97 protein-coding genes and 1 pseudogene (2 of these 98 running past the window's edge) are annotated in these 114,473 nt (G+C 70.9%); 44 read left to right on the top strand and 54 right to left on the bottom strand.

Annotated elements, in window-relative coordinates; translation table 11 throughout:
• The 3 genes in view from zwf to tkt are tightly spaced (at most 19 nt apart) and all read right to left on the bottom strand, a layout consistent with a single transcriptional unit that may run on beyond the window.
• Positions 1-191, bottom strand: partial view of a glucose-6-phosphate dehydrogenase gene (gene zwf / locus ACZ7L5_RS12910; protein WP_471516634.1) — the 5' end (the start) only. The gene continues 1,351 nt to the left of window position 1, outside the view; the window shows 191 of its 1,542 coding nt (coding positions 1-191); it begins with the start codon at positions 189-191; its stop codon lies beyond the left edge, outside the window.
• Positions 188-1,360, bottom strand: coding sequence for a transaldolase (tal, locus tag ACZ7L5_RS12905; RefSeq protein WP_471516633.1), 1,173 nt, complete (start codon positions 1,358-1,360; stop codon positions 188-190). The genes zwf and tal overlap by 4 nt, the downstream gene beginning before the upstream one ends.
• 19 nt (positions 1,361-1,379) lie before the next feature.
• The gene (gene tkt, locus ACZ7L5_RS12900; RefSeq protein ID WP_471516632.1) at positions 1,380-3,455 is read right to left on the bottom strand and encodes a transketolase; all 2,076 of its coding nucleotides are present in this window, start codon (positions 3,453-3,455) and stop codon (positions 1,380-1,382) included.
• Positions 3,456-3,641: 186 nt separating this feature from the next.
• On the opposite strand from tkt, the gene ACZ7L5_RS12895 reads away from it, so the two are divergent.
• The gene (locus tag ACZ7L5_RS12895) at positions 3,642-4,529 is read left to right on the top strand and encodes a helix-turn-helix transcriptional regulator (RefSeq protein ID WP_471516758.1); all 888 of its coding nucleotides are present in this window, start codon (positions 3,642-3,644) and stop codon (positions 4,527-4,529) included.
• Positions 4,530-4,633: 104 nt separating this feature from the next.
• Positions 4,634-4,921, top strand: a complete 288-nt coding sequence (locus tag ACZ7L5_RS12890) for a DUF1905 domain-containing protein (RefSeq protein ID WP_471516631.1) — start codon at positions 4,634-4,636, stop codon at positions 4,919-4,921.
• A gap of 177 nt (positions 4,922-5,098) precedes the next feature.
• On the opposite strand, the gene ACZ7L5_RS12885 is transcribed toward ACZ7L5_RS12890, so the two are convergent.
• The gene (locus ACZ7L5_RS12885; RefSeq protein ID WP_471516630.1) at positions 5,099-5,887 is read right to left on the bottom strand and encodes an IclR family transcriptional regulator; all 789 of its coding nucleotides are present in this window, start codon (positions 5,885-5,887) and stop codon (positions 5,099-5,101) included.
• Positions 5,888-5,897: 10 nt separating this feature from the next.
• On the bottom strand, positions 5,898-6,437 hold the full coding sequence (locus ACZ7L5_RS12880; protein ID WP_471516629.1) for a MarR family winged helix-turn-helix transcriptional regulator: 540 nt from the start codon (positions 6,435-6,437) through the stop codon (positions 5,898-5,900).
• Positions 6,438-6,571: 134 nt separating this feature from the next.
• On the opposite strand from ACZ7L5_RS12880, the gene ACZ7L5_RS12875 reads away from it, so the two are divergent.
• The 8 genes from ACZ7L5_RS12875 to fxsT all read left to right on the top strand — a co-directional run bounded on the left by ACZ7L5_RS12875 (position 6,572) and on the right by fxsT (position 19,114).
• The gene (locus tag ACZ7L5_RS12875) at positions 6,572-7,489 is read left to right on the top strand and encodes an SDR family NAD(P)-dependent oxidoreductase (protein ID WP_471516628.1); all 918 of its coding nucleotides are present in this window, start codon (positions 6,572-6,574) and stop codon (positions 7,487-7,489) included.
• A gap of 11 nt (positions 7,490-7,500) precedes the next feature.
• A complete protein-coding gene (locus ACZ7L5_RS12870; RefSeq protein WP_471516757.1) occupies positions 7,501-8,376 on the top strand; it encodes an amidohydrolase family protein in 876 nt (291 codons plus the stop codon).
• A 10-nt stretch (positions 8,377-8,386) separates the two neighbouring features.
• Complete coding sequence (locus ACZ7L5_RS12865) at positions 8,387-9,901, top strand: acyl-CoA synthetase (protein WP_471516627.1); 1,515 nt, start codon at positions 8,387-8,389, stop codon at positions 9,899-9,901.
• The gene (locus ACZ7L5_RS12860) at positions 9,898-10,353 is read left to right on the top strand and encodes a MaoC family dehydratase (RefSeq protein ID WP_471516626.1); all 456 of its coding nucleotides are present in this window, start codon (positions 9,898-9,900) and stop codon (positions 10,351-10,353) included. The genes ACZ7L5_RS12865 and ACZ7L5_RS12860 overlap by 4 nt, the downstream gene beginning before the upstream one ends.
• Positions 10,354-10,702: 349 nt before the next feature.
• Positions 10,703-12,835: an FxsB family cyclophane-forming radical SAM/SPASM peptide maturase gene (locus ACZ7L5_RS12855; protein WP_471516625.1), complete on the top strand. Its 2,133-nt coding sequence runs from the start codon at positions 10,703-10,705 to the stop codon at positions 12,833-12,835.
• Complete coding sequence (locus ACZ7L5_RS12850) at positions 12,826-13,704, top strand: AAC(3) family N-acetyltransferase (RefSeq protein WP_471516624.1); 879 nt, start codon at positions 12,826-12,828, stop codon at positions 13,702-13,704. The genes ACZ7L5_RS12855 and ACZ7L5_RS12850 overlap by 10 nt, the downstream gene beginning before the upstream one ends.
• A gap of 51 nt (positions 13,705-13,755) precedes the next feature.
• Positions 13,756-15,057 (top strand): TIR-like protein FxsC, encoded by a 1,302-nt coding sequence (locus tag ACZ7L5_RS12845; RefSeq protein ID WP_471516623.1) that lies wholly within the window; start codon positions 13,756-13,758, stop codon positions 15,055-15,057.
• Positions 15,044-19,114: an FxSxx-COOH system tetratricopeptide repeat protein gene (fxsT, locus tag ACZ7L5_RS12840; RefSeq protein ID WP_471516622.1), complete on the top strand. Its 4,071-nt coding sequence runs from the start codon at positions 15,044-15,046 to the stop codon at positions 19,112-19,114. Before ACZ7L5_RS12845 ends, fxsT begins: the two co-directional genes overlap by 14 nt.
• A gap of 12 nt (positions 19,115-19,126) precedes the next feature.
• Here fxsT and ACZ7L5_RS12835 read toward each other — a convergent pair whose 3' ends face one another.
• The 9 genes from ACZ7L5_RS12835 to ACZ7L5_RS12795 all read right to left on the bottom strand — a co-directional run bounded on the left by ACZ7L5_RS12835 (position 19,127) and on the right by ACZ7L5_RS12795 (position 31,763).
• Positions 19,127-20,020, bottom strand: a complete 894-nt coding sequence (locus tag ACZ7L5_RS12835; protein ID WP_328878024.1) for an alpha/beta fold hydrolase — start codon at positions 20,018-20,020, stop codon at positions 19,127-19,129.
• A gap of 149 nt (positions 20,021-20,169) precedes the next feature.
• Entirely contained in the window at positions 20,170-21,015 is an 846-nt protein-coding gene (locus tag ACZ7L5_RS12830) for a hypothetical protein (RefSeq protein WP_471516621.1), read from the bottom strand.
• A gap of 7 nt (positions 21,016-21,022) precedes the next feature.
• Positions 21,023-22,690 (bottom strand): PHP domain-containing protein, encoded by a 1,668-nt coding sequence (locus ACZ7L5_RS12825; protein WP_471516620.1) that lies wholly within the window; start codon positions 22,688-22,690, stop codon positions 21,023-21,025.
• A 19-nt stretch (positions 22,691-22,709) separates the two neighbouring features.
• Positions 22,710-24,539 carry a LamG-like jellyroll fold domain-containing protein gene (locus tag ACZ7L5_RS12820; protein WP_471516619.1) on the bottom strand — a complete coding sequence of 610 codons (1,830 nt, stop codon included), beginning with the start codon at positions 24,537-24,539 and terminating at the stop codon, positions 22,710-22,712.
• 73 nt (positions 24,540-24,612) lie between these two features.
• Entirely contained in the window at positions 24,613-27,561 is a 2,949-nt protein-coding gene (locus ACZ7L5_RS12815) for a glycoside hydrolase family 2 TIM barrel-domain containing protein (RefSeq protein ID WP_471516618.1), read from the bottom strand.
• Positions 27,558-28,397, bottom strand: a complete 840-nt coding sequence (locus ACZ7L5_RS12810; protein ID WP_471516617.1) for a carbohydrate ABC transporter permease — start codon at positions 28,395-28,397, stop codon at positions 27,558-27,560. The genes ACZ7L5_RS12815 and ACZ7L5_RS12810 overlap by 4 nt, the downstream gene beginning before the upstream one ends.
• 12 nt (positions 28,398-28,409) lie before the next feature.
• On the bottom strand, positions 28,410-29,369 hold the full coding sequence (locus ACZ7L5_RS12805) for a carbohydrate ABC transporter permease (protein WP_471516616.1): 960 nt from the start codon (positions 29,367-29,369) through the stop codon (positions 28,410-28,412).
• A complete protein-coding gene (locus tag ACZ7L5_RS12800; protein ID WP_471516615.1) occupies positions 29,369-30,655 on the bottom strand; it encodes an extracellular solute-binding protein in 1,287 nt (428 codons plus the stop codon). Before ACZ7L5_RS12800 ends, ACZ7L5_RS12805 begins: the two co-directional genes overlap by 1 nt.
• Before the next feature lie 88 nt (positions 30,656-30,743).
• The gene (locus ACZ7L5_RS12795; protein ID WP_471516614.1) at positions 30,744-31,763 is read right to left on the bottom strand and encodes a carbohydrate kinase family protein; all 1,020 of its coding nucleotides are present in this window, start codon (positions 31,761-31,763) and stop codon (positions 30,744-30,746) included.
• 167 nt (positions 31,764-31,930) lie between these two features.
• On the opposite strand from ACZ7L5_RS12795, the gene ACZ7L5_RS12790 reads away from it, so the two are divergent.
• The 4 genes from ACZ7L5_RS12790 (at position 31,931) to ACZ7L5_RS12775 (ending at position 38,420) form a co-directional block, all read left to right on the top strand.
• Entirely contained in the window at positions 31,931-32,695 is a 765-nt protein-coding gene (locus ACZ7L5_RS12790) for a DeoR/GlpR family DNA-binding transcription regulator (protein ID WP_471516756.1), read from the top strand.
• Positions 32,692-34,032: a 6-phospho-beta-glucosidase gene (locus tag ACZ7L5_RS12785; RefSeq protein WP_471516613.1), complete on the top strand. Its 1,341-nt coding sequence runs from the start codon at positions 32,692-32,694 to the stop codon at positions 34,030-34,032. Before ACZ7L5_RS12790 ends, ACZ7L5_RS12785 begins: the two co-directional genes overlap by 4 nt.
• A gap of 78 nt (positions 34,033-34,110) precedes the next feature.
• A complete protein-coding gene (locus ACZ7L5_RS12780) occupies positions 34,111-37,164 on the top strand; it encodes an alpha-mannosidase (protein WP_471516612.1) in 3,054 nt (1,017 codons plus the stop codon).
• Between the two features lie 5 nt (positions 37,165-37,169).
• Positions 37,170-38,420 carry an alpha-L-fucosidase gene (locus ACZ7L5_RS12775; protein ID WP_471516611.1) on the top strand — a complete coding sequence of 417 codons (1,251 nt, stop codon included), beginning with the start codon at positions 37,170-37,172 and terminating at the stop codon, positions 38,418-38,420.
• 222 nt (positions 38,421-38,642) lie between these two features.
• Here ACZ7L5_RS12775 and ACZ7L5_RS12770 read toward each other — a convergent pair whose 3' ends face one another.
• Positions 38,643-39,776: an ATP-grasp domain-containing protein gene (locus ACZ7L5_RS12770; protein ID WP_471516610.1), complete on the bottom strand. Its 1,134-nt coding sequence runs from the start codon at positions 39,774-39,776 to the stop codon at positions 38,643-38,645.
• Positions 39,777-40,089: 313 nt separating this feature from the next.
• On the opposite strand from ACZ7L5_RS12770, the gene ACZ7L5_RS12765 reads away from it, so the two are divergent.
• Complete coding sequence (locus tag ACZ7L5_RS12765) at positions 40,090-40,950, top strand: metallophosphoesterase family protein (RefSeq protein ID WP_328878007.1); 861 nt, start codon at positions 40,090-40,092, stop codon at positions 40,948-40,950.
• On the top strand, positions 40,947-41,627 hold the full coding sequence (locus ACZ7L5_RS12760; protein WP_471516609.1) for a 4'-phosphopantetheinyl transferase family protein: 681 nt from the start codon (positions 40,947-40,949) through the stop codon (positions 41,625-41,627). The genes ACZ7L5_RS12765 and ACZ7L5_RS12760 overlap by 4 nt, the downstream gene beginning before the upstream one ends.
• A gap of 27 nt (positions 41,628-41,654) precedes the next feature.
• On the opposite strand, the gene ACZ7L5_RS12755 is transcribed toward ACZ7L5_RS12760, so the two are convergent.
• From ACZ7L5_RS12755 to ACZ7L5_RS12745, 3 genes are all read right to left on the bottom strand, one after another.
• Positions 41,655-41,885 carry a hypothetical protein gene (locus tag ACZ7L5_RS12755; RefSeq protein WP_328421058.1) on the bottom strand — a complete coding sequence of 77 codons (231 nt, stop codon included), beginning with the start codon at positions 41,883-41,885 and terminating at the stop codon, positions 41,655-41,657.
• Between the two features lie 126 nt (positions 41,886-42,011).
• A complete protein-coding gene (locus tag ACZ7L5_RS12750; RefSeq protein WP_471516755.1) occupies positions 42,012-42,536 on the bottom strand; it encodes a toxin-antitoxin system, toxin component in 525 nt (174 codons plus the stop codon).
• A gap of 54 nt (positions 42,537-42,590) precedes the next feature.
• On the bottom strand, positions 42,591-43,241 hold the full coding sequence (locus ACZ7L5_RS12745) for a helix-turn-helix domain-containing protein (RefSeq protein WP_471516608.1): 651 nt from the start codon (positions 43,239-43,241) through the stop codon (positions 42,591-42,593).
• A 223-nt stretch (positions 43,242-43,464) separates the two neighbouring features.
• Here ACZ7L5_RS12745 and ACZ7L5_RS12740 point away from each other — a divergent pair, with 223 nt between their 5' ends.
• From ACZ7L5_RS12740 to ACZ7L5_RS12680, 13 genes are all read left to right on the top strand, one after another.
• Positions 43,465-44,127 carry an MmyB family transcriptional regulator gene (locus tag ACZ7L5_RS12740; protein WP_471516607.1) on the top strand — a complete coding sequence of 221 codons (663 nt, stop codon included), beginning with the start codon at positions 43,465-43,467 and terminating at the stop codon, positions 44,125-44,127.
• 112 nt (positions 44,128-44,239) lie between these two features.
• Positions 44,240-45,391, top strand: coding sequence for an NAD(P)/FAD-dependent oxidoreductase (locus ACZ7L5_RS12735; RefSeq protein ID WP_471516606.1), 1,152 nt, complete (start codon positions 44,240-44,242; stop codon positions 45,389-45,391).
• Positions 45,388-45,690: a (2Fe-2S)-binding protein gene (locus ACZ7L5_RS12730; RefSeq protein ID WP_471516605.1), complete on the top strand. Its 303-nt coding sequence runs from the start codon at positions 45,388-45,390 to the stop codon at positions 45,688-45,690. The genes ACZ7L5_RS12735 and ACZ7L5_RS12730 overlap by 4 nt, the downstream gene beginning before the upstream one ends.
• Positions 45,683-47,062, top strand: coding sequence for an FAD-dependent oxidoreductase (locus ACZ7L5_RS12725; RefSeq protein ID WP_471516604.1), 1,380 nt, complete (start codon positions 45,683-45,685; stop codon positions 47,060-47,062). Before ACZ7L5_RS12730 ends, ACZ7L5_RS12725 begins: the two co-directional genes overlap by 8 nt.
• The gene (locus ACZ7L5_RS12720) at positions 47,059-47,949 is read left to right on the top strand and encodes a dihydrodipicolinate synthase family protein (protein ID WP_471516603.1); all 891 of its coding nucleotides are present in this window, start codon (positions 47,059-47,061) and stop codon (positions 47,947-47,949) included. The genes ACZ7L5_RS12725 and ACZ7L5_RS12720 overlap by 4 nt, the downstream gene beginning before the upstream one ends.
• 19 nt (positions 47,950-47,968) lie before the next feature.
• The gene (locus ACZ7L5_RS12715) at positions 47,969-48,970 is read left to right on the top strand and encodes a proline racemase family protein (RefSeq protein WP_471516602.1); all 1,002 of its coding nucleotides are present in this window, start codon (positions 47,969-47,971) and stop codon (positions 48,968-48,970) included.
• Positions 48,971-49,023: 53 nt separating this feature from the next.
• Positions 49,024-49,722, top strand: a complete 699-nt coding sequence (locus tag ACZ7L5_RS12710; RefSeq protein WP_471516601.1) for a GntR family transcriptional regulator — start codon at positions 49,024-49,026, stop codon at positions 49,720-49,722.
• Positions 49,723-49,782: 60 nt separating this feature from the next.
• Positions 49,783-50,781: a LacI family DNA-binding transcriptional regulator gene (locus ACZ7L5_RS12705; RefSeq protein ID WP_471516600.1), complete on the top strand. Its 999-nt coding sequence runs from the start codon at positions 49,783-49,785 to the stop codon at positions 50,779-50,781.
• Between the two features lie 142 nt (positions 50,782-50,923).
• Positions 50,924-52,270 carry an ABC transporter substrate-binding protein gene (locus ACZ7L5_RS12700; protein ID WP_471516599.1) on the top strand — a complete coding sequence of 449 codons (1,347 nt, stop codon included), beginning with the start codon at positions 50,924-50,926 and terminating at the stop codon, positions 52,268-52,270.
• A gap of 6 nt (positions 52,271-52,276) precedes the next feature.
• Entirely contained in the window at positions 52,277-53,233 is a 957-nt protein-coding gene (locus tag ACZ7L5_RS12695; RefSeq protein WP_471516598.1) for a carbohydrate ABC transporter permease, read from the top strand.
• A complete protein-coding gene (locus ACZ7L5_RS12690; protein ID WP_471516597.1) occupies positions 53,230-54,090 on the top strand; it encodes a carbohydrate ABC transporter permease in 861 nt (286 codons plus the stop codon). The genes ACZ7L5_RS12695 and ACZ7L5_RS12690 overlap by 4 nt, the downstream gene beginning before the upstream one ends.
• Positions 54,091-54,134: 44 nt before the next feature.
• A complete protein-coding gene (locus ACZ7L5_RS12685; RefSeq protein WP_471516596.1) occupies positions 54,135-55,715 on the top strand; it encodes a glycoside hydrolase family 13 protein in 1,581 nt (526 codons plus the stop codon).
• Between the two features lie 81 nt (positions 55,716-55,796).
• Positions 55,797-57,947, top strand: coding sequence for a discoidin domain-containing protein (locus ACZ7L5_RS12680; RefSeq protein WP_471516595.1), 2,151 nt, complete (start codon positions 55,797-55,799; stop codon positions 57,945-57,947).
• Here the strand turns inward: ACZ7L5_RS12680 and ACZ7L5_RS12675 are convergent.
• The 4 genes from ACZ7L5_RS12675 to ACZ7L5_RS12660 are packed head-to-tail and all read right to left on the bottom strand — an operon-like array spanning position 57,919 to position 61,284.
• Positions 57,919-58,749 (bottom strand): ABC transporter ATP-binding protein, encoded by an 831-nt coding sequence (locus tag ACZ7L5_RS12675; protein WP_471516594.1) that lies wholly within the window; start codon positions 58,747-58,749, stop codon positions 57,919-57,921. The two genes, ACZ7L5_RS12680 and ACZ7L5_RS12675, sit on opposite strands and share 29 nt — an antisense overlap.
• A 20-nt stretch (positions 58,750-58,769) precedes the next feature.
• The gene (locus ACZ7L5_RS12670) at positions 58,770-59,549 is read right to left on the bottom strand and encodes an ABC transporter permease (protein ID WP_471516593.1); all 780 of its coding nucleotides are present in this window, start codon (positions 59,547-59,549) and stop codon (positions 58,770-58,772) included.
• Positions 59,546-60,319 carry an ABC transporter permease gene (locus tag ACZ7L5_RS12665; RefSeq protein WP_471516592.1) on the bottom strand — a complete coding sequence of 258 codons (774 nt, stop codon included), beginning with the start codon at positions 60,317-60,319 and terminating at the stop codon, positions 59,546-59,548. The genes ACZ7L5_RS12670 and ACZ7L5_RS12665 overlap by 4 nt, the downstream gene beginning before the upstream one ends.
• The gene (locus ACZ7L5_RS12660; RefSeq protein WP_471516591.1) at positions 60,316-61,284 is read right to left on the bottom strand and encodes an ABC transporter substrate-binding protein; all 969 of its coding nucleotides are present in this window, start codon (positions 61,282-61,284) and stop codon (positions 60,316-60,318) included. The genes ACZ7L5_RS12665 and ACZ7L5_RS12660 overlap by 4 nt, the downstream gene beginning before the upstream one ends.
• Before the next feature lie 206 nt (positions 61,285-61,490).
• On the opposite strand from ACZ7L5_RS12660, the gene ACZ7L5_RS12655 reads away from it, so the two are divergent.
• Positions 61,491-62,342: an IclR family transcriptional regulator domain-containing protein gene (locus ACZ7L5_RS12655; protein WP_471516754.1), complete on the top strand. Its 852-nt coding sequence runs from the start codon at positions 61,491-61,493 to the stop codon at positions 62,340-62,342.
• On the opposite strand, the gene ACZ7L5_RS12650 is transcribed toward ACZ7L5_RS12655, so the two are convergent.
• The 7 genes from ACZ7L5_RS12650 to ACZ7L5_RS12620 all read right to left on the bottom strand — a co-directional run bounded on the left by ACZ7L5_RS12650 (position 62,257) and on the right by ACZ7L5_RS12620 (position 69,074).
• Positions 62,257-63,195, bottom strand: a complete 939-nt coding sequence (locus ACZ7L5_RS12650) for a PDR/VanB family oxidoreductase (RefSeq protein ID WP_471516590.1) — start codon at positions 63,193-63,195, stop codon at positions 62,257-62,259. The two genes, ACZ7L5_RS12655 and ACZ7L5_RS12650, sit on opposite strands and share 86 nt — an antisense overlap.
• Positions 63,192-63,395 carry a hypothetical protein gene (locus tag ACZ7L5_RS12645; protein ID WP_471516589.1) on the bottom strand — a complete coding sequence of 68 codons (204 nt, stop codon included), beginning with the start codon at positions 63,393-63,395 and terminating at the stop codon, positions 63,192-63,194. Before ACZ7L5_RS12645 ends, ACZ7L5_RS12650 begins: the two co-directional genes overlap by 4 nt.
• Positions 63,392-64,468, bottom strand: coding sequence for an aromatic ring-hydroxylating dioxygenase subunit alpha (locus tag ACZ7L5_RS12640; protein WP_471516588.1), 1,077 nt, complete (start codon positions 64,466-64,468; stop codon positions 63,392-63,394). The genes ACZ7L5_RS12645 and ACZ7L5_RS12640 overlap by 4 nt, the downstream gene beginning before the upstream one ends.
• A gap of 116 nt (positions 64,469-64,584) precedes the next feature.
• Complete coding sequence (gene poxB / locus ACZ7L5_RS12635) at positions 64,585-66,324, bottom strand: ubiquinone-dependent pyruvate dehydrogenase (protein WP_471516753.1); 1,740 nt, start codon at positions 66,322-66,324, stop codon at positions 64,585-64,587.
• Positions 66,302-66,829, bottom strand: coding sequence for a hypothetical protein (locus tag ACZ7L5_RS12630; protein ID WP_471516587.1), 528 nt, complete (start codon positions 66,827-66,829; stop codon positions 66,302-66,304). The genes poxB and ACZ7L5_RS12630 overlap by 23 nt, the downstream gene beginning before the upstream one ends.
• A 154-nt stretch (positions 66,830-66,983) precedes the next feature.
• The gene (locus ACZ7L5_RS12625) at positions 66,984-67,706 is read right to left on the bottom strand and encodes a hypothetical protein (RefSeq protein WP_471516586.1); all 723 of its coding nucleotides are present in this window, start codon (positions 67,704-67,706) and stop codon (positions 66,984-66,986) included.
• Positions 67,707-67,775: 69 nt separating this feature from the next.
• On the bottom strand, positions 67,776-69,074 hold the full coding sequence (locus tag ACZ7L5_RS12620) for an MFS transporter (RefSeq protein ID WP_471516585.1): 1,299 nt from the start codon (positions 69,072-69,074) through the stop codon (positions 67,776-67,778).
• Between the two features lie 162 nt (positions 69,075-69,236).
• On the opposite strand from ACZ7L5_RS12620, the gene ACZ7L5_RS12615 reads away from it, so the two are divergent.
• Complete coding sequence (locus ACZ7L5_RS12615) at positions 69,237-71,288, top strand: phosphocholine-specific phospholipase C (protein ID WP_471516584.1); 2,052 nt, start codon at positions 69,237-69,239, stop codon at positions 71,286-71,288.
• An 18-nt stretch (positions 71,289-71,306) separates the two neighbouring features.
• On the opposite strand, the gene ACZ7L5_RS12610 is transcribed toward ACZ7L5_RS12615, so the two are convergent.
• A complete protein-coding gene (locus tag ACZ7L5_RS12610; protein WP_471516583.1) occupies positions 71,307-72,308 on the bottom strand; it encodes a DMT family transporter in 1,002 nt (333 codons plus the stop codon).
• Positions 72,305-73,126 (bottom strand): phosphatase PAP2 family protein, encoded by an 822-nt coding sequence (locus ACZ7L5_RS12605; protein ID WP_471516582.1) that lies wholly within the window; start codon positions 73,124-73,126, stop codon positions 72,305-72,307. The genes ACZ7L5_RS12610 and ACZ7L5_RS12605 overlap by 4 nt, the downstream gene beginning before the upstream one ends.
• A 292-nt stretch (positions 73,127-73,418) precedes the next feature.
• Here ACZ7L5_RS12605 and ACZ7L5_RS12600 point away from each other — a divergent pair, with 292 nt between their 5' ends.
• On the top strand, positions 73,419-74,033 hold the full coding sequence (locus tag ACZ7L5_RS12600; RefSeq protein WP_362381875.1) for a TetR/AcrR family transcriptional regulator: 615 nt from the start codon (positions 73,419-73,421) through the stop codon (positions 74,031-74,033).
• A 158-nt stretch (positions 74,034-74,191) separates the two neighbouring features.
• Here the strand turns inward: ACZ7L5_RS12600 and ACZ7L5_RS12595 are convergent, their stop codons facing one another.
• From ACZ7L5_RS12595 to ACZ7L5_RS12585, 3 genes are all read right to left on the bottom strand, one after another.
• Entirely contained in the window at positions 74,192-75,208 is a 1,017-nt protein-coding gene (locus ACZ7L5_RS12595) for a DUF2510 domain-containing protein (protein ID WP_471516581.1), read from the bottom strand.
• A 75-nt stretch (positions 75,209-75,283) separates the two neighbouring features.
• A complete protein-coding gene (locus ACZ7L5_RS12590; protein WP_471516580.1) occupies positions 75,284-76,438 on the bottom strand; it encodes an anhydro-N-acetylmuramic acid kinase in 1,155 nt (384 codons plus the stop codon).
• A gap of 178 nt (positions 76,439-76,616) precedes the next feature.
• Positions 76,617-77,930, bottom strand: a complete 1,314-nt coding sequence (locus tag ACZ7L5_RS12585) for an MFS transporter (protein WP_471516579.1) — start codon at positions 77,928-77,930, stop codon at positions 76,617-76,619.
• Positions 77,931-78,136: 206 nt separating this feature from the next.
• On the opposite strand from ACZ7L5_RS12585, the gene ACZ7L5_RS12580 reads away from it, so the two are divergent.
• Complete coding sequence (locus ACZ7L5_RS12580) at positions 78,137-80,812, top strand: ATP-binding protein (RefSeq protein ID WP_471516578.1); 2,676 nt, start codon at positions 78,137-78,139, stop codon at positions 80,810-80,812.
• 4 nt (positions 80,813-80,816) lie between these two features.
• Here ACZ7L5_RS12580 and ACZ7L5_RS12575 read toward each other — a convergent pair whose 3' ends face one another.
• From ACZ7L5_RS12575 to ACZ7L5_RS12540, 8 genes are all read right to left on the bottom strand, one after another.
• The gene (locus ACZ7L5_RS12575) at positions 80,817-81,608 is read right to left on the bottom strand and encodes an SDR family NAD(P)-dependent oxidoreductase (protein ID WP_471516577.1); all 792 of its coding nucleotides are present in this window, start codon (positions 81,606-81,608) and stop codon (positions 80,817-80,819) included.
• Positions 81,609-81,683: 75 nt separating this feature from the next.
• A complete protein-coding gene (pcaDC, locus tag ACZ7L5_RS12570) occupies positions 81,684-82,823 on the bottom strand; it encodes a bifunctional 3-oxoadipate enol-lactonase/4-carboxymuconolactone decarboxylase PcaDC (RefSeq protein WP_471516576.1) in 1,140 nt (379 codons plus the stop codon).
• Positions 82,820-84,115 (bottom strand): 3-carboxy-cis,cis-muconate cycloisomerase, encoded by a 1,296-nt coding sequence (gene pcaB, locus ACZ7L5_RS12565; protein WP_471516575.1) that lies wholly within the window; start codon positions 84,113-84,115, stop codon positions 82,820-82,822. The genes pcaDC and pcaB overlap by 4 nt, the downstream gene beginning before the upstream one ends.
• On the bottom strand, positions 84,112-84,717 hold the full coding sequence (gene pcaG / locus ACZ7L5_RS12560) for a protocatechuate 3,4-dioxygenase subunit alpha (protein ID WP_471516574.1): 606 nt from the start codon (positions 84,715-84,717) through the stop codon (positions 84,112-84,114). The genes pcaB and pcaG overlap by 4 nt, the downstream gene beginning before the upstream one ends.
• A gap of 6 nt (positions 84,718-84,723) precedes the next feature.
• Positions 84,724-85,497 (bottom strand): protocatechuate 3,4-dioxygenase subunit beta, encoded by a 774-nt coding sequence (pcaH, locus tag ACZ7L5_RS12555; RefSeq protein WP_471516573.1) that lies wholly within the window; start codon positions 85,495-85,497, stop codon positions 84,724-84,726.
• A 17-nt stretch (positions 85,498-85,514) separates the two neighbouring features.
• Entirely contained in the window at positions 85,515-86,717 is a 1,203-nt protein-coding gene (locus ACZ7L5_RS12550) for a thiolase family protein (RefSeq protein WP_471516572.1), read from the bottom strand.
• A complete protein-coding gene (locus ACZ7L5_RS12545; RefSeq protein ID WP_471516571.1) occupies positions 86,714-87,358 on the bottom strand; it encodes a CoA transferase subunit B in 645 nt (214 codons plus the stop codon). Before ACZ7L5_RS12545 ends, ACZ7L5_RS12550 begins: the two co-directional genes overlap by 4 nt.
• 2 nt (positions 87,359-87,360) lie before the next feature.
• Positions 87,361-88,140, bottom strand: coding sequence for a CoA transferase subunit A (locus ACZ7L5_RS12540; RefSeq protein ID WP_471516570.1), 780 nt, complete (start codon positions 88,138-88,140; stop codon positions 87,361-87,363).
• Positions 88,141-88,350: 210 nt separating this feature from the next.
• Here ACZ7L5_RS12540 and ACZ7L5_RS12535 point away from each other — a divergent pair, with 210 nt between their 5' ends.
• Positions 88,351-88,815, top strand: a complete 465-nt coding sequence (locus ACZ7L5_RS12535) for a MarR family winged helix-turn-helix transcriptional regulator (RefSeq protein ID WP_365053461.1) — start codon at positions 88,351-88,353, stop codon at positions 88,813-88,815.
• Between the two features lie 25 nt (positions 88,816-88,840).
• On the opposite strand, the gene ACZ7L5_RS12530 is transcribed toward ACZ7L5_RS12535, so the two are convergent.
• Positions 88,841-89,869: a DUF3048 domain-containing protein gene (locus tag ACZ7L5_RS12530; RefSeq protein ID WP_471516569.1), complete on the bottom strand. Its 1,029-nt coding sequence runs from the start codon at positions 89,867-89,869 to the stop codon at positions 88,841-88,843.
• Between the two features lie 225 nt (positions 89,870-90,094).
• On the opposite strand from ACZ7L5_RS12530, the gene ACZ7L5_RS12525 reads away from it, so the two are divergent.
• Positions 90,095-91,285 (top strand): zinc-dependent alcohol dehydrogenase, encoded by a 1,191-nt coding sequence (locus ACZ7L5_RS12525; protein WP_363033003.1) that lies wholly within the window; start codon positions 90,095-90,097, stop codon positions 91,283-91,285.
• A 19-nt stretch (positions 91,286-91,304) separates the two neighbouring features.
• Here the strand turns inward: ACZ7L5_RS12525 and ACZ7L5_RS12520 are convergent, their stop codons facing one another.
• Positions 91,305-92,375, bottom strand: a complete 1,071-nt coding sequence (locus tag ACZ7L5_RS12520; RefSeq protein WP_471516568.1) for an ATP-dependent DNA ligase — start codon at positions 92,373-92,375, stop codon at positions 91,305-91,307.
• Between the two features lie 75 nt (positions 92,376-92,450).
• Here ACZ7L5_RS12520 and ligD point away from each other — a divergent pair, with 75 nt between their 5' ends.
• Entirely contained in the window at positions 92,451-93,503 is a 1,053-nt protein-coding gene (ligD, locus tag ACZ7L5_RS12515) for a non-homologous end-joining DNA ligase (protein ID WP_471516567.1), read from the top strand.
• Between the two features lie 31 nt (positions 93,504-93,534).
• Here the strand turns inward: ligD and ACZ7L5_RS12510 are convergent, their stop codons facing one another.
• Both ACZ7L5_RS12510 and ACZ7L5_RS12505 read right to left on the bottom strand, forming a co-directional pair.
• Positions 93,535-95,757 (bottom strand): OmpL47-type beta-barrel domain-containing protein, encoded by a 2,223-nt coding sequence (locus ACZ7L5_RS12510; RefSeq protein ID WP_471516566.1) that lies wholly within the window; start codon positions 95,755-95,757, stop codon positions 93,535-93,537.
• Positions 95,757-98,234, bottom strand: a complete 2,478-nt coding sequence (locus ACZ7L5_RS12505; RefSeq protein ID WP_471516565.1) for a ThuA domain-containing protein — start codon at positions 98,232-98,234, stop codon at positions 95,757-95,759. The genes ACZ7L5_RS12510 and ACZ7L5_RS12505 overlap by 1 nt, the downstream gene beginning before the upstream one ends.
• 178 nt (positions 98,235-98,412) lie before the next feature.
• Between ACZ7L5_RS12505 and ACZ7L5_RS12500 the strand changes: the two genes are divergently transcribed.
• The 3 genes from ACZ7L5_RS12500 to ACZ7L5_RS12490 all read left to right on the top strand — a co-directional run bounded on the left by ACZ7L5_RS12500 (position 98,413) and on the right by ACZ7L5_RS12490 (position 101,598).
• On the top strand, positions 98,413-99,483 hold the full coding sequence (locus ACZ7L5_RS12500; protein ID WP_471516564.1) for a multicopper oxidase domain-containing protein: 1,071 nt from the start codon (positions 98,413-98,415) through the stop codon (positions 99,481-99,483).
• Between the two features lie 14 nt (positions 99,484-99,497).
• Entirely contained in the window at positions 99,498-100,451 is a 954-nt protein-coding gene (locus tag ACZ7L5_RS12495; RefSeq protein WP_471516563.1) for an ornithine cyclodeaminase family protein, read from the top strand.
• Between the two features lie 112 nt (positions 100,452-100,563).
• Positions 100,564-101,598 (top strand): LacI family DNA-binding transcriptional regulator, encoded by a 1,035-nt coding sequence (locus ACZ7L5_RS12490; RefSeq protein WP_471516562.1) that lies wholly within the window; start codon positions 100,564-100,566, stop codon positions 101,596-101,598.
• 14 nt (positions 101,599-101,612) lie between these two features.
• Here the strand turns inward: ACZ7L5_RS12490 and ACZ7L5_RS12485 are convergent, their stop codons facing one another.
• Positions 101,613-102,401, bottom strand: a complete 789-nt coding sequence (locus ACZ7L5_RS12485; protein ID WP_365054413.1) for a VOC family protein — start codon at positions 102,399-102,401, stop codon at positions 101,613-101,615.
• Between the two features lie 272 nt (positions 102,402-102,673).
• On the opposite strand from ACZ7L5_RS12485, the gene ACZ7L5_RS12480 reads away from it, so the two are divergent.
• Positions 102,674-102,928: a WhiB family transcriptional regulator gene (locus ACZ7L5_RS12480; RefSeq protein ID WP_328877953.1), complete on the top strand. Its 255-nt coding sequence runs from the start codon at positions 102,674-102,676 to the stop codon at positions 102,926-102,928.
• A 336-nt stretch (positions 102,929-103,264) separates the two neighbouring features.
• Here ACZ7L5_RS12480 and ACZ7L5_RS12475 read toward each other — a convergent pair whose 3' ends face one another.
• The 5 genes from ACZ7L5_RS12475 to ssgD all read right to left on the bottom strand — a co-directional run bounded on the left by ACZ7L5_RS12475 (position 103,265) and on the right by ssgD (position 109,970).
• Positions 103,265-104,239 (bottom strand): acyl-ACP desaturase, encoded by a 975-nt coding sequence (locus ACZ7L5_RS12475; RefSeq protein ID WP_471516561.1) that lies wholly within the window; start codon positions 104,237-104,239, stop codon positions 103,265-103,267.
• 217 nt (positions 104,240-104,456) lie between these two features.
• Positions 104,457-105,233, bottom strand: a complete 777-nt coding sequence (gene ddaH / locus ACZ7L5_RS12470; RefSeq protein ID WP_471516560.1) for a dimethylargininase — start codon at positions 105,231-105,233, stop codon at positions 104,457-104,459.
• Between the two features lie 101 nt (positions 105,234-105,334).
• The gene (locus ACZ7L5_RS12465; RefSeq protein ID WP_471516752.1) at positions 105,335-107,590 is read right to left on the bottom strand and encodes an ATP-binding cassette domain-containing protein; all 2,256 of its coding nucleotides are present in this window, start codon (positions 107,588-107,590) and stop codon (positions 105,335-105,337) included.
• Between the two features lie 22 nt (positions 107,591-107,612).
• On the bottom strand, positions 107,613-109,238 hold the full coding sequence (locus tag ACZ7L5_RS12460; protein WP_471516559.1) for an ABC-F family ATP-binding cassette domain-containing protein: 1,626 nt from the start codon (positions 109,236-109,238) through the stop codon (positions 107,613-107,615).
• A 315-nt stretch (positions 109,239-109,553) separates the two neighbouring features.
• Positions 109,554-109,970 carry a spore wall synthesis regulator SsgD gene (gene ssgD / locus ACZ7L5_RS12455; protein ID WP_328877949.1) on the bottom strand — a complete coding sequence of 139 codons (417 nt, stop codon included), beginning with the start codon at positions 109,968-109,970 and terminating at the stop codon, positions 109,554-109,556.
• A 261-nt stretch (positions 109,971-110,231) separates the two neighbouring features.
• Here ssgD and ACZ7L5_RS12450 point away from each other — a divergent pair, with 261 nt between their 5' ends.
• Positions 110,232-111,335, top strand: a complete 1,104-nt coding sequence (locus tag ACZ7L5_RS12450; RefSeq protein WP_471516558.1) for a WD40/YVTN/BNR-like repeat-containing protein — start codon at positions 110,232-110,234, stop codon at positions 111,333-111,335.
• A gap of 47 nt (positions 111,336-111,382) precedes the next feature.
• On the top strand, positions 111,383-111,709 hold the full coding sequence (locus ACZ7L5_RS12445; protein ID WP_328877947.1) for a plasmid stabilization protein: 327 nt from the start codon (positions 111,383-111,385) through the stop codon (positions 111,707-111,709).
• Positions 111,710-111,712: 3 nt separating this feature from the next.
• Here ACZ7L5_RS12445 and ACZ7L5_RS12440 read toward each other — a convergent pair whose 3' ends face one another.
• The gene (locus ACZ7L5_RS12440) at positions 111,713-112,009 is read right to left on the bottom strand and encodes a YciI family protein (protein ID WP_471516557.1); all 297 of its coding nucleotides are present in this window, start codon (positions 112,007-112,009) and stop codon (positions 111,713-111,715) included.
• Between the two features lie 62 nt (positions 112,010-112,071).
• On the opposite strand from ACZ7L5_RS12440, the pseudogene ACZ7L5_RS12435 reads away from it, so the two are divergent.
• Both ACZ7L5_RS12435 and mmpA read left to right on the top strand, forming a co-directional pair.
• A pseudogene (locus ACZ7L5_RS12435) lies at positions 112,072-112,755 on the top strand (endonuclease V); the annotation flags it as partial.
• Positions 112,756-113,295: 540 nt separating this feature from the next.
• A complete protein-coding gene (mmpA, locus tag ACZ7L5_RS12430) occupies positions 113,296-113,442 on the top strand; it encodes a morphogenic membrane protein MmpA (protein ID WP_328877944.1) in 147 nt (48 codons plus the stop codon).
• A gap of 25 nt (positions 113,443-113,467) precedes the next feature.
• Here mmpA and ACZ7L5_RS12425 read toward each other — a convergent pair whose 3' ends face one another.
• Positions 113,468-114,473, bottom strand: the 3' portion of a protein-coding gene (locus ACZ7L5_RS12425; RefSeq protein ID WP_471516556.1) for a saccharopine dehydrogenase family protein. It continues 176 nt past the right edge of the window; 1,006 of the gene's 1,182 nt are visible here — the last part of the coding sequence; its start codon lies off the right edge, out of view; its stop codon occupies positions 113,468-113,470.

Genomic DNA, 114,473 nt, shown 5'->3' with positions numbered 1-114,473 from the left:
ACGAGTGAGAAGCCCGGCGGCAGCATGCCGCGGTTGGCGAGGTCGTACACGGCCGGCATCAGCTTCTTGCGGGACAGATCGCCGGTCACGCCGAAGATGACGAGCCCGGACGGGCCCGCGATCCGGGGCAGACGGCGGTCGCGCGGGTCGCGCAGGGGGTTGTCCCAGTCCCAGTCCCGGTCGGTGGTCATTCTGCGTCAGCTCCCTTGCTGCCGAGCGACTTCTGCACGGCGTCCAACAGGTCCTGCCACGCCACCTCGAACTTGGCGACGCCCTCGTCCTCCAAGCGGGTGACCACCTCGTCGTAGGAGATGCCGAGCGCCTCCACCGCGGCCAGGTCGGCACGGGCCTGTGCGTAGCCGCCGCTCACCGTGTCTCCGGCGATGACGCCGTGGTCGGCGGTGGCGTTCAGGGTGGCCTCGGGCATGGTGTTGACGGTGCCCGGCGCGACCAGATCGTCCACGTACAGGGTGTCCTTGTACGCCGGGTCCTTCACGCCGGTCGAGGCCCACAGCGGACGCTGCTTGTTGGCCCGGGCACCGCCGAGGGCGGTCCAGCGGTCACCGGAGCGTGTCGAATTGTCGGCAGAGCCGAACCAATGCTCGTAGGCCTCGTAGGCGAGCCGCGCCTTGGCGAGCGCCGCCCGGCCCTTGAGCGCGAGGGCCGCGTCCGTGCCGATCGCCGCGAGCCGCTTGTCGATCTCGGAGTCGACGCGGGAGACGAAGAAGGACGCCACGGAGTGGATGGCGGAAAGGTCGAGGCCCTTCGCGGCGGCCTTCTCCAGACCGGCGAGGTAGGCGTCCATGACCTCGCGATAGCGCTCCAGGGAGAAGATCAGCGTGACGTTGACGCTGATGCCCTGGGCGATGACCTCGGTGATGGCGGGCAGCCCGGCCTTGGTCGCCGGGATCTTGATCATCACGTTGGGGCGGCCCACCAGCCAGGCGAGCTGCCGTGCCTCGGCGATCGTGGCCGTCGTGTCGTGGGCGAGACGCGGGTCGACCTCGATGGATACCCGGCCGTCCCGGCCCTCCGTCGCGTCGTACACGGGCCGCAGGATGTCGGCGGCAGCGCGGACGTCGGCGGTCGTCATCATGCGCACGGCCTCGTCGACCGTGACGCCGCGCACCGCGAGGTCGGCGAGCTGTTCCTCGTAGCCCTCACCGGAGCCGATGGCGGCCTGGAAGATGGACGGGTTGGTGGTGACGCCCACGACGTTCTTGTTCGCGATCAGCTCGGCGAGGTTGCCCGACTCGATCCGCTTGCGCGACAGGTCGTCCAGCCAGATCGAGACGCCTTCGTCGGCAAGGCGCTTGAGGGCTCCCGCGGTCGCGGTGGCTTCGGTGCTCACAGTGTTCATCTTCTTTCTGGCGGTCGGATCAACCACGCGCGGCGGCCAGCGATTCCCTGGCTGCGGCAGCGACGTTCTCGGGGGTGAAGCCGTACTCGGCGAACAGGGTCTTCGCGTCGGCGGAGGCACCGAAGTGCTCCAAGGAGACGATGCGTCCCGCGTCGCCGACGAACCGGTACCAGGTGAGCCCGATCCCGGCCTCGACGGCGACCCGCGCCTTCACGGCCGGCGGCAGGACCCTCTCGCGGTACTCACGGGGCTGCTCCTCGAACCACTCGACGGACGGCATCGAGACGACACGGGTACCGATCCCGTCGGCCTCCAACCGCTCCCGCGCGGCGACGGCGACCTGGACCTCGGAACCGGTGGCGACGAGGATCACCTCGGGCGCCTCGGTGGAGGACTCCTCAAGCACGTAACCACCCTTCGCCGCATCGGAGTTGGGTGCGTACGTCGGCACCCCCTGGCGGGTGAGGGCGAGCCCGTGCGGGGCCGGGCTGGTGGAGTGCCGCCTGAGGATCTCGGCCCAGGCGATGGCGGTCTCGTTGGCGTCGGCGGGGCGGACGATGTTCAGGCCCGGGATGGCGCGCAGCGACGCCAAGTGCTCGACCGGCTGGTGGGTGGGGCCGTCCTCGCCGAGGCCGATCGAGTCGTGCGTCCAGACGTACGTCACCGGCAGCTGCATCAGGGCCGACATGCGGACGGCGTTGCGCATGTAGTCGGAGAACACCAGGAAGGTGCCGCCGTAGATACGGGTGTTGCCGTGCAGCGCGATGCCGTTCATCTCCGCGGCCATCGAGAACTCGCGGATGCCGAAGTGGACCGTACGGCCGTAGGGGTCGGCCTCGGGCAGCGGGTTGCCCTTCGGCAGGAAGGAACTCGTTTTGTCGATGGTCGTGTTGTTCGAGCCGGCCAGGTCGGCCGAGCCGCCCCACAGCTCGGGGACGACGGCGCCGACGGCCTGGAGCACCTTGCCGGACGCGGCGCGGGTGGCGACCGACTTGCCCTCCTCGAAGACCGGGATCGAGGACTCCCAGCCCTCGGGCAGCTGACCGGCGACGATCCGGTCGAACAGCTGGGCGCGCTCGGGGTTGGCGGCGCGCCACGTGCCGAGCTGCTTGTCCCAGGCCGCGTGCGCCTCGGCGCCCCGGTCGAGGGCGCGCCGGGCGTGGGCGAGGACTTCGTCCGCGACCTCGAAGGACTGCTCGGGGTCGAAGCCGAGGATGCGCTTGGTGGCGGCGATCTCCTCCGCGCCCAGCGCCGAGCCGTGGGAGGCCTCGGTGTTCTGCGCGTTCGGGGCGGGCCAGGCGATGACCGTGCGCATCGCGATGATCGAGGGACGCTCGGTCTCGGCCTGCGCCGCCCTGAGCGCCGCGTACAGCGCGTGGACGTCGATGTCGCCGCCCAGCTCCGGCTCGATCCGCTGCACGTGCCAGCCGTACGCCTCGTACCGCTTCAGCACGTCCTCGGAGAAGGCGGTCGCCGTGTCGCCCTCGATGGAGATGTGGTTGTCGTCGTAGAGGAAGACCAGGTTGCCGAGCCTCTGGTGGCCGGCGAGGGAGGAGGCCTCGGCGGAGACGCCCTCCTCCAGGTCACCGTCGGAGACGATCGCCCAGATCGTGTGGTCGAACGGGGACTCGCCCTCGGGCGCCTCCGGGTCGAACAGACCGCGCTCGTAGCGGGCGGCCATCGCCATGCCGACCGCGTTGGCGACACCCTGACCCAGCGGGCCGGTCGTCGTCTCGACGCCGGCCGTGTGCCCGTACTCGGGGTGACCCGGCGTCTTCGAACCCTGGGTCCGGAAGGACTTGAGGTCGTCGAGCTCCAGCTCGTACCCGGCGAGGAAGAGCTGGGTGTAGAGGGTCAGCGAGGTGTGGCCGGGGGAGAGCACGAAACGGTCCCGGCCGGTCCACTCGGGGTCGGCGGGGTCGTGACGCATCACCTTCTGAAAGATCGTGTACGCGGCCGGGGCGAGGCTCATGGCGGTGCCGGGGTGGCCGTTACCGACTCGCTGCACGGCATCCGCCGCCAAAAGACGGGCGGTGTCGACGGCACGCCGGTCGAGTTCGGTCCATTCGAAGCTGTCCGGTGTCTGCGTGCTCATCTTCAAAAAGTCCTCGATCGGAGCGAAGTGGCTGGTCCAACGCCTTCAAAACTAAAAGTCTGACTTTTATGAGGGAAGGTCGAGGTGTGTCAGGCTGTGGTGAAAGTGGGACACCGCGACGGGCGCGGCGCACGGCTGAGCGAGGGGCCCGCACGGCTGAGACGGCACGAGACGGACATGGCGGGCATGGTGGACACAGGGGTTCAAGGCGGCGACGCGATACGGACGTTTCCGTTCCCCGTCGATCTGAGCGTCCTCGGCGTCGGCATGCAGGTCGGCCCCATGGGTGCCGGCCGCACCTGGCACGCCGCCGACGCACCGCTGGAGCGAGTGCACCGCATCGACTTCCACGTCGTGATGCTGTTCGACGAGGGCCCCGTACACCACATGATCGACTTCGCCGAGTACGAGGCGCAGGCCGGCGATCTGCTGTGGATCCGCCCCGGCCAGGTCCACCGCTTCTCGACGGCGGGCGCCTACCGGGGAACCGTCCTGACCATGCAGCCGGGTTTCCTGCCCCGCGCCACGGTCGAGGCCACCGGCCTGTACCGCTACGACCTCCCGCCCCTGCTCCACCCCGGTGAGGCCCAGCTCACCGGCCTCCGTTCGGCCCTCGCCCAACTCCAGCGCGAGTACGAGGACACGACGACCCTTCCCCTGAGCCTGCACACGTCGGTCCTGCGGCACTCCCTCACGGCGTTCCTCCTGCGCCTGGCACACCTCGCCGCCAGTTCGGCGGAGGCCGCGCGCCGACAGGCCGACACGACGTTCACGCTCTTCCGGGACGCGGTGGAGCGGGGCTTCGCCACCAACCACAGCGTCAGCGCCTACGCCGACCAGCTCGGGTACTCCCGCCGCACCCTCGTCCGCGCGGTCCGCGCCGCCACCGGGGAGACGCCCAAGGGCTTCATCGACAAGCGCGTGGTCCTGGAGGCGAAGCGGCTTCTGGCCCACACGGACATGCCGATCGGGCGGATCGGGGCGGCCGTCGGTTTTCCGGACGCCGCGAACTTCTCCAAGTTCTTCCATCAGCACACGGAGCTGACGCCGGCGGCGTTTCGAGCAGACCTGTGACGCTCCGCTGGTTCTGCCAGAAAACCCTTCCGTCACAGTCGAGTTCACCCTTTGAATACGGGAATGGCCGTCCTCGGCCGCTCAACAGGAGAGGGACTGACTCCGTGGAACTCGTCTTCACCGGCCGGGTCATCGAATGGCGCGGCCCGGCGCCGTACTACTTCCTGAGGGTGCCGGACGAGGAATCCGCCGACATCCGCGAGGTGGCCGCGATGGCCACGTACGGCTGGGGCGTCATCCCGGTCGAGGCCCGGATCGGCGAGGTCGTCTTCGAGACATCCCTCTTCCCCAAGGACGGCGGCTATCTGCTGCCGCTCAAGAACGCGGTACGCAAGCCGCAGCAGATCGGGGCCGGTGACGAGGTGAGCGTGGAGATGACCGTCCGCTTGTAGGGCCGGGGCTGCCGTGACGCAGGCGGTCGTCGGCATGGACGGCTCGGGTGCCGGGGGTGCTCCCTCGCCTCACGCATCCGGGCCAGGATGAACAACTCGTGGTCCATGGCGGGTCGAGCGACCTCCCGCCTCGTCCTCACCGGCGAGAGGGATATCCGCCGCCCCGCACCGCGACCCCTACGCCCCCGTCTCGGGCTGCCAGCCCAATGCCCGTGAGATCCCCCGCGCCGCCAGGCGTACCGCCGGCGCCAGTACCGGAACCTGTGCGTCGGCCTGGGGTACGACCACGGACACGGCTGCGGCGATCGTGCCGCCCGGGCCGCGGATCGGTGCGGCGACCGACAGGGCGTCGTCGGTGACCTGGCGGCTGCTCACGGCCACCCCGGTGCGGCGGACGTCGGCCAGCATGCGGCGCAGACGGGCGGGGTCGGTGACGGTGTACGGCGTGAAGGAGGTGAGCGGCCCGGCGAGGTACTCGTCCTGGAACTCCGGGTCGCTGTGCGCGAGCAGCGCGAGGCCGACCCCGGTGGCGTGCAGCGGCCAGCGGGCCCCGACGCGAATGTGGACGCCGACCGCGGAGCGTCCCGACAGCCACTCGATGTAGACGACCTCGGGCCCGTCCTGGACGGCCAACTGCACGTTCTCGTGCGTGGCTTCGTACAGGTCCTCCAGGTACGGCAGTGCGATCTGCCGCAGCGCCGGGCCGCGCGGCGCGAGTGCCGCGAGCTCCCACAGCCGCAGACCGACGTGGTAAAGACCGGACTCGTCCCGCTCCAGGGCGCCCCACTCGCTGAGCGCGGTCACGAGCCGGTGCGCGGTGGTCAGGCTCAGCCCGGCCCGTCGGCTGATGTCCGTCAGACACAGCGCCGGATGCTCGAGGTCGAAGGCCCCGAGCACGGACAGCAGGCGGTCGGGCGCGGAACGCGCCCCTTTGACCGACAAGGACGGTACGGCGTCGGCGGTCATCGGCGATTCGTCACCCCAGTCCTGACTCGCTGACCCTCTGCAGCAACGCGTGCAGCTGCTCACGCTCGGCGGGGTCGAGAGGCTGGACCAGCTCGTTGGTGACGCGCTGCCCGGCCTCGTCGGTGTCGCGCAGGAACGCCCGGCCGTCTTCGGTCAGCACGATGATCCGGCTGCGGCGGTCGTCGGGGGAAGGGCGCCGCTCGGCGAAGCCCAGCTTCTCCAGGTCGTCGACCAGGCCGACGATCGCGCTCGGGTCGTAGCCGAGCGACGCGCTCAGCTCGCGCTGGAGCGCCCCCGGTGTGGTGGCGAGGAACCGCAGGACCGCGTAGTGGCGCAGGCGCAGGCCCGACTCCTGGAGGAAGGAGTTGAAGAGCTGGCCGGAGCGCAGGCCGAGGCGGTACAGCAGATAGCCCGTGTCGGCGTGCAGTCCGCGCATCCAGGGCTCGTCGGCGTCGATCGGTGCGGGGTTCGTGGTCGGCCGGCTGGCGATGGCGGGCTCCCTGGTCGAGGCCCCGGGTGAGGGGGCGGGCGTACGTACTGCCCCCAGCATGACGCAAGGATGAGTCGCCAACAACTATTGACGTCGACAACTATTGTTCTTACCTTCGATCTCGCACCGCCTTCGACATGCCTTCGACCTCGAAGTCGCACCCCACTCTCACCCCCATCCGAAGGGACCCGCCCGTGCCCAGCATCGATCTCACCGGCAAGGCCGCCGTCGTCACCGGCAGCGGTCGGGGCCTCGGCCTCGCCTACGCCCATGCCCTGGCCGCCCACGGCGCCTCCGTGGTCGTCAACGACGTCGACGAGGCCGTGGCCGAGGCCGCCGTGAAGTCCATCACCGAGGCCGGCGGCACCGCCGTCGCCGAGGTCGTCCCGGTCGGCACGACCGAGGCTGCCCAGCGGCTGGTGAACCGTGCCGTCGATGAGTTCGGGCGGCTCGACGTCCTGGTGACCAACGCGGGCATCCTGCGCGACAAGGTCCTGTGGAAGATGACCGACGAGGACTTCGACGCGGTGGTCACCACCCACCTCAAGGGCACCTTCACCTGCGCCCGCGCCGCCGCCGTCCGCATGCGCGAGCAGGGCGAGGGCGGCACCCTGATCCTGGTCGGCTCCCCGGCCGGGCAGCGCGGCAACTTCGGGCAGACGAACTACGCCGCCGCCAAGGCCGGCATCGCCGCCATGGCCCGCACCTGGTCGATGGAGCTGGGCCGGGCGAACGTCACCGTCAACGCCATCGTCCCGGTGGCCGCCACGGCCATGACCGAGACGATCCCCGCCTTCGCCCCCTACGTCGAGGCGCTGAAGAACGGCGAGCCGTTCCCGGCCTTCCTCCGCAAGGGCGAGGGCTTCGGCACCCCCGAGGACTGCGCCGCCCTCGTTCCCTTCCTCGCCTCCGAGGCCGCCCGGGGCATCACCGGCCAGGCCATCGGCATCGGCGGGGACAAGGTGGCACTCTGGTCGCATCCGCAGGAGATCGCCGCGGCGTACGCGGACGGCGGCTGGACCCCCGACACCCTGGCCGACGTCTGGCCCAGCTCGGTCGGCGCCGAACTCCAGTCGGTCGGCATTCCGGCGCCCAAGTTCCCGGAGGCGTGATGGCCACCTCCATGAATCCCGACGAGCTGGTCGCGATCGACGTCCACACCCACGCGGAGGTCTCCTCCAAGGGCCACTCCTCCCTGGACGACGACCTGCACGACGCCTCCTCGGCCTACTTCAAGGTCGAGGGCAAGCGGAAGCCGACCCTGGAGGAGACGGCCGCCTACTACCGCGAGCGGAAGATGGCCGCCGTGATCTTCACGGTCGACGCCGAGTCCGCGACGGGCACGCCGCCCATCCCGAACGTGGAGGTCGCCGAGGCGGCCGCCGCCAACGCCGACGTCCTCATACCCTTCGCGTCCATCGACCCCTTCCGAGGCAAGGCGGGCGTCAAGCAGGCCCGCCGCCTGGTCGAGGAGTACGGGGTGAAGGGCTTCAAGTTCCACCCGAGCATCCAGGGCTTCTTCCCCAACGACCGCTCGGTGGCGTACGACCTCTACGAGGTGATCGAGGAGACCGGCACGATCGCCCTCTTCCACACCGGCCAGACGGGCATCGGCGCCGGAGTCCCCGGCGGGGGCGGCATCCGCCTCAAGTACTCCAACCCCCTCCACGTGGACGACGTGGCGGCCGACTTCCCCCACCTGAAGATCATCCTCGCCCACCCGTCCTTCCCCTGGCAGGACGAGGCCCTCGCGGTGGCCACCCACAAGCCGGGCGTGCACATCGACCTGTCCGGCTGGTCGCCGAAGTACTTCCCGCCGCAGCTGGTGCAGTACGCCAACACACTGCTGAAGGACAAGGTCCTCTTCGGCTCCGACTTCCCCGTCCTCACCCCCGACCGCTGGCTCGCCGACTTCGAGAAGCTGTCGATCAAGGACGAGGTCAAGCCGAGGATCCTCAAGGAGAACGCCGCCCGGCTGCTCGGGCTGACGAAACCGTAAGGGGCGTGACATGCGCAACGAGGGACTGGGGTCATGGCCCGCACGCCGGGCCCGCAAGACCCCGCACCGCACCGCCCTGATCCACGGCGGGACGTCCATGGACTACCGCACCCTGCACACGCGCACGACCCGCCTCGCCCACGCGCTGCGCGACCGCGGCATCCGCCGCGGCGACCGCATCGCCTACCTCGGCCCGAACCACCCCTCCTATCTGGAGACCCTGTTCGCGGCGGGCACACTGGGCGCGGTCTTCGTCCCCCTCAACACCCGCCTGGCAGGCCCCGAGATCGCCTACCAGCTCGCCGACTCCGGCGCCAAGGCCCTGGTCCACGGCCCGTCGCACACCGGTCTGGTCGCTGGACTCCCGGGCAGCACCGACGTCCGCACCTACGTCGAACTGGGCCCTGAATACGAGGAGGCACTCGCGTCGGCGTCCGAGGAACCGATCGACGCGCCCGTCACCCCCGACGACACCTGCATCATCATGTACACCTCGGGGACCACCGGCCGCCCCAAGGGCGCGATGCTCACCCACGGCAACATCACCTGGAACGCGCTCAACGTCCTCGTCGACACCGACCTGACCGCCGACGAACGCGCCCTGGTCTGCGCCCCGTTGTTCCACACGGCGGGCCTGAACATGCTGACCCTGCCCGTGCTCCTCAAGGGCGGCACGTGCGTCCTGGTCGAGGCCTTCGACCCGGACGCCACCTTCGACCTGATCGAACGGCACCGCATCACCTTCATGTTCGGCGTGCCGACCATGTTCGACCAGGTGGCCAGGCACCCGCGCTGGCCCGACGCGGACCTGTCGTCCCTGCGCATCCTGACCTGCGGCGGCTCCCCCGTGCCGACCCCGCTCATCGCCGCGTACCAGGAACGCGGCCTGGCCTTCCTCCAGGGCTACGGCATGACGGAGGCCGCGCCCGGGACCCTGTTCCTGGACGCCGAACACGCGGTCACGAAGGCCGGTTCGGCAGGCGTGCCGCACTTCTTCAGCGACGTACGCGTGGTAGGGCCGGACCTCGCCCCCGTCGACGTCGGCGAGACCGGCGAGGTCGTGGTCCGCGGGCCCCATGTCATGCCCGGTTACTGGGGGTTGCCGGAGGAGACGGCCGCCTCGTTCACGGACGGCTGGTTCCGCAGCGGGGACGCGGCGCGCACCGACGAGGACGGCTACGTCTTCATCGTCGACCGCATCAAGGACATGATCATCTCCGGCGGCGAGAACATCTACCCCGCCGAGATCGAGGACCTGCTCCTCGCCCACCCCGACATCGTCGAGTGCGCGGTGATCGGGGTGCCGGACGACAAGTGGGGCGAGGTACCGCGCGCGGTCGTCGTGCCCCGCGAGGGCGCCACCGTCGACCCCGACGAGGTGCTGGCCTCCCTGTCCGGCCGGCTCGCCAAGTACAAGATCCCGAAGTCGGTGGTCCTCGCGGCCGAACTCCCGCGCACCGCCTCCGGGAAGCTCCTCAAGTCCCGTGTCCGTACCCGTTACGGCAAGAGCGAAGGAACCGCATGACCATCACCGTGAACGGCCTCGACGAACTGAAGAAGCTGGCCGGCAGCGACCTCGGCACCAGCGAGTGGATCGAGATCACCCAGGACCGCATCAACACCTTCGCCGACGCCACGGGCGACCACCAGTGGATTCACGTCGACCCGGAGAGGGCGGCGGAGGGGCCTTTCGGCGCACCCATCGCGCACGGATACCTGACGCTCTCCCTCTTCATCCCTTTGTTCACCGCGCTGTTGGACGTGCAGGGGGTGACGACGAAGGTCAACTACGGGCTGAACAAGGTGCGTTTCCCGTCTCCGGTGAAAGTCGGGTCGCGGATCCGGCTCGTCGGTAAACTGGCGGAGGTGCAGGAGGTACCGGGCGGTGTGCAGATCGCCGTGGACGGCACGATAGAGATCGAGGGCGGGACCAAGCCGGCGGCGGTACTGACGAGTCTGTCCCGGTTCTACAGCTGAGGTATTTCGTTACCCCGAAGCGGTACCGATATCCCCCAGTCGGGTGCATAGTTTCGTCATCAGCGGGGTACTGGCGACCCCGCGGCTGTAACGTGCTGCCAGAGTGTCATTCACTCACCCACCTTCCCCTCCTGATCAGGGAATACCGTGACCGTTCCAACCAGAGCCACTGTCGGCACCAAGGCTCGTCCGTCGGCTGCCCAAGCTCACACCACCGCGCCGGGTCTCGACGCTCCGCACGACCCGAAGAGCGTCCGAGGCGTACGTCGCGCTCGCTCGTCCGAGCAGACGCGCAGGGGGGGAACGGTCACCTTCCAGTCGTCCATCTGAGGACACCGCATACTCCGTCATGACCGGTCCGACCGTCCCGCTGCGGCAGCTCGTGCTGAAAGTGCACAGCAGATGCGATCTCGCCTGCCGGCACTGCTACATCTACGAGCACGCCGACCAGAGCTGGAGTTCGCGACCCAGGGTGATCTCACAGGAAACGATCTCCTGGACCGCCCTTCGGCTGGCGGAGCATGCCAAGAAACACCAGCTCGCCTCCGTGCAGGTCATCCTGCACGGAGGCGAGCCGCTGCTTGCAGGGCCGGCACGCTTACGCGCCGTCTGTGAGGCGCTGACCACCGCACTGCACGGCATCTGCGCCCTCGATCTGCGCATCCACACCAACGCGGTTCAGCTGGGCGAGCGCCACCTCGACCTCTTCGCCGAGTACGGCGTCCGGGTCGGTGTCTCCCTCGACGGCGACCAAACCGCAAACGACCGCCACCGGCTCTTCGCCAACGGCCGCAGCAGCCACGACAAGGTCCTCCGCGCGCTCGCCCTGCTCGACCAGGACCGCTATCGCCACCTCTACGCGGGCATCCTGTGCACCATCGACGTGCGCAACGACCCCGTCGCCGTCTACGACGCCCTGGCCGCACTGCGCCCCCCGCGCATCGACTTCCTCCTGCCGCACGCCACCTGGGACGAACCTCCCCTGCGCCCCGCCGGCACCGACACCCCGTACGCCGACTGGCTCCTCGCCATCCACGACCGCTGGAGCGAGCAGGGACGTCCGATGCCGGTGCGGCTGTTCGACTCGGTAGTCAGCACCCTCGGCGGCGGCCCCAGCCTGACCGAGGCGATGGGCCTGGAGGCCGCCGACGTCGTCGTGGTCGAGACCGACGGCACCTACGAGCAGGCGGACTCGCTGAAGACCGCGTACGACGGGGCGCCGGTCACCGGCAAGGACGTCTACCGGCACACCCTCGACGAGGTGGCATGCCATCCCGGCATCGCCGCCCGGCAGCACGGCCTCGACGACCTGAGTGACCAGTGCCGCGCCTGCCCCGTGGTGCGCTCCTGCGGCGGCGGGCTGTTCGCCCATCGCTACCGGTCCGACGGCAGCGGATTCGGCAACCCGTCCGTTTTTTGCGCGGACCTGAAAGAGCTGATCCTCTCCATCGACGCCCGCACCGGCGCGAGCGCGACCCGCCCGATCGAAAGCCTCGACGCCCTGGCCGACGGCAGCGACGAGGGCGCCGGCGTACGGGAGTTGGCTCGGATTCGGCAGGACGTCACCCGTGGGCTGCTGACCGCCGTGCATCAGGAGGCCGGGCCGCGGGCGGGCGAGCTGTGGGCCCGGTCCTGGCAGCTCGCGCTCGAACTGGGGCGGCGCGACGGCGCTCTGCTGGAGCCGCTCCTGTCCCAGCCATACACCCGCACCTGGGCCGTGCGCTGCCTCGACGAGGCCACCTCGCCCGACCATCTGGCCTCGCTCGTGGCCGCCGTGGCGCTGCCCGCACGGGCGGTCGAGCAGGTGAAGGTGCCGGTGCGTGACGGCTTCGCGCATCTTCCCGGGCTCGGCAGTGTGCGCACCCAACTCGGCGCGGAGTGGGTCGAGTTGACGGGCCGCCGCCTCGCCGGTCCGGACTGGGTGCCGCTGCCTCGGGTCCGGGCCGACGGGCTCGACGTAGCCCTGGACGACGTCGATCCCCATCGTGATTGCTACGGCACTCCGGTCGGTGGACGGCTGACGGACGCGGAGACCGAGCTGTGGCGTCATGTGCTGCCGCAGGCCTGGGCATTGATCCGCAAGGCCGTGCCGGCCGTCGCCGCCGGCATGGCCGAGGGCGTCCGCGTGATCACTCCGCTCGCCGCCCCGCCGGATCCCGAACACTTCGTGCCCGGCGGAGGGTTCAGCGCGCTGGGTGTCCATCTCGGCCCGGACCCGGAGCGCGTCGCCGTGGACCTGGTACGTGGATTCCGGCTCGGTCTGCTCGACGCGCTGCTCGACGCGTGCGACCTCTACGACGAGTCGGACGCCCGCACCGGCGCGCTGCTCGCCGACACCTACGCCCGCGCCGCGACCGACGCCCTGCGCCAGGACGCCGAGGGGGCACGTCGTACGCACGTGCAGTGGGCGGAGCTCACGTCCGCCCCATCGCTGACCGGGCTCGGCCGGCGGTTCGTCGACGGCATCGGGCGGTGCCTGTGAACGCCCACGCCCACGCCAACGCTGAACCCGGCACCGGCGCCGGCGGTCAGATCGCCGAGGACCTCGCGGTACTGGGCGTGGAGCCCGGGGCCGCCCTGCTGGTCCACGCCTCCCTGCGCCGGGTCGAGGCCGGACCGGGCGCCGTCCTGGCCGCACTGCGTACCGCCCTCGGCCCCGAGGGCACGCTCGTCGTGCCGACCTTCACCGCAGGCAACTCCGACACCTCACCGGCGTACCGGGACCGCACCCGGAACATGACGACCGATCAAATCCGGGCACTGCGAAGCCGGATGCCACCCTTTGATCCCGACGGGACGCCCTCCGAGGGCATGGGGCGGCTGGCGGAGGCCGTGCGGTGCGCCGAGGGACGGGTGCGCAGCGCGCATCCGCAGACCTCCTTCGCCGCCGTGGGCGCCCGGGCCGGAGACCTGCTGGCCGTGCACGACGAGAACTGTCACCTGGGCGAACGCTCACCGCTGGGCCGGCTGTACGCCGCCGGTGCCCAAGTGCTGCTGCTGGGCGTCGGCTTCGAGGTGTGCAGCGCCTTCCACCTCGGCGAGTACCGGGTCCCCGAGCCGCCCCGGCGGACCTATCGCTGCGTCGTCCGGCGCGACGGGGGACCCCGCTGGATCGAATACGAGGACGTCGACCTGGACGACAGCGACTTCGGTGCGCTGGGTGCCGACTTCGAGAAGGCGGACGCGGCCCGGCCCGACCCGGTCGTGCGCGGCGGTCGCGTCGGGGCCACCCACGCCCGGCTGTTCCCGCTCGGCGCGGCGGTGGACTTCGCCACCGTCTGGCTGGCCGGAAAACGATCCCACCACGTTTTCACAGACCCGTCACAAATCGCTGCGAGGTTCCTACACTGAGTGTCCACCCCCGCCGGGCGGGGGGCACGGGGGACGGGATCGGGGGATCGCGTGGAGCCGACGGAACATCTGGGGGATGCCACCGCCCCCTATTTCTTTCTCAGTTACGCCCGCATGCCACAGGACGGCTCCGGCTCGGTCAACCCGGATCTGTGGGTCCACCGTCTCTTCCAGGAACTGTGCGAGCACATCAAGCACATGACGGCCCACCCGGGCGCGCCGGGATTCATGGACGGGTCGATTCGGACCGGGCAGATCTGGAGCAGCGAACTCGGCGACTCGCTGGCCCGCTGCCGGGTGTTCGTACCGCTCTACTCGCCGCGATACTTCATCAGTTCGTGGTGCGGCAGGGAATGGGCTGCCTTCAGCAGCCGCCCCGCGCGCCACGTCGACGCCGAGCAACCCGGTGATCCCAGCGGGGTGGTGCCCGCCCTGTGGTCGCCCGTGCCCGATCGCCGGCTCCCCGAATCCGTCAGGGAAGTGCAGTACATTCACCCCGAACTCGGCCAGCGTTACCGCACGTTGGGGCTCTACGGGCTGGCCAAGCTTAGAGCCTTCCGCAGCGACTACGAGAAAGCGGTCCTGCATCTGGCCCGGCGGATCGTCGACGTGGGCGACAGCGTCGTCGTCGAGCACGGCGACCGCGCCGGGCTGAGCACGGCACCCGACGCCTTCGCGGCCACCCCCACGAAGACCTCGACCACCGGGCGCACCCTGCGCATCAGCGTGGCCGCGGCCTCCCTGAACCGGCTTCCCGAGGGCCGCACGCCCGACTACTACGGCCCCTCGGCCGTCGACTGGAACCCCTACCACCCGGCGTCCGGCCGGCCTCTCGCCCGGATCGCCGCCGACATCGCCGAGAGCCTCGAATTCCGCCCCGACGTCCGCGAGTTCGACCACACCGCGGGCCCCGCCGAAGGGCCGGAGGTCGTGCTCCTCGACCGCTGGGTGCTGCGCGATCCCGAACGCCGGACCGCCCTGGGCGAGTTCGACAGCAGTGATCTGCCGCCGACCGGCCTGGTGGTGCCGTGGAACGAGAACGACCCCGACAGCGACGAGGCCGAGTACGAACTCGCCGCCCAGGCCGAGGCCACCCTGCCGCGCCGCATCCGGCTGGGCCGGCAGGCGTGCAGACCCGCGGTCCGGGGCGTGCCGGACCACAAGACCTTCGACCAGGTCCTCCCCGACGTCGTGCAGTGGGCGGAGGGCGAGTACCGCAAGCGGGCCCAGCCCCGGCCACCGGCCGGACAGGGCACCGAGCGATTCCGGCTGTGCGGGAAGGACAGCCAGGACAGCCGACCCCAGGGACACCGCCGGAACGCCGAGGAGGAAGACCGCGATGAGCAGCCTTGACGAACAGGACGGCCGGGCCGGCCGCATCGTCACGTTCTATTCGTACAAGGGCGGCACCGGCCGGACCATGGCCCTCGCCAACACGGCATGGATCCTGGCCGCCAACGGCAAACGCGTCCTCGCCGTGGACTGGGACTTGGAGGCACCGGGCCTGCACCGCTTCTTCCACCCTTTCCTCGACCCAGCCACCATCGGCGCCACCACCGGCGTCATCGACATGCTCAAGGAGTACGCCTGGGCGGCCACCGGCGACGGCGACGACGGCACCGACGAGCGGCCGCCGGACTGGCATCTGGACTACGCCCGCATCCAGCGCCACGCCGTCTCCCTGGACTGGCCCTTCCCCGAGCCCGGAACCCTGGACCTGGTGTCCGCGGGGCGGCAGGACCGCGACTACTCGGCGCTCGTGAGCACCTTCGACTGGGACCACTTCTACGACGACCTCGGCGGCGGACTCTTCTTCGACGCGCTGCGCGAGGACATGCGCCACAACTACGACTACGTCCTCGTCGACAGCCGCACCGGACTGTCCGACATCGCCGACGTCTGCACCGCCCATCTGCCCGACACCCTGGTCGACTGTTTCACCCTCAGCGACCAGAGCATCGACGGCGCCGCGGCGGTCGCCCACGACATCCGCGACCGGTACCGCCGTCGCCGTATCCGCATCCTGCCCGTGCCCATGCGCATCGACGAGGGCGAGAAGGAGAAAGCGGACGCCGGGCGTGCCTTTGCCCGCGCCAAGTTCGACGGGTTCCCCACCGGCATGGCCGAGGAGGAACTCACCGGCTACTGGGGGTCGGTGGAGGTCCCCTACCGCCCCTACTACGCCTACGAGGAGACGCTGGCCACGTTCGGCGACGAGGCCGGCAACGCCACGTCCCTGCTGGCCGCCTTCGAGCGGCTCACCGGCGTGATCAGCGATCAGGCCGTCATAGCTCTGCCGCGGATGGCCGAGGAGGTGCGCGAGGCCGTCGCGTCGAAGTTCGCCCGCCCCCGGCTCGCGCTCCCGGCCGACCTGCACCTCAGCTATGTGTCCGAGGACCGCATGTGGGCCGACTGGATCGCCACCCAGCTGTCCAGGGCCGGGTTCAAGGTGTCGCGCAGATATGTCGGCTGCGAGGGGGACGGCGCGGAGAAGCCGGCCGACCGCACCGTCTTCGTCCTCTCCCCGGCGTTCCAGCGCTCCGCGCGGGCCCGCCAGGTGTGGGACGCGGCCGCCGGCGGTGATCTCTCGGGCCGCCGGCAGGTGGTCGCCGTCCGGGTCGGCGACCTGCGCCCGGCACCCACGTTCAGCGAGCGGCCCTCGGTCGACCTGGTGCGCACCAGCGAGCGGAACGCGGCCTCCGCGCTGCTGCGGGCCCTCGGCAAGCCGCCCCTGCCCGCCGAGCTGACCGACGAGTCGGCGTTGCGGGACGCCCGATTCCCGGACACGGTGCCCAAGTTCTGGAACGTCTCGCCGCGCAACTCCTCCTTCACCGGCCGCAGCGCACTGCTGGAGAGGCTCCGCGACGGGCTCGGCAGCAGCAATTCGGGCGGCTCCCCGGCGCCGTACGCCCTCTACGGGCTGGGTGGCGTCGGCAAGACGCAGATCGCGCTGGAGTACGTGCACCGCTTCGCCGCCGACTACGACCTGGTGTGGTGGATCCCCTCCGAGCAGAACGAGCTCGTGGTGTCCTCCCTCACGGAACTCGCCCGCCGGCTGGGGCTGCGGATCGGCGACGACGCCGCCCAGGCCGCCCAGGAGGTCTGCGACCATCTGCGCCAGTCGTCCGCGACGCTGCGCTGGCTGCTGGTGTTCGACAACGCCGACGAGCCGCAGGAGGTGAGCAAACACTTCCCCGGCGGTGCCGGCCATGTGCTGGTCACCTCCCGCAACCAGACCTGGCTGCAGTTCGGCGAGGCCCTGGAGATCGACCCGTTCCTGCGCGAGGAGAGCATCGAGCACCTGCTGCGCCGAGCCGCCGACCTCAGCACGGAGGACGCCGACCGGGTCGCCGCCGCCGTGGGCGACCTGCCCCTCGCCCTCGACCAGGCCGGCGCCTGGCTGGCCGAGACCGGCACGCCCGTCGACACCTACCTCACCGAACTGGAGCACCAGGCGGAGCGGGTGCTCTCGCTCAGCCAGCCCGCGAACTACCCCGAACCGGTCGGCGCCACCTGGAACGTCTCCATCGACCGGCTGAAGGAACGTTCCCCGGCGGCGGTGCGCCTGCTCCAGCTGTGCGCCTTCTTCGCCGCCGAACCCATCTCGATGGAGCTGCTCTACGGCGACGAGATGACGAGCGTCCTGGCCGAGCTGGACCCGTCGCTCCAGGAGAGGATGGTCCTCGGCCGGGTGATCCGGGAGATAGGCCGGTTCGCCCTCGCCAAGGTGGACCGGGCCACCGAGTCGATCCAGGTGCACCGGCTGGTGCAGGCGGTGATCCGCTCCCAGCTCACGCCCCGGGAGCAGGAGGACGCCCAGCACGTCGTGCACCGCATCCTGGCCGGTGCCCGCCCCTCGGGCGAGGAGCCGATCGACGACCCGAAGAACCAGCCCATCTTCGCCGCGATCTGGCCGCACCTGGAGGCCTCCGAGGCCAGCACCTGCGACGAGCCGAAGACCCGGCAGCTGCTCATCGACCGCGTCCGCTACCTGTGGAAGCGCGGCGACCTGAACGCCGCGCTGTCCTTCGCCCACGGCCTGCGGCAGCTGTGGGAACGCCAGTTGACGGTCAGCCGCGGCAGGATCGCCGACCTGGAGAAGCGGGAGCCGGCCGGGCGGACACCGGCGCCGCAGCCGGCCGGCTTACGGGACCCGCGGGCCCCGCGCACCCTCGCCGAGGAGCGGCGTTACGCGACGGAACTCCAGACCCAGCTGCTGCACCTGCGGTTCCACATCGCCAACGTGCTGCGCTCGCTCGGCAAGTACGTGGAGGCGGAGGAGCTGGGCTCCGACACCCTTGCCCGGCAGCGCGCCCTGCTGACGCCCGGCCATCCGCACATCCTGATGACGGCCAGCGGCCTCGCCACCGACCTGGGCAGCATCGGCCGGTTCGAGGACGCCCTGGAACTGGCGAAGGAGGCCTACAACGGCTTCAAGGAGAACTTCGGCGAGGATCACCCGCGCACCCTCAGCGCCAACAACAACCGCGCCGTGTGCCTGAGACTGCTCGGCCACTACACCAAGGCCCGCGATGTCGATCAGGAGATCTACGACCTGCGGCGCAACGACCTCGGTGCCGCGCATCCGCACACCCTGATCAGCATCACCAACCTGGGCCGCGACCTGCGCGAGACCGGCGAGTACGAGCCGTCCATCTCCCTGCTGAGCAGCAGCTACGAGTCGTACAAGGGCCTGTTCGGCGAGACCTACCCGGAGACCCTGCGCAATGCGAAGAGCCTCGCGGTGTCGCTGCGCAAGGCCGGCCGGGTGGACGAGGCGCGGGCGCTCACCCAGCAGACCCGCGAGCACTACCGGCTGCGGGACACACCCGCGTCCACTCCCGACGTGCTGGACTGCACCCTGAACTACGCGACCGACCTGTACGCCACCGGGGCGCGCGAGGAGGCTCTGGCGCTGGCGCAGGACATCGTGCGGCAGTACCGCACGGCGCCCGGCGAGCGGCATCCGGCGACGCTCGCCGCCGTCAACAACCTCGGGATCTTCCTGCGCGGTTCCGGCGAGGCGAACAGGGCGCGGACGCTGCTGGAGAAGAACCTCGACACCCTGAAGGAGGCGCTCGGCGACCGTCACCCCTACACGCTCGCCTGTGCCGTCAACCTCGCCAATGTGCTGGCGGAACTGAACGAGCTGCGCCAGGCGGAGGACCTGGAGCGGATGGCGGTCGCCGGTTTCCAGCCCACCCTCGGCCACGAGCACCCGGACACCATCGTCTCGCGCGCCAACCTGGGCGTGACCCTGCGCGCGCTGGGCCGCATCCCCGAGTCCGACCAGCTCCAGGAGAGCACCCACGCCGAGTTCGTACGGCTGCTCGGCGAGAACCATCCGCACACGGTGAGCGTCCGCGAGGGCAAGCGCATCCACCGGGACCTGGAGCCGCCGGCCGTGTGACCGGTAGGGGACTCAGGCGGGCTCGGCCGTCAGCCGCGAGCGTCCGCCCAGCAGCCAGGTGAAGACGTCGGGCAGCACCCGCAGCGACGCGAAGTGCGCCTCCTCGGGCTGCAGGACGGCCCGGCCGCCCGGAATGCGCTCGGCCAGCCAGCGGGTGTGGCTGGCCGGCGAGAACCCGTCCCGTTCGCCGTGCCACAGCAGGACGGGTACGGAGATGTCCGCAAGGGAGAACCCCCACGGGCTGCAGAAGGACAGGGCGTCGTCCACCCAGCCGTCGGCGGACACGCTGAGCGCCTCCCGGTAGTTGCGCAGCAGCATCGCGCGGATCCCCGCGTCCGAGACGACCCGCAGATCGGACTCGGTCAGCTCCCAGCGCAGTTGCGCCAGCAGCTTGCGAGGGTCCGACCGGATGTCGACGGACCGCTTCCGCAGGCTGTCCTCCAGCTGGTCGGGCCCGTCCAGCGCCTTGGTGTACTCGTTGACGTTGGATGCCGTCATGCCCGCGAACCAGTCCAGCCCGTCGGCGTCCCGCGGGGCGAGACTGACCAGGACGGCGGCCCGGGTCACCCGGTCCGGCAGCAGTGCGGCGCAGGCGAGGGCGTGCGGGCCGCCGCCGGAGCGGCCGACCACGGCGAAGCGCTCGATGCCGAGGGCGTCCGCGATGGCGGCGACGTCGGCGGAGACATGGGCGACCCGGCGCCCGGAGAGCCGGTCGGAGGGGCCGTAGCCGGGGCGGTCGTACGTGATGAGCCGGACTCGCTGGTGGTAGATCAGCATCGGCCGGGGCGCGGGGCCGAGCCGGCTGCCGGGCGTGCCGTGCAGCAGGAACACCGGAGAGCCGCCGGGATCTCCGCTGATCTCGACGGCTAATCGGCGTCCGTCCCCCGTGAACACGTCTTTGAGCATGCGCGGCCCCCTCTCGAAGCCCCCGCCCGCTGCGGCATGCTGTGTGGCCGTGCAACGGCCATTCCCCATCGTGCCCCAGATCATCCCGGTGTGCGGGTGTTTCCGGCTGCCGGCGGGTCAATGGCCGAGAGGTGTCACGGACTTGTCGTTCAAACCCCCTGCTTGTACGCGTACACGGCCGTGGCCACCGCACACACCCCCGGCGGAATCATCTGAGCCCGCAACGTGCCGCTGTTCACGTCGTAGTCCACGCCCTCCGTCTCGAACGTGCCCGTGCACACACTGCGCTGCGGCAGTGCGAACAGGCTCTTCACCGCGCCCGTCATCGGCTGGCCGTCCACCTTGCGCGGCAGATCGACCTGGAGGAGAGGGCGGATCTCCGGGAAGAGGGTGCCCGAGGCGTCGTTCGACGCGCAGATGAGGCGGGTGTCGGTGACGAAGTCGCAGCCCTGGATGTCGCGTACGGGCTTGTCCAGGCTGATCTGCCAGGCCTCCTTCAGGTCTCCGCCGGTCGGTGGTGTGGCGGGGTTGAGCAGGGGAGCGGGGAAGACCTGGAGTCTTCGCTGGTCGCCCCACTCGCCCGACACCAGCCACTGCCCGTCGGGCGAGACGGTGGCGAAGGAGTTGTTCAGCTTCTCGCCCGGGTTGAGCTGGTGGACGTACTCGTAGCGCTTCCCGGCCGGGGTCGTCACCGCGAACATCTTGGACGTGGCCGTGTCCGGGCCCTGGTAGGCGTCGAAGACGTGGCCCCGGGCGATGTCCGGGTCGCCCACGTGGTTCCAGCCCTTGATCCTCAGGTCCAGCGGGATGTCGGTCATGCCCCGGTAGAGGAGCGAGCCGTCCGCCCGGGCGGCGAGACCCTGCCCGCCGCCCAGCGTGTCGGTGTACGCCGTGCCGGACTCGGCCCACTGCGGGTCACCGGCCGCGGAGGCGGTACCCGCGCCGAGCCCGAGAGCGGCCAATAAGCAGACGGGGACAAGAAGTTGACGCTTCATCAGATCCTCAGGCTCCTGCCACGTCGACGAATACGGGATTCGAATAGAACCACGTATCCGTCCACGGGTCACCGTCTCCGGGCGGGTGCGGGATCGGGCCGTGCGGGTCGACCGACGCGCCGAGGTAGCCCGTGCCGTTGCGGTTGCCGTCGCTGCCGCGCAGCCGGACGTAGAAGGACTCCCTGCCCGCGGTCAGCGGGATGCGCAAGGTGTACGTCCCCTTGCGACCGCTCACGTCCTTCGTCGCCACGACCTTGGTGTCCGGTGCCTTCCAGGCGTCCCGGTCGGCCACCGGGCCGCGCACCGCACCCCGGACGACGTCGACGTGCGCCAACTCCGGCAGGATGCCCTGCGGGTTGGGCCGGGAGGCCGTCGTGACCGTGATGTTCAGCGTGAGCTTCTCGCCCTTGCGTACGCGCAGCCGGCCGCCCAGGGTGACGCCGCGGCCGTGGTCGCAGTCCCGCTTGAGGCGGACATCGAGGCCGTCCAGCAGATGCCCGTGGTCGAGCCAGACCCGGCCCGCGCGCAGGCCCGCCATCACCGCGCGGTGGCCGTAGCGGGTCACACCGACGTGGGTGCGGCTGAACTGGCCCGGCCAGAAGTCGCTGCCCGGCTGCGGGGTGTCGGTGTTCACCGGGTCCGGGAGCCTGCCGGTGCTGTCGAAGTTCTGACCCGCCGGCCAGTCGCCGTTGCGCCAGGTGTCGAAGACGATGCGGTGCGCGTCGGAGTTCGTGGTGATCGAGAACAGCCGGCCCTCCGCCAGCATCGAGTCCCACAGCCCGCCGACCGTCGCGGTCGCCCAGTCGAAGCCGCCGTAGGTCAGATACGCCTCCGCCGGGTAGCCCGGCCAGGACTGTGCCGAGGGCTTGTTCTCGTACTCGCCGCGCATGGACGTGCTTGCGCGCAGGCCGGGGATGGCCGCGCCCTGGGCGCCGGGCGCACCCTCCATGCCGATCATGATCTCGGGGGCCGCGTCCCGCCAGCCGCGCATCTCGTGCGGGGAGTCGATGCCCAGGCGCAGCGGGTGGTTGGCGAGGACGAGGACGTCGTCGACGTAACCCTCGCGGCGCTGCTGAGCCAGCCACTTGATGGCCTTGACGGCGTGGGCCTCGTTGCGGGCGGTGTCCGCGTCGGCGGGGCCGCCCTTGTCGTAGCCGAGCAGCTTGCCGTCGTAGGCGCTCTCGAACCGGGTGAGCAGGTCGACCTCGTGCCGGCCGGGCGCCGCGAAGACCGTGCAGTGCTCGGCGGCCGGGATGTACCACTCCAGGCCCTGGAAGATGAGCTGGCGCGGGTTCTCGGCGCGCGCCTTGAGGATCTCCTCGTGCTCCAGCGCGGCTCCGTACTTGGCGTGCCCGAAGTTGGAGTGCTCGGTGAACACCATCCAGTCCAGCCCGTACTTGGCGCCCGCGGCGGCCAGTTGGGAGAACGTGTACTTGGCGTCGTGGCTGTAGACCGTGTGGATGTGGTGGTCGCCGACGAGGTACGCGAGGCGCGGGTCGTCGCCGCCCCACCCGCGCGGGGACGCCGTAGCGGGCACGGCCGCGGAGCCGAGCGCGAACGCGGCGCCGAACAGGCCCGCGCGGCGCAGGAGTCCCCGTCGGGAGACGCCCTGCGGGTCGAGGTCGGCGGGGGCGACGGACGGGTCGGCCCAGGTGGGCAGCTGTTGCTCAGTCATGTTCATCCTCGGGCGGGCGTCAGTGGTTCATGAAGGACGTGACGGGCAGCGCCCGCGCGACGATACGGACGTCGCCGAGACGGCCGTACAGGATCTGGTCGATGTTGCCGCCGTACTCGTAGCCGCCGAGCAGCCACGGCAGCCCGACCGAGGTGAGGCCGATCGCCGTGGCGTGCGGGTTGCGGGCCACCGGGCAGCCCTGGACGTACAGCGTGGTGTGCCTGCCGTCGTTGACGACGGCGACGTGCCACCAGGTCTCGCGTGCGGTCTCGTCGCCCCAGTTGGTGGCGATGCCCTGCTGGTTGAGCGGGCGGACCGCCCACTGGGGGCCGGGGCCGTCGGAGAGGGACAGCGTGGCGAGCGGCTCGTCGGGGTCGCCCTCCGTCTTGCCGGCGGCCCCACCCGTGCCGGTACGGCTGACCAGGCCCGCCCAGGCGTTGTGCGAGGCGTCCCAGTCGGCGGGGAGCCGGTAGAAGGCCTCGACGGTGTAACCGTTCCTGAAGGTGGCCGCATTGAGCGGGGCGTCGTCGACCGTGCGCAGATACGCGCCCTTCAGCGGGGACTTGAAGCCCTGGAACTCCAGACTGCCGTGGCCGGGCTGGTCCGGGTGGTGGTCGGCCGACCAGCCGAGCTTGCCGCCGCCCACGGAGACCACGGTGAGGTCGTTGCCGTGGCCGGACAGGTCACGGACGGTGCCGGCGACGGGCGACTCGAAGCGCCAGTACGCAGCCGTGTCCCGGATCAGCATCTTCGACGCGGGGCGCGCCGGGCGGGCGGGCACCGGGGCGAAGCCGCAGAAGCGGTCCTCGAAGTCGATGTCGACGGAGAAACGGTCGGCGTCGCCGCTGAGTTCGATCTCCTGTCGCTCCAGCTCGTTGAGTCCCTTCGCGGCCCGGCCCAGGATCCACGGGGAGACCGTCTCGACGTCGATGACGTTCCGGTCGAGGTCGAAACGGTAGAGGCGGATCATCGCCGCGCCGCCGAAGTAGCGGTTCTGATAGTTCGTCAGGTGCAGGTGGACGTCGTTGCCCGCCGCGTTCCGGCGCGTGACCCGGCCCGCGGGCCAGTAGTGCCCGTTGAGGGTCAGGAAGATCTGGTCGTGGTCCTTGACCAGCTGGTCCCACAGCTGCTGACCGTACGACGACAACGCGTCCTCCTCGACGACCAGTTCGTGGGTGGTGAGGATGACGGGTGTCCTCGGGTGCCGGGCGAGCACGTCCTTCGCCCAGGCGTGGCCCTTCGCCGACAGCCGCCAGTCCAGGGCGAGCACCATCCACTCGCGGCCGGCCGCGCGGAACAGGTGGTAGGTGTTGTAGCCGTCCGAGGACGCGCCCCCGAAGGTGCGCCTGCCCTCGAAGCGCCGCGGACCGAACGTGTCCAGGTACGGCGTCGAGCCGCGCTGGTCGTCCGTGGAGGATTTCACGTCGTGGTTGCCGGCGAGGACGCTGTAGCCGACGCCCCTGCGGTCGAGCAGCTCGAACGCCTTGCCGATCGCGGCGCATTCGTCCTTCGCGCCGTTCTCGGTGAGGTCGCCGAGGTGGGACAGGAAGACGATGTTCTCCTCCCGCCCGTGCTCCAGGAGGTAGCGCAGGGACGCCTCGACGGGCGCCGCGTTGATGCTCGGCCCGTCGAAGAGGTACTGGGTGTCGGGCATCACGGCCAGCGTGAAGCGGCGGCTGTCGGCGTCCGGACGCCAGCCGGCCGTGACCGGGGACGCCTCGGCCACGGCCGGCAGCGCGACCCCCGCCGTGGCGGCGGCGCCGAGCAGCGCGGTCGCGCGCAGGAAACCGCGTCTTCCGGCACCGGCCTGCTCGGCCTCGCCCTGGGCATGGTCATGCAAAGTACACACGTGTGCTCCGTAAGAAGATCTGTGAGATCCGTGGGATCCACGAGGGGTGACAGCGAAGGGCGTGGGGGGGAGTTCAGAGAACGCGCAGGGTCCAGCTCCAGCGATGGACGCCCGGGGCGACGAGGTACGACGGTGAGGTGTCGGGTCCGCAGGAGGCGGTGCCCAGGCCCCGGTGCGCGGCGTCGATGTGCACCACGCAGCCGGGCCGCGGGACCAGCTCGTCGTGGTGGCGTGCGAAGGTGAGGTCCTCGGCGCGGTAGCGGGTCACGGAGACCTGGCGGGGTTCGTCAAGACCGACCAGGAGTCCGGTGGCGTCCGGCGCCGACAGCGTGAACCGCCGTACACCGTGTCGGCCTCCGCTCTCCTGCGGACGCAGATACGGCGTGAACAACGCGTCGACGGGCACCGAGTGATGGCCCACGGGCGCGCCCGTACTGCGGTCGGGATACGACTCCCACGGGCCCTGCCCGAACCACTCCAGCAGATCGAGCCCCGCGCCCGTTTCGAAGACCGTGCCGACCCGTGCCACGTCGTCGAAGGTCTCCGGCAGCTCGGCCTCCTCGTCGACGCGGACGCCGCCCTCGACGGGCGTGAGCACCTGCCGGTGCCGGACGACACCCGTGGTGCCCGCGTACTCGGCCACCACCGTCACGCGACCGGCGTCCTGCCGGACGGACACGACCTTGCGCACCAGCGCGTCGAGTCCCCAGTCGCGCCAGCGCCCGGCCATGCCGCCCAGCTCGTCGTTGTCGGTGGGCGCCCGCCACAGCGAGAGCGTGGGGGCCGCCGTCAGCAGCGGATGGACGAGGAGTCCCTCGCCGTCGACCTCGACCTGCCCGTCCACCGGAACGTCCGGGACCACGGCGGGCGTGCGCAGCCGGATCTGCGGCACGCACACCTCGGTGCCGCGCGGCGCCCACGGCTGGTCCTCGGCCACCGTCACGCGCAGCGTCAGCCAGGCCTCGCCGCCGTCCTGCGGTACCTCGAAGGGCAGCGGCACGGCGGCCGTCTCGCCGGGGCGCAGGTTCGGCAGTTCGGCCGGCCCGGTGAGCGTCGTGCCGTCGGCGAGGTCCAGCCGCCACTCGCCGGCCAGCCAGTCCAGGCCCCGGAAGTGCTGGTGATTGCCGAGCACGATGCCCTCGTGCTTGAAGCACTCGATGCGTACCGGCGCCGCGATCTCCCGGTGCTCGAACATCGCCGGCTTGGGCGTGCGGTCGGGAAACACCATGCCGTCCGCGATGAAGGCGCCGTCGTGGAGGGACTCGCCGAAGTCACCGCCGTACGCCCAGCGGTACCCGGGCGCGGTGACACCGTTGTCGTAGAGCCCGGCGCCCGCGCGCCCGGCAGGTCTGCCATCGCTCACGCGTTGCAGAATTCCGTGGTCCCAGAACTCCCAGATGAACCCGCCCTGAAGACCCGGGGTGGCCTCGATGGCAGCCCAGTGGTCGGCCAGCGTGCCGTTGCTGTTGCCCATCGCGTGCGAGTACTCGCACTGGATGAGCGGCCTGGTCTGGCGGCCGGACAGGGCGTGGGCGACGCAGTCCTCGACCGGCGCGTACATGGGGCAGGCGATGTCGGAGGCGTCGTCCGTCGCCGCCCAGTCGAGCTTGGCCGCGCCCTCGTACTGGACCGGCCGCGTCGGGTCGTGCCGGCGCACCCAGCCGGCCGCCGCGTCGTGGTTCGCGCCGTAGTCGGACTCGTTGCCCAGCGACCAGATGATGATCGACGGGTGGTTCTTGTCGCGCAGCACCATGCGTGAGACCCGGTCCACGAAGGCGTTCAGATAGCGCGGGTCGTCGGCGATCTCGTGGGCGTGGTCGTGGGACTCGATGTCCGCCTCGTCGACGACGTAGAAGCCGAGCTCGTCCGCGAGGTCGTACAGCGCCGGGTCGTTCGGGTAGTGGGCGGTGCGGATCGCGTTGAACCCGAACCGCTTGAGCAGGACGAGATCGGCGCGCATGTCGTCGTACGACACCGTCCGCCCCGTCAGCGGATGGAAGTCGTGCCGGTTCACGCCCCGGATGAAGACCCGCTCGCCGTTGACCAGCAGGTCCCGGCCGACGATCTCGACGTCGCGGAAGCCGACGCGGTGGTGGGAGGTGTCGGCGACCGTGCCGTCGGCGCGGTGCAGCCGGACGGTCAGGCCGTACAGCTCGGGCGTCTCCGCGTTCCAGCTGCGCACGTCCTCGACGGTCGTGCGCATCCGGGCCTCGCCGAGGAAGTCGGAGACGCGCTCCTCTTCGGCATTGAAACGGTCGAACTCACCGTCCTGCACGAGGAGTTGACCGTCCAGCTCCCCGCTGACGTACCACCCCGGGGGAAGCGCACCGCGAGCGTCCCGCACCCGGCAGTCCACCCGCAGCTCCCCGCTGAAGGCGGCCCGCACGGTCACGTCCGCGAGATACAGCGGGTCCGTCGCATACAGCAGCACCGAGCGGGTGATCCCGCCGTGCCACCACTGGTCCTGGTCCTCGATGTGCGAGGCGTCCGACCACTTCACGACCGTCAGGCGTACGGTCGCCCGCTCCCCGGCGCGCACCGCTCCCGTCAGATCGAACTCGGCCGCCAGGTGCGAGTCCTTGGAGATGCCGACGGGCCGCCCGTCCACATGCACCAGCAGCACGCTCTCGGCGGCCCCCACCCGGAGCACGATCCGGCGTCCGGCCCACGCGGCGGGGACGTCCACCTCACGCTCGTACACACCCGTCGGGTTGGCGGCCGGGGAGTGGGGCGGGAACTCGGCGAACGGCATGCGGACGTTGGTGTACTGCGGCAGGTCGTCGGTGCCCTGCACGGTCCAGGCACCGGGGACGTACGCCGTGGACCAGGGACCGCCGACCGGCGCGTCCGGGGTCGGCAGCAACTCAAAGCGCCAGTCGCCGTCCAAGGGGAGTCCACCGGAGCGCCGGTCGACGGCGTTCATGGGCAGTCGCCCCCAGGAGGTCACCTCGGGTGCCTCCCAGGGGCGCAGGGCGATCAGGGGATCGACGGCGCCGGGACCGAGGATCGACGGATCGTTCATCCGCGGACGGCCCCCTTCGCGAGGTCGCCGATGATCTGCCGGGCGCCGATCGCGAAGACGATCAGCAGCGGGATGAGGGCGAGGACCGCGCCGGTCATCACCATGCCGTAGTCGGTGGTGCCGTGGGTGCCGTTGAGCTGGGACAGCGCGACCTGGAGGGTGACGTTGTCCGGGTTGGTCAGGGCGATCAGCGGCCAGGCGTAGTCGTTCCACTGGCCCATGAAGGTGAAGATGCCGAGGAAGGCGAGCCCGGGGCGGACCACCGGGAGCGCGACGTGCCAGTACTGGCGCAGGAAGTTCGCGCCGTCCAGCTTGGAGGCGTCGAGCAGTTCGTCGTGGATGGCGCTCCTCATGTACTGGCGCATCCAGAAGATGCCGAACGCGTTGGCCGCGGCCGGCACGATCAGCGCGGTCATCGAGCCGATCCAGCCGATCTTCGCCATGATCACGAACTGCGGGATCGCCGCCATCTGGGCCGGCACCATGAAGATCAGCATCAGCAGCCCGAACAGCACGTTCTTGCCCGGGAAGTCGAACTTGGCGAAGACGAAGGCCGCGAGCGAGTCGAAGAACAGGACCAGGAAGGTCACCACCGTCGCGACCAGCAGCGAGTTCCACATCGACCCGAAGAAGTCGATCGTGTCGAACAGGCTGCGGACGTTCTCCAGGAAATGCGAGCCCGGCAGCAGCTTCGGCGGGTACGAGAAGATCTCCGACGAGGTGTGCGTCGACATGATGACGGCCCAGTAGAACGGGAAGGCCGACAGCAGCACACCGATGATCAGGGACGCGTGCAGGGCCGATCCCCGGCGTCCGGAGCCCTTGATGGATGCCATGTCGCGGCCTTCCTACTGTTCGCCCCGGCGCTGCACCAGGCGCCAGTTGATGATCGAGAAGAGGACGACGACCAGGAAGATGCCCCACGCCACGGCGGCGCCGTACCCGAAGTCGTTGTTGTCGAAGGTCTGCTGGAAGAAGTAGAGGACCATCGTCCGGCCGGCGTGGTCCGGGCCGCCCGAGAACGTCGACTCGTTGGCCGTGGTCTGGAGCAGCACCTGCGGTTCGGAGAAGCTCTGAAGTCCGGTGACCGTGGAGACGACGAGCACGAACAGCAGCGTCGGCCGCAGCAGCGGCAGGGTGACCCGGAAGAAGGTCTGCACGGGACCGGCACCGTCGATGCGGGCGGCCTCGTACAGGTCGCTCGGGATGGTCTGGAGGCCGGCGAGGAAGATGATCGCGTTGTAGCCGGTCCACTGCCAGGTCATCAGCGTGGCGATGGCGACCTTGATGCCCCACGGGGTGTTCAGCCAGGCGACCTGGTCGAGACCCACGGCCTGCAGCAGCGCGTTCACCAGGCCGAAGTTGGTGGAGAAGATCGACCCGAAGACGATCGCGATCGCCACGACCGAGGTGACGTTCGGCAGGAAGTACGCGAACCGGTAGGCGTTCTTGAAGCGGACCGCCGAGTTGAGCATCACGGCCGTCACCATCGCCAGGAAGATCATGGGGAAGGTGGCCAGCGCCCAGATGACGATCGTGTTCCCGATCGACTGCCAGAAGTCGCTGTCGCTCAGCAGGTACTGGTACTGCGAGAGCCCCGCCCACTCCATCGAGCCGAGGCCGTCCCAGCGGTGGAAGGAGAGGTAGAGCGAGAAGCCGACGGGGATCAGCCCGAAGGCGAGGAAGAGGAGGTAGAACGGGGAGATCGCGGCGTAGAGGTGCCAGTGCTTGCGCAGGCCCTTCTTCGGCGCGGCCGTGGAGGGGTGCGGCCGGTTCACGGCGGGCGGGGTCTGTTCGATGACGGCCATCAGAAGCTCACCCCCAGGTGCTGCGCGATACGCCGGCATTTGCTCATGGCGTCCTCCCAGGCCTTCTTCGGATCCTTGCCGAGGACGCCGACGTTCTTGATCTCGTCCCTGATCGGCTGCCCGAGCGCGATGTCGTACGGGCTGTTGAAGGCGACCGGGATCTTCTCCGCGGCCGGCCCGAAGACGTCCATGGTGATCTGGTCGCCGAAGAACGGGTCCGGCTCGCGCAGCTTCTTCATCTCGTACGACGCCGGGGTCGACGGGAACAGGCCTGCCTCGACGAAGCCCTGGGCCTGGTTGTCCGCGCCGAGCATCCAGCTGATGATCTCGAAGGCACGCTCGGGCTCCCGGCACGCCTTCGTGATCGCGAGGAAGGAGCCCCCGACGTTCGAGGGGCCGCCAGGACAGCCCGCCACCCGCCAGTTGCCCTTGGTCTTCGGGTAGGCGAGCTTGAGGTCGCCGGCGGCCCAGGAGGCGTTGAGCTGACTGGGCAGCTTCCCCTTCTCGGTGGCCGAGATCGAGTCGGGCGTGCCCGTCACGATGTTCGACACGATCCCGCGCCGCTTGGCTTCCACGGCCCGCTCCCAGCAGGTGCGGACGTTGGTGCCGTCACCGATGAAGTTGCGGTCCTCGTCGACGAACCGGGTGGTGCTCTGGCCGATCGACATCTCGAAGACGCTGCCGACGTCGGTCAGGATGTACGTCCCGGGTATCCGCTTCTTCAGCTGCTCGCCGGCCGCGAAGAACTTCTCCCAGGTGTCCAGTTCCCGGGACACGTCGTCGGGTTCGTGGGCCAGCCCGGCCTTCTCGAAGACGGCGGGCTGGTAGTAGTGCACGACCGGGCCGACGTCGATCGGGAACCCGACGAGGCTGCCGTCCGGGGCCACGCCCTGCTGCCACTTCCAGTCCAGGTACTGGCTCTTGAGCTTGTCGGCGCCGAGCGTCCTGAGGTCCACGAACTGGTCGGAGTTCGGCAGGTAGGACGCCATGTCCTCGCCCTTGAGGCCCGCGATGTCGGGGATGTGGGCGTTGCCGGCCATCGTGGTGATCAGCTTCGACCGGTAGTAGCCGCCGATCTGGATGGCGTCGAGGTCCACGGAGCTGCCGTAACGTGCCTTGGCGTTCTTGACGACCGTGTCGCTCAGGCCGCCGCTCCAGTACCACAGGACCATGTTCCGGCCGGTCGAGCCGGTCGGAACGGCACAGCCGGACGCCAGGCCGCCCAGCGCCGTGGCGGCCGTGCCGGCCAGGCCCGCGCGGAGCAGGCCTCTTCGTGAGAGCCGCACAGCTCCCACCGCCTTTCGGATCTTTTCGGAACTTCGCATGAGAGGGGCACGTGGGGGAGAGAGCACGTGGGGAGCTCGCTCGGAAAAGTCAGTTCTGCCGTGCGGGAGGGGTCACGGGGGCGTACGCGACGGGCGGTCCCGGATCGTCCGGGAGCCGGTCCGCCAGGAAGCCGTACGCCCGCTTCAGTTCGGGATCGGTCAGGGAGCGCCACCAGCGGTCGACGCCGTACCAGCCGGGCGCGGCCAGGGCCCCGCCGGGCCGCCGGACCGAGAGACCGGCGGCGAGGACGGCGAACCTCAGCCGTTCCGCCAACGGCCAGCCGCCCAGCGAGGCCGCGACGAAGCTCGCCCCGAACACGTCGCCCGCGCCCGTCGCGTCGAGAACGTCGATGTCCAGGGCGGGCACGTCCGCGTACTCGCCGGTCGTCTGGTCGACGGCGACGGCGCCGTTCCCGCCGCGCGTCACCACAGCCACCGGCACCAGCTCGCTGAGGGTGCCGAGGGCCGCGACCGCGGTGTCGGTGCGGGTGTAGGCCATCGCCTCGGTCTCGTTGGGGAGGAAGGCATGGCACAGGGAGAGCTGGTCGAGGAGGGCGGTGGACCACTGCTGGGTGGGGTCCCAGCCGACGTCGGCATAGATGTGGGTGCCGTTCGCGGCGGCCTTGGCCAGCCACTCGCGAGGCTCGGCCTCGATGTGCACGAGGGCGGTGCGAGCCTGGGGCGGGTCGCCCATCAGCGCGTCCTGCGAGTACGGCGGTTCCTGGCCGTGGGTGACCAGGGCCCGGTCGTGGCCGTAGGCGAGGGAGACGGTGACGGGGGTGGGCCAGCCGTCCGCGGTGCGGGAGAGCGAGAGGTCGATGTCCTCCTGGTCGCACAGGACGTCCCGGCAGTACTCGCCGTAGAGGTCGTCGCCGAACACCGTGGCCAGCGAGGTGCGCAGGCCGAAGCGGGCGGCGGCCACCGCCAGGTTGGCGATGCCGCCGGGGCCGCAGCCCATGCCGCCCGTCCAGATCTCCTCGCCCGGCGTCGGCGGCTTCCCGAGCCCTGTGAGGACGAGGTCGTAGAAGAGCAGCCCGGTCAGCAGCACATCGGGCCGGTCGTCGTCCACGGAAGGGTCCTCTCGCTCGGGCTCTCGTCCGGGGACCCCCGTTGGGGAGAGCTCGTCAAAACTCTTCATTTCGGTGACCGGAATCGTGCGCCGCTCCGCGGGATTGGTCAATACCCGAGCAGAAATGAGCATGGCGATGATTGAAGATGACGAGTAGTGTTCACGTCGTGCTGGCAGAACGACGACACCAACTCATCCTGCGGGCCCTGCGCTCCGGCGGCCCCGCGGCCGTGACCGATCTCTCCGAGCGGCTGGGTGTGAGCCCGGCCACGATCCGGCGTGACCTGGTCAAACTCGAGGAGGACGGCCTGCTGACGCGGGTGCACGGCGGCGCGGTCGTGGAGGAGGGCGACCAGCCCTTCGCCGAGGTCGCCGAGATGCGCGTGCCCGAGAAGGACGCCATAGCCGCGCACGCCGCCGCGATGATCGAAGACGGTCAGTCGGTGCTGCTCGACATCGGCACCACCGCCTTCCGGCTGGCCCGCCAGCTGCACGGCCGCCGCCTCACCGTGATCACCAGCAACCTGGTGGTCTACGAGGAGCTCGCCGACGACGAGGGCATCGAGCTGGTGCTGCTCGGCGGCATGGTCCGCCGCGAATACCGCTCCCTGGTCGGTTTCCTCACCGAGGACAACCTGCGCCAGCTGCACGCGGACTGGCTGTTCCTCGGCACCAGCGGGGTGCGGCCCGGCGGACAGGTCATGGACACCACGGTGGTCGAGGTGCCGGTCAAGCGAGCCATGATCAAGGCCGGCGACAAGGTCGTCCTGCTCGCCGACGCGGCGAAGTTCCCGGGAACGGGCATGGCGAAGGTATGCGGTCCCGAGGACCTGGACATGGTGGTGACGAACGCTCCCGTGAACACGGCGACCCGGTCCGCCCTGGAGGAGGCCGGTGTCCACGTGCTCGTGGCAGGAAAGGTGCACGCGTGAAGCTGACGATTCTGGGCGGCGGCGGATTCCGCGTGCCGCTCGTGTACGGGGCGCTCCTGACGGACCGCGCGGAGGGCCGGGTCACCCGGGTCGTGCTGCACGACCTGGACGCCGGCCGTCTGAACGCCGTGACCCGCGTGCTCGCCGAGCAGGCCGCCGCTGTGCCCGACGCGCCCGAGGTGAGCGCCACCACCGACCTCGACGAGGCCCTGCGCGGCGCCGACTTCGTCTTCTCGGCGATCCGCGTCGGCGGCCTCGAAGGCCGGGCGGACGACGAGCGGGTCGCCCTGGCCGAGGGCGTCCTCGGCCAGGAGACGGTCGGTGCGGGCGGCATCGCCTACGGCCTGCGGACCGTCCCGGTCGCCGTCGACATCGCCCAGCGGGTGGCCCGCCTCGCGCCGGACGCCTGGGTCATCAACTTCACCAACCCCGCAGGACTGGTCACCGAGGCCATGTCCCGCCACCTCGGCGACCGCGTCATCGGTATCTGCGACTCACCGGTCGGCCTCGGCCGCCGTATCGCCCGCGTGCTCGGCGTCAAGAACCCCGGCGAGGCATGGATCGACTACGTCGGCCTCAACCACCTCGGCTGGGTGCGCGGCCTGCGCGTCGCCGGCCGCGACGAACTGCCGCGTCTGCTCGCCGACCCCGACCTGCTCGGCTCCTTCGAGGAGGGCAAGCTCTTCGGCGTCGACTGGCTCCGCTCGCTCGGCGCCATCCCGAACGAATACCTGCACTACTACTACTTCAACCGCGAGGCCGTCCGCGCCTACCAGCAGGCCGACAAGACCCGCGGCGCCTTCCTGCGCGACCAGCAGGCCGGCTTCTACGAGCAGATGCGCAACCCGGACGTCTCCGCGCTCCAGGCCTGGGACCGCACCCGCGCCGAGCGCGAGGCCACCTACATGTCCGAGAACCGGGAGACGGCCGGCGCCGGCGAGCGCGACGCCGACGACCTCTCCGGCGGGTACGAGAAGGTCGCGCTCGCGCTGATGCGGGCCATCGCCCGCGACGAGCGCACGACCCTGATCCTCAACGTCCGCAACCAGAACACCCTCGCGGTGCTCGACCCGGACGCCGTCATCGAGGTGCCCTGCCTGGTCGACGCCAACGGCGCCCACCCGGTCGCCGTCGCCCCGCTGCCCGACCACGCCACCGGCCTCGTCTGTTCGGTCAAGGCGGTCGAACGGGAGGTGCTCGCCGCCGCCGAGTCCGGCTCCCGTACGACCGCGGTGAAGGCCTTCGCGCTGCACCCGCTGGTCGACTCGGTCAATGTGGCCCGCAGGCTGGTCGAGGGGTACTCCTCCGTCCACCCCGGGCTGGCGTACCTTAAGTAGCGCCCGCCTGCCGAAAGCGCTTTCCCGCCCTGCCCGCCCCTCGCCTCCCCTCCGTTCTCTCCCTCCCTGGAGACCCTGATGCACGACGAACGCCGCCGGATCGAGGAACGCGTCGAGCGCGTCCACAACCAGCGCATCAAGCCCGCGATCTACTCGGCCACCGTCCCCTTCGAGGTCGAGGCCTGGCACGCGCCGGGAGAGCCGGTCTCCTTCGAGGAGGCCGCGGCCGCCCGGTACACGCCCTTCGCGATGGACACCCCGTGGGGCCCGCCCTGGGGCACGACCTGGTTCCGGATGCGCGGCCGGGTACCCGCCGAGTGGGCCGGACGGCGCGTCGAGGCGGTCATCGACCTCGGCTTCGTGGGCGACTGGCCCGGCAACCAGGCCGAGGCCCTGGTCCACCTGCCCGACGGCAGGCCCCTGAAGGCGGTCAACCCGCTCAACCAGTACGTGCCGATCGGCAACCCCGTCTCGGGCGGCGAGGAGATCGACTACCTGGTCGAGGCCGCCTCCAACCCGGACATCCTCGCCAACGACTTCGCCGCGCCCACCCCGCTCGGTGACGTGCTCACGGCGGGCGACAAGCCGCTCTACACCTTCCAGCGCGCCGACATCGCCGTCCTGGACGAGGAGGTCTGGCACCTCGATCTCGACCTCCAGGTGCTGCGCGAACTCATGGTGCACCTCGGCGAGCACGAGCCGCGCCGCCACGAGATCATGCACGCCCTCGACCGGGCGATGGACGTCCTGGACCTGGACGACATCTCCGGGAGCGCGACGGCGGTCCGCGAGGCGCTCGCGCCCGTCCTGGCCCGCCCCGCGCACGCCAGCGCTCACACCATCTCCGGCGTCGGCCACGCGCACATCGACTCCGCGTGGCTGTGGCCCATCCGCGAGACCAAGCGCAAGACGTCCCGCACCTTCTCCAACGTCACGTCCCTCGCGGACGAGTACGACGACTTCATCTTCGCCTGCTCGCAGGCCCAGCAGTACGAGTGGGTGCGCGACAACTACCCGCACGTGTGGGCCCGCATCCAGGAGTCCGTGAAGAAGGGCCAGTGGGCGCCGGTCGGCGGCATGTGGGTCGAGGCCGACGGCAACCTGCCCGGCGGCGAGGCCATCGCCCGCCAGCTGATCCACGGCAAGCGGTTCTTCATCGAGCACTTCGGCGTCGAGACCAAGGGCGTCTGGCTGCCGGACTCCTTCGGCTACACCGCCGCCTACCCGCAGCTCGCCAAGCTCGCCGGCAACGACTGGTTCCTGACTCAGAAGATCTCCTGGAACCAGACCAACAAGTTCCCCCACCACACCTTCTGGTGGGAGGGCATCGACGGCACCCGCATCTTCACCCACTTCCCGCCGGTCGACACCTACAACGCCCGCTTCAGCGGCGAGGAAATGGACCGCGCGGTCCGCAACTACTCGGAGAAGGGCGGCGGTTCGCGCTCCCTCGCGCCCTTCGGATGGGGCGACGGCGGTGGCGGCCCCACCCGCGAGATCATGGAGCGGGCGCGCCGGCTGGCGGACCTGGAAGGCTCCCCGAAGGTCGTCGTGGAGCACCCCGACGAGTTCTTCGCCAAGGCCCGCGAGGAGTACCCGGACGCCCCGGTGTGGGTCGGCGAGCTCTACCTGGAACTGCACCGGGCGACGTACACCTCCCAGGCCCGCACCAAGCAGGGCAACCGGCGCAGTGAACACCGGCTGCGCGAGGCCGAGTTGTGGGCGACGACGGCCGCGCTGCACGCGCCGGGATACTTTTACCCGTACGAGAAGCTGGACCGGCTGTGGAAGACGGTGCTGCTGCACCAGTTCCACGACATCCTGCCGGGGTCGTCGATCGCGTGGGTGCACCGCGAGGCGGAGGCCGAATACGCGCGTGTGGCGCAGGAGCTGGATGCGCTGACCGCCGAGGCGGTGGCCGCGCTGGGCGCCGACGGCACGCGGGTGTTCAACACCAGCCCCTTCGACCGGACCGAGGTCGTCCGCACACCCGAGGGCGCACCGGCATACGTCGACGTGCCCGCGAGCGGCAGCGCGCCGCTGACCGGCGCCGAGCCCGCACAGCCGGTGAAGATCGAGGGCCTGGTCCTCGACAACGGCCTGGTCCGTGTCGAGGTGGCGCCAGACGGCACGCTCGCCTCCGTACGGGATCTGCGGGCCGGCCGCGAAGTCCTCGCCGACAAGGGCAACCTGCTGCGTCTGCACACCGACCTCCCGAACTACTGGGACGCCTGGGACATCGACAAGCACTACAAGAACCGCTACACGGATCTGCTGGACGCGGACGCGGTCACCGTCGTCGAGGAAGACGCCCTCCTCGGGGCGATCCGCGTCACGCGGTCCTTCGGCAAGGGATCGAAGCTCACCCAGACGATCACCCTGCGCGCCGGCAGCCCCCGCATCGACTTCGAGACCGAGATCGACTGGCACGAGGCCGAGAAGATCCTCAAGGCGGGCTTCCCGGTGGACATCCGAGCCCCGCACTCCTCCGCCGAGATCCAGTTCGGCCACATCCAGCGGCCCACCCACACCAACACCAGCTGGGAGGCGGCCCGCTTCGAGGTCTCCGGCCACCGCTGGGTGCACATCGCCGAGCCCGGCTACGGCGTCGCGGTCATCAACGACTCGACGTACGGCCACGACGTCTCCCGCACGGTCCGCGAGGACGGCGGGACGACGACCAGGGTCAGCCTCAGCCTGGTCCGCGCCCCGCGCGTGCCGGACCCCGAGGCCGACCAGGGCAAGCACCGCTTCACCTACTCCCTGCTCCCCGGCGCGACCATCGAGGACGCCGTCGCCGAGGGCTACGCCCTCAACCTCCCTCTGCGCGTGGCGGACGCGGCAGGCGCGCCCGAGCCGGTGGTCTCCGTGGCCGGCGACGGCGTGACGGTGGAGGCGGTCAAGCTGGCCGACGACCAGTCCGGCGACGTCGTCGTACGCCTCTACGAGTCCCGCGGCGGCCGCGCGAGCGGCGTCCTGCGCACCGGCTTCCCGCTCGCGGGCGCCCGGGTGACCGACCTGCTGGAGCGCCCGCTGGAGGATGCGGACGTCACCGGCGACGGCGGGGTCGCAGTCGCCCTGCGCCCCTTCCAGGTCCTCACGCTCCGCCTGAAGCGCGCGGAAGGGAGCTGAACGGGGTGCCCATGCAACCCTGGTTCACCGACGCCAAGTTGGGGATCTTCATCCACTGGGGCATCTACGCCGTGGACGGCGTGCAGGAGTCCTGGTCGTTCTACGACGACATCGTCCCGTACGACCGGTACATGTCCCAGTTCGACCGCTTCACCGCCTCCCGCTACGACCCGCGCGACTGGGCGAAGCTCTTCGCGCGGGCCGGCGCCAAGTACGCCGTCCTGACCAGCCGCCACCACGACGGCGTGGCCCTCTGGGACACGGCCCACGGCGACCTGAACGTGGGCCGCGACCTCATCGGCGGCTACGCGGACGCCCTGCGCGAGCAGGGCCTCAAGGTCGGGCTCTACTACTCGCACTCGGACTGGAGCCACCCCGACTACGCCTCCACGCGCAAGCCCGGCCGCCCGCCGGAGCTGGAGGACAACCGGTACTCCGAGGTCGCCGCGGAATGCGAGGACCTGGACGCCTGGGAACGCTTCCTCGCCTACCGGGACGGCCAGATCCGCGAACTGTCCTCCCGCTACAGGCCGGACCTGATGTGGTTCGACGGCGAGTGGGACCGCAGCGAGGAGCAGTGGCGAATCCCGGAACTCGCCGCGCTGATCCGCTCCGAGGTGCCGGACGTCGTCTTCAACGCCCGCATGCTCAGCGAGGGCGACTACGCGACCCCGGAACAGGGCGCACCGGTGATACCGCCTCAGGGCCCGTGGGAGCTGTGCCTGACGATCAACGACTCCTGGGGCCACCAGCACCACGACCACAACCACAAGTCGGTCGACCAGCTGATCCGCTACTTCGCCGAGACGATCGGCGGAGGCGGCAATCTGCTCCTGAGCGTCGGACCCCGCGAGGACGGCACGATCCCGGCGGAGCAGGCCGAGCGGCTGGAGGGCCTCGGCGACTGGATCGCGAGGCACGCCGAGGCGGTGTACGGCACCGGCCGCGGCCTCCCGGCCGGCCACCACTACGGCCCGAGCACCCTGTCCAAGGACCGCCGCACCCTGTACCTGATCCTCTTCGACGCCCCGCGCGCCGAGATCAACGTTCGCGGGCTGCTCGGTTCGGTACGCCGGGTCACGGTCGTCGGTAGCGGCACGGAACTGGCCCACCGCATCACCGGCGGCCTCCACGAGACGCCGGGTGTGCTGTGGATCCAACCGCCCACGGCGGCCGACCTCGACCCGTATGCCACGGTGCTTGCCGTGGAGCTGGACGGGGAGTTGGAGCTGTACCGGGGCTCGGGCCGCTTCTGACCCGACAAACGCCTTCGGGCCGGCCGGCCGCTGCCCCCGTGACAGCGCCGGCCGGCCCGAAGCCCCCGTACTTCCCCCGTGGTGGTGCTTCCCCCGTGCATCCCCCGTGTTACCCGGTTCCCCCGTTGCCTTTCACTCTTATGAGCGCGCGGGCAGCGCCGTGATACACCCTTGCCGAGAAAAACTTTCGAACTCTGCCTTCGGGCACGCCCGATGGGCACCTCAGAGCGGCAGAACCTGAGCCGCGCCACTCCCGACGGAGTCGACCGGCGCCGGCGCGGGCACCGCCGGCAGCAGCGGCTCCTCGACGTCCGACCGCTGCTGCGGGATGGTCACCGGCCGCAGTGGCCGCGGCCCGGACACCACCGTGTAGTCCTGCCCGAGGAACGGCGGAACCACCTTGCCGGGATCCTCGCCGAGCGCCAGCTGAACGGCCAGCCACGGCACATTGACCCCGCACAGCGACAGCTGGTGCAGTCCGCCGGCCGGCCGGGTGTTGACGTCCATCAGCACCGGCGTCTCCCCGAACATCCGGAACTGGATGTTGGACAGATAGTGCAGCCCGAACCCCTCCGCGATCAGCCGCGCCGGCTCCAGCCACGGCTCCTGGACGGTGAACCCACGTCGGCGGCCGTTCTTGATCCGGCCGATCGCCAGCCGCACCCGGTTGTCCGGACCGGTCAGGCAGTCCACCGACACCTCCGGCTGCTCCAGGCGCGGCATCACCAGCCAGTCCACCGGTTCCTCGGTCCGCCGCAAGGCGTCCAGCACCAGATCCAGCTGCACATACGGCGTCGGGAACCCGTTGAGGTGCATGAGCGAGAAGGGGGCGCGTGTGATGACGCGGAAGCCCACTCCGCCCGCACCGGACGCCGGCTTGAAGCAGGCCTTGTGACCGGCCTCCTCCAACTCCTCTACGGCGGCGAGCAGTTCGTCGGCGTCGCGCACCCGCCACCACGGCGGCACCGGCACCCCGACCGCCTGCACGGCCTCGTACGCGATCACCTTGTCGTGGAAGACCGCGACGGCCTCCGGCGGCGGAGCGAGCAGTGCCGTACCGACCGCCTCGAAGTCCGCCCGGTGGGCCACGATCGCCGACTGGTGCAGCCGGGGCACGAACACGTCGATGCCGCGGCGCCGGCACTGGGCGAGGGCGTACTCGACGTACCCGGCCGGGGACAGGCCCTCGGGCTCCAGTTCGGCGGTGTCGGCGGCGGCCAGCACGGGGGAGTCGGCGTCCCCGTGCGTCGCATGGATCTCGACGGCCCGATCGCTGGGATTTCGGCGCAGCTGATCCATGAAGAACACGTTCTCCGCGTACGTGCGGTTGAGCCAGACGCGTACGCGAGAGACCATGCAGGGCCGTCCTTTCGGGTTCGCGGGCAGGGCGAAGCAGGCCCGTGCCCGGGCAGGGTGGTTGGAGGGACACCAAACCGCCCCGTGCGAAGGGACGTTCATGGCGGTGGTGTTGCGGCGATCATACGGCTTTCAAAGGGTGCCGCGTGCAACGTACGTGTTACGGAATTGAGGATGGTTGCTGACCGTCTCGGTCACCCCGCCCCCGACCGCCCGCGCAGCGCCCCGCGGCGCGACGACGTGATCCTGCCTTGTGCCCCGAACGCGGCCTGTGTTCTCGTAAGGTCATTCGTGTGATCGAAAGGGGCGAGGGGTGACGTCGACGGCCGGCGGTGCCGGACAGCTGCTGGCCATCAGTGACCTGCACATCGGGTACGAGGAGAACCGCGCACTCGTCGAGCGGATGCGCCCCGGCAGCGACGACGACTGGCTGCTCGTCGCCGGTGACGTGGCGGAGACCGTGGCCGACGTCGGCTGGGCACTCAAGACCCTCGCCGGCCGCTTCCGCAAGGTCGTCTGGGCCCCCGGCAACCACGAACTGTGGACCCACCCGAAGGACTCCGTCACCCTGCGCGGCGTCGCCCGCTACGAGCACCTGGTCGAGCTGTGCCGGGAGCTCGGCGTGACGACCCCCGAGGACCCGTATCCCGTCTGGGACGGCCCCGGCGGCCCGGTCGCCGTCGCGCCGCTGTTCCTGCTGTACGACTACTCCTTCCTGCCCTCGGGCTGCACGACCAAGGAGGAGGGGCTGGCGTACGCGCACGGCACCGGGGTCGTGTGCAACGACGAGTACCTGCTGCACCCCGACCCCTACCCGTCGCGCGAGGCCTGGTGCGAGGCCAGGGTCGCCGAGACCGAGCGCAGACTCGCCGCACTGCCCGAGGACCTGCCCACCGTCCTCGTCAACCACTACCCGCTCGACCGGCATCCCATGGACGTGCTGTGGTACCCCGAGTTCGCCATGTGGTGCGGCACCCGGCGGACCGCGGACTGGCACCGCAGGTTCCGGGTCGAGACGATGGTCTACGGCCACCTCCACATCCCGCGGACCACCCATCACGAGGGCGTCCGCTTCGAGGAGGTCTCTGTGGGATACCCCCGCGAGTGGCGCAAGCGACCGGACCCGCCGGGACGGCTGCGCACGATTCTGCCCAGGGAGGACCGGGCCCGTTGATCGAGGAACTGCTGCCGCCCTCGGTGGCCACCGTCGAGGCGTACGGCGACGAGGAGCCCGCGCACCCGGCTCTGTACCCCGAGGAGGAGGCGGTCGTGGCGAAGGCGGTCTTCAAGCGCCGCCGGGAGTTCGCCGTCGTACGCTCCTGCGCGCGCAGCGCCATGGAGAAGCTCGGCGTGCCCGCCCAGCCGATCCTGCCCGGCGACCGCGGTGCCCCGGGCTGGCCGGCCGGCCTGGTCGGCAGCATGACCCACTGCGAGGGTTACGGCGCCGCCGCACTGGCCCGCACCGCCGACCTGGCCTCCCTCGGCATCGACGCCGAACCCCACCAGACGCTCCCGGAGGGCGTCCTGCCCGCCGTCGCCCTGCCCGCAGAGGTGGAGCGGCTGGGCCGGCTGGCCGGCGACCGTCCCGGCATCCACTGGGACAGGCTGCTCTTCAGCGCCAAGGAGTCCGTCTACAAGGCGTGGTTCCCCCTCACCGCGAAGTGGCTGGACTTCACCGAGGCCGACCTCGACTTCTTCGCCGACCCCGGTGAGCAGTACAGCGGAGGCTTCCGCGCCCGGCTCCTCGTGCCGGGTCCGCTGCTGGGCGACCGGTCCGTCGACCGGTTCGAGGGCCGTTGGACGGTCCGGCGGGGGCTGGTGGCGACTGCGGTGAGCGTGCCGCACGACTGAGCCCCCGCGGCCCCGCTGCGGGATCAGCTACGGCTCCGCCGGGCACCAGCTCTGCAGCAGCCGGAAGAACTCCTCCTCGTTGCCCGTCAGGCCCGCGTCCGCCAGCGCCTGTTCCGCCTCGGCGAGGACGGCGGGCGGGACGACGGGTGGTCGGCGGGAGCCGGGAGGACCGTCGAACGCGGCTCGTACGGTGTGCAACAGCCGCAGGTAGGCCTGGACGGCGGTGCGCTCGCGGTCGGTCAGTACGGCGGTGGGCATCGGTCGGCTCTCCCCGGTTCGGCGTCATCGCGTCACGCCCGCAGATGGGGCGCACCACCAGCTTGCCGTCCACCACTGACAATCGGGTTCGTCCACCGCCCGGACGAGGGCCCGGCGTTCCCTCGATCAGCCCTGCGGCCCGAGATAACCGAGTGACGCCTCGATCCGCCCCGCCAGATGGTCCCGCTGCCCGCGCACCGAGGAAACCGCCAGCCACGTACGGCACTTGCTGGCCAGCAGCAGCCCGAAGGTCTCGGCCTCCTTCTCCTCGGCCTGGTCGAAGTGGCTGCGGGCGGCGACCTTCAGGATCGTCGAGTGCAGATCGGCGTCGTCGTCGAGGAGGCGGGCCGCCACGCTGGCGCCCTCGACGCTGTGGCTGCAGTGCCCGGCCTTCATGTGCCACAGCTCGTGGCCGAGGATCACCAGCTGGTGGTCGGGCGCGGTGCGTTCCTCGATCACGACGAGGTCCTGGTCGGCCATGTCGAGCCACAGTCCGCTGGCGGTGCCGGGCGGGAACGCGGCCGTACGGAAGTGGACGGGCCGGCCGCGGCGTCTGCTCATCGCGCCGCACAGGGCGTTGTACAGCTTCGCGGGCGGCGAGGGTGCGGGGAGCGTCAGCTCCGCGACCAACTCGCCGCACAGGCGGCGCATTTCCCTACCGATGCCCACAGTTCTCCCGTTTCTCCCCCCGGCTTTCCCCCCGGATCACGACTCGGGCCGCTTGACGCTTTCCAAGAGCATGTCCAGCCACTCCGCGACCTTGTCGCGATGCTGGTCGGTGGGCAGTTGGGCGGCTCGCCAGGCGATGCCGCGCACCCCGTGGTCCTGCAGCAGTCTCTCCAGCGGGTCCTCGGCAGCCTGGGCCGCCTCGCGCTCCGCGAGCTTCTGCAGCAGGTCCTGCTCGGTGCGCTGAAGTGCGCCCGCGAGCGCCTCGGGGTCCTCGGCCGTGAGGAATCCGGCGTGGACGCGGAAGAAGCGCTGGATGGCGTCGCAGTGCTCCATGGTGGGGCGCCGGTCGCCGTTGATGAGGGCTCCCGCCTGCTGCCGTGACATGCCCGCGCCGTCGGCGATCTCCTGCTGGGTGTACCTGCGGCCGTTCGGCTTGACGCGGGTGCGGCGCAGGAGGTCGAGTCGCTGCAGGAACCGGGCCTGTACGTCGGGCTCTCCCGCGGGGCGGCCGCTCAGCAGCGCCCTGACCACGGGCTCCGGGACGCCGGACGCCACGGACAGCCGGCCGGTGCCGAAGACCTCCGCGTGCGGTACGCCGAGCCGGTCGGCGAGCGCGGTGACGCGAGCGACGACGGCCGGCAGCTCAGCCGTCGGTATGACGCCCGGACCCTCGATGCCATCCGTCACCGACAGATCTCCTAAAGCTCTCACAGGCTTCTCACAAGCGGTCGCGGTGAACTGGACGGAGATTACCGGGTAGTTCGAACTCACATCCAGGTCTCGCCACAACTGTGGCCAATTTCAGCCGTCAACAGGCACGGAATGCCACGATAGTTGACACCGCTCCGGCCCGGGCAGCAGGATCAAGGCGCCGCGTGAAGGCCGCATAGGCAAGAGGGGTGACCTCCCGATGGCATATCAGGCAGGTGGGCAGCGGTCCGTACCGCGGCCCGTCCCCGAGAGGCCCGAGGCCGAGGCGTATCTGCGGGACTACGCCACCCTCGTCGAAGCCGTGCCCTTCCCGTCCGTCATCGTCGACCACCGCTGGGACGTCGTTCTGGCGAACACCGCTTTCGCGTCACTTTTCCGCGGCGTGGGCCTGCATCCGACGGCCATGCCCGACGACAACTTCCTCAGGTTCGTGCTCTTCCACCCGGACGCGAGCACCGTCCTCGGCGAGCACGAGTCCAGCTGGTGCCTGCCGATGCTGGCCCGTTTCGCGGCCGCAGTGGAGCGGCACGGTCACGACCACGGCGTGCAGGCCATCCGCCGGGAGATCGCCCAGGACCCGATCATGGAAGTCGCCTACCGGCAGGGCCTGCCGCACTGGATCCGCGCGGTCGGCGAGCGGGCGGCCGAACTGGACGGCGCCGTACGGCCGCTGCTGCACCCCGACCCGCGCTGGGGTGCCACCGACTGCCGGGTCGTCGACGAGACGCCCCGGACCCTTCAGGAGCTGGGCTACACCCGGCTGACGCTGGTCCTGCGCGAGGTGCGCCGCGACCGGCCCAGGGTGCGCGGCGCCCGATCCGCCGCGGGCCACCTGCGCGTGGTGCCCGCCCCCGAGGACTGAACGGGGCACCGTCGGCGTTCAGGTCGCCGGCGGCGCCCCGTCAGCACCAATTCCGGTACGCAGACGTCGTCGCTCTGTTCCGTCGCAGGGTGGTGTGTGACATAGTACTGACGTGAGCGAGCGACTGACCTGCGACGTCGTGGTCGTCGGAGCCGGAATGGTGGGCGCGGCCTGCGCCCTGTACGCGGCCCGGGCGGGCCTCGCCGTGATCCTCGTCGACCGTGGCCCGGTGGCCGGCGGCACCACCGGCGCCGGCGAGGGCAACCTCCTCGTCTCCGACAAGGAGCCGGGCCCGGAGCTCGACCTCGCGCTGCTGTCCGGCCGTCTGTGGGGCGAGCTGGCGCAGGAGTTCGGGCCGGCCGTCGAGTACGAGGCGAAGGGCGGCGTCGTCGTGGCCTCGTCCCCGGACGGGCTCGCGGCGCTTGAGCGGTTCGCCGACGGGCAGCGCGCCGCCGGAGTCATCGCCGAGCCGGTCGCGGGCGACCGCCTGGACGACCTCGAACCCCACCTGGCCCCCGGCCTGCCGGGCGCCGTCCACTACCCCCAGGACTGCCAGGTCATGCCCGCCCTGGCCGCCGCCCACCTCGTCCGCGCCTCGGGCGCACGCCTGCTCACCGGCCGGACGGTGACGGACGTCCTGCGCACGCCGGACGGTGCCGTACGCGGGGTCCGCACCGACAAGGGCGACATCCACGCCCCGGCCGTCGTCAACGCGGCCGGCACCTGGGGCGGCGAAATCGCCGCACGCGCGGGCGCCCATCTCCCCATACTGCCGAGACGCGGCTTCGTCCTCGTCACCGAACCGCTGCCACGCCTGGTCCGCCACAAGGTGTACGCCGCCGACTACGTGGCCGACGTCGCCAGCGACTCGGCCGCGCTGCAGACCTCCCCCGTCGTCGAGGGCACGGCGGCGGGCCCGATCCTGATCGGCGCGAGCCGGGAGCGCGTCGGCTTCGACCGGACCTTCTCCCTGCCCGTCGTACGGGCGCTGGCGGCGGGCGCGACGCGGCTGTTCCCGTTCCTCGCCGACGTTCACGCCATGCGCGCCTACCTTGGATTCCGGCCCTACATGCCCGATCACCTGCCCGCCGTCGGCCCCGACCCCCGGGTGCCGGGCCTGCATCATGCCTGCGGCCACGAGGGCGCCGGCATCGGACTGGCCACCGGCACCGGCCACTTGATCGCACAGGTCCTGACCGAGAAGACCCCCGACCTCGACCTGACGCCGTTCCGCCCCGACCGCTTCGCCGAGGAGGCCCCGTGAGAACCCCTCTGGAACTCGCCGACGCCCGGCCGGGACCGGCCTTCCCGGTCACCCTGGACGGCCGCGAGATCGAGGCACTGCCCGGGCAGACGGTCGCCGCCGCGCTCTGGGCGGCCGGAATCACCTCCTGGCGGAGCACCCGGGGCGAGGGCCGCCGCCGTGGCGTCTTCTGTGGCATCGGCGTCTGCTTCGACTGCCTCGTCACCGTCAACGACCGCCCGAACCAGCGGGCCTGTCTGCTGCCGCTGCACCCGGGCGACACCATCCGGACGCAGGAGGGGACGGGCCACGATGACTGATCTCGCGGTGATCGGCGCGGGTCCGGCAGGCCTCGCCGCGGCCCTGGCGGCCGCGGCACAGGGCGTACGGGTCGCGCTCGTCGACTCGGCGGCGGAAGCGGGCGGGCAGTTCTACCGTCAGCCCGCCCCCGCCCTCCGCGCCCGGCGTCCGCAGTCCCTGCACCACCAGTGGCGCACCTGGGAGCGGCTGCGGGACGGTCTGGCCCGCAGCGACATCCGCTTCCTGACGGAACATCACGTCTGGGGTGTGGAGCCGGACTCCGGCGGCTTCACCGTGCACGCGCTGCTCGGCCCCGAGCAGCGGGAGCCGGCCACGGTGCACGCGCGCGCCGTACTCCTCGCCACCGGCGGCTACGAGCGGGTGCTGCCCTTCCCCGGCTGGACACTGCCCGGTGTCGTCACCGTCGGTGGTGCGCAGGCGATGCTCAAGGGCGGGCTCGTGGTGCCGGGGCGCACGGCGGTCGTCGCCGGGACCGGGCCGCTGCTGCTGCCCGTGGCGACCGGACTGGCCGCTGCGGGCGTCGAGATCGCGGCGCTCGTCGAGGCGGCAGGCCCCAAGTCCCTCGTACGGCACGGTCGGGCGCTGGCCGCCAAGCTGCCCGAGGGCGCCGGATACGCGGCCCGCCTCCTGCGCCACCGCGTCCGACTCCTCGCCCGGCACACGGTCGTCCGCGCCCACGGCGACGACCGGCTCACCGGGGTCACCGTCGCCGCCCTCGACGCCGACGGGCGCGTCCGGCCCGGCACCGAGCGGCACCTGCCCTGCGACACCCTCGCCGTCGGGCACGGCATGCTCCCGCACACCGACCTCGCCGAGACCCTCGGCTGCCGCCTGGACGGGCTGACAGTCGCCGTCGACGACGAGCAGCGCACGGACGTGCCCGGCGTGTGGGCGGCGGGGGAGTCCACCGGCATCGGCGGCTCGGCGCTCGCCCTCGCCGAGGGCCACATCGCCGGACTCTCCGCCGCCGCACGGCTGAAGGGCACCGAACCCGACCCGGCCCGGTGGGCAGGGGCCGCGAAGTCCCGTACCGGACTTCGCAGGATCGCCGCCGCCCTCGACGCCGCGTACCCGCCGCCCGCGCACTGGAGCGACCAGGTCACCGACGACACCCTCGTCTGCCGCTGCGAGGAGGTCACCGCCGGTGCCGTCCGCGAGGCCGTGGACGCACTCGGGGCGGGCGACGTCCGCACCGTGAAACTGCTGACCCGCGCCGGAATGGGCTGGTGCCAGGGGCGCGTGTGCGGGCCGGCGGTCGCCGGGCTCGCCGGATGCGAACTCCCCCCGTCCCGACGGCCGTTCGCACGTCCCGTGCCGCTCGGCGTACTCGCCCGGCAACACGACAACGCCACTCGGAGAGGAACCTCATGACCGACCACCGTCCCTGGCGCGGAGTTCTCGTCGCCACCGCGCTCCCGCTCGACGACGACCTCCGCGTCGACCACGGCAAGTACGCCGAGCACTGCGCCTGGCTGGTCGAGAACGGCTGTGACGGCGTCGTTCCGAACGGCTCCCTCGGGGAGTACCAGGTCCTCACACCCGAAGAGCGCGCGAAGGTCGTTCGGACGGCCGGCGCCGCGATCGGTGGCGCGCGGGTGATGCCGGGTGTGGCCGCCTACGGCTCGGCCGAGTCCCGCCGCTGGGCCGAACATGCCCGTGACGCGGGCTGCGAGTCCGTGATGCTGCTGCCGCCCAACGCCTACCGTGCCGACGAGCGGTCGGTGCTGTCGCACTATGCGGAGGTCGCCAAGGCCGGCATCCCGGTCGTGGCGTACAACAACCCCATCGACACCAAGGTCGACCTCGTACCCGAACTGCTCGCGAAGCTGCACGGCGAGGGGTACATCCAGGCGGTCAAGGAGTTCTCCGGCGATGTCCGGCGCGCTTACCAACTCGCCGAACTCGCCCCGGAACTCGACCTGTTGGTCGGCGCCGACGACGTTCTGCTGGAGCTCGCGCTTGCCGGTGCCAAGGGGTGGGTCGCCGGCTACCCGAACGCGCTGCCGAGGTCCACGGTGGAGCTGTACCGCGCGGCCGTCAACGGCGACCTCGCCACCGCCAAGCAGCTCTACGCGCAGCTGCACCCGCTGCTGCGCTGGGACTCCAAGGTCGAGTTCGTGCAGGCCATCAAGCTGTCCATGGACGTCGTCGGCCGCCACGGGGGACGCTGCCGTCCACCGCGGGTGCCGCTGCTGCCGGAGCAGGAGGCGACGATCCGCGCCGCCACCGAGAAGGCCGTCGCCGCAGGGCTCGCGTAACCCGCCGAGGAGACCGATCATGCGCAGCAAACTCGTCCTGCACGCCGTCGACTCGCACACCGAGGGCATGCCCACCCGGGTGATCACCGGCGGCATCGGCACGGTCCCGGGCGCGACCATGAACGAGCGGCGCCTGTACTTCCGAGAGCACCGCGACGACGTCAAACAGCTCCTGATGAACGAGCCGCGCGGCCACTCGGCGATGAGCGGCGCGATCCTCCAGCCGCCCACCCGCCCCGACTGCGACTGGGGCGTCATCTACATCGAGGTCTCCGGCTATCTGCCGATGTGCGGGCATGGCACGATCGGAGTGGCGACCGTGCTCGTGGAGACCGGCATGGTCGAGGTCGTCGAGCCGGTCACCACGATCCGCCTCGACACCCCGGCGGGCCTGGTCGTCGCCGAGGTCGCGGTGGAGGACGGCGCCGCGAAGGCGGTCACCCTCCAGAACGTGCCGTCCTTCTCCGTCGCCCTCGACCGCAAGATCACCCTGGCCGACGGGCGCACGGTGACATACGACATGGCATACGGCGGCAACTTCTACGCCATCCTGCCGCTGGACCAGTTCGGGCTGCCCTTCGACCGGTCCCGCAAGGACGACATCCTGCAAGCCGGCCTCTCCCTCATGGCGGCGATCAACGCCGAGGAGGAGCCCGTGCACCCGGAGAACCCCTCCATCCGCGGCTGCCACCACGTCCACCTGATCGCCCCCGGCGCCAACGCCCGCCGCTCCCGACACGCCATGGCGATCCACCCCGGCTGGTTCGACCGCTCACCCTGCGGCACGGGCACCAGCGCACGCATGGCGCAGTTGCACGCGCGCGGCGAACTCCCGCTGCACACCGAGTTCGTGAACGAGTCGTTCATCGGCACCCACTTCACCGGCCGCCTCCTCGGCACCACCGAGGTCGCGGGCCGGCCGGCCGTTCTGCCGAGCTTCACCGGCCGGGCCTGGATCACGGGCACGGCGCAGTATCTGCTCGATCCTGCCGACCCGTTCCCGGCCGGGTTCGTGCTCTGAGCGTCGACGATAATGTGCCGCGTACCGCGTGACATTGCACAGCTAGGAGAGTCATGGCCGCCCAGCGCACCAGCGCCCCGCCCGCCGCAGCCGGCCCGGCGCTGCCCTCCCTGGGCGGCAAGAAGAGCAGCTACCGGGAGCGGGTCGCCGACGCCCTGCGCGCCGCGCTGATCGCCGGAGAGCTGCGCCCGGGCGAGGTGTACTCGGCGCCCGCGCTCGCCGCCCGCTTCGGCGTCTCGGCGACCCCGGTGCGCGAGGCCATGCTGGACCTGGCCAAGGAGGGCCTGGTGGACACCGTCCCCAACAAGGGATTCCGGGTCACCGCCGTCTCCGAGAAACAGCTCGACGAGTACACCCACATCCGCGCGCTCATCGAGATCCCCACGGTGGTGGAGCTGGCCAGGACGGCCGACAAGGTGTCCCTGGAGGCGCTGCGCCCCGCCGCCCGGGAGATCGTCCAGGCCGCGGTCTCCGGTGACCTCATCGCCTACGTCGAGGCCGACACCCGCTTCCACCTCGGCCTGCTCGCCCTCGCCGGCAACGCCCACCTCGTCGAGGTCGTCGGCGATCTCCGCAAGCGCTCCCGTCTCTACGGCCTCACCGCGCTCGTCCAGGCGGGCCGTCTGCTGGCCTCCGCCGAGGAGCACCTCGAACTGCTCGACGCCTTGATCGCCCGCGACGAGAAGGCGGTGCGCGAGGTCATGACCCGCCACCTGGGACACGTGCGCGGACTCTGGGCAGCGAAGAAATAGAGCCGCCGACCGCGTCCATTGACGCAAGCCACTTGCATTGTTTGCGCTATTCTTGCGTGCATGACGCGACGACTTGCGGAAGTGGCGAAGAAGGTCGGGGTCAGCGAGGCCACGGTCAGCCGGGTGCTCAACGACAAGCCCGGCGTCTCCGAGGCCACCCGGCAGGCAGTGCTCTCGGCTCTGGACGTCCTCGGCTACGAGCGGCCCACGCAACTGCGCGGGGAACGCGCCCGGCTCGTCGGCCTTGTCCTGCCCGAGCTGCAGAACCCGATCTTCCCCGCGTTCGCCGAAGTGATCGGCGGGGCGCTCGCCCAGCTCGGGCTGACGCCGGTGCTGTGCACGCAGACCAAGGGCGGGGTGTCCGAGGCCGACTACGTCACGCTGCTGCTGCAACAGCAGGTCTCCGGCGTCGTCTTCGCCGGCGGGCTGTACGCCCAGGCCGACGCGCCGCACGACCACTACAAGGAACTCGCCGACCGCAACATCCCGGTCGTGCTGGTCAACGCGGCCATCGAGCACCTGGGCTTTCCGGCCGTGTCCTGCGACGACGCCGTGGCCGTCGAGCAGGCCTGGCGGCACCTGGCCTCGCTGGGCCACGAGCGCATCGGGCTGGTGCTCGGCCCGGGCGACCATGTGCCGTCGGCGCGCAAACTGGCCGCCGCGCGGGGCGTCGCCGGGGAGCTGCCCGAGGAGCACGTGGCGCGGGCCATCTTCTCGATCGAGGGCGGTCATGCGGCCGCCTCCCGGCTGATCGACCGGGGTGTCACCGGCATCATCTGCGCCAGCGACCCGCTCGCGCTCGGGGCGGTCAGGGCCGCCCGCCGCAAGGGACTTGACGTACCGTCACAGATCTCCGTGGTCGGGTACGACGACTCGGCGTTCATGAACTGCACGGAGCCTCCCCTGACCACCGTCCGCCAGCCCATCGAGGCCATGGGCAGGGCGGCCGTGGAGCTGCTGAACGCGCAGATCGGGGGCACCGCCGTACCGGCCGAGGAGCTGCTCTTCGAGCCGGAACTGGTGGTGCGGGGGTCGACGGCGCAGGCTCCTCGCACCTGACATCCGCCCTGCGTCCGGCTTGTAGTTCGGGGCATCCATCGAGCTGTTAAAAAATTTCAAATCTCGCGCGACATATTGCGGACGGATGTCGCCGGTGCTTGAGTGTGCGGCGCCCACCGCTCCTGCCCAGAGGGGTCCACCGATGAGAAGCACCGGGTTCTGCCGTACCTTTGCCGCGCTGAGCGTCTGCTGCCTCGCTCTGGCCGTCTCCGCCTGCGGGTCGAGCGACGACTCGGCGAGCGGAAAGACCCGCATCACGGTCAACTGCATGCCGCCCAAGAGCGCCAAGGTCGACCGCCAGTTCTTCGAGCAGGACATCGCGTCCTTCGAGAAGCAGAACCCGGGCATCGACGTCGTGGCCCATGACGCGTTCCCCTGCCAGGACCCGAAGACGTTCGACGCCAAGCTCGCCGGCGGGCAGATGGAAAACGTCTTCTACACGTACTTCACGGACGCCCGGCACGTCGTCGACATCAACCAGGCGGCCGATCTCACGCCGTACCTCAAGGAGTTGAAGAGCTACGAGACCATCCAGCAGCAGCTGCGCGACATCTACACCGTCGACGGCAAGGTCTACGGCATCCCGCGCACCGGCTACTCGATGGGCCTGATCTACAACAAGAAGCTCTTCACCGAGGCCGGTCTCGACCCCGAGAAGCCCCCGGCGACCTGGGAGGAGCTGCGCGCCGCGGCCAAGAGGATAGCCGGTCTCGGCAACGGCACCGTCGGATACGCCGACTACAGCGCCCAGAACCAGGGGGGCTGGCACTTCACCGCCGAGCTCTACTCCCAGGGCGGGGAGGTGGTGAGCGGCGACGGCAAGCGGGCCACGATCGACACCCCCGAGGGCCGCGCCGTGCTGCAGAACCTGCACGACATGCGCTGGACCGACAACTCGATGGGCAGCAAGCAGCTCCTCGTCATCAACGACGTCCAGCAGATGATGGGCTCCGGCAAGCTCGGCATGTACCTCTCCGCCCCCGACAACATCCCGATCCTGGTCAAGGAGAAGGGCGGCAACTACAAGGACCTCGCCCTCGCTCCCATGCCCGGCGGCAAGGGCACGCTCATCGGCGGCGACGGCTACATGTTCAACAAGAAGGCCGACCCCGAGCAGATCCGCGCGGGACTGAAGTGGCTGGACCACATGTTCCTGACTCCCGGAGACGGCTTCCTCGGCGACTACGCCCGCGCCAAGAAGAACGACGCCCCCGTCGGACTGCCCGAACCCCGGCTGTTCTCCGGTGCCGCCGACGCCAAGGACCAGCAGGTCAAGGAGGCCAACGCGAACGTCCCGGTGGAGAACTACCAGGCCTTCCTCGACGGCAACCAGAGCCTCGACATGAAGATCGAGCCGCCGAGCGCCCAGCAGATCTACTCCGTCCTCGACGGTGTCGTCTCCGCCGTCCTCACCAAGAAGGACGCCGACCTCGACCAGCTCCTGAAGGACGCCTCAGGCAAGATCGACGGCATTCTGGCGCGAGGCTGACGGGCCATGACCAGGACGGCTCAGCGCCGGACCGTGGAGAAGGTCGCGGTCCGCCCGATGCAGGCGCCGCCCCCGGCAGGGGACCGGAGGCGGCGCCACCTCACCGACCAGGTGCGTGCCTACGGCTTCCTCCTCGGCGGCCTGGTCTGCTTCGCCCTCTTCTCCTGGTACCCGGCGATCCGGGCCGTCGTGATCGCCTTCCAGAAGTACACGCCCGGCAGCGAGCCCGAGTGGGTCGGCACCGCCAACTTCACCCGCGTCTTCGCCGACCCGGAGTTCGCGGCGGCCTGGCGCAACACCCTCACCTTCACACTGCTCGCCCTGCTGATCGGCTTCGCGATCCCGTTCGTGCTCGCCCTGGTCCTCAACGAGTTGCGGCACGCCAAGGCGTTCTTCCGGGTCGTGGTGTATCTGCCGGTGATGATCCCGCCGGTGGTCAGCGCCCTGCTGTGGAAGTGGTTCTACGACCCGGGCACCGGCCTCGCCAACGAGACGCTGCGCTTCCTGCAGCTGCCGACCTCGAACTGGTCCAACGGCGCCGACTCCGCGCTCATCTCCCTGGTGATCGTGGCCACTTGGGCCAACATGGGCGGCACTGTACTGATCTACCTGGCGGCGCTCCAGTCCATTCCGGGGGAGCTGTACGAGGCGGCCGAACTCGACGGCGCGAACCTGCTGCAGCGCATCCGCCACGTCACGATCCCGCAGACCCGATTCGTCATCCTGATGCTGATGCTCCTTCAGATCATCGCCACGATGCAGGTCTTCACCGAACCGTTCGTGATCACCGGCGGCGGCCCCGAGAACGCCACGGTGACCGTCCTCTACCTGATCTACAAGTACGCCTTCCTCTACAACGACTTCGGCGGCGCCTGCGCCCTGAGCGTCCTGCTCCTCGCGCTCCTCGGCGCCTTCTCGGCCGTATACCTGCGTCTGACGCGCACCGAAGGGGAGGGCGCATGACCATCCGGACCCTCGTCTCCCCGGCCACCCTGGCCCGCCCGCGCGGCAGGGCCGTCTACTGGTCCGTCTTCACCGGCACCGTCCTGCTCTTCACGCTGGCCTTCCTCTTCCCCGTCTACTGGATGGTGACGGGCGCGATGAAGTCACCGGACGAGGTGGCGCGGACGCCGCCCACCGTCGTCCCCGAGCAGTGGCACCTCAGTGGGTACACGGACGCGTGGGACCTGATGCAGTTGCCGGCCCATCTGTGGAACACGGTGGTCCAGGCCGCAGGTGCCTGGGTGTTCCAGCTGGTGTTCTGCACGGCCGCCGCCTATGCGCTGTCCAGGCTGCGGCCGGTCTTCGGCAAGGTGGTCCTCGGCGGCATCCTCGCCACGCTGATGGTCCCCGCCCTGGCCCTGGTCGTGCCGAAGTACCTGACCGTGTCGGACCTCGGACTGCTCAACGACCCCCTGGCCATCTGGTTGCCGGCCGTCGCCAACGCCTTCAACCTCTATCTGCTGAAGCGGTTCTTCGACCAGCTCCCGCGCGATGTCCTGGAAGCCGCCGAGATCGACGGCGCGGGGAGGCTGCGCACCCTGTGGTCCATCGTGCTGCCGATGTCCCGGCCGGTCCTGGGGGTCGTCTCGATCTTCGCCCTGGTGGCCGTGTGGCAGGACTTCCTCTGGCCGCTGATGGTCTTCTCCGACACCGACAAGCAGCCGATCAGCGTCGCGCTCGTCCAGCTGTCGCAGAACATCCCGCTGACCGTGCTCATCGCCTCCATGGTGATCGCCAGCATCCCCATGGTCGCCATGTTCCTGGTCTTCCAGCGGCACATCATCGCCGGGATCGGCGCGGGCAGCAGCAAGGGCTGATGTCCCCAGGACGTCCTCCTCCCTCCCACAGAAAGGGCCGCACCGTGGCACAGCCCCGTCACGCCTCCCCGCAGTGGTGGCGTTCCGCCGTCATCTACCAGGTCTACGTCCGCAGCTTCGCGGACGGCGACGGCGACGGCACCGGCGACCTCGCGGGCGTCCGCGCCCGGCTGCCGTACCTCGCCGAACTCGGCGTGGACGCACTGTGGTTCACGCCCTGGTACGTCTCCCCGATGAAGGACGGCGGCTACGACGTCGCCGACTACCGCGCCGTCGACCCGGCGTTCGGCACCCTCGCCGAGGCGGAGAAGCTCATCGCCGAGGCCCGGGAGCTGGGCATCCGCACCATCGTCGACATCGTGCCCAACCACGTCTCCGACCAGCACCCGTGGTTCCGCGCGGCCCTCGCCGGCGGCCCGGAGCGCGCCCTGTTCCACTTCCGCCCGGGACGCGGCCCGCACGGCGAACTCCCGCCCAACGACTGGCGGTCCGAGTTCGGCGGCCCCGCCTGGAGCAGGCTCCCCCACGGCGACTGGTATCTCCACCTCTTCGCCCCCGAGCAGCCCGACCTCGACTGGTCCCACCCGGCCGTGCGCCAGGAACACGAGGACATCCTGCGCTTCTGGTTCGAACGCGGCGTCGCCGGCGTCCGCATCGACTCGGCCGCCCTCCTGGTCAAGGACCCAGATCTGCCGGACATCATCGAGGGCGAGGCCCCGCACCCGTACGTCGACCGTGACGAACTCCATGACGTCTACCGCTCCTGGCGCGCGATCGCCGACGAGTACGGAGGCATCTTCGTCGGCGAGGTCTGGCTTCCCGACACCGAACGCTTCGCCCGCTACCTGCGCCCCGACGAACTCCACACCGCCTTCAACTTCTCTTTCATGACCTGCCCCTGGGACGCCGGGCGGCTGCGCCGGGCCATCGACGAGACCATCGCCGAGCACGCGCCCGTCGGCGCCCCCGCGACCTGGGTGCTGTGCAACCACGACGTGACCCGCACGGTCACCCGGTACGGCCGCGCCGACACCGGCTTCGACTTCACCACCAAGGCCTTCGGCACCCCGACCGACCTCGCGCTCGGCACCCGCCGTGCCCGGGCGGGCGCGCTGCTCTCGCTGGCCCTGCCGGGAGCCGTCTACGTCTACCAGGGCGAGGAGCTCGGCCTGCCAGAGGCTGACATCCCCCGCGACCGCATCCAGGACCCCATGCACACCCGCTCCGGCGGCATCGACCCGGGCCGGGACGGCTGCCGGGTGCCGTTGCCGTGGGCCGCCGAGGCGCCGTACGCGGGCTTCGGTTCACGCGAGGAGCCGTGGCTGCCGCAGCCCGCCGACTGGGCGTCGTACGCCGCCGACCGTCAGGCGGCGGACCCCGGTTCGATGCTCGGCCTGTACCGCTGGGCGATCGAGCTCCGGGCGGCGTTCGGCGACGGCCCGCTGACCTGGCTGCCCGGACCCGACGGCGTGCTCGCCTTCGCCCGAGGGCGGGCGACCTGCGTGGTGAACCTCGCGGACGCCCCCGCCGACCTGCCCGCCCACACCGAACTCCTGCTCGGCAGCGGCCCTTTGGACACCGAGGGGCGGCTGCCGAAGGACACCGCGGTCTGGCTGCGCGCCTGACACCGCGGCCCGCTCATCCCCGTACCCCCACCACGAAGGGATCAGCACATGCTGCAGCACACGAACAGAGCTGTCAGGCCCATGACAGGAGCGGCATCGGCGGCCATGGTCGTCGCCCTCGCCGGCGGACTGCTCACCGCGATGGCCCCCGCCGCCCGGGCCGCGTCCGGCGCGACCCTCCCCTTCACCTCCGTCGAAGCCGAGTCCGCCACCACGACCGGCGCGAAGATCGGCCCCGACCACACCCAGGGCACCCTCGCCTCCGAGGCCTCCGGACGCCAGGCCGTACGCCTCACCGCAGGCCGGCGTGTCGAGTTCACGGTCCCGCGCGCCGCCAACGCCGTGAACGTCGCCTACAGCGTCCCCGACGGCCAGTCCGGCACCTTGGACGTGTACGTCAACGGTCAGAAGATCGCGAAGACCCTCGCGGTCACCTCGAAGTACTCCTACGTCGACACCGGCTGGATCCCGGGCGCCAAGACGCACCACTTCTACGACAACGCCCGCTTGCTGCTCGGCCAGAACGTGCAGGCGGGCGACAAGGTGGCTTTCCAGGCGACGGGTACCCAAGTGACCGTCGATGTCGCCGACTTCGAGCAGGCCGCGGCGGCCACTGCGCAGCCCGCCGGATCGGTGTCCGTCACCTCCAAGGGCGCCGACCCCAGCGGCCAGGGCGACTCGACACAGGCCTTCCGCGAGGCCATCGCCGCCGCACAGGGCGGGGTGGTGTGGATCCCGCCGGGCAAGTACCGGCTGACCTCGTCCCTGAACGGCGTGCAGAACGTGACCCTCCAGGGTGCCGGGCACTGGCACTCGATCGTGCGCAGCTCCCGCTTCATCGACCAGTCCAGCTCGTCGGGGAAGGTCCACATCAAGGACTTCGCGGTGATCGGCGAGGTCACCGAGCGGGTCGACTCCAACCCGGACAACTTTGTCAACGGCTCACTGGGGCCGGGGAGTTCTGTCTCCGGCATGTGGCTCCAGCACCTCAAGGTCGGCCTCTGGCTGCTGGGCAACAACGACAACCTCGTCGTCGAGAACAACCGCTTCCTCGACATGACCGCCGACGGACTCAACCTCAACGGCAACGCCCGAGGCGTCCGCGTCCGGCACAACTTCCTGCGCAACCAGGGCGACGACGCGCTCGCCATGTGGTCGCTGTACGCGCCGGACACCGACAGCAGCTTCGAGAACAACACGATCACGCAACCGAACCTCGCCAACGGCATCGCGATCTACGGCGGCACCGACATCACCGTCAAGGACAACCTGATCTCCGACACCAACGCCCTGGGCAGCGGCATCGCGATCTCCAACCAGAAGTTTCTGGACCCCTTCCATCCGCTGGCCGGCACGATCACCGTCGACGGCAACACGCTGGTCCGCACGGGAGCGATGAACCCCAACTGGAACCACCCCATGGGCGCCCTGCGCGTCGACTCCTACGACAGCGCCATCGAGGCGAACGTCCGGATCACCAACACGACCATCACCGACAGCCCGTACAGCGCCTTCGAGTTCGTCTCGGGCAGCGGGCGTGGCCTCGCGGCCAAGAACATCACGGTCGAGGGCGCGACCGTGCGCAACACGGGCACGGTCGTCGTTCAGGCCGAGGCCCCGGGAGCCGCCACCTTCCGCAACGTCACGGCCTCCGGCGTGGGCGCCGCCGGCATCTACAACTGCCCCTACCCGTCCGGCTCGGGCACCTTCACGATCACCGACGGCGGCGGCAACTCCGGCTGGAGCAGCACCTGGTCCGACTGCTCGACCTGGCCGCAGCCCGGCCAGGGCAACCCCGACCCCGACCCGGCCCGCAACCTCGCCAAGGGCCGCCCGGCCTCGGCCACCGGCTCGCAGGACGTCTACACCCCCGGCAAGGCGGCCGACGGGGACGCGAACAGCTACTGGGAGTCCGCCAACAACGCCTTCCCGCAGTCCTGGACGGTCGACCTCGGCGCCACCGAGGCGGTCCGCCGTCTGGTGCTGAAGCTGCCGCCGCAGTCGGCCTGGCAGGCCCGCACGCAGACGCTGTCCGTGCAGGGCAGCACGGACGGGGCGACGTACTCGACCGTGGTCGCGGCGAAGGACTACCGCTTCGACCCGGCGACCGGCAACACGGTCACGGTCTCCCTGCCGAGCGGCACCAGCCTGCGCCACCTGAGGCTGCACGTCACCGCCAACACGGGGTGGTCCGCTGCCCAGTTCAGCGAGGTGGAGGCGTATCTGTCCTGACCGCGTCCTGCGCCACCCCCTGAGGTGTTCCGCGTTTCGCCGCCTGGATCTGCTCGTACACATGGGTACGCAGCTCGGCGAAGCGCGGATCCACCCGCGTGTGCAACTGGTCGCGCTCGGCGGGCAGATCGACCTTGAGCTGTTCCTGGACGACGGTGGGGGAGGCGGACAGGACGAGCACCCGCTCGCCCAGGTACACGGCCTCGTCGATGTCATGGGTGACGAACAGGATCGTGACGCCGCGCTCGCGCCACAGCTCCCGGACCAGATCCTCCAGATCGGCCCGCGTCTGCGCGTCCACCGCCGCGAACGGCTCGTCCATCAGCAGTACACGGGGCTCGTAGGCCAGCGCCCGGGCGATGGCGACCCGCTGCTGCATACCGCCCGACAGCTGCCATGGATACGCCCGGACGGCATCGGCCAGCCCGACCGACTCCAGCGCGTCCCGCACCAGCTCCCGCCGCCGCGACTTGCTCAAGTCTTTTTGTTTCAAGGGTAGTTCGACGTTCTCGCCGACCCGCATCCAAGGGAAGAGGCTGCGCCCGTACTCCTGGAACACGAATGCCATCCCGGGCGGCGGCCCGGTCACCTTCCGCTGCTCCAGGTGCACCTCACCGGCCGTCGGCGTGAGCAGTCCGCCGATGCACTTCAGCAGCGTCGTCTTGCCGCAGCCCGACGGGCCGACCAGACACACCAGTTCGCCGGCGTCGACGGTGAAGGTGAGGTCGCGGACCGCCTCCACCCGCCGCCCCGACCCCTCGTAGACCTTGCGCAGGCCGGATACGGCAAGAAGCGCGTGCATGGACCGCCCTTTCACGAGGTTCACGGCGAGCGCCGGGCCGAGGCGCGCAGACCGTGGTACCAGCCGAGCACCCGCCGCTCGACCAACTGGAAGACGACCGACAGCACGAAGCCGAGCAGGCCGAGCACGAGAATGCCGGTCCACATGTCCGGGATCGCGAAACCGCGCTGGAACTGGACGATGGTGAAGCCGAGCCCGTTGCTGGCGGCGAACATCTCGCTGATCACCATGAGGATGATGCCGATGGACAGAGCCTGGCGCAGGCCCGCGAAGATCTGCGGGCTCGCCGAGCGCAGGACAACCTTCCGCAGCCGCGCCACGCCCGTGATGCCGTACGACCGTGCCGTCTCCGCCAGCACCGGGTCCACCGCCCGCACGCCCTCGACCGTGTTGAGCAGGACCGGCCACACGCAGCCGCTCGCGATCACCGTGACCTTCATGGTGTCGCCGATGCCCGCGAACAGCATGATGACCGGCACCAGCACCGGCGGCGGCACCGCCCGCAGGAACTCCAGGACCGGCTCGCACACCGCACGCACCCGCCGGTAGGAGCCGATGACGGTACCGAGGGCCACGCCCACCACGGCCGCCAACGCGTAGCCGCCCGTCAGCCGCAGCACGCTGGGCAGGACGTCCGCACGCAGCCGCTGGGCCGTCCATACGTCCGGGAAGGCCTCCAGGATCGTCCGCAGGGGCGGCCAGTACACGTCCGTGCTGCCGGCCGAGGCCACCCACCAGACCGTGACCAGCACCGCCGGCAGCGCGCACACGATCACCAGCCGCAGCAGCACGCGCGTCACACCGCCACCTCCCCGCGCACCGACTGATGCCACGCCAGCGCACGCCGCTCCACCGTCCGCGCGCCCACATTGATCAGCAGCCCGAGCAGCCCGGTCACCACGATCAGCGCATACATCTCGGGCACGGCCTGCGAGGCCTGCGCCACTCCGATGAGCTTGCCCAACCCCGGGGCTCCGATGATGAGTTCGGCGGTGATGGCGAGGATCAGCGCGACGGCCGCCGCCAGCCGCACACCGGTCATAACGTACGGCAGCGCGGTCGGCCACAGCACATGCCGGACCCGCGCCCAGGTGCCGAGGCCGTACGACCGCGCCGTCTCGTCGGCGACGGGGTCGACGTCCTGGACGCCGTACAGCACCTGGATCAGCACCTGCCAGAACGAGGCGTAGACGACGAGCAGGAGCACCGAGCGCAGTTCGGTGCCGTACAGCAGTACCGCGAGCGGGATCAGGGCGACCGACGGGATCGGGCGCAGGAACTCGATCGTGGAGGACGTCACCTCACGCAGATACGGCACGACCGAGACGACCACGCCCACCACGATGCCCGCGCAGGACGCGATCGCCAGGCCCAGCGCCCAGCCGGTGAGCGTGTCGCCGAGGGCGCTCCAGAAGACCGAGTCGGTGACCTCGTCCGCGAGCGCCCTCGCGATGCGGCTGGTCGGCGGGAAGTAGGCCTCCTTGACCAGACCGAGCCGTGGCACCGCCTCGCCCAGGGCGAGGAAGGCCGAGAGGCCTGCCGCACCGAGTGCGACGTTCACGCCCTTCACGGCAGCAGGGCATCCAGGTCGGGCGTCTCCTTGAAGAGGCCGTCCTCCTCGCCGAGCTTCATGAGGGCCTCGATGGAGGAACGGTTCGGCTCGGCCGGCCACTTCGGGAGGACGACCTGCTCCAGCACCGCCGCCGGGATCTTGGTGTACGTCGTGACGATCTGCCGGGCCTCGTCCGGGTGGGCCTCGGCGTAGGCGAGGGACTCGGCGGTGGCCTCCTGGAACTTCTTCACCACGTCCGGGTTCTGCTGCGCGTACTGCGTGGAGGTGAAGTACATCGCGACGGTGAGTTCCGGCGCGACGTCGATCAACGGCGAGGCGATCTCGCGGCCACCCTGGCTCCTGATGGTGGCGGTCGCCGGCTCGACCACGCACGCGGCGTCGATCTGGCCCTGGTCGAGGGCGGCGGGCATCTGGTCGAATGCCATCTCGACGAGCTTGACCTTGTCGGGGTCGCCGCCCGCCTCGCGCACCGCCTGCCGCACCGCGGTCTCGTTGATGTTCTTCAGGGTGTTGATGGCGACCTTCTTGCCCTCCAGCTCCTTCGCCGACTTGACGGGGCTGTCCTTCTTGATCATGAGGCCGTTGAAGTCCTTGCCCCGCACGCCGGTCGACGCGATGCCGTTGGCGACGGCCTTCACGGGGACACCGTTGGTCTGCGCGACCATCAGCGACGTCACGTTGCTGAACCCGAACTGGAACTGCCCGCTGACCACGCCGGGCACGATCGCCGCGCCGCCCTGAGCGGTCGTGAACTCCAGCTTGAGGCCGTGCTTTTCGAACAGCCCCTTCTGCTGGCCGAGATACAGCGGCGCGACATCGACGATCGGGATGACTCCGAGCTTGACGGTGGTGACTCCGCCGGACGACGCGCCCGCGTCCGGCGAGCCGTCGTCGGACGAGCCACAGGCCGTCGCGACGAGCAGCAGGGCGCCGGCGGTGAGACCGGCCGACAGACGACGCATGGCTCCTCCTGTACAGACAACGGTGCAGCGGTGTTCCGACAGGTTGTGCGCAAGGCGCACAGTAGTGCGCGGGAATGCCCTGCGGGAAGGTAGAAGTCTCAACGGAGACAGGGCAATTGGCCGGCCGGAGCGGGACGGGTCGGGACGGGGCGGGTCGGCACCGGTGTGTGTCGCCGACAACATTGTTGACACTATTGGAGGTGGCGATGCTTCCGGCAGACCGCGCACCACACTTCGTGAAGTCCTTCGAGCGCGGCCTCGCCGTCATCCGCTGCTTCGACGCCGACCATCCCGCCCGCACGCTCAGCGAGGTCGCCCACACCTGCGACCTGACCCGTGCCGCCGCCCGCCGGCTGCTGCTGACCCTCGCCGACCTCGGCTACGTCCACCAGGACGGCCGGCTCTTCCGCCTCACCCCGCGCGTGCTGGAACTCGGCTACTCCTACCTCTCCAGCTACACCCTGCCCCAGATCGCCGAACCGCATCTCGAGCAACTCGTCGCGCAGGTACGGGAGTCGTCGTCCCTGTGCGTCCTCGACGGCGACGACATCGTGTACGTGGTGCGAGTGCCGACCCGTCGCATCATGACGGCGTCGATCACGGTCGGTACGCGCTTCCCGGCGTACGTGACGTCCGTGGGCCGGGTGATCCTCGCTCATCTGCCGGACGAAGAGGTGGAACGCAGGTTGGAGCACGCCGAGTTGAAGCCCCTCACCGCCCGCACGATCACCTCGCCTCGCGCCCTGCGCGCGGAACTGGGCCGCGTGCGCCGGCAGGGCTACGCCGTCGTCGACCAGGAGCTGGAGGAGGGCCTCAGGTCGGTCGCCGCCCCGGTGCGGGACCGGGACGGCGAGGTGGTCGCGGCCGTCAACATCGCCGTGCACGCCGGGCGCAACTCGGCCGACTCCGTGCGCAGCGACCTGCTGCCGCACTTGCTGGCGACCGTCGCCGGGATCGAGGGCGACCTCACCATCACAAGTCCAGGACGAGCCGCTTCCCCCGGCAGCGGGACACACAGATCATCATCGTCTCGCCGCTCTCCTGCTCCTCCCGCGTGAGCACGGAGTCCAGATGTTCGGGAGTTCCGTCGAGGACGTCGGTCTCACAGGTGCCGCAGGTGCCCTCCGTGCAGGAGAACAGCACCTCGATGCCGGCGGCGCGCACGGTGTCGAGGACGGAGACGCCCGGCGCGACGGTGAGCGTCAGGCCGCTCTGGGCCAGCTCGACGTCGAACTCCCCGTCCTCGCCGGCCGGTTGCTCCTTCGCCTGGAACCTTTCGACACGCAGCACCTCCGACCGGCACCGCGCCTCGACGGCGTCCAGCAGGGGGCCGGGGCCGCAGCAGTAGACGAGGGTGCCGGTCGGGAGGTCGTCGAGCACCGAGGCCAGGTCCAGCAGCCCGGACTCGTCCTGCGGAGCGACGGTCACCCGCTCGCCGTACGGCCCCAACTCCTCGGCGAACGCCATGGATTGACGGGTCCGCCCGCCGTACAGCAAAATCCACGCGGCACCCGCCGCCTCCGCCGCGGCCACCATGGGCAGGATCGGGGTGATGCCGATGCCGCCGGCGACGAAGACGTAGCGGGAAGCGGGCTCCAGCCGGAAGTGATTGCGCGGCCCGCGCACCCGTACCTTGCGGCCCTGGCCCACCTGCTCGTGCACATGGGCGGATCCGCCGCGCCCGTCCGGCTCCCGCAGCACGGCGATCCGCCAGGCGGTGCGATCGGCCGGGTCGCCGCACAGCGAGTACTGGCGCTCCAGCTCCGGCCCGAGCAAGACGTCGATGTGCGCGCCGGGTTCCCACGCGGGGAGCTGCTCGCCCAGCGGGTGGCGCAGCGTGAGGGCGAGGACGCCGTCGGCCGCGAACTCCCTGCGGGTGACGACGAGTTCGGATTCGTACACGTCGTTCATGAACTGGTTCCTCGCGGCTCGTGTCCGTCGTCTCCCTCGTGTCCCTGGAGCCGGTGCCCCCGGGGGTGGGCGAGCATCCACTCCCACATCTCCACCGGGTCCTGCGCGGTGTGCTCGCGTCCGCAGTGACAGGTGCCGTGCAGGACGTCGGTGCCCGGCAGCCAGTCGATGCGGTAGATCTCGCCGGTGGGGCTGCTCACTGGACCTTCTCCGTCTCCATCGGCCTCGCGCCCTCCTCGACCAGCCGGGCGAGGATACGGCGGGCCGCCAGGCCGCCGGTGTCGATGTTGATGCTCAGCTCCTGGTAGCCGTGGCGCTCGGTGCCGAGGGTCTGCTGGAGCAGGTTGAGGGCGGTGACGTCCTGCATGACGACCGTGTGGTTGTTGCCGCGCAGGAACTCGGTGACCTCGGCGTCGTCCGTTGCCCAGTCCCGCGAGACCGCCCAGAAGTCGTACACCTTGCCGTCGCCGGACGGCGTGATGGCGTACGTGATCTCGGTGTGGAAGCCGTCCGGGTCGCTGCCGTCCGCCTCGGGCAGCACGCCGACCGGGGCGATACGGCTGTGCAGCAGATACAGGCACGGGGCGTGGTACTCGATGTCCTGCCAGCGCGTGATCCTGCCCTCCATGCCGGTCGACCTGGCGTAGAACGGCGGGCACTCGGCGTCGTCCATGTGCCGGCTGACCCGGACGATGCCGGCGCCCTCGTCGACCTCGGTGGAGATCGGGGTCTCGGCGACTTCGGGGGTGCCGATGTAGCCGCCGTGGAGATAGGTCTCGTGGGAGAGGTCGAGAAGGTTGTCGACCAGCAGGCCGTAGTCACAGTCGATCGGCTCCATGCCGCGCACGGTGACCCAGCCGGGGGAGTCGAGGTGCCCGGCCCGCGGGATGCTCTGCGGGTCGGCGAGCGCCGGGTCACCGATCCACACCCAGATCAGGGAGTCCTGCTCGACGACCGGGTACGAGGCGACACGCGCGGTGCGCGGAACGCGTTTCTGTCCCGGCACATACACACACGTACCGGTGGTGTCGTACGTGAACCCGTGGTACCCGCACACGATCCGGTCACCGTCGAGCCGGGTCGGCGCCTCGGACAGCGGGTAGCGGCGGTGCACGCAGCGGTCGTGCAGGACGACCGGCGTCCCGTCCTCCTCCGTGCGGTAGAGCACGAGGGTTTCTCCGAGGACGGTCCGACCGAGCAGCTCGCGTCCGACCTCATGGCTGTATGCGGCGACGTACCACTGGTTCCTGGCGAAGGCGGTGGTGTGAGGCATGGGGTTCCCGTCCCTGTCGGCGGGGCTTCGTCGCCCCGCGTGCCGTGGTTGGCATCAGGGTCGTGACGGCCGCGCCCGCCGCGCAAGGCGACTTCTGCCAGACGGAAGGGCAGCCCCTACTCAAGGCTGAGCTGACGCAGATTGGTCCTGGTGAGCTCAAGGACCTCGTCACCGCGTCCGGAGAGGACGGTGCGGGTGGCGAACAGCGTGAAGCCTTTGATCTGCTCAAGCGTGAGTTTGGGAGGCAGCGAGAGCTCCTGGCGCTCGGTGTGCACGTCGACCAGTGCGGGCCCGTCGTGTGCGAAGGCCTCCCGCAACGCGTCCTCCAACTCGTCCGCGCGCCGGACGCGGGACGCGTGCAGGCCGGCTGCGCGGGCCAGGGCGCTGAAATCAGGATTCTCCAGACCGGTGCCGTAGGTGACGACGCCCGCGGCCTTCATCTCCAACTCGACGAAACCCAGGGCCGAGTTGTTGAAGACGACGACCTTCACCGGGAGGTACAGCTGCCGCAGTGTGCTCAGCTCGCCGAGCAGCATCGCGAGGCCACCGTCACCCGAGAGCGCGATCACCTGGCGGCCCGGATGGCTGGCCTGAATCCCGATCGCGTGGGGCAGAGCGTTGGCCATCGAACCGTGGTTGAAGGAGCCGATGAGCCGCCGAGCCCCGTTCATGCGCAGGTAGCGCGCCGCCCATACGGTGGGTGTGCCGACGTCGGCGGTGAAGGCCGCGTCGCCGGCTGCCAGGCGGTCGACGGTGGCGGCGACGTACTGCGGGTGCAGCGGGGAGTCGGTGGGCTTGGCCTCGCCCAGCCGGTCCAGACGCGAGCGCACCCGCTGATAGTGGTGGGTCATCGTGTTCAGGAAGCTGTCGTCGCCTCGGCGTTCGAGGAGCGGAAGCAGCGCCTGGGCGGTGTCCTTGACGGTGCCGACCAGGGGTACCTCCACCGGCGTACGACGGCCGATGTGCTCGCCGCGCACGTCGACCTGCACGACGGACGCCTTGCGCGGGTAGAACGAGCGGTAGGGGAAGTCGGTGCCCAGCATCAGCAGCGCGTCGCAGTGCTCCATCGCCCGGTAGCCCGAGCTGTAGCCGATCAACCCGGTCAGTCCCACGTCGTAAGGGTTGTCGTACTCCAGGAACTCCTTGCCCCGCAGCGAGTGCACCATGGGTGCCTTCAGCGCCTCGGCCAGTGCCACGGTCTCGTCGTGCGCCCCCTGGCAGCCGGCCCCGGCCAGGATCGTCACCCGGTCGGCCGCGTTGAGGACCTGCGCCGCACGGGCCAGCGAGGCGTCGTCCGGCCGGATGTGGGACGACGTCTTGAGCACCGGGTGCTGAGCGGGCCTGTCGGGCGCCGGCGCCAGGAACAGTTCTCCGGGGACGACCAGCACCGCCACTCCGCTGCGTTCGAGGGCGGTGCGGACAGCCGTCGCCAGGAGCCAGGGCACCTGCTCCGGAATGCTCGCCAGTTCGCAGTACACGCTGCATTCGCGGAACAGCAGCTGCGGATGCGTCTCTTGGAAGTACTCGCTGCCGATCTGCTCCTGGGGAATCTGCGCGGCCACCGCGAGCACCGGCACCCGGCTGCGCTGCGCGTCGAACAGCCCGTTGATCAGGTGCAGGTTGCCCGGCCCGCAACTGCCGGCCGCGACCGCGAGCCGTCCGGTCACGCCTGCCTCGGCAGCGGCGGCGAAGGCGGCGGCCTCTTCGTGCCGGACATGCCCCCACGCGATGGTGCCGTCACGGCGCAGCGCGTCGGTGAAGCCGTTGAGGGAGTCGCCGGGCAGACCGTACACCCGGCGCACGCCTGACGCCTTGAGCGTGGAGACGATGAGGTCAGCAACAGTGTCGGCCACGATGTGACGCCCTCCTGCCCCGGGTTGCGCTGGGCGTTGGGCCGAGGAGCCGGTTGAACACACTCACCGTCACCAGCGCGTAGGCGAGGTGGGGAACGATGTCGGCAGCCCAGTCGGCTGCGGCCCAGGTCCGGGGGTCGGTCACCCCCAGTACGGTCATGGGCCCGTTGGTGGCCACCAAAGCCCCCACCACGGCCACCGCGTACTGGGCGCTCGGAGCAGGACGCCACCCGGCTGCATGCGCCAGCCCCAGCACCACGCCCATACCGGTCCCGGCGGCCAGGCCGGTCAGGGCGCCGAGAGCCGTAATGCGGTTCTCCTGGGCCGCACCCTCGCCGGGGATGCGCAGGTGAAGCTTCTCCGCCAGCTTGCGCACGGTTGTCTCGGGTGTGGAGCTTGCCGCCCGGCCCCGCACGACCATGTCGCCGTAGCTGACCACGTTGAGCGCAGTCGTACCCGCGGCCCCGGCGGCGGCTCCGTAGAGCAGTGGGCCTGTGGCACGCACCATGGCAGTCCTCCTCCCGCCTGTTCGGGAGCCGGGCACGCCGGACCGCCCCGCAGCCCGCGGAACGCAGGGGGACCCGCTGACCCGCTCCCTACCTCCACCATGCGCCACCTCCGCCTCCCACGCCACGGGACGACGAGCTCGGGCAGGGGCGGTTTCAGGGGGCGGGCCTCGGGTCGATCCACAACGCTTCGGAGACGGCGCACAGTTCGCCCCCGGCCGTCGCGAGTGCCACGCCCATGGTGTGCTTGCGTCCGGACTCCGACCGCAGCCACGCGTACGAGATGTACGGCTCACCGACGGCGACCGGCCGCAGAATCGTGCCCGTGAGCGAGGCGGTGACCGCTCCCGGGCGCAGCGTGCCGAGGAAGCGGCCCGCCCAGTGTCCCGGGCAGTCCAGGGCGCCCCAGACCAGCGGGGCCGGGAGCCGGCCGTCCGGGCCGGCGAAGGCCGGTGACGGGGTCCAGGCGGAGGCCACCAGGCCGAGCTCCGGCACCGGCGTGCCGTGCACCCGCAGACCGCGGTCGACGGTACGCAGGCCGCAGCCGAAGCAGTCGACCACACCCGCCGGCGGCGCCGCCCGGAACCTCTCGGCCGCGGCGGCCGACTCGTCCCAGGTGGGCGCAGCAGGCGCGTCGACCGGCAGCTCGGCGGGGCGTGCCGCGGCGAGGGGGCGGTCGGCCTCACCCAACTCCACGCCACCGTCCGCCGTCTCGGCGATCCGCACGGGCACCTCGACCGGCACCGGCCCACGGAAGTCCACGCGAACCGTCCGTGCCCCGGACCGCTCCGCCAGCACACCGGCGACGTAGCCGCCGAAGGCCACCTCGGGGTAGCCGATGTACAGCCCGGGCACCACGATCGCGTCACTCGTCGTCATGATCCCCACCTCACCACAAGTTCTTCGCCGCCAGGGCGAGCCCCTCCGTCCGGGTATACGCCGCGTGGCTCAGCGCTCCAGAGGCTTGTGGGCCGTCTCCGGAAGGCGCAGGTACACGAGCGACGAGCCGAGGCACAGCGCGGCGACGTACCAGGGGAACAGGTCCGCGTGACCCAGCTCCTTGAACAGCGTGCCGACGTACGGCGCCGTACCGCCGAACATCGCGACCGTCAGTGAGTACGGGAACCCGATGCCCGCCGCCCGCACCCGGGGCGGAAACACCTCGGCGTTCACGGCCGCGCTGATCGACGTGAACCCGGTCAGCAGGACCATGCCCGCGCACTGCACGAGCAGCAGAACCGCGAACGAGTCGCGCAGGGCGTGCAGCAGCGGGACGGTGAGGAGGGCGAAGCCCAGGCCGAAGAAGAGGAGGAGGGGGCGGCGGCCGAAGCGGTCGGAGAGGAGACCGCCGAGGGGCTGGAGCAGGGCGAAGAAGGCGAGCGAGATCGTGCCCGCGAGCAGCGCGTCGGATTTCTCGATGCCCGCGTTGAGTTCGGCGTACGTCGGCAGGTACGAGGTCCATGTGTAGTACGCGATCGTGCCGCCCGCGGTGATCCCGCAGATCAGCAGGGACTGGCGGGGGTGGCGGCGCAGCGCCTCGAACAGGCCGGGGCGCGGGGCCTGTCGCTGCTCGGCGCTCCGCGTCTCCTGGGCGCCCTGCCGGATCCAGAAGCCGACCAGGCTGAGTACGGCACCGAGGACGAACGGCACCCGCCAGCCCCAGCCGTTCATCTGCCCGTCGCTCAGCGTGGCCACGAGCAGCGTCGCGATGCCGGAGGCGACCAGCTGGCCGACCGTCGTCGACACGTACTGGAAGCTGGAGAACAGCCCGCGGCGGCCCGGTCCCGCCGACTCCACCAGGAAGGTCGTCGACGCCGCGAACTCGCCGCCCACGGAGAGGCCTTGGAGGAGGCGGGCGAGGACCAGGATCACCGGAGCGAGGACGCCTGCGGTCCCGTAGGTCGGGGTCAGGCCGACCAGCAGGCTGCTGCCGCCCATCAGGAGGATGGTGGCCGTCAGCGCGGCGCGCCGCCCGCGGCGGTCGGCGATCGCGCCCATCACCAGCCCGCCCACCGGCCGCATGAAGAAGCCCACGGCGAAGACCGCGAATGTCGAGAGCAGCGGCACGAGGGAGTTGTCGGCACTCTTGGGGAAGACCTCGGCCGCGATGTAGGTGGCGAGGAACGTGTAGGCGTACCAGTCGTACCACTCCACGGCGTTGCCGACGGAGGCGGCGAGGAGCTGGCGTACGGGCCGTTTCGTCGGCGGGGAAACCGTGCGCGTCGTCTCTGTCATGATCGCGACCATCCCCGCGTCCCGATCCCGGCACACCTCACGTACCGACGACTTTCACACAAGCGCCACCGGACCCTTCCCTGACGTTTGGTGCTCCTGGAACACTCCTTCCGCGCGCATTCCGTCACATGCCGTCCGGTCACATCACCCCCTATGGGAAGAGGTCCCTCACTCATGCCCGAAGTCAATCGCCGCCGATTCCTTCAAGTCGCGGGCGCGACCACGGCGTTCACTGCTCTGTCGAGCAGCATCCAGCGGGCCGCCGCCCTCCCGGCGAACCACCGAACGGGGTCGATGGAGGACGTCGAGCACATCGTCGTCCTGATGCAGGAGAACCGTTCCTTCGACCACTACTTCGGCAAGCTGCGCGGCGTCCGCGGCTTCGGCGACCCGCGCCCGGTGGCGCAGGACGGCGGCAAGTCGATCTGGCACCAGTCGAACGGCACCAAGGACGTCCTGCCGTTCCACCCGGACGCCGACGACCTCGGGATGCAGTTCCTGGAGGGCCTGCCGCACGGCTGGAACGACGGTCAGCAGGCGTACAACGGCGGAAAGTACGACAAGTGGGTCCCCGCCAAGGGCACCACGACCATGGCGTACCTGAACCGCGAGGACATCCCCTTCCACTACGCCCTCGCCGACGCCTTCACCATCTGCGACGCCTACCACTGCTCGTTCATCGGCTCCACCGACCCGAACCGCTACTACATGTGGTCGGGCTACACGGGCAACGACGGCACCGGCGGCGGCCCGGTCCTCGGCAACGACGAACTCGGCTACGGCTGGACCACGTACCCCGAGCGCCTGGAGCAGGCGGGCGTCTCCTGGAAGATCTACCAGGACATCGGCGACGGCCTGGACGCGGCCGGCTCCTGGGGCTGGATCGAGGACGCGTACCGCGGCAACTACGGCGACAACTCGCTGCTGTACTTCAACAAGTACCGCAACGCCAAGCCCGGCGACCCCTGGTTCGACAAGGCCCGCACCGGCACCGACGTCAAGAGCGGCGACGGCTACTTCGACCAGCTGGAGGCCGACGTCAAGGCCGGCAAGCTGCCGCAGATCTCCTGGATCGCCGCCCCCGAGGCCTTCACCGAGCACTCCAACTGGCCCTCGAACTACGGCGCCTGGTACATCGCCCAGGTCCTGGACGCCCTCACCTCCAACCCGGAGGTCTGGTCGAAGACGGCCCTGTTCATCACCTTCGACGAGAACGACGGCTTCTTCGACCACGTGGTGCCGCCGCTCCCCCCGAAGGACGCCTCCAAGGGCAAGTCCACCGTCGACGTCTCGCTCGACCTCTACAAGGGCGACAGCAAGCGTCCGGCAGGTCCCTACGGCCTCGGACCGCGAGTGCCGATGCTGGTCGTCTCGCCGTGGAGCAAGGGCGGTTACGTCTGCTCCGAGACCCTCGACCACACCTCGATCCTGCAGTTCATGGAGCGCCGCTTCGGCGTCAAGGAGACCAACATCTCCCCCTGGCGCCGGGCCATCTGCGGCGACCTGACCTCGGCCTTCGACTTCTCCTGCAAGGACAGCCGCCCGGCCGCGCTGCCCGAGACGGACGAGTACGAGCCGCCGGACCGCGAGCGGCACCCCGACTACAAGCCGACGCCGCCGGCCGACCCCGCCATGCCGAAGCAGGAGCGCGGTCTGCGTCGGGCCCGTCCGCTCAAGTACGCCCCGCACGTGGACGGTTCCGTGGACGCGGCGGCCGGCAAGTTCACGCTGTCCTTCGCCTCCGGGGCCAAGGCCGGTGCCGCCTTCCACATCACCTCGGGCAACCGCACCGACGGCCCCTGGATGTACACCACCGAGGCCGGCAAGAGCATCGCGGACACCTGGAACTCGGCGTACTCGAACGGCTCGTACGACCTGACCGTCCACGGCCCCAACGGATTCGTGCGCTACTTCAAGGGCTCGAACAAGACGGCCGGTCCCGAGGTCACCGCCCGCCACAAGGGCGACGACATCGAGCTGACCTTCACCAACAAGGGCACGGCGAGCGTTCGCCTGAAGATCGCCAACGGGTACGGCGGTCGCCCCGCGACGGTGACGGTGCGGCCCGGCGGCACCGTGCGCCGCACGGTCGACCTGCAGGGGAGCCGGCGCTGGTACGACCTGACCGTCACCACCGACGCCGACCCGAGGTTCCTGCGGCGCTTCGCCGGGCACGTCGAGAACGGGCGGCCGGGCGTGAGTGACCCGGCGACCATCACGGACTAGTCCGGATCGCAGCTCTGCTCAGTGCGCTGTGAGGTGCCCCGGCTCCGGTTGCCGGGGCACCAACGCCGGTGCCGGGGCAGGCGACTCGGGCGCCGGCGCCCGTGCCGCCGACCTCTCGGCCTCCAGGGCCAGTACGGCGGCGACGGGGTGGTCGTCGTCCGTGGCGGGGGCGGGCGTGGCAGGTGCCGGGGAGGAGGCGGGATCGGGCGTCGCCCGGCTGAGCAGTACCACGCCCCAGGACGCAAGGCCCGCCCCGGCCAGCGCGAGCAGGATGCCCGCCGCGCCGCCCTGCAGGCGTTCGCCGAGCAGGACCAGCCCGATGACCGCGGCCGCCATGGGGTTGGCCAGCGTCACCACCGCGAGCGGGGCGCCGAGGCCGCCGCGGTAGGCGGTCTGCGACAGCAGCAGCCCGCTCGCCGCAAGGGCCGCGACCAGCAACGCCACCCCGACCACCTGAAGACTGAGCAGCGGGGCCGAGTGGTCCGCCGCGGCCACCGTCACCGTCTGCGTGAGCGCCGAGGCCACTCCGGAGGCGAATCCGGACGCGGTCGCGTGCCGCAGTCCCGGCCGGGCGCCCGGCCGTGACAGCATGCCGATCAGCGCCACCGTCACCGCCGCGACCGCCACCGCCTCGGACGTGCTCAGCACGTCGTCGGGCGCGGGCCCGGACGCCGTGACGAGGATCGCGCCCAGCCCGGCGAGCGTCAGCGCCGTACCGCGCCACTCGACCGCGCTGACCCGCCGCCCGGCGAGGCGCGCACCCAGCGGCACCGCGGCCACGAGGGTGAGCGCGCCCAGCGGCTGCACCAGGGTCAGCGGACCGTACTTGAGGGCCACGACGTGCAGCAGCGCGCCGGAGCCGTTGAGCAGGACCGATCCCCACCAGGCGCCGGAGCCCAGCAGCCGCAGCAGGCCGGAACCCGCGGCGCGGGAAGCCAGCCGCTCCTGGGCCACGGCCGCGGCGGCGTAGGCGACGGCGGAGAACAGCGACAGGACGACGGCGAGGACGGTGGCGTTCATCGGCCCGCCCCCACGAGTACGGCTTCGTCGTCGGCGGATTCCTCACTGCGGGGCGCCGGTACGAGCCTGTCGGCGCCGCGTCCGGCCGTCGTCGCCGTGCGCTGCGGAAGGTGAACAACGGCGAGGGCTGTGCCGAGCATGGCAGCGGCCACGATCGCGTCGAGCCAGTAGTGGTTCGCCGTGCCCACGATCACCAGCAGCGTCACCAGCGGGTGCAGCAGCCACAGCCACCGCCACCGCCACCGGGTCGCCACGATCAGACCGATCGCCACCATCAGCGCCCAGCCGAAGTGCAGCGACGGCATCGCCGCGAACTGGTTCGAGAGGTGGTCGGTCTCGGGCGGGCCGTACACGGAGGGGCCGTACACCTGCCCGGTGTCGAGCAGGCCGGCCGCGGCGAGCATGCGGGGCGGGGCGAGCGGGAACGTCAGGTGCACCAGCAGGGCGGCGGCGGTGACGACGGCGAGGACGCGGCGGGACCGCACGTAGTGCGCGGGGCGCCGCAGGTAGAGCCAGATCAGGAAGGCCGCGGTGGCCGGGAAGTGGACGGTCGCGTAATAGGTGTTCGCGATGTGTATGAGCGTGTCGCCGTGCAGCAGCAGGTTCTGCACCGAGCCCTCGCCGGGCAGGTGGGCGGCTCGTTCCAGGTCCCACACGCGGTCGGCGTTGTGGAAGGCCTCGCCGGTGTGGCCCGTGGCGAGCTGCCGGCCCCACTTGTAGACGAGGAAGAGCCCTGCGACGAGCAGGAGCTCCCGGACGAGCGGAGGCCGCGCTGTCGCGTCGGTCTCCGCCCGGGCAGGCTCGGTGCGGGCATTCATTCCCCCGGCCCTTTCGCTGACGGTGGGTGGTGCTGGGTGGTGCTGGGTGGTGCGCAGTGGTGCTTGGTGGCGCTGGCTGAGCTGTCGGGCTCATGACTCCACGAGCTCGGCGAACTCATCGGTACGGCGGCGTACCGATACGCCAATGTACCGAAACGCAGCTGTACCGATACGCCACTGTACCGATACGGGCCCGTTCCGGTACAGTGGCGTATCGATAGACGTGCGACACACTGGAAACGCGGCCTCCGTCACCCCACGGGGTCGCCCCACCGGAGCGAGGAGAAGAGCCATGACGTCGCAGGCCGCGGACGGACCGGAGACGGTCGCCGCCTCGCGCCGCTCCAAGATCACGCCCGAGCGTGAGCGGGAGTTCTTCGACGCCGTGCTCGAACAGATCCGCGCCTGCGGCTACGACGCCGTCACCATGGAGGGCGTCGCCGCAAGCACGCGGTGCAGCAAGTCCACGCTCTACCGGCAGTGGGGGACCAAGCCCCAGTTCGTGGCGGCGGCCCTGCGGTCCAGCCGGCTCACGCGCTTCGACGGCATCGACACCGGCACGCTCGCCGACGACCTGCGCGAGGCCGCGCGGGCCGCGGGGGCGTGGTCGGCCAAGGACACGCGACTGTTCCAGGCGCTCGGGCACGCGGTGATGGAGGATCCGGAACTCAAGTGCGCCCTGCGTGAGGCGCTCATCGACCCCGAGATCGAGGCGTTGCGGCAGATCCTGAGGCGTGGGGTCCAGCGCGGGGAGGTCGCCGCCGACCATCCGGCGCTGGAGTACGTCCCCGCGCAGATCTTCGGCGTGCTGCGGGCGCGCCCCGTGCTGGAGGGCGAGGACGCCGACCCCGACTACCTCGTCCGTTTCGTGGAGGCCGCCGTGCTGCCGGCACTCGGCCTCACCTGAGACTCAGGCCGCCGTCCACGGGATGACTGGACGGTGACCTGTTCGCGCCGCACCGTGGGGACGGGGGCGGCGCGCACCCCCCGGCCGGGTGGGGTTCCCCTTGAGCGGAGGGGCGCCCCACCCGGCCGCTTTGTGTGCGGGGCGCGGTCGGGTGGGCGTCAGACGTCCTGGCCGTTGCCGCCGCCGGTGGACACCTTGATGCCCTTGGCGATCTCGTCGATCAGTGACTGCTTCTCACCGACGTCGACGCCGATGCGGACCACGACCATCTGCTGCGCCCTCACGGGCGACGGGAAGGCGAGCGACTCGACGTAGCCGTCGGCTCCCTTGCTCGTGATCGCCTTCCAGCGGACCAGGTAGCCCTTCTGTCCGGCCACGGTCACCGCCTTGGAGGCCAGCACCTCGTGCGAGGTGATCTCTCCGTAGCCCTTGCCGTACGACTCCTTGGCGTTCGCCTCGATGTCCGCCTTGGCGACCTCCTCGGCCGTGTCGCCCTTGGTGCCGTGCGCGAGGGCGGGAGCGGAGTACGCGCCTCCCTTCTGGCAGCTCTGGGAGGTGTCGGCGGGGCACTTGTACGTCTCGTCCGAGGCGACGTTCGCGCCCCAGCCGCTCTCCTGTCCGTACCAGCCGTCCGGGATGGGGATGCTGATCCCGTTCACGGCGTCGGTCACCGCCCCGCTGTCCACCTTTGGTGGCCCGGACTCGTCGGGTCCGGGCGACTCACCGCCGGAACCGCCGTCGCCGCCACCCGAACCGCCGTTGCCGCCGCCGGAGTCGCCGAAGGGGCCGCCCTGACCGCCGCCGGGCCCGCCCTGTCCGCCCGAGCCCTGCTGCGGGGAGTTGGCGCTGCCGCCGCCCGAGCCGTCGTTGGCGGTCAGCGCGTACACGCCGACACCGATGCTCGCGAGGACCACAGCGGCCACTCCCACGGCTATCCCGGTACGCAGCCGCCGCCGCCCGCCCGACTGCACCTGGCCGGGATAGCCCGGATGTGCCGGATACGCCGGATAAGCGCCCTCGGCCGAGAGCTGCTCCGGAGGACCCCATACGTCGGCCGACCCCGCGGGCCGGACCTGGTCCGTCCATGCCTTGCCGTCCCACCAGCGCTCGGTGGGCGGACCGTCACTTTGCCGGCCGGGGTCGGGGTACCAGCCGGGAGGAGTCACCTGCGTCATGAGCCCACCGTATGAGGTGTCGGTGAAAGCCGGATGAGAGGATCCGGCCCCGGGGTGCTCGGATTTCGGCCCGAATCAGTCCAGGACCAGCCGTACCGGCCGCTCCTTCGCGGGCGGCGGAAGCCGCAGTCCGTCCCGGCCCGGGGTGATCGAGCCGAGCACGCGCGCGTGCCGGGCGCCGGTGGCGGACGGCACGGTGCCGGGCAGTCCGTGCACGGTCAGGAAGCCCAGCACGGCGAAGGCGTACGCCTCCTTCGCGGCCGACGGCAGCCCCAACTCGTCCGACGTGCCCAGCGCCACCCCTGGCAGCCGCTGCCCGAGCATCCTCATCAGTACGGGATTGCGCGTCCCGCCGCCCGAGGCGATCACCTCCGTCGCACCCATCGCGCGCACGGCGTCGGCGACCGTCCGTGCCGTGAGCATGGTCAGCGTGGCGACGACGTCCTCGGCGGGCAGCGTCCCGAAACCGGCCAGCGCGTCCCGCAGATGGCCGAGGTGGAACAGCTCCTTGCCGGTCGTCTTGGGCGCGGGCAGCGCGTAGTACGGCTCCTCCAGCAGCCTCAGCAGCAGCGGCTCATGGACGCTGCCGCGACCGGCCAGCGCCCCGTCCACGTCGTACGCCAGCCGTCCGCCGCTGAACCCCCGTGCCGCGGCGTCGATCAGCGCGCAGCCCGGCCCGGTGTCGAAGGCGGTGCCGTCGGGCGCGGTGAGGTTGGCGATCCCGCCGACGTTGAGGGCGACGGGCGTGCCGGGCCGCCCGCGCAGCCACAGCAGGTCGACCAGGCTGACCAGCGGCGCGCCCTGTCCTCCTGCCGCGATGTCACGGGGCCGGAAGTCGGCGACCACGGGCAGCCCGGTCGCCTCGGCGATCCACGCGGGCTGCCCGAGCTGCAGCGTGCCGTGCACCTGTCCGTCCTCGGCCCAGTGGTACACGGTCTGCCCGTGCGAGGCGACCAACTCGGCCCGCCCATCGCACAGTTCATGATCCGCCCGCACCGCGGCCGCGGCGAAGGCCTGCCCGATCCGCGTATCCAGCCGACACACGTCCGCCATCGAGGCCACCCCCGGAGGCAGCACCTCCGCAAGAGCCTCCCGCAACGCCTCGTCATAGCCCTCGCTCACCAGCCCCCGCGCCTTGAGCACCAGGCTGTCGCCGACGAGGTTCAGGTCGGCGGCTGCGGCGTCGATGGCGTCGTGGGACGTGCCCGACATGAGGCCGATCACCCGCATTCGATCAGCTCGCCTTCCGGTTCCGCTTCGATGTCTTGGCCGGCGTGCGGTGTCCGCCGGGCAGGCGGTCGCGCAGTTCGCTGTCCGTCCGGAGAGGTGCTGCCGCGGGTGCGTGGCGCGACGCTTCGGCATGAGCCATGTTCACCAGCCCTCGCGCCTGCCGATCACCCGCATTCGATCAGCTCGCCTTCCGATTCGGTTCCTTGACCGGGGCTTTCGGCTTCTGGGTCTGGGCCTTCGGCCCCGCGGTCAGCGCGAGGACACTCACCGCGCAGGTCGCGGCAGCGTAGTACGCCGGGATGTCCAGGTTGCCGGTGCGTTCGATCGTCTCCGTGATGATGAGCCCGGCGCAGCCCGAGAACACCGCATTGGACAGGGCGTAGGCGAGTCCCAGCCCCGTGTAGCGCACGTTGGTCGGGAACAGCTCCGCGAGCATGGCCGGACCGGGGCCCGCCATCAGCCCGACCACGGCACCCGCGCCGCACACCGCCGCACCCTTCACGGTGAGGGAAACGCCCGGGTCCTGGAGAAGGTTGAGCAGCGGCACCGCGAGGACCACCACCAGCACTGCCCCCGTCAGCATCACCGGCCGCCGCCCGTACCGGTCGCTGAGCCATCCCGCCGGCACGATCATCGCCGCGAAACCGAGGTTGGCCAGCACCGTGGCGATCAGCGCCTGCTGGAAGGTCGCGTCCAGCGTGGACTGCAGGTACGACGGCAGTACGACCAGGAACGTGTACCCGGCCGCCGCCCACCCCATGATCCGCCCGGCGCCCAGCGCGATCGCCCCCGCGACCTCACGCCCCGGCGGCCGCTCGGCCTCCCGCTCCTCCCGGAACGCCGGCGTCTCGTCCAGCCTCAGCCGCAGCCACAGTGCACCCAGCCCCAGCGGCAACGTCAGCAGGAACGGCAACCGCCAGCCCCAGTGGCCCAGTTGGCCCTCGGTCAGCACAGTGGCCAGCAGCGCCGCCACCCCCGCGCCGCCCAACAGCCCCAGCGCCACCGTGAACGACTGCCACGACCCGTACAGACCGCGCCGCCCGGGTGGCGCGAACTCGGTCATCACCGACACCGCGCCCCCGAACTCCCCGCCCGCGGACAGCCCTTGCAGCACCCTCAGGAACGTCAGCAGCCACGGCGCGAGGGCGCCGACCGTGTCGTACGTGGGCAGCGCGCCGATCAGCGTCGTCGCCCCGGTCATCAGTGTGATCACCAGGATCAGCACCGGTCGCCGGCCGATCCGGTCGCCGAGCCGCCCGAACAGGGCCGCTCCGACCGGCCGGAAGAAGAACGCCAGCGCGAACGACGCATACGTCCGCACCAGAGCCTCGACCTCGCTGCCGCCCTCCGGCGTGAAGAAGCGCGCCGCGATGATCGTCGCGAAGTACCCGTAGACCCCGAACTCGTACCACTCGATGAGGTTGCCGACCGAACCCGCGACCAGGGCCTTGCGGGATCGGACCGTGCCGCGGTCGGAAGCAGTCAGCGTCATGTCCGCCCCTTCGAACGTCGATGGAATGGCCTATTTTTGACTGTCAGTCAGTTCTGCCGGGGCAGGTCGCGGTCCTCTCGCGTCGCCCGCGCGCACCGACTGTCACCCTTCACGGCAACAGCTGCCCGGACCCGCCTCCACTTAGGCAATCCGACGGCTACGCTCGAGGTCTGTACGTCGTTCGGGCGACTTGGGGAGGGAGCGGGATGACGGAGGTACGGCCCACACAGGCCGCCTCGGCCTCCCTGTGGGAGCGCGACGAGGAACTCGCCGCCTTCGAGGGGGCGCTCGACACCCTGTGCGCAGAGAAGTCCTCGTCGGGCAGCCTCCTGGTGCTCCGGGGCGAGGCGGGACTCGGCAAGACCGCGCTGCTGGCCGAAACACGCCGCATCGCCGAGGCCCGCGGCTGCACGGTGTGGTCCGCCCGCGGCAGCGAGACCCTGAGCTCCGTCCCCTTCAACGTCGTACGGCAGCTGATGCAGCCCGCTCTGTTGTCGCTGATGCCGGAGGAGGCGCGCGAGTACCTCGGCGACTGGTACGACATCGCCGGACCCGCCCTCGGCATCACGGACCCCGGCGAGCGGCAGGCCGACCCGCAGGGCGTGTGCGACGGCCTGGTGGCCGCCGTACGCCGGCTGGCCCGGCGCGACTGGCCGCTGGTGCTGCTGATCGACGACGCCCACTGGGCCGACCAGGAGACCCTGCGCTGGCTCGCCGCCTTCGCCGAACGCCTCGGCGAACAGAACGTCCTGGTCGTGGTGGCCCGCCGCCCCGGCGAGGTCAGCGGCGACAGCGCCCGGCACCTCGACGCGGTCGCCGCCGCGGGCAGCTCCGTCGCCACCCTGAGCGCCCTCACCCCGGACGCGACCGCCGGTCTCACCCGCGCCACCCTCGGCCCGCACGCCGACGCCCCGTTCTGCCGCGAGGTCTGGGCGGTCACCGGCGGCAACCCGTACGAGACCGTCGAACTCCTCGCCAAGGTGCAGGACAGCGAGTTCGAGCCGACCGAGGCCGCGGCCGCCGAGCTGCGTGCCCTGAACCGCGCGGCACGCGGCGGCGGCCTCGTCGCCCGCCTGGAGACACTCGGCATCGAAGCCACCCGCTTCGCCTGGGCGGCCGCCATCCTCGGCACCGGCATCTCCGTCGACCTGGTGGCCGAGCTCGCCACCATGAGCCTCGACGACGCCGTGCGCTGCGCCGCCCTCCTGCGCACCGCCCGCATCCTCACCGAGCCCGACCCGGCGGGTGCCCGACCGGGCGACGGGGAGCTGGAGTTCGTCCACCCCCTCATCGCCTCCGCCGTCTACAACTCCATCCCCGATGCCCTGCGCACCGCGATGCACGGCATCGCCGCCCGCGTCGTCACCGACAACGGCCGGGGCGCCGCGGTCGCCGCCCGGCACCTCCTCGAGGTCCACCCGGACAGTGACGAGGAACTCGTCGAGCAGCTGCGCGAGGCCGCCCGCGAACACCTCGCCGTCGGCGCCCCCGACGCGGCCCGCCGCTGTCTGGAGCGGGCCCTGCTGGAACCGCCCCTGCCCGAGGTCCACGCGCGCGTCCTCCACGAACTGGGCGGCGCCACCCTCCTCACCGCGCCCGCCACCACCATCGACCACCTCCAGACCGCCCTGGCCATGCCCGGTCTCGACGGCGACGAACGCGTCGACGCCGTCTACCGGCTCTCCCAGGCCCTGCTCCACAACGACCAGCTGGAGGAGGCCGTCCGCACCGTCGAGGCGGAAGCCGCCCGGCACCGGGCCGGCCCCGCCAGACTGAGGCTGCAGGCGGTGCAGTTCATGTGGGAGGGCATCCACGCGGGCGAGGCGGCCTACCCCGGGCGCTCGACGCGTCTCGCCGAACTCGCCGCCACCTGCACCGGTCGCGACAACTCCGAGCGTGCCCTGCTCATCCTGCGCGGCTTCGACGCCATGGCCCGCGGTGAGAACGCCGAGGAGGTCGCCGAACTGTGCGACCGCGCCCTCGTCAACGGCCGCCTCGCCCCCGGACTCGGGTGGACCGACCCGGAGTGGGGCATCGAGCTGCTGATGATGCTGGCCAACTCCTACGCCTTCACCGACCGCCTCGACCGCGCGGAGTCCCTCTACAACGAGGCCCTGCGCGCGTACGAGTCCGCCGGCTGGAGCGGCGGCCACCTCGCCCTGGCCCACGCCTACGTCGGCGTCGGGCACCGCAGGCGCGGCCGGCTCCGCGAGGCGGAGGCGTCCCTGCGCAAGTCGCTTGCGCTCGCCGAGCGCGTCGGCCGTCGACTGCCCCTGCACTGGTCGGCGACCTGCAACCTCGTCGACACGCTGCTCGCCCGCGGCCATGTCCAGGAGGCCTGGGAGCTCGCCGAGGAGCACGGCTTCGCCCCGCCGTACCCGACTACCATCGTGCTGCCGGACCCGCGCTCGGTCCGCGGCCGGCTGCTCCTGGCCGTCGGTCGCACGAAGGACGGCATCAACGAACTGGAGGCCGCGGAGAAGGCGGCCGCCGTGCGCGGCCACAACAACCCGGTCCTGGTGCCCTGGGCCGTCGACCTGGCCCGTGCTCTCGCCAACGAGGACCCGGAGCGGGCCGCCCGGCTGGCCACCGACGTCCGCCGGCACGCCGAGCGCCTCGGCACCGACACCGCCATCGGCGAGGCCCTGCGGTGCGCCGCCGCCCTGGAGACCGGCCAGCGCGCGGTACGCCTGGCCGAACAGGCCGTCACCTATCTGGAGGCCTCGCCCTGCCAGTACGAACACGCCGCCGCCCGGGTCGAGTACGGCATCGCCGCACGCTCGTCGGCGGAGCTTCGGCGCGGGCTGACGCTGGCGCGGTCGTGCGGCGCGGACGGACTGGTGCTCCAGGCGGAGGCGGCGCCGGCCGCGGGAGTGGTGTGACGGCTCAGAGGTTCAGCAGCTGACCGGTGACGGTCGCCAGCCGCTCGCGGACGCCGGGGTCGTACGTCCGCTCATGGGCCCGCGCCCGGGACGTCCCGTCGAAGTAGCCGCCCGTGCCCAGGTCCCGGGTGGCGAGGGCCAGGACGCCCGGGGCGCCGTCCGCGACGGCGTGCCGGGGTGTGAAGCCGCCGTCGCGGACCATCGCCGTGTCCATGTGGGTCGCCGGGTGCAGCACGTTGACCGCGACACCCGTGCCGGCGAGTTGATCGGCGAGGGTGAACGTGTGCGCCGCGAGGGCGAACTTGCTGCGGCAGTACGCCGAGAGTCCGTCGTAGCCACGGGTCAGCTCGGGGTCGTCGAAGTCGACGGGTTCCTGACCGGCCGAGCCGACGTTCACGATCCGCGCGGGCGTGTTGGCGAGCAGCACGGGGAGCAGGGCGCGGGTCAGGGCGACCGGCGCCAAGTAGTTGACCGCGAGGCGCAGTTCGTGCCCGTCCGCGCCGATCTCCCGTTCGGACCTGCGTGGCCCGGCGCCCACCGCCGCGTTGTTGATCAGCACGTCGAGCTCGGGATGGGCCCCGGCGACATGGGCAGCCAGCTCCCGCACCTGCCCCAGCGAGGCCAGATCCACGACGAACCCCTCGGCCTCGCCGTCGGCCCGCAGCTCCTCGACAAGCCGGCGCGTACGGTCCACGTCCCGCCCGTGCGCGAGGACGCGGTGCCCGGAGCGGACCAGCTCGGCGGCGACGTAGCGGCCGAGACCCGAGGTGGCGCCCGTGATCAGAATCGTGGACATGTCTCCACCGTAGGCACGGCGTGCGGGCATGTGCGAGCTGCCGCTGGAGGTACGACCGCCAAGGTCACCCTGCTCTCACCGCGCCGTACCCGCGTCCGGCTCCGCCTCCTCGGCCAGCACCCGCTGGGCCGCCGCGAACGCCGAGTTCGCCGCCGGAACCCCGCAGTACACGGCCGTCTGCAGGAGTACGGCCCCGATCTCCTCCGGCGTCAGCCCGTTGCGCCGGGCCGCCCGGACATGCATGGCCAGCTCGTCGTAGTGGCCGTGCGCGACCAGCGCCGTGAGGGTGATCATGCTGCGCTCGCGGCGGCTGAGCGTCGGGTCGGTCCAGATCTCGCCCCAGGCGTAGCGCGAGATGAAGTCCTGGAAGCGGGCGGTGAACGGCGTCTGCCGGGCCTGCGCACGGTCGACGTGCGCGTCCCCGAGCACCTCGCGCCGCACCTCCATGCCTCGCTTGGCGCCGCCCCCGAAGTGCGCCCGCAGCGCTGTCAGCACTGCCTCGGGGCACTGCGCGGGTGCCAGATGCGAGGCGCCCGGGAGTTCCACGAGCGTGGCACGCGGCACGGCGTCCGCGATCTCCCTCAGATGCGCGGGCGGAGTCGCGGGGTCCTCGCGGCCGGCGATCAGCAGCGTGGGGGAGGAGATCTCGGCCAGCCGGTCGCGCAGGTCGAAGGCGGCGAGCGCATCACAGCAGGCGGCGTACGCACCCGGGTCGGCGTCCCGGTGGTCCCGCACCAGCTCCGGCACGGTGAACCCGGGCGTGAACCAGCGGTCGTTCGCGCCCTCGGCGAGCCCCGCCAGCCCTTCGCGCCGCACCAGCGCGGCCCGTTCCTCCCACGGCCTGGAGCCGTTGAAGTGGGCCGACGAACAGATCACGGCAAGCGAGGAGACCCGTTCGGGACGGTGCACGGCCAGGTGCAGCCCGACCGCACCCCCGAGCGACACCCCGGCGTACGCGAACCGCTCGATCCCGAGCGAGTCGGCGAGCGCGAGCACCAGGCCGGCGAGGTCACCGACCGTCGCGCCCGCGCCGATGAGGTCGGCCGCCGAACCCCCGTGCCCCGGCAGATCCCAGCGGACCACCCGATGACCGGCCGACAGCTCGGGCGCGACCTTGTCCCACAGGGCGTACGAGGTGCCGAGCGAGGCTCCCAGCAGCAGCGGGGGAGCGGAAGTGGGCCCTTCGGCACGGTGGTTGAGGAGTTTCTCGGTCAACGTCGCTCCAGAGCGCGGTCGGTGAGGGCTCCGGCGGAGCCGGTGTAGTGGGTGGGGTCGAGGTCGACGTCCGCCAGCTCCGGCGCCTGGTCGAGCGGGCGGCCCTCGGACGCCAGCCGGGTGAGGAGTTCCTTGGCGCGGGCCCGCCCCAGCACGGGGGCGAGCTCGACGGACAGCCGCTCCGAGATGATCAACCCGTGGGTGAGATCCAGGTGTTCGCGCATGACCTCGGCTTCGACCCGCAGTCCCTCGGTCAGCTCGACGGCATCCCGTGCGGCCCCGCCGACCAGCCGCAGCAGGTCCCTGAGCGGTTCCCACTCGGCGTGCCAGGCCCCGGCCGGCCGCTCGTCCTGCGCCGCCAGCGAGCCGTACAGCGTGGCCGCGAGCTGGGGCGCCCGCCGTGCCGCGGAGGCGATGAGGGTGGACCGTACCGGATTCGACTTGTGCGGCATGGCGGACGAGCCCCCGCCGCTGCCCTCCGCCACTTCCGCGATCTCGGTGCGGGAGAGGGTGAGGACGTCCGCGGCGAGCTTGCCGAGCGCCCCCGCCGTGAAGGCGAGGCATCCGGCGAGATCGGCGACGGGCGTGCGCAGGGTGTGCCAGGGCAGGTCGGGTGCCCGCAGGCCGAGTTCGCGGGCGTACGCCGCCGGCAATGCGGTCGGATCGCTCGCGCCGTACGCCTCGAAGGCCGCCAACGTCCCGGCGGCGCCGCCGAGTTGGACCGGCAGCGAGTTCCGTACGGCATTCACCCGGTCCCGTGCGTCCAGCACCAGCGACCGCCATCCGGCCGCCTTGAGCCCGAACGTCGTCGGTACGGCGTGCTGGGTGAGGGTCCGCCCGGGCATCGCGGTGTCGCGGTGCTCGGCGGCCAGCCGGGCCAGGGCCCGCTGGGTGCGGTCGAGGTCGGCCGGCACCAGGTCCAGGGTGCGTGCCGCGACCAGCATCGTCGCCGTGTCCAGGATGTCCTGGCTGGTGGCACCCCGGTGGACGTACGGGCCGTACTCCTCGCCGACCGCCCTGGTCAGGTCGGCGACCAGCGGGATGACCGGGTTGCCGCCCCTGCGGGCACGCTCGGCGAGGGACCGTACGTCGAAACGGGCCGCCTGGGCCGCCTCCGTGACCGCTCGCGCCGCCTCGGCCGGGGCCGTCCCCAGCGCGGCCTGTGCCCGCGTCAGCGCGGCCTCGGCGTCCAACAACGCCTGGAGATAGGCGCTGTCACCGGTCGCGGAGGCGGCGGGGGAGCCTGTCCACCCGGGCGCGAGCAGGCCGGTGTCGGTATCGGGAGAAGTCACTGGTACTCCAGGAAGACCGTCTCGCCTTCGCCCTGAAGGCGGATGTCGAAACGGTATGTCCCATCACGCTGCTCCCGTGCGATCAGCGTGTCGCGCCGCTCCTCCGGTACCCGGGAGAGCAACGCATCGGCGGCGAGAGCCGCCGCGTCGCCCGGCAGGTAGATCCGGGTGTACAGGTGCACCAGCAGGCCGCGCGCGAAGACGCACACGCTGAGGTACGGGGCGCTGTGCCCACGGGAGCCCGGCCGCAGCGTCCGCGCGGTCCAGTGCCCGTTGGCGTCGGTCTGGATGCGGCCCCAGCCCGTGAACTCCACGCCGTTGCGGCCCAGATACCCGCCGCTCGCCGGGTCGCGCCGGATCGAGCCGTCGACCTGCGGGATGTTCCCGTCCGGGTCGGCGCCCCACAACTCCACGAAGGCGTCCGGCAGCGGATTGCCCTCGCCGTCGGTGATGTAGCCCTGGAGGGCGATCGTGTCCGGGTGGCCGATCGGGGCGATGTCGCCGCCGCCGGGGAAGGGCAGGGCGTGGCCGTAGAAGGGGCCGACGGTGTGCGACGGGGTCGGGAGCACGGTCTCGGGACGGCTCGTGTCGATCTTCGTCATGGCAGGTCAGCGTCCCTCTTCGATCCAGGTGGCGTTCGGTCCGTCGAGGACGATGTCCCAGTGGTAGCCCATCGAGAACTCCGGCACCGACAGGCCGTGGTCGTAGGTGGCGACCAGCCGCTGGCGGGCCGCGTCGTCCGTCACCGACTGGATGATCGGGTCGTACGGGAACAGCGGGTCGCTCGGGAAGTACATCTGCGTCACCAGCCGCTGCGTGAACGCCGTGCCGAACAGCGAGAAGTGGATGTGGGCCGGCCGCCAGGCGTTGACGTGCTGACGCCACGGGTAGGGGCCCGGCTGGACGGTGGTGAAGCGGTAGAAGCCCCTGTCGTCGGTGAGGGTGCGGCCGACGCCCGTGAAGTTCGGATCCAGCGGGGCGTCGTGCTGCTCGCGCTGGTGGGCGTAGCGGCCGGCCGAGTTGGCCTGCCAGATCTCGATGAGCTGGCCGCGGATGGGACGGCCGTCGCGGTCGAGGAGCCGGCCCTCGACGGTGATGCGCTCGCCGATCGGCTCACCCGTGTGCTGCCGGGTCAGGTCGTTGTCGATCTCGGTGATGTCCCGCTCGCCGAAGGCGGGGGAGTGCAGCTCCACCAGCTCCGGGTCCTTGCTGACGTCGATCGTGACCGGCGGCTGCTTGGGATGGCGCAGGACGGAGGAGCGGTAGGGGGTGTAGTCGCGGCGCGGGTGGTGCTCGACGGGGGCTCCGTCGGCGATCCGCTTCTCGTACGCGGCGTGCTCGGCCGCGATCTCCCGGTCGATGTCGTGCTGGGTGAGAGTCATGGGGATCCTGCGTTTCGTCAACGTTCGAGGACTAGGGCGAGGCCTTGGCCCACGCCGATGCAGAGGGTGGCGACGCCGACTCCACTGCCCTTCCGGGCGAGCTGGTGGGCGACGGTGCCGGCGAGGCGGGCGCCGGACGCGCCGAGCGGATGGCCGAGGGCGATGGCGCCGCCCTGCGGGTTGAGGATCGCCGGGTCGAAGTCGGGCCACTCGGCGACACAGCCCAGCACCTGGGCGGCGAAGGCCTCGTTCAGCTCCAGCACGGACAGGTCGCCGAACCCCCTGCCCGCCTTGGCCAGCGTGCGGTTGACGGCCTCGACGGGGGCGAGCCCGAAGTAGTCCGGGTCCAGGGCGTTGACGCCGGTCGCGGAGATCCGCGCGAGCGGCTCACGGCCTGTGGCCCGCAGGCCGTCCTCGCCGACGAGGAGCAGCGCGGCGGCGCCGTCGTTCAGCGGGGAGGCGTTGCCCGCGGTGACGGTCCCCTCGGAGGTGCGGAAGGACGGCTTGAGCTTCGCCATCGCCGCCAGGGACGCATCCGGCCGTACGCACTCGTCGGCACCGAAGACGACCGGGTCGCCCTTGCGCTGCGGGATGCTCACCGGCGCGAGCTCGGCGTCGAAGAGGCCCTCGGACTGCGCCCGGGCAGCCTTCTGATGGCTGTGCAGGGCGAACTCGTCCTGCTGCTCCCGGCTGATCTTGTGCTTCTCGGCGATCAGCTCGGCCGACTCGCCCAGCGGGATCGTCCACTGCGGTGCCATCCGCGGGTTGACCATGCGCCAGCCCAGGGTGGTCGAGAACAGCTCGGTGTGGGCGGCCGGGAAGGGCTTGTCGGACTTGGGCAGCACGTACGGCGCCCGGGTCATCGACTCCACACCGCCGGCCACGACGATGGAGGCGTCCCCGACCGCGATGGCGCGGGCCGCCTGGATGACCGCTTCGAGGCCCGACGCGCACAGCCGGTTGACCGTCACGCCGGGCACGGAGGTGGGCAGGCCGGCCAGGAGTGCGGCCATGCGGCCGACGTTGCGGTTCTCCTCCCCGGCGCCGTTGGCGTTGCCGAAGTACACGTCCTCGATCCGGGACGGGTCCAAGTCGGGCGTACGGCCCATGAGTTCACGGATGGCGTGGGCGGCCAGGTCGTCCGGGCGGACGGATGCGAGGGCGCCGTTGTAGCGGCCGATCGGGGTGCGGACCGCGTCGACGAGGTAGACGGTGTTCACAGCAGACTCTCCGCGACGGTGAGTTTTGCGTCGGTGCCGGCGATGATCTCGTCGACGGTGACACCCGGCGCGGTCTCGACGAGCAGGAGACCGTCCGCTGTCACGTCGAGCACGCCGAGGTCGGTGATGATCCGGTTCACACAGCCCCTGCCCGTGAGCGGCAGGGCGCACTCGGCGAGGATCTTGGGGCTGCCGTCCTTGGCGGTGTGGGTCATCACCACGATGACGGTGCGGGCCCCGTGCACGAGGTCCATCGCACCGCCGATCCCGGTGATCATCTTGCCGGGGATCGCCCAGTTCGCCAGGTCACCGGTGGCGGAGACCTGCATGGCGCCGAGCACGGCGACATCGATGTGCCCGCCGCGGATCATCGAGAACGACAGTGCCGAGTCGAAGTAGGACGCGCCCGGCAGGACCGTCACGGTCTCCTTGCCGGCGTTGATCAGATCCGGGTCGACCTGGTCCTCGGTCGGGTACGGGCCGGTGCCCAGGATGCCGTTCTCGGACTCAAGGATCACCTCGACGCCGGGCGGCAGATAGTTAGGGATCAGGGTCGGCAGTCCGATGCCGAGGTTGACGTACTGGCCGTCCTGAAGTTCGCGAGCGGCCCGAGCGGCCATCTCTTCCCGCGTCCACGCCATGGCTAGCTCACCGTCCCGTCCGCCAGCAGCGCGGAAACCGTGCGCCGTTCGATCTGCTTGTCGGCCGCCTGCTCAGGGGTGAGCGCCACGACCCGCTGGACGAAGATGCCCGGCAGATGCACCGCGTCCGGATCGATCTCGCCCGGCTCCACGAGTTCCTCCACCTCGGCGATCGTCACCCGCCCGGCCATCGCGGCCAGCGGGTTGAAGTTCCGGGAGGACTTGTTGAACACCAGGTTCCCGTGCCGGTCGCCCTTCCACGCCCGCACCAGGGCGAAGTCGGTGCGGATTCCGCGCTCCATGACGTACTCGGTGCCGTCGAACTCCCGCACCTCCTTCGGCGGCGAGGCGAGCGCGACCCCGCCGGAGCCGTCGTAGCGCCAGGGCAGCCCGCCGTCGGCGACCTGCGTGCCCACCCCGGCCGGCGTGTAGAACGCGGGGATCCCGGCCCCGCCGGCCCGCAGCCGCTCGGCCAGCGTGCCCTGCGGGATCATCTCGACCTCCAGCTCACCGCCCAGGTACTGGCGGGCGAACTCCTTGTTCGCGCCGATGTACGAGCCGGTCACCCGGGCGATCCGGCCCGCCGACAGCAGCACCGCAAGCCCCGACTCCATCGCCCCGCAGTTGTTGGAGACCACCGACAGGCCGCCCACCCCGCGCTCGTACAGCGCCTGGATCAGCACGTTCGGCACACCGCTCAGCCCGAAGCCACCCACCGCGAGCGACGCGCCGTCACCCACATCGGCCACCGCCCCCAGGGCCGTGGCGACCACCTTGTCCATCCGAGAAGCCCCATCTCTTCCGAGCGCTCAGCACCCGAGTTAGTCAGCGCACTGAGTATTACCGCGAGGTTGCCTCTCACGCTGCCATCGGAGGGGGAAGCCGTCAAGAGCTTGGTAAATGCGAACGTCATGGGGTTCGCGGCCCGAGGACAGTCGAGTGAGGGTCCGGTATTGTTCAGTGCACCGACGATTACGACCAGGGGAGCGCGCATGGCCGCCGTGGACCTCACCACCCACCCCGGGCATCTGGCCCGGCGGCTCCAGCAGGCGCACTACCTGCTCTGGAACACCATGGTCTCCGAGGAGATCACCTCGCCCCAGTTCGCCGTCCTCAACACGCTCGTCGCCGAGCCGGGCCTGGACCAGCGGACGGTGGGGGAGCGGGTCGGGCTCGACCGGTCCACGATCGCCGAGGTGATCAGCCGGCTCGGCCGCCGGGGGCTGCTCGACAAGGTCCGCGACCCCCAGGACGGCCGGCGCTTCCTGCTGCGCCTCACCGACGAGGGCGTGCGCACGCACAAGAAGCTGACCGTGCGCACGGCCCGGATGAACCAGGTCTTCCTGGCCCCGCTCTCCACGGACGAGCAGGCACTCTTCTTCGACCTGATCCGCCGCGTCGCGGACGCGGCCGAGGGGCTCCGCAATCCGGCGGAACCCCTCGTCGCACACCCCTGATCCGCGCCTGTGCACCTTCGGATGCTCAGGGCGCCTTCGCGAACACCACCCACACCTGGCCGTCCCGGAAGGTCATCCGCTTGCCGGCGCCGGTCGTGAACGTCGTGCCGTCCGTGGCCTTGGGACGCTTCCAGTCGACGTCGTAGGCGCGCCCGTCGCGCAGCACCCTCGCCTTGCCCGAGCCGACCGTCTCGGTGTACGGCGTGTAGTGGCCGAGCTTGTCGTGGAAGTCGGACTTGCGCACCTTCACGTACTGCACGACGACCGTGGCTGCCGCCACCCGCTTGCCGTCCGATGTCGTGGCGGCCGTGCCGTCCATGTCGACCAGCCAGCGGTTCTGGCTGCTGGACCAGGTGAACGTGTACTTGGCCAGTGTGTATCGCACCGTCTGCGAGGCCGTGGCCTTGCCGCCCGCCGGGGCGGCGCCGAAGCGGAAGCCGGTCGTCAGGGCGTCCTTGCCCGGCGCGGCGGGCATCAGCCGCTGGGGCCGCAGGAAGAGGTTGTGCGGCGCGGGCCGGCCCTTGCCGCGGAAGTACGCGCCGTCCGCCTTCTCGGGCGGCGCCGCCTGCACGGAGGCCTTGTCGATCAGCGGCATGAGCTTGCCCTGCGCCCCGGAGAAGGCGAGCATCGGCTTGTTGAACTGCGCCAGCAGCTCCAGGTCGGACTCGCGTGCGCTGCGCACCGGCCCGACGGCCTTCGGCAGCTTCGTCGCGTACACCGCCATCAGGCGGCTCAGCCCGCCCTCGACCGGCTCGACGTACACGATGTCCGCGGCGCTCAGGCCCGTATGGGGCCGGGCGGCGCGGGCATTGTCGATCTTCACGGCGAGTACCGTCGGGCTCTTCGCCCGGCTCTCGCCCTCGCTCGGCGTCGACGCACGCGACCGTCCGCGGCTGTCGTCGCCCGGTCCGCCGGACGCCGTGCACGCCGACGCCAGCGAAGCCGCCATCGCGGCGGCCAGCAGCCCCGCCATGGTCGTGGCGCGTCTGGAGCGCGCCCCTCGTTGTCTGCCCACCGTTGCCACCCGCACCCACCCACCCAGCCTATGTGTCATCAATAGTGCGCTTATCTGTTCATAGGTGGCATACCCGATCAGCTGGGACTGCCCGCACCAATCCGCCGATCGGCCCTGACGCGGCCAGCCGGTCGGCGTACGCCGCGCACAGCCGGCTCGCGGACGGGTCACCGGCCCGCCCGAACGGTTCGGCGGGGGAGCACGGGGGTACCCGGCCGGGACCGCAGAAGCGAACGCGCACATGTGACGGAGGGAGCGCGGGCGATGAGGGCAGTGACCTGGCAGGGCAAGCGGGACGTGCGCGTGGAGAACGTGCCCGATCCGACCATCCAGGAGCCGACGGACGCGGTCATCCGCATCACGTCCACCGGACTGTGCGGCTCCGACCTGCACCTGTACGAGGTGCTCACGCCGTTCATGACGCCGGGCGACATCCTCGGCCACGAACCGATGGGCATCGTCGAGGAGGTCGGAGCCGGGGTCCCGGACCTACAGGCGGGGGACCGGGTCGTGGTGCCGTTCCAGATCGCCTGCGGCAACTGCTGGATGTGCCTGACCGGCCTGCCGACCCAGTGCGAGACCACCCAGGTCACCGGCGAGGGCATGGGCGCCGCCCTGTTCGGCTACACCCGCCTGTACGGCGCGGTGCCGGGTGCCCAGGCCGAGTATCTGCGGGTCCCGCAGGCGCAGTTCGGTCCGATCAAGGTCCCGGAGGGCCCGCCCGACGACCGGTTCGTCTACCTGTCCGACGTACTGCCCACCGCCTGGCAGGCGGTCCGCTACGCCGAGGTCCCGAAGGGCGGCAGCGTCGCCGTGCTCGGCCTCGGCCCCATCGGCGACATGGCCTGCCGGGTCGCCCAGGTCCAGGGCGCCGAGCGGGTGTTCGGCGTCGACCTGGTGCCCGAGCGGCTGCGCAGGGCACGCGAGCGCGGAGTCGAGACCTTCGACCTCAGGAGCTTCCACGACGAGAAGGAGCTGGTCGCAGCCATCCGCGACGAGACCGACGGCCGCGGCCCCGACGCCGTCATCGACGCGGTCGGCACCGAGGCCCACGGCAGCGCCGCCGCCCGGCTGGCCCAGCAGGCCTCCGCGATGCTGCCGCGCAAGCTGAGCGGCCCGCTCGCCGAACGCTTCAGCATCGACCGGCTCGCCGCCCTCTACACGGCCATCGACCTGGTGCGGCGCGGCGGCACCATCTCCCTGTCCGGCGTGTACGGCGGCACCGCGGACCCGATACCGCTGCTCACCCTGTTCGACAAGCAGGTCCAGATCCGGATGGGCCAGGCCAACGTGCGCCGCTGGAGCGACGACATCCTGCCGTACCTGACGGACGAGGACCCGCTGGGCGTCGACGACTTCGCCACCCATCGCGTGCCGCTGAGCGAGGCCCCGCACGCGTACGAGATGTTCCAGCGCAAGCAGGACGGCGCGGTCAAGGTGCTGATGCAGCCGTGATTCCGGCTCGCGCCGCTCGTCAGGCCTGCGGCGCGAAGATCTCCGCCAGGTCGTAGCTCACCGGCTCCTCCAGCTGCGCGTACGTGCAGCTCTCAGGCGTGCGGTCCGGGCGCCAGCGGCGGAAGCGGGCCGTGTGCCGGAAGCGGACCCCGTTCTCCATGTGGTCGTACGCCACCTCGGCCACCCACTCCGGCCTGAGCGGCACCCAGGACAGATCCTTCTTGCCCGACCAGCGGCTCGGCGCGCCAGGCAGCCGCGCCGACTCGTGGGCCGCCTCGTCGGCCCAGGCCGCCCAGGGATGCCCCGCGGCATCCGCCATGCGCAGCGGCTCCAGCTCCTCGACCAGCTCGGCACGCCGCTGCATGGAGAACGCGGCCGACACGCCCACGTGCTGGAGAACGCCCTGGTCGTTGTGGAGGCCGAGCAGCAGGGAGCCCACGACCGGGCCGCTCTTGTGGAGGCGGTAGCCCGCCACGACGACGTCCGCCGTCCGCTCGTGCTTGATCTTGAACATGGCCCGCTCGTTCTGGAGATAGCGCAGCGTGAGGGGCTTGGCGATGACACCGTCCAGACCCGCCCCCTCGTACTGCTCGAACCACCCCTGGGCCGTGTCGACGTCGGTGGTCGCCGGCGCCACATGCACCGGCGCCGTCACCCCGGACAACGCCGTCGTGAGCATCGCCCGCCGGTCCGCGAGCGGCACCTCAAGGAGTGACTGGTCCGCCAGCGCCAGCAGGTCGAAGGCCACGAACGACGCCGGCGTCCGCTCGGCCAGCGTCCGCACCCGGGAGTCGGCCGGGTGGATGCGCTCGGTGAGCGCGTCGAAGTCCAGCCGCCCCTCCCGCGCGATGACGATCTCCCCGTCCAGCACGCACCGCTCCGGCAGTCGCTCCTTCAGCGCCGCCACCAGCTCGGGAAAGTACCTGGTCAGGGGCTTACCGGTGCGGCTGCCGAGCTCCACCTCGTCCCGGTCGCGGAACACGATCGCCCGGAAACCGTCCCACTTCGCCTCGTACTGCATGCCCGGCGGGATCTTCGCCACCGACTTGGCGAGCATCGGCTTCACGGGCGGCATCACCGGCAGGTCCATGGGGACGATTCTGCTCGCATCCGGCTGCCGCCGCCCGGTGTGCGCGCCCTGCGCGGTGCGCCTACCGTGTCTCGCATGGGCGAAGCGGTGGAACTGGAAGCGGGCGGCCGGACCGTGCGCCTGTCCAACCCGGGCAAGATCTTCTTCCCGGAGCGCGGCTTCACCAAGCTGGACCTCGCCCGCTACTACATCGCCGTCGGCCCGGGCATCCTGCGCGCCCTGCGCAACCGGCCCACCACCCTGGAGCGCTACCCGGACGGCGTGACCGGCGAGTGGTTCTACCAGAAACGGGCGCCCAAGAGCATGCCCGACTGGATCCCCACCGCCCACATCACCTTCCCCAGCGGCCGCAGCGCCGACGAGATGTGCCCCACCGAGGAGGCCGCGGTCCTGTGGGCCGCCCAGTACGGCACGCTCACCTTCCATCCCTGGCCGGTCCGCCGCGACGACGTCGACAGCCCCGACGAACTGCGCATCGACCTCGACCCGCAGCCCGGCACCGACTTCGACGACGCCGCCCGCGCCGCGCATGAACTGCGCGCCGTACTGCACGAGTTCGGCGGCCTGCGCGGCTGGCCCAAGACCTCCGGCGGGCGCGGCCTGCACGTCTTCGTGCCCATCGAGCCGCGCTGGACCTTCACCCAGGTCCGGCGCGCCGCCATCGCGGTCGGGCGGGAGATGGAGCGCCGGATGCCGGAGCACGTGACGATCAAGTGGTGGAAGGAGGAGCGGGGCGAGCGCATCTTCATCGACTACAACCAGACCGCCCGCGACCGCACGATCGCCTCCGCCTATTCCGTACGGCCCCGCCCGCACGCCCCGGTATCGGCGCCCCTGCACTGGGAAGAGGTCGGCGAGGTGCACCCCCAGGACTTCGACCTCGTGACCATGCCCGCGCGCTTCGCCGAACTCGGCGACGTGCACGCGGACATGGACGACCACCGCTTCTCGCTGGACGCGCTGCTGGAGCTGGCCAACAAGGACGAACGCGACCACGGACTCGGCGATCTGCCGTACCCGCCCGAGTATCCGAAGATGCCGGGGGAACCGAAGCGGGTGCAGCCGAGCCGGGCGAAGAAAGAGGCGCCCCCGTCGGAGGCGCCTCCCTCGGAGCCCACAGCTCCTTGAACTACAGCTTGTTGATCTGCACCTTCTTGATCTACAGCTCCTTGATCCGGATGTCCCGGTACGAGACCACATCCGTGGTGCCGTGCACCTGAAGCCCGACGTAGCCGGAGGCGAACCTGCGCCCGTCCGTGCCCGGGTCGTCCGAGCGCGGCGGGACGAAGCCCTGGCCGCCGGTGTTGTCGAACTCGTTGATCAGCACGCCGTTGCGGTAGACCGAGTAGTGCTGGTCGACCACCCGGATCTCGTAGTCGTTCCACGTCCCCTTCTGGGTGACGCCGGCACCGGCCAGCCCCACCCGGTCGAAGCCGTAGATCGAACCGGTCTTGTACATGTCGCCGTCGGGCCGGTCGAGCACCTGCACCTCGTGCCCGTACTTGATGGCGACCCACTCCGGCCGCGGCTCCTCGGAGTGGTCGTGGACCCACGGGAAGCGGACGAACACACCGGAGTTGGCGTTGCCGGTGCCCGGAGCGTCGTCGCGCCACTGGAGCTTGAGCGAGAAGTCACCGTACTTCCGCTCGGGGAACCACAACATGCCCAGGCCGTCCTTGCTGGTGCCGCTCGTGATCGAGCCGTCGGCGTTCTGCGCGAACGAACCACCGCCCACCTGCTGCCACTTGGCGAAGGACCCCGCGCTGCCGTCGAGGATCGTGCGGTAGCCCTCGGTCTGTCCGGGCTTGCCGATCCCGGACTGCCGGGCCGCCTTGCGGACGGCGTTGTACTCGCGCTGGTCGACGACCCCTTCCTTGAGGAGCTTGTCCAGGACCGTCGTCACGTGCTTGAGGAACAGCGCGTGGGACGTCCACTCCTTCTCGTCCTCGATCAACTCGTTGATCCGGCACCGGCTGTTGGTGAGCCGGTTCGGGACACCCGAGTCGACCGTGCCGACGATCACCGTCAACCGCTCGTCGAACTCCGGGCAGTTGGGGGCGGGGACCTGCCCGGCCACCACGGTGAAGGTCACCGTGCGGGCGGTGGAGGTGTTACCCGCCTTGTCCGTCGCCCGGTAGCCGAGGGTGTGGGTGCCGGCGCGGTCGACGACCACCGGCGCCCCGTACGCGAGGTAGGGCCCGCCGTCGATCGAGTACTCGATCCGGTCGACACCTGAGCCGTGGTGCTCGTCGGTCGCCGTGACGGTCACCTTGGCGTTGCCGATGAAGGCCCCGTCGGAGTTCTTCGTCCCGTCGACGGTCACACCCGTCACCGGCGCGGTCGTGTCCGGCTGGGGCGCCGCCACGACCGTGAACTGCACATTCTTCTCCGCGGCGGCGTTCCCCGCCTTGTCGGTGGCCCGGTAGCGCACGGTATGAGCGCCGACCTCGTGCACCATCACGGGCGCGGTGTACGGCTGCCAGGCGCCGTCGCCGATCGCGTACTCGATGGTGTTGACGCCGGAACCGGTGTCGGAGGCCGTGACGGTGACGGTCGCCATGTCGATGTACGTGCCGTCGGGGTTCTGCTCACCGCTGACGGTCGCCGAGGTCTCCGGTGCCGTCGTGTCGTCGGTCGGCGGCGGGACGACCGTGAACTCGGCGCTCTTCTCCGCCGAGACGTTCCCCGCCTTGTCGAAGGCCCGGTAGCGGATCTTGTGGTCGCCGACCTGGTCGACGACGACCGGTGCCGTGTACGGCTGCCAGGCGCCCGCGTCGCCGACCGCGTACTCGGTGCGGTCGAGCCCGGATCCGCCCTCCTCGTCGGTGGCGTGGACGGCCACGCTCGCCGAACCGACGTACTGCCCCTGTGCGTTCTGCGTCCCGCTGACGTGCGCCGACGCCTGCGGTGCGGTCGTGTCCTCGCCGCTGCCCTCGGTCACCACGAGGATGCCCTGCATCTGCCCGTGACCGGGGATCGTGCAGTAGTAGCGGTAGCGGCCGGGGGTGAGCGTGACCTCGGCGGTGTGCTTGCCGCCCTGGTCGTCGTTGGGGTTGGCGAGGATGTTGAGCTGGACGTCGTTGTTGTACTCGGGGTCGGACGTGTCGAACGTCAACGTGTGCGGCATCCCGGTGGTGTTGCCGGTCGCCGTGCTGTTCTCGAAGACGATCGTCGTCGTCCCGGCGACCGCCGTCGCGGGGGCCGACGCGTACTTCGTGATGTCGTCGCCGGCCGTCCAGGTGAGCGTCTGGGCCGCGGCAGCGTTCACGGACGGGGACTCGGGCCGCCCGACGGCCGGGACGGACTGCAGCCCCAGCATCACCAGCAGCACGGCCAACAGGGCCGCCCGGACTCTTCGCCGAGGTGGACTGCTTCGCATCATCACTGGGCTCCCCTCGCCAGCTGGTCGGCGGCCGGAGTCGGAGCGCCGCCCGTGTAAGTGACCCGCCACAGCGCCGACTTGGCGTCCGAGGTGAAGAAGCCGCGGCCGTAGTCGAGCACGTACAGCACGCCGTCCGGGCCGAACTTCCAGTCCATGAGGTTCTTGATGCCGTCGTTGCCGATCGGCACGATCTTCTTCAGCGACTCCGAGTGCACCGGCAGACCGCCGTCACCGTGTGTCTTCGGGTCGGTGATCACAGCGTTGCGCGGCTGGTCGGCGTCGTAGAAGTCGCCGACGAACCACTTGCCGTCCCAGTAGGCCGGCCACTTGGTGGCACCCGCGCTCGCCGCGTCGTACCGGTAGACCGGCCCGTTCATCGCGGCCTGCCCGCCGCCCTTGAGCCACGGCAGCGCGTAGGTGGCCTCTTCCTGCTTGTACGACGGGACGCCGTTCGCGTCACGCGGGAAGTCCGGCGCGCCGCCCTGCGGCGAGTACCAGATGTTGTTGCCGGTGACCGGCGGGAGGTTGACGAGGCCGTCGTTGTTCGGCGACTCGTTCTTCGGATGGTCGCAGTCGTACCAGCCCAGCGGCTTCGTCGGGTCGGGCAGATTGCGGTCACGATAGGGCTGCTTGTTGCCCATGCAGTACGGCCAGCCGCGGTTGCTCGCCTTGGTGATGACCGCGAAGGTGTCGTACTTCGCCGGACCCCAGGTCGTCGAGGGCGCACCCGCGTCGGGGCCGACCCAGCCCGCGTACAGGACGTCCGTCTGCTTGTCGACGGAGATGCGAGCGGGGTTCCTGACCCCCATCACGTAGATCTCGCCGCGCGTCTTGCCGCCGCCCTCGTCGGTCTCCCGGCCCGTGAACAGGTTGCCCTCCGGCAGCGTGTACGTGCCGTCCGGCTCCGGGTGGATGCGCAGGATCTTGCCGTTGAGGTTGTTGGTGTTGCCGGCGGTGCGGCGCGCGTCGGCGAAGGACACGCCCTTGTAGTCGGGCTCGGGGTTGTTGCCCGAGTAACCGCCGCTGAAGCCGCTGGAGTTGTTGTCGCCGGTCGCGATGTACAGGTTGCCCTTGGAGTCCCAGGCCATCCCGCCGCCCGAATGGCAGCAACTGTGCACCTGTACCGGCCACCTGAGCAGGACCTTCTCACTGCCCAGGTCCAGCTTGTCGGTGGCCGGGTCGAGCGTGAAGCGGGAGACCCGCCGCTCGGCCATCCGCGTGTCGCGGTTGAGCTGGGAGTGCGGGGTGTAGTGCAGATACACCCAGCCGTTGTCCTCGAAGCGCGGATCGAGCTCGATGCCGAGAAGCCCCTCCTCGACCTTGATCAGCTCATCGCCGCCGCCCTTGTTTCCGAAGACCGTGAGCGCCCCGGCCAGGGTGACCTTCTTGGTCTTCGGGTCGTAGACATGGATCTCGCCCTTGCCCTTGCCGATCTCCGGGTTGTTCCAGTCGGTGACGACCGGCTGGGAGGAGTCGGCGCCGCCCCGCCCGATGTAGAGCACGCGGCCGTCGGGTGCGGTGACCAGGCCGTGCGGCTCACCGATCTGGTCGTTCTGGCCGGGCTGGTTGGGCTGGGTGAGCCGCTCGGCCTTGTAGTTGCCCGTGATCGTGGCCTTGCAGTCGGCCTGGGTGAGCCGGGTGGTCCACAACAGGGCGCCGCGCAGATGGGTACGGAAGTCGGTCTCGTCGTACGACGACGCCGTGCCGCCCATGCCCGTGTAGAAGGAGCGGCCGCCGTCGTAGTCGCGGCACCAACTCACCGGGTGGTCCCATCCGTTGGCGCCGGTGCCCGGCTGGTACGTCGACTCCCGGACCCGGGCGACCGTGTGCACCGCACCCGACGGGTTCTTCGCCCAGTTCAGCCACTTGTCCGGCCGCTTCCACTGCACCGGCAGTTCCTTGGTGGCCGGGTGCTGCCGGTCACCGACCTCAACTACGGCCCGCTGCACGTTCGTCGGGCCGCCGGCGGCCGGGCGGGCGCCGACCAGGCCGGTGAACCAGTCCGAGTACGGCTCGGCGCGGGCCGCGTCATGGACGCCGACGAAACCGCCGCCCGCTTCCATGTAGGCCTCCAGGCCCGCCTCCTGTTCCGGGTCCAGGACGTCGCCGCCTCCGGTGAGGAACACGATCGTGTTGAAGCGGCCCAACTTCGTCTCATCGGTGAAGACCGAGGCGTCGTTCGTGGCCTCGACCTTGAAGCGCTGGTCGGCCGGGCCCGACAGGCCGATCTTCTCGATCGCCCCGATGCCGGCGTTCACCACGGGCGACTCCTCGCCGCCGGCCGCGGATCCATAGAAGATGAGCACTCGTGCATTCGCGCCGCCTGGTGGCGACTTGATGGACATCGTTGTCAGGGGTGGCTCCGGGGCCGGGCGTGCGCCGGCAGCCGGGGCGGACATCAGCCCGGCGGCGACGATCCCGGCGGTCACAGTGGCCACCCAGGTACGTCTTGTCGTGCTCAACCCTCGCAAGTGCATGGGCACCTCCACGGTCACAGCAACAGCGACAAGGAAGCTAGACCTCTTTGAACGACTCGCCAATACCTACGGCCGTACTGGGGCCAACTTTGTCCTGAGTGTGGATAAACGAAGGATCGGCCGGTACCGTCTCAGCGGTTCATCCCCGTAAATTCCGTAACGCCGTGGGGAGTTCGGCATGAGCGAAGGCAGCTTCACCAGACGCGGCTTCGACAGGCGCACCTTCAACAGACGTGTCCTGCTCGGCGGTGCGACCGTTGCGACATCGTTGTCTCTCGGGCAGGTGCCCGAGGCCGCGAGCGCCGACGCGCCGGCGAAGACCGCCCCCGCCGGGGGCGAGGTCAGGCACCTCAAGCTGTACGCCGAGAAACTCGCCGACGGGCAGATGGGCTACGGCTTCGAGAAGGGCAAGGCGTCCGTCCCCGGCCCGCTGATCGAGCTCAACGAGGGCGACACCGCGCACATCGAGTTCGAGAACACGATGGACGTCCCCGTGAGCCTGCACGTCCACGGTCTCGACTACGAGATCACCAGCGACGGCACGAAGCTCAACAAGAGCGACGTCGAGCCCGGCGGCACCCGCACCTACACCTGGCGCACCCACGCCCCCGGCCGCCGCAAGGACGGCACCTGGCGGGCGGGCAGCGCCGGTTACTGGCACTACCACGACCACGTCGTCGGCACGGAGCACGGCACCGGCGGCATCCGCAAGGGCCTGTACGGGCCGGTGATCGTCCGGCGCAAGGGGGACATCCTCCCCGACGCGACCCACACGATCGTCTTCAACGACATGCTGATCAACAACAAGCCCGCGCACAGCGGCCCCAACTTCGAGGCCACGGTGGGCGATCGCGTCGAGTTCGTGATGATCACGCACGGCGAGTACTACCACACCTTCCACATGCACGGTCACCGCTGGGCGGACAACCGCACGGGCATGCTCACCGGCCCGGACGACCCCAGCCAGGTCATCGACAACAAGATCGTGGGCCCCGCGGACTCCTTCGGCTTCCAGGTGATCGCGGGGGAGGGGGTCGGCGCGGGCGCGTGGATGTACCACTGCCATGTCCAGAGCCACTCGGACATGGGGATGGTGGGACTGTTCCTGGTGAAGAAGACGGACGGGACGATCCCGGGGTACGACCCGCACGACCACGGTCATGAGCCGGCCTCCGGGTCCTCCGGGTCCTCCGGGTCCTCCGGGTCCTCCGGGTCCTCCGGGTCCTCCGGGTCCGCGCACGAGCACTGACGCATCATGTACGGGTGACACTTGTACTGACGCGTGGTGACCTGGAGTCCGTCCTGGAACCGGAGGCCTGTCTGGCCGTCCTGCGGGAGGGGTTCCGGACCGCGGACGCCGTGCCCGTCGCCGGGCAACGGGTGCGGACCGACCTGCCGTTCCCCGGCACGGCCACCGCGCTGATCCCCGGCCTGCTGCCGGGCATCGAGGCGTACACGGTGAAGGTCAACGCCAAGTTCCCGGGCGCGCAACCGGCGTTGCGCGGAGTGATCTGCCTGCACAGCGGGCAGGACGGCGAGCTGCTGGCGCTGCTGGACTCGGCCACGGTGACGGCTTGGCGTACGGGGCTGGCGGCGGCGTTGGGCACGCATGTGCTGGCCTGGTCCGGCTCCGGCTCCGCCTCGGGAGAGGTCCTGGGCGTGATCGGCGCCGGGGCCCAGGCCGAGTTGATGGTGCGGGGCCTGACGGTGCTGCGGCCGCACAGCGAACTCGTCGTCCATGACACGGACACCGAACGGGCAGCCGAGTTCGCCGCACGACACGGTGGCCGGGTGGTGGGCTCGCCGAAGGACGTCGCGGCGGCCGCCGACACCGTACTGATGGCCACCTGGGCCCGGTCACCGCTGCTGCGGCTGGCGGACACACGGGAGGGGCAGCACTTCACGAGCCTCGGGGCCGACGAACCCGGCAAGGAGGAGCTGGCCGCGGATCTGCTGCGGGCGGCGCTGCTGGTCGTGGACCACCGCGAACTCGCCGCGAGCACGGGGGCCCTGGCGGCGGCCGGGCTTCCGGCGACGGCCGCCGATGCCACGCTGGGGGACGTACTGCGAATCGAGCATCCGGGACGAGCGAGCGCCGCGAGCCGTACCGTCTACGCCCCGGTCGGGCTGCCCTGGCAGGACCTGGCGTTGAGCTGGCTGGCGTATGGGGCGGCGCAGCGGGAGGGCATCGGGCGGCGGGTGGATCTGCTGGCGTGAGTGCCTCGTGAGCGCGAGGTGATCACGATCGGTCCCGGTCGTCCGAGAGCGCTCTCACCCCCGCCGCAACCACGGCTATCCTGATCCGCAACCGCCGACGAGGAGCCCCGCAGTGACCGAAACCGCCCCACGTCCCACCCTGGAGGCCGTGGCCGCCCGGGCCGGGGTCTCGCGGGCCACCGTGTCCCGGGTCGTCAACGGCGGGGACGGAGTCCGGGAGCCGCTCGTGGAGCGGGTCCGCGCGGCGGTGGAGGAACTCGGGTACGTACCCAATCAGGCCGCCCGCAGCCTCGTGACCCGGCGCCATGACGCCATCGCCGTCGTCGTCGCCGAACCCGAGACCCGCGTCTTCGCCGACCCCTTCTTCGCGCGGCAACTGCGCGGCATCAGCAAGGAGCTGACGGCCCACGACAACCAGCTGGTGCTGCTCCTCACGGAGGGCCGCGACGACCACGCCCGCGTCGGCCGCTACCTCGCCGGGGGCCATGTCGACGGGGCGCTCGTCTTCTCGCTGCACCTCGACGACCCGCTGCCCGCGCTGATCCAGCACGCCGGGATCCCCACCGTGTTCGGCGGACGGCCCGGGTGGAGCGGCGACCGGCGTGGCGTGGTGTACGTCGACACCGACAACCGCGGCGGCGCCCGTGACGCCGTACGGCACCTCGTCGGCCTCGGCCGCACCCGCATCGCGCACATCACCGGCGCCCTCGACCAGACGTCGGCGGTGGACCGGCTCGACGGATACCGGGATGTCATGGTCGACGCCGATCCACGGCTGATCGTCGAGGGCGACTTCACACCGGCCGGCGGCGAACGGGCGATGCGTGAACTGCTCGAACGCCGCCCCGACCTGGACGCCGTGTTCGCCGCGAACGACCTCACCGCGGCGGGTGCCCTGCGGGTGCTGCGCGAGTCGGGGCGGCGGGTGCCGGACGATGTCGCCGTGGTCGGGTTCGACGACATGCTGCCGGTGGCGGACCAGACCGAACCGCCGCTCACGACGGTCCGTCAGGACATCGAGGAGATGGGTCGGCTGATGGCCCGGCTGCTGCTGCGCGGCCTCGACCGCCGCACCGGTGAGCAGGTGGGAGGCGCGCCGTCCAACGTCGTCCTGCCGACGACGCTGATCCGGCGCGCATCCGCCTAGGCGGCCGGGCGGACTCAGCTCGGCGCCGCGCTCTTGATCACCGCGAAGCGGGCACCGTACGGGTCGGTGAGCTTGGCGATACGGCCGATGTCCGGCAGGTCCGTGGCAGGCATGCGGACGGTGCCGCCCAGCTCCTGCGCCCTGGCGACCGTGGCGTCCGTGTCGGTGACCTCGAAGTACGGCAGCCAGTGCGCCGGGCCGTCGGCCTCCGCCGGGTCGTCGGCCTTGTCGACGACCCCGCCGAACATGGCGTCCTCCCCTTGGCCCGCGGGGCTGAACGTCGTGTAGGTGCCGCCGTAGTAGTCGAGGGCGAAGGTCTCCATGCCGAGCGTGGTGTTGTAGAAGCCCGCCGCGGCCGGTACGTCCGTGGTGTACAGCTCCAGCCAGCACAGTGTCCCGGGCTCGTTCATGACGTCGAGGCCCTTGTTCGTGCCGGGCTGCCAGAGGCCGAAGCCCACGCCTGCCTTGTCGGCGAGGATGGCCATGCGGCCCATGTCCAGCACGTCCATGGGCTGCACCAGCACCGCGCCGTGCGCCTGCTCGGCCGCCTTGGCCGTGGCGTCCGCGTCCGGGGTCTGGAAGTACACCGTCCAGGACGGCGGGCCCTGCTCCTCGGTGGTCTGCATGCCGCCGGCCGTGGTCCTGCCGTCGAGCTGGAAGAGGCCGTAGCCGCCGGTCTCGGGCCCGCCCGGCTGGAACCGCCAGCCGAACAGGCCGCCGTAGAAGGAACTGGCGCCCTCGATGTCGGGGGTGCCGACGTCGATCCAGTTCGGCGCGCCGGTGACATAACGGGTGGTGAGCATCATCGCCCTCCTTGGAAGGGTCCCGTTGTCTGCTCTGCCGAGTCTTGCACCGCCCACTGACAATCGCTGCCGGAGCGCCGCCGTCGGTTCGAGTGACCGCTGCGGCCACCGCGGGTGACCAGGAGGGGCCTTTTGGTTTTCACCCGTTTCCGCGCGCGCCGCCGTGCATCGCCGCGCACCGAGGGAGACCATCGAGTCGGCCGGGGGCCCTGCGGCGCGGCGTTGATCGGGCGTTGATCGAACGTTTTTCGCCGACCGGCACGATCCTGCGCATGCTCATCGACACGATCACAACGATCACCTCGCCCGACCTGGACTGGCAGCAGGAGGCGTTGTGCGCGCAGACCGGGGCGGACTTCTTCTTCCCTGAGCCGGGCAGCTCCGTACGCGAGGCGAAGAGGATCTGCGGCATGTGCCCGATCCGCTCCGCCTGCCTGGAGTGGGCCCTCGACAACGACGAACGCTTCGGCGTCTGGGGCGGCCTGTCGGAGAAGGAACGCCTGGAACTCAGGCGTGCGTCACGCTGAGCGGGGTGATCCCGCCGGGCCGTCGGCCGGGTGCGGCGGCGGCGCTCGGCGCGACGGACGACCGGTTGCCGACCTACCGGCCAGGGCATTGCCGCCGGCATCAGGCTCGCAACCTGGAGACGCTGAGCGAGCACATCCCGCCCGATCGAGGGTGTCGCCGTCGCGGCAGCCCGGCAGCGGGCACGGCACCGCACCCGGCCCGTCCTTGCGCTCCAAGGCCCGGCCGCAGCCCGCAGCTCGCCGACGTGGGCCGGGGACCGCAGCGCGCGGGGCCGCTCAGGAGCCCGTGCTCTCAGCCCGGCCCGCAGCGCCGCCCGCTGCCTCAGTCAGGTTCCGTCAGGCCCCGGCGCGAGCCGCCATGCGGGCCTTGCGGGCCGCCAGCTTCTCGTCGAACTTGACGGCCTCGGCGTCCAGGCCGCCCATGTAGAGGCCCAGCTCCTCCTGGGCCTTCTGGCCCTCGGGGCCGAGGCCGTCGATCTCCATGATCTTCAGGAAGCGGAGGACGGGCTGGAGGACGTCGTCGTGGTGGATGCGCATGTTGTAGACCTCGCCGATGGCCATCTGCGCGGCGGCGCGCTCGAAGCCGGGGATGCCGTGGCCGGGCATGCGGAAGTTGACCACCACGTCCCGCACGGCCTGCATCGTGAGGTCGGGGGCGAGTTCGAACGCGGCCTTCAGCAGGTTCCGGTAGAAGATCATGTGCAGGTTCTCGTCGGTCGCGATGCGCGCCAGCATGCGGTCGCAGATCGGGTCACCCGACTGGTGGCCGGTGTTGCGGTGCGAGATGCGGGTCGCGAGCTCCTGGAAGGCGACGTAGGCGACCGAGTGCAGCATCGAGTGCCGGTTGTCCGACTCGAAGCCCTCGCTCATGTGCGACATCCGGAACTGCTCCAGCTGGTCCGGGTCCACCGCGCGCGAGGTGAGCAGGTAGTCGCGCATCACGATGCCGTGCCGCCCCTCCTCGGCGGTCCAGCGGTGCACCCAGGTCCCCCAGGCGCCGTCGCGGCCGAAGAGCGAGGCGATCTCGTGGTGGTAGCTGGGGAGGTTGTCCTCGGTGAGGAGGTTCACGATCAGGGCGATGCGGCCGATCTCGGTGACCTTGGACTGCTCCTTGTCCCAGGCGTCGCCGTCCTCGAAGAAGCCGGGGAAGTTGCGGCCGTCGGTCCACGGCACGTACTCGTGCGGCATCCAGTCCTTGGCGACCTTCAGATGCCGGTTGAGTTCATTCTCGACAACTTCCTCCAACGCGTACAGCAGGCGGGCGTCGGTCCAGACGGCGGGGCTGCCAAGGTGAGGGGAAGTAATCGTCACGGGAACTCCAGGGGACGCACAACACAGGAAGGGTGGCCGGCGAGCGGTTGCCGGGAACCTACGGAATCGTAGGCTACGAAACCGTAGGTTACGTAGCCGTAGGTTAAGGGCGGCGTAAAGACCGCTGATCAGCCCCGTTCCGTTGAGAGTTCACGGGTGTGCGAACGGCCCCGGGACCCGCTGGTCCCGGGGCTGAACGAGTGCAGCACTCAGCCGGTCAGGCGTACAGATCCCGCATCCGTACCGAGAGACATGTCACACATCCTTCGAGCTTCTCGAACTCGCCGATATCGATCAGAACGGGCTCGTGGCCGAGGTCGGTGAGCAGTTCCGCCGTCTTCGGCGCACTGGCGGCCATCAGCAGCTTCTCGCCGCCGAGCAGCACCACGTGTGCCCCGGACTCCTCGGGCACCGGCAGGAAGCGAGGGAAGAGGGACGGGGCGTCGAGCTGCGGTATGCGGCCCAGAATCGTTCCGTCGGGCAGCGCCGTGATCGCCGACTTCAGGTGCAGCACTTTGCTCACCGGCACGGCGACGACCCGCGCCCCCAGCGGTTCGAACGCGGCCCGCAGCTGCTGGACGCCGGCCGCGTTGGTACGGCCGCCCCGGCCGACGTAGATCGTGTCGCCGACCTTCAGCACGTCGCCGCCGTCCAGCGTGCCCGGCTCCCAGATCCAGTTCACGGAGCAGCCGAGCGAGGCCACGGCCTCCTCGACGCCGAGGGTCTCGTCGCGCCGGGACTCGGCACCGGGCCGGGTGATCAGCGCGACGTTCTTGTACATGACGACGGTGTCCTCGACGAACACCGAGTCGGGGCAGTCGTCGGCCGGGTCCACCTCGACCGTCTCCCAGCCGTGCGTGCGCAGGGCCGCTACGTATGCCTCCCACTGCTCGACAGCGAGATCGACGTCGACCTTCTCGCGCTCGATGTGCGTGACCAGCCCTTCGGCGAGGCGGGGGCCGGGGCGGCGGACGAGGGCCTTCTTGCTGGGCACGACGGGATCTCCGGATCGGTGGCAGGGATCGGCGCCCATGATGCATGTGGCACCGATCCGCCATGATGCAGGGCGCCCGGGCCCGCACAAAACCCCTGCGGTCAGGCTGTGGCCCTCCTGAGATGCTCCGCGGTGAAGGACCCGTGCGTTTTGCGGAGCTGCTGCGGGGTTCCCTCGAAGATCACCCGTCCGCCGTCCCGGCCGCCGTCCGGACCCAGGTCGACGACCCAGTCGGCATGCGCCACGACGTCCAGGTTGTGCTCGACGACCACCACCGTGTTGCCCGTGTCGACCAGCCGGTCCAGCAGACCGAGCAGCCCGTCGACGTCCGACATGTGCAGTCCGGTCGTCGGCTCGTCGAGGACGTACACCGCCCCGCTGCGGTGCAGCCGTGTCGCCAGTTTGATGCGCTGCCGCTCGCCGCCGGAGAGCGTGGACAGCGGCTGGCCGAGCGTGAGGTACGTCAGCCCCACGTCCCGCAGGGCGCGCAGCCGACGCCGTACGCCCGAGTCCTGGAAGAACTCCAGCGCCTGGTCGGCCGTCATCCCCAGTACATCCGCGATCGAGCTGCCGTCGACGGTCAGCCGCAGCACCTCGTCCTTGAAGCGCCGCCCGTCGCAGTCGTGGCACGTCGTCGTCACCGGGTCCATGAAGGCGAGGTCGGTGTAGATGATCCCGCGGCCTTCACAGGTGCCGCACGCGCCGGTCGAGTTGAAGCTGAAGAACCCCGGCTCGGCGCCCGTCTCGCGCGCGAAGATCTTCCGTACGGTGTCCATGATTCCCAGATATGTCGCCGGCGTCGACCGTGCGGAGATCCCGATCGACGACTGGTCCACGACCACGGCGTCGGCGTGCGCGCCGGTGAACTCCCCGACCAGCGTGCTCTTTCCGGACCCGGCGACCCCGGTCACCACGGTGAGCACCCCGGTCGGGAACTCCACCGTCACGTCCCGCAGGTTGTGCCGGCCGGCGCCCTTCACCCAGAGCCCGCCGTCCGCCGTTCGTACGTCCTCCTTGATCGCGGTACGGCGGCCCAGGCACCGCCCGGTCACCGTGCCCGAGCCGGCCAGGTCGCCCGGAGTCCCCTCGAACACGACCTCTCCGCCGCCCGCACCGGCCGCCGGGCCCATGTCGACGACGTGATCGGCGAGCGCGATGACGTCCCGGTCGTGCTCGACGACCAGCACGGTGTTGCCCTTGTCGCGCAGCCGCAGCAGCAGGTCGCCCAGGCGGCCGACGTCACGCGGGTGCAGGCCGACGCTGGGCTCGTCGAAGATGTACGTCATGCCGGTGAGGCTGGAGCCCAGGTGCCGTACGGTCTTCAGGCGCTGGCCCTCGCCGCCGGAGAGCGTGGACGTCTCGCGGTCGAGGCTGAGGTAGCCGAGGCCGATGGCGTCGATGCGTTCGAGAGCGGTGGCGGCGGCCCGGGCGATCGGTCCGGCGACCGGGTCGTCGATGTCCTTGAGTACCGCGATCAGGTCGCTGACCTGCATACGCGCGCACTCGGCGATGTTCATGCCGTTGATCCGGGTCGCGAGCGCCGCAGCGTTCAGGCGGGCCCCGTCGCAGACCGGGCAGGTGCCCTCCGCCAGGAACTCGCGCACCAGGTCGCGGGTCTTCTGGCTCATCGCCGACAGGTCCCGCTTCAGGTACAGCCGCTCGAAGCGGGTGGCCAGCCCCTCGTACTCGGTGGTCCAGGTGCCGCCCGTGCCGTTGACGGTGACCTTGCTGCCGGGGCGGCCGTGCATCAGGAACTCCCGCTCGGCGGCGGTGAAGCGTTTGACGGGTTTGTGCGCGTCGAGTTCGGCGCTGTTGGTGTATGCCTGTCCCTGCCAGGTGCCCGCCGTGAACGGCGGGAAGCGGACCGCTCCCTCGGCCAGTGAGCGGTCCGGGTCGAGGATGCGGTCCCAGTCCGGCCGTACGGTCCGGCCCAGGCCGTCGCACTCCGGGCACATGCCCGAGGGGTCGTTGAACGAGTACGCGGTCGCCGGCCCGGCGCTCGGCGTGCCGTGCCGGGAGAACAGCACCCGGATCACCGAGTAGATGTCCGTCATCGTGCCGACCGTGGACCGGGAGTGGCCCCCGATCGGCCGCTGGTCGACGACGATCGCGGGCGAGAGGTCCTCCAGAGCCTCCGCGTGCGGCCGCTCGTACTTGGGCAGCCGGTTGCGCACGAACCAGGTGAAGGTCTCGTTGAGCTGGCGCTGCGACTCGACCGCGATCGTGTCGAAGACGATCGACGACTTCCCCGATCCCGAAACGCCGGTGAACACGGTCAGCCGGCCTTTCGGGATACGGAGAGCGACGTCCTTGAGGTTGTTCTCCCTTGCTCCGGTGATGGTGATGAAATCGGGCATGAAGTCGGCCATGCAGTCGAAGCTAGGCGGGATACCCGACAGCTTCTGGCGTGATTTCCCTCAGTTCTCCGTCCTCCACCATCAGCCAGCGCGTGATGCCGATCGACTCCAGGAACGGCAGGTCGTGACTGGCCACGATCAGCGCCCCCTCGTACGACTCCAGGGCCGAGGTGAGCTGTCGAACGCTCGCCATGTCCAGGTTGTTCGTCGGCTCGTCCAGCATCAGCAGCTGCGGCGCGGGCTCGGCGAGCATCAGAGCGGCCAGTGCCGCCCGGAAGCGTTCGCCACCGGACAGCGTCGCCGCCTTCTGGTCGGCCCGGGCGCCCCGGAACAGGAAGCGGGCCAGCCGCGCCCGGACCCGGTTGTTGGTGGCGGCCGGCGCGAACCGGGCCACGTTCTCGGCGACGCTCAGCTCGCCGTCCAGCACGTCGAGCCGCTGCGGCAGGAACCGCAGGGGCACATGGGCCTGCGCCTCGCCGGATACGGGCGACAGCTCCCCGGCGATCGTCCGCAGCAGCGTCGTCTTGCCCGAGCCGTTGCGCCCGATCAGCGCGATCCGCTCCGGTCCACGCAGATCGAAGCCACCGGCGACACGCGCGCCGTACGCGAGCTCCAGGTCCATCAGCGTGAGCACGGTGCGGCCCGGCGGTACGGCCGTGTACGGCAGGTCGACGCGGATCTCGTCGTCGTCCCGCACGGCGTCCACCGCGTCGTCGAGCCGCTCCTTCGCCTCGGCGAGCTTCTCCTCGTGCATGATGCGGTGCTTGCCTGCGGACTCCTGCGCCGCCCGCTTGCGCGCCCCCATGACGATCTTCGGCTCGCGCTTCTGGTCCCACATCTTCTGTCCGTACCGCCTCCTGCGAGCCAACTTGACCTGGGCGTCGACGAGTTCGCGCTTCTGCTTCTTCAGGTCGGCCTCGGCGACACGCACCATGCGCTCGGCCGCCTCCTGTTCGGTGGCGAGCGCCTCCTCGTAAGCCGAGTAGTTGCCGCCGAACCAGGTGACCTCGCCGGAGCGCAGATCGGCGATCTGGTCGACGAGCTCCAGGAGTTCGCGGTCGTGGCTGACGACCACCATCACCCCAGGCCAGGACGCGACAGCCGCGTACAGCCGCCTGCGCGCGTACAGGTCGAGGTTGTTGGTGGGCTCGTCCAACAGCAGGACGTCCGGGCGGCGCAGCAGCAGTGCGGCCAGCCGCAGCAGCACCGACTCGCCGCCCGACACCTCACCGATCGTGCGGTCCAACTCGATGTGTGCGAGCCCGAGTTCACCGAGGGTGGCGAGGGCGCGTTCCTCGACGTCCCAGTCGTCGCCGACGGTCTCGAAGTGCCGCTCTGCCACGTCACCCGCCTCGATGGCGTGCAGTGCGGCTCGCCGGTCCGCGATGCCGAGCGCCTCGTCGACCTTCAAGCCGGTGTCGAGGGTGACGTTCTGCGGGAGGTAGCCGACCTCGCCCGCGACGCGTACGGCGCCGTCGGCCGGGGCGAGCTCACCGGCGATCAGCTTCAACAGGGTTGATTTCCCTGATCCGTTGATGCCGACGAGGCCGGTCCGGCCGGGGCCGAACGCGACGTCGAGGCCCTCGAAGACGGGGCTGCCGTCGGGCCAGGTGAAGGAAAGTGACGTACAGGTGATGGAAGTAGACATACGGGCCTCCGCGGATGCTCGAAGCGATCAAGGGCAAACGCGTTTCGAGACACCGGCGACCGACGGGAGGCCTCGGGAGGGTATGAGAAAAGCCCTGTTCCGGAGGACGGCTCGAATGCCGAGGTCGCACGCTGCGCACACACACTTCAGGTGTGTGACGCGGTGTCTCAGGACCTCAGACGAGCATCGTCCTTCTCCAATCGACGGCAACAGGACCGCTGTAAACCGTAGGAGGGGACAGGGAGGGTGTCAACGCAATTAACGCGCCGCAGGCCAGGCGGCGCGTTCGGAGTGGTACGCCCGGGGGAGTGCGCCTCAGCAGGCGTCCCGCATCAGCTCCGCCAGGTCGTGGTCCAGGTCCAGCTGGAGGTGCTCCAGACCGAGCGGCACCAATTCGCTCGTGGACTGCAGGAAGCGACGGATCTCGCCGGAGCGGATGTGCACGACGGCGGTGCCCTCGGGGGCGTGGAACTCCAGGACCGTACGGTCGTAGCCGTACGGCCGCACGCGGACGTCGCCGTGGCCCTCGGGTGCCTCGAGGCCGGCCACGAGCAACTCGCGGCTGAAGGTCCAGCAGACCTCCACGCCCTCCAGCGTCGCCGGGGCCGGGAAGGTCATGCGCACGGCGAACGGGTCGCTGCGGTCGTAGTGAAGGGTGGCCGGAATGCTCGGCATCCGCGGCGCGGCGGCGACGAGACGGGCCTCGACGGGCTGCTCGATTACGGTGGACAACGCCTTGCTCCCTTGTGACGGCTGGACGAACATCCGGGCGGACGCGACGGGCACTGGTAGAGACGACGGAATCAGCCAATCCGTGCACACGAACGGCGAGTGACCTCTGTCACCGCCTTCATGCACGGGAGTGGTGCGTTCGCCCTGCAGTGCCGGGAAAGTCACCTGTGGTCGTGTGTCGTCGTCTGCTCTCGTCCGTGGTCCGTGTGGTGGGCGTGGCCATCTGGACGGCGCGGTGGCGGTCGGCTAGCTTCGCCCGCCATGAGGCGTTCGGGGAGCACGCGACGGGTTGGGCGTACGTTTCGGACAGTGGCCGCGGGGGTGGCCTGCGGGGCCGCGCTGGCCGCGCTGACGGCCGTACCGGCACAGGCGCACGGGCCGCAGAGCCGGGCGCCGCACTGGGAGGCCAAGGACAGCGGTACGCCCGAGGTGCGTTTCCGGGGACTGTCCGCCGTCAGCCGGAACACCGCGTGGCTGGCCGGAACCGGGGGGACCGTTCTGCGCACCGGCGACGGCGGCGCGAGCTGGCGGAACGTCTCGCCGCCCGGCGCCGCCGAGTTGCAGTTCCGGGACATCGAGGCGTTCGACGGGCGCCGCGCGGTGGTGCTGGCCATCGGGGAGGGCGAGGCGTCCCGCGTGTACCGCACGGACGACGGCGGCGCGACCTGGACCGAGTCCTTCCGCAACACCGACGCGCGGGCCTTCTACGACTGCATGACCTTCTTCGACCGCCGCCACGGTCTGGCGATGAGCGACCCGGTGGACGGCAGGTTCCGCATCCTGTCGACCGGCGACGGCGGCCGCTCATGGAAGGTGCTGCCCAGTGCCGGCATGCCCGCGGCCCAGGAGGGCGAGGCCGGCTTCGCGGCGAGCGGGCAGTGCCTGGTGAGCGCCGGGCCGAAGGACGTCTGGCTGGCCACCGGCGGGGCCGCACGCGCGCGTGTGCTGCACTCCCGCGACCGGGGGCTGACCTGGACGGCCGCCGACTCGCCGATCCCGGCGGGCGATCCGGCGCGTGGCGTCTTCGCCCTCGCCTTCCGCGACCGCACGCACGGCCTCGCGGTCGGCGGTGACTACCGCCCCGAGCAGGCATCCCCGCAGGCCGCCGCCCGCACCGGCGACGGGGGCGCCGGCTGGCAGCCCGCCGCGCTGCCGGTGCGGGCCTACCGCTCCGGCGTCGCCTGGCTCCCGCACAGCCGCAGCGCCGCCCTCGCGGTCGGCCCCACCGGCACCGACCTGACGACCGACGGCGGGCGCACCTGGCGGACCGTCGACACCGGGTCGTACGACACCGTCGACTGCACGCCGGACCTGGGGTGCTGGGCGGCGGGCGAGAAGGGCCGGGTCGCGCGGCTGGAGAGCTGACGGCGGAAAGTGGGTACTCGGGCGCGGAGTGCGAGAGGAGTGCCCCCATGCCACGCGGTTCGAGCCCCAAGCGGGAACGGCAGTACGAGCACATCAAGCAGAGCGCCCAGGACCGGGGCGAGAGCACCGGGCGAGCCGAGGAGATCGCGGCACGCACGGTGAACAAGGAGCGCGCCCGCTCCGGCGAGTCGAAGACCGCCAGCCGCACGTCCACCCAGGACATGTCCTCCGGCAAACGGGGTGGGCAGCGGTCGGGCAAGGGCTCCCAGGGGCCCACCTACGACCAGCTCTACGAAGAGGCCAAGCAGCGCAACATCCGGGGCCGTTCGGACATGAACAAGACCCAGCTCAAGCAGGCGCTGGGCAACAAGTGAGGCTCAGTCCGGCGTCTCGCGGTACCGCTGGAGTTCCGGCGCCGTCTTGGTCGCGTAGAACTCGGTGATCCGGTAGGCGCAGACCCCGGCCACCACGAACGGATCGGTCGCGGCGATCTCCTCGATCAGGGCCCGGTCCCCCGCGACGGCGAGGATTACCCCGCCGTCGCGGGGGTTCTTGCGCCCGGACGCCAGGAAGTGGCCCTTCGCGTACTGCTCGTCGAGCCACGCCACATGCGCCTCCAGCACGGCGTCGACGGCCTCGATCGGTGCGGTGTACGTCAGCTCAAGCACGAACATGATCGCGAGCCTACCCCTGGGCCCACGGCGACGGGCTCCCTCGCCGTACGCTCGTGCCCACCATGACGACCGTACGCATCCCCGCGGGCTGGCCCGCGACCGAGGCAGCGGCCCGCGCCGTCCAGGACGAGCTGAGGGAAAGGGTGGTGCTCGACGAGCCGGGGCCACCGCCCGGCTCCGGGCATGTGACCGGCGTCGACGTGGCCTACGACGACGAGCGGGACGTGGTGGCGGCAGCGGCGGTCGTGCTGGACGCGGCAACCCTGGACGTCGTCGCCGAGTCCACGGCCGTCGGCCGGATCTCCTTCCCGTACGTCCCCGGCCTGCTCGCCTTCCGCGAGATCCCCACGGTGCTGGCCGCCCTCGACGCCCTGCCCTGCCCGCCCGGCCTGGTCGTCTGCGACGGCTACGGTCTCGCCCACCCCCGCCGCTTCGGCCTCGCCAGCCACCTCGGCGTCCTCACCGGCCTGCCCACGATCGGCGTCGCGAAGAACCCGTTCACCTTCACGTACGACGACCCCGCCCCCACGCGCGGATCGTCCGCGCCCCTCCTGGCCGACGACGAGGAGGTCGGCCGAGCCCTCCGCACCCGCACCGCGGTCAAGCCGGTCTTCATCTCGGTGGGCCACCGCGTCACCCTCCCCAACGCCTGCGCCCACACCCTGGCACTGACCCCCGAGTACCGCTTGCCGGAGACGACGCGGAGGGCGGATGCGTTGTGCCGACGGGCCTTGAAGCAGGCGACCGGTACGAGGCCGGAACTGGTGGCCCGGGCAGCGGCGGACCCCACCCGGTCCTGGGGTCGGACCCTGTTCGAGCGCCAGGCCGATCCGGTCACCTGGGCCGGCCGTGTGCTCGCGGCGGCAGCGGAGGGCACGCGCAGGACGCCGGAGATCGAGGCCGCTCTGGCCCTGGCGACCGACCGCGACCGATGGAGCCGAGGCCGCGAGCTGTTCGACCAGATTCGTGGACGCGCGACAGCGCATGAAGGGCGCCTCACGGCGGAGCAGGAAGCCCTCCTCCGTCTCGCCGAGTTGGTGGGCAAGCTGGCCCACAACGCGGCCGGTCCGCCGCCGTTCTTCGACCACCACGTCGGCTGGCAGGTCGGGCCCGTGGCCGTCGGTCTGGCCACGGGCGCGCGTGATCGCGCTGTGCGCGACCGGATCGCCGACGCGTTGGGGGAGTGGCCGCCGCAGGAGCCGACGGCCTGAGCGAGCGGACTGAGTACCCCGACTGAGTATCCGCACGGATGTGGCCGACCCACAGCACTGGGCAGGCTGAGCCCCATGGCAACGCACCGCTCCCCCAAGCCCCTCGCCGACCCAGACCGCCCCGTCGAGCGTGCCGTGACGGCCGCGCTGGTACTCGCCACGCTGGCCGGGCTCGGCTGGATCGTCGGGATGATCTACACGATCGCGGGGTGGCCGCTCTAGGTGGGGGGACGGTTGCGGGGTCGGTTCAGCGGGTGGCGGCCACCCGGAAGGTGATCCCCGCCGACCGCAGCCGCTCGATCAGGGCGTCGCCCATCGCCACGGCTGTCGTGACCTGCCCGGCCGTCGGCGGCAGGTCGTCGAAGGCGAGGGACAGGGCTCCCTCGGCGAACATCTTCGCCGTCTCCCCGTACCCCGGGTCCCCGCCCGACACCTCGGTGAAGACCCGCCGGCCGCCGCCCTCTCCCACGAAGCGGACGGAGAACCAGCTCTTCGCGCGCTTCTCCGGGCCGGGCCCCTCGCCCGGCTTGAGCCGGTCGGACAACCAGCGCCGGGCGGGCGGAAGTTGGGCGGCCGTGAAGAGCCCGCCCATCGCCGCGACACCGCCGAGTGCGATCGGCAGATGCCGTACGGCGGCGTAGTGGCGGTAGCGGAAGTCGGGGCCGTAGACATCGAGGGCCCGCGCGGACCGCTTGACGACCTGCGGGTCGATCGTCGGCAGCGGCACCGCCCACGCGCCGACCTCCTTGGCGAACCGCGGCGCGCCCGTCGGAGCCTGGGCCCGACGCCCCATCAGCCGCGGCTCGTGCCGGGCACGGTCACGCGCGGCGGCCAGCATCTGACGCCCGCGCGCGAACTGGTTGAGCGCGGAGGCGAACGTGCCACCCGAGAAGGTCGCATCGACGGTCACGAACCCGTCCACCGTCAGCGGCACGCCCTCAGGCAGTTGCTGGACGGTGAAGTACGCGCCGAGGTCGTGCGGGACGGAGTCGAAACCGCAGGCGTGCACCAGCCGCGCACCCGTCTCACGCGCGCGTGCGTCGTGCCGGACGTACGTCCGGTCCACGAACTCCGGCTCACCCGACAGGTCGAGATAGTCGGCGCCGGTGTCCGCGCAGGCCGCCACGAGGTCCTCGCCGTAGGTCACATACGGGCCCACCGTCGTGGCCACCACGCGCGCCTGCTCGGCAAGAGCGCGCATCGAGGCCGGATCGGAGACGTCCGCCTCCAGCAGCCCGACCCCCTTGCCGCCG

It is taken from the genome of Streptomyces sp. NPDC107528, assembly GCF_055639295.1.
The sequence above is the reverse complement of the archived record's forward strand: the minus strand, read 5'-3'. Positions and strand labels throughout refer to the sequence as shown.

Excerpts from the sequence above, each read along its gene's own strand:
- ACZ7L5_RS12500 (WP_471516564.1), top strand. The coding sequence starts at position 98,413 with ATGAGCGAAGGCAGCTTCACCAGACGCGGCTTCGACAGGCGCACCTTC.
- ACZ7L5_RS12865 (WP_471516627.1), top strand. The coding sequence starts at position 8,387 with ATGCGCAACGAGGGACTGGGGTCATGGCCCGCACGCCGGGCCCGCAAG.
- tkt (WP_471516632.1), bottom strand. The coding sequence starts at position 3,455 with ATGAGCACGCAGACACCGGACAGCTTCGAATGGACCGAACTCGACCGG.
- ACZ7L5_RS12505 (WP_471516565.1), bottom strand. The coding sequence starts at position 98,234 with ATGCACTTGCGAGGGTTGAGCACGACAAGACGTACCTGGGTGGCCACT.
- ACZ7L5_RS12465 (WP_471516752.1), bottom strand. The coding sequence starts at position 107,590 with ATGCCCGATTTCATCACCATCACCGGAGCAAGGGAGAACAACCTCAAG.
- ACZ7L5_RS12530 (WP_471516569.1), bottom strand. The coding sequence starts at position 89,869 with ATGACACATAGGCTGGGTGGGTGGGTGCGGGTGGCAACGGTGGGCAGA.
- ACZ7L5_RS12710 (WP_471516601.1), top strand. The coding sequence starts at position 49,024 with ATGGCCGCCCAGCGCACCAGCGCCCCGCCCGCCGCAGCCGGCCCGGCG.
- ACZ7L5_RS12680 (WP_471516595.1), top strand. The coding sequence starts at position 55,797 with ATGACAGGAGCGGCATCGGCGGCCATGGTCGTCGCCCTCGCCGGCGGA.
- ACZ7L5_RS12660 (WP_471516591.1), bottom strand. The coding sequence starts at position 61,284 with ATGCGTCGTCTGTCGGCCGGTCTCACCGCCGGCGCCCTGCTGCTCGTC.
- ACZ7L5_RS12590 (WP_471516580.1), bottom strand. The coding sequence starts at position 76,438 with ATGCGGGTGATCGGCCTCATGTCGGGCACGTCCCACGACGCCATCGAC.
- ACZ7L5_RS12715 (WP_471516602.1), top strand. The coding sequence starts at position 47,969 with ATGCGCAGCAAACTCGTCCTGCACGCCGTCGACTCGCACACCGAGGGC.
- pcaH (WP_471516573.1), bottom strand. The coding sequence starts at position 85,497 with ATGACTCTCACCCAGCACGACATCGACCGGGAGATCGCGGCCGAGCAC.
- tal (WP_471516633.1), bottom strand. The coding sequence starts at position 1,360 with ATGAACACTGTGAGCACCGAAGCCACCGCGACCGCGGGAGCCCTCAAG.
- ACZ7L5_RS12885 (WP_471516630.1), bottom strand. The coding sequence starts at position 5,887 with ATGACCGCCGACGCCGTACCGTCCTTGTCGGTCAAAGGGGCGCGTTCC.
- ACZ7L5_RS12510 (WP_471516566.1), bottom strand. The coding sequence starts at position 95,757 with ATGATGCGAAGCAGTCCACCTCGGCGAAGAGTCCGGGCGGCCCTGTTG.
- ACZ7L5_RS12580 (WP_471516578.1), top strand. The coding sequence starts at position 78,137 with ATGACGGAGGTACGGCCCACACAGGCCGCCTCGGCCTCCCTGTGGGAG.
- ACZ7L5_RS12600 (WP_362381875.1), top strand. The coding sequence starts at position 73,419 with ATGACGTCGCAGGCCGCGGACGGACCGGAGACGGTCGCCGCCTCGCGC.
- ACZ7L5_RS12525 (WP_363033003.1), top strand. The coding sequence starts at position 90,095 with ATGAGGGCAGTGACCTGGCAGGGCAAGCGGGACGTGCGCGTGGAGAAC.
- ACZ7L5_RS12825 (WP_471516620.1), bottom strand. The coding sequence starts at position 22,690 with ATGACTGAGCAACAGCTGCCCACCTGGGCCGACCCGTCCGTCGCCCCC.
- ACZ7L5_RS12895 (WP_471516758.1), top strand. The coding sequence starts at position 3,642 with ATGGTGGACACAGGGGTTCAAGGCGGCGACGCGATACGGACGTTTCCG.
- ACZ7L5_RS12835 (WP_328878024.1), bottom strand. The coding sequence starts at position 20,020 with ATGCTCAAAGACGTGTTCACGGGGGACGGACGCCGATTAGCCGTCGAG.
- ligD (WP_471516567.1), top strand. The coding sequence starts at position 92,451 with ATGGGCGAAGCGGTGGAACTGGAAGCGGGCGGCCGGACCGTGCGCCTG.
- pcaG (WP_471516574.1), bottom strand. The coding sequence starts at position 84,717 with ATGACGAAGATCGACACGAGCCGTCCCGAGACCGTGCTCCCGACCCCG.
- ACZ7L5_RS12650 (WP_471516590.1), bottom strand. The coding sequence starts at position 63,195 with ATGAACGACGTGTACGAATCCGAACTCGTCGTCACCCGCAGGGAGTTC.
- ACZ7L5_RS12585 (WP_471516579.1), bottom strand. The coding sequence starts at position 77,930 with ATGACGCTGACTGCTTCCGACCGCGGCACGGTCCGATCCCGCAAGGCC.
- ACZ7L5_RS12705 (WP_471516600.1), top strand. The coding sequence starts at position 49,783 with ATGACGCGACGACTTGCGGAAGTGGCGAAGAAGGTCGGGGTCAGCGAG.
- ACZ7L5_RS12690 (WP_471516597.1), top strand. The coding sequence starts at position 53,230 with ATGACCATCCGGACCCTCGTCTCCCCGGCCACCCTGGCCCGCCCGCGC.
- ACZ7L5_RS12485 (WP_365054413.1), bottom strand. The coding sequence starts at position 102,401 with ATGCTCACCACCCGTTATGTCACCGGCGCGCCGAACTGGATCGACGTC.
- ACZ7L5_RS12815 (WP_471516618.1), bottom strand. The coding sequence starts at position 27,561 with ATGAACGATCCGTCGATCCTCGGTCCCGGCGCCGTCGATCCCCTGATC.
- ACZ7L5_RS12720 (WP_471516603.1), top strand. The coding sequence starts at position 47,059 with ATGACCGACCACCGTCCCTGGCGCGGAGTTCTCGTCGCCACCGCGCTC.
- ACZ7L5_RS12880 (WP_471516629.1), bottom strand. The coding sequence starts at position 6,437 with ATGCTGGGGGCAGTACGTACGCCCGCCCCCTCACCCGGGGCCTCGACC.
- ACZ7L5_RS12480 (WP_328877953.1), top strand. The coding sequence starts at position 102,674 with ATGCTCATCGACACGATCACAACGATCACCTCGCCCGACCTGGACTGG.
- ACZ7L5_RS12740 (WP_471516607.1), top strand. The coding sequence starts at position 43,465 with ATGGCATATCAGGCAGGTGGGCAGCGGTCCGTACCGCGGCCCGTCCCC.
- ACZ7L5_RS12755 (WP_328421058.1), bottom strand. The coding sequence starts at position 41,885 with ATGCCCACCGCCGTACTGACCGACCGCGAGCGCACCGCCGTCCAGGCC.
- ACZ7L5_RS12615 (WP_471516584.1), top strand. The coding sequence starts at position 69,237 with ATGCCCGAAGTCAATCGCCGCCGATTCCTTCAAGTCGCGGGCGCGACC.
- ACZ7L5_RS12545 (WP_471516571.1), bottom strand. The coding sequence starts at position 87,358 with ATGGCGTGGACGCGGGAAGAGATGGCCGCTCGGGCCGCTCGCGAACTT.
- ACZ7L5_RS12830 (WP_471516621.1), bottom strand. The coding sequence starts at position 21,015 with ATGAAGCGTCAACTTCTTGTCCCCGTCTGCTTATTGGCCGCTCTCGGG.
- ACZ7L5_RS12575 (WP_471516577.1), bottom strand. The coding sequence starts at position 81,608 with ATGTCCACGATTCTGATCACGGGCGCCACCTCGGGTCTCGGCCGCTAC.
- ACZ7L5_RS12675 (WP_471516594.1), bottom strand. The coding sequence starts at position 58,749 with ATGCACGCGCTTCTTGCCGTATCCGGCCTGCGCAAGGTCTACGAGGGG.
- ACZ7L5_RS12860 (WP_471516626.1), top strand. The coding sequence starts at position 9,898 with ATGACCATCACCGTGAACGGCCTCGACGAACTGAAGAAGCTGGCCGGC.
- ACZ7L5_RS12805 (WP_471516616.1), bottom strand. The coding sequence starts at position 29,369 with ATGGCCGTCATCGAACAGACCCCGCCCGCCGTGAACCGGCCGCACCCC.
- mmpA (WP_328877944.1), top strand. The coding sequence starts at position 113,296 with ATGGCAACGCACCGCTCCCCCAAGCCCCTCGCCGACCCAGACCGCCCC.
- ACZ7L5_RS12610 (WP_471516583.1), bottom strand. The coding sequence starts at position 72,308 with ATGAACGCCACCGTCCTCGCCGTCGTCCTGTCGCTGTTCTCCGCCGTC.
- ACZ7L5_RS12540 (WP_471516570.1), bottom strand. The coding sequence starts at position 88,140 with ATGGACAAGGTGGTCGCCACGGCCCTGGGGGCGGTGGCCGATGTGGGT.
- ACZ7L5_RS12870 (WP_471516757.1), top strand. The coding sequence starts at position 7,501 with ATGAATCCCGACGAGCTGGTCGCGATCGACGTCCACACCCACGCGGAG.
- ACZ7L5_RS12535 (WP_365053461.1), top strand. The coding sequence starts at position 88,351 with ATGGCCGCCGTGGACCTCACCACCCACCCCGGGCATCTGGCCCGGCGG.
- ACZ7L5_RS12640 (WP_471516588.1), bottom strand. The coding sequence starts at position 64,468 with ATGCCTCACACCACCGCCTTCGCCAGGAACCAGTGGTACGTCGCCGCA.
- ACZ7L5_RS12450 (WP_471516558.1), top strand. The coding sequence starts at position 110,232 with ATGAGGCGTTCGGGGAGCACGCGACGGGTTGGGCGTACGTTTCGGACA.
- ACZ7L5_RS12700 (WP_471516599.1), top strand. The coding sequence starts at position 50,924 with ATGAGAAGCACCGGGTTCTGCCGTACCTTTGCCGCGCTGAGCGTCTGC.
- ACZ7L5_RS12855 (WP_471516625.1), top strand. The coding sequence starts at position 10,703 with ATGACCGGTCCGACCGTCCCGCTGCGGCAGCTCGTGCTGAAAGTGCAC.
- ACZ7L5_RS12780 (WP_471516612.1), top strand. The coding sequence starts at position 34,111 with ATGCACGACGAACGCCGCCGGATCGAGGAACGCGTCGAGCGCGTCCAC.
- ACZ7L5_RS12695 (WP_471516598.1), top strand. The coding sequence starts at position 52,277 with ATGACCAGGACGGCTCAGCGCCGGACCGTGGAGAAGGTCGCGGTCCGC.
- ACZ7L5_RS12445 (WP_328877947.1), top strand. The coding sequence starts at position 111,383 with ATGCCACGCGGTTCGAGCCCCAAGCGGGAACGGCAGTACGAGCACATC.
- ACZ7L5_RS12750 (WP_471516755.1), bottom strand. The coding sequence starts at position 42,536 with ATGCGCCGCCTGTGCGGCGAGTTGGTCGCGGAGCTGACGCTCCCCGCA.
- ACZ7L5_RS12810 (WP_471516617.1), bottom strand. The coding sequence starts at position 28,397 with ATGGCATCCATCAAGGGCTCCGGACGCCGGGGATCGGCCCTGCACGCG.
- ACZ7L5_RS12460 (WP_471516559.1), bottom strand. The coding sequence starts at position 109,238 with ATGTCTACTTCCATCACCTGTACGTCACTTTCCTTCACCTGGCCCGAC.
- fxsT (WP_471516622.1), top strand. The coding sequence starts at position 15,044 with ATGAGCAGCCTTGACGAACAGGACGGCCGGGCCGGCCGCATCGTCACG.
- ACZ7L5_RS12440 (WP_471516557.1), bottom strand. The coding sequence starts at position 112,009 with ATGTTCGTGCTTGAGCTGACGTACACCGCACCGATCGAGGCCGTCGAC.
- ACZ7L5_RS12520 (WP_471516568.1), bottom strand. The coding sequence starts at position 92,375 with ATGGACCTGCCGGTGATGCCGCCCGTGAAGCCGATGCTCGCCAAGTCG.
- ACZ7L5_RS12655 (WP_471516754.1), top strand. The coding sequence starts at position 61,491 with ATGCTTCCGGCAGACCGCGCACCACACTTCGTGAAGTCCTTCGAGCGC.
- ACZ7L5_RS12625 (WP_471516586.1), bottom strand. The coding sequence starts at position 67,706 with ATGACGACGAGTGACGCGATCGTGGTGCCCGGGCTGTACATCGGCTAC.
- ACZ7L5_RS12605 (WP_471516582.1), bottom strand. The coding sequence starts at position 73,126 with ATGAATGCCCGCACCGAGCCTGCCCGGGCGGAGACCGACGCGACAGCG.
- ACZ7L5_RS12725 (WP_471516604.1), top strand. The coding sequence starts at position 45,683 with ATGACTGATCTCGCGGTGATCGGCGCGGGTCCGGCAGGCCTCGCCGCG.
- ACZ7L5_RS12630 (WP_471516587.1), bottom strand. The coding sequence starts at position 66,829 with ATGGTGCGTGCCACAGGCCCACTGCTCTACGGAGCCGCCGCCGGGGCC.
- ACZ7L5_RS12595 (WP_471516581.1), bottom strand. The coding sequence starts at position 75,208 with ATGACGCAGGTGACTCCTCCCGGCTGGTACCCCGACCCCGGCCGGCAA.
- ACZ7L5_RS12770 (WP_471516610.1), bottom strand. The coding sequence starts at position 39,776 with ATGGTCTCTCGCGTACGCGTCTGGCTCAACCGCACGTACGCGGAGAAC.
- ACZ7L5_RS12620 (WP_471516585.1), bottom strand. The coding sequence starts at position 69,074 with ATGGTCGCGATCATGACAGAGACGACGCGCACGGTTTCCCCGCCGACG.